The sequence below is a fragment of the Bacillus cereus group sp. Bc010 genome (assembly GCF_027716745.1).
Classification (GTDB): Bacteria; Bacillota; Bacilli; order Bacillales; family Bacillaceae_G; genus Bacillus_A; species Bacillus_A pacificus.
Map to the genome: position 1 here is coordinate 1 of NZ_JAQFUY010000005.1, position 115,343 is coordinate 115,343.

Here is a 115,343-nt window from a genome sequence, read left to right on the forward strand (position 1 = left end):
AACGTTTAGTCATTCAAGAATCCCACCCGTCAATCCGTAAGGATTAGGGCTTGCGACTTTAGTCGTGGGAGTCTCAATACAATACATAACTATATAGACATAGAAAATATGATTCTACGAAAAGGTGCTATTTCAGCTCAGAAAGATGAACGAGTCATTATTCCAATTAACATGAGAGATGGTTCAATTATTGCGTTTGGTAAAGGTAATCCAGACTGGAACTTTTCTGGTCCGCATGGGGCAGGACGTATCATGAGTCGCAAGAAGGCTAAAGAATTATTGAGTCTAGAGGACTTCCAAAATACGATGACAGAAGTTTGGACTACATCGGTAGTAGAGAGCACAATTGATGAGGCGCCAATGGTATACAAGCCAATGGATGAAATTATCGAAAATACGAAAGAGACAATAGATATAAAGCATATTATTAAGCCATTATATAATTTTAAAGCGAATTAAAATGATAAAAGACCGCACATGAAGTGAAAGTCATGTGCGGTCTTTTATATAAGCAGGGTATTACATCGTCTCGCTAATTTTAGTCTCACTATTAGTGTTAGTAGAAATTCTTTTCTTAACTTTTAAGTGATAATAAGTGTAGCAAAAGATAATAAATGGTACAGTGCAATAGATTCCAAGTCGTTGTTCTGGGATAAAGATTAGACTGATTAATATAATGCCGTACAATCCAAAACCAAGTATTGGTACAAGTGGATAAAGTGGAGTTTTGAACTTTAAGTCTTCTAATTTTCCGCCGTCTGCTACATAATGTTTACGGAAAAAGAATTGAGAGACACAAATTGACATCCAAACAATGATTGTTATGACGCCAGAAATGGAAATGAGCCATAAGTAAACCGTTTCAGCAGCTACAACGCTTGTTAAAAGAGAAAAAGCAGAAATAGCAATTGTCATAATTAAAGCATTCAAAGGTATTCCTCGTGATGATAATTTCTTTAAAAAGGCTGGAGCCATTTCATTTTTTGATAGTGACCAAAGCATGCGAGTTGCTGCGTACAATCCTGAATTGGCGACAGAAAGAACAGCAGTAAGAATAACAAAGTTCATAATATCAGCGGCATATGGAATGCCGATATTATCAAAAACAGCAACGAACGGACTTTTTGTTAATCCTGCTTCTTCCCAAGGAATTAAAGCAACGAGAACAAAGATTGCTAAGACGAAGAAAAACATCGTGCGCCATATAATATTTCTAATAGAACGAGGTAAAGTTTTTGCTGGATCTTCACTTTCACCTGCTGCGATTCCGACAAGTTCTGTACCTTGGAAGGAATAATTGACTGTAACCATTGTTAATAGAATAGCCGCAAGTCCATTTGGGAATAAACCACCATGATTTACGAAATTTGATAATAGCGGAGCTGGTTCGTCGCCTTTTAAATCGATAAAACCGAACATAGCGGCGCCGCCAAGAATAATAAAAGCGATAATGGCAGATACTTTTATACTTGAAAACCAAAATTCTGTTTCTGCATAACTACGAGCAGATAGTGCGTTAATCGTGAAGATTGTAACGCCAAATAGTAAACACCAAACCCAAACAGGAATATCAGGAAACCAGCGCTGCATTGTAATGCCGGCAGTTGTAAATTCAAGACCAGTCGTATTCGCCCAGCTTAACCAATACAACCATCCGATTGTAAAACCAGTTGCAGGATTGATAAACTTAGTGGCATATTCCTGGAATGAACCTGAAACAGGCATGGCTACAGCAAGCTCACCAAGACATAGCATAACGAAATACATTAATAATCCACCAGCAATAAAGGCAAGTACGGAACCACCAGGTCCAGCCTGACTTATAATAAAGCCAGATCCGTTAAATAACCCCGTTCCAATCACACCACCGAGTGCAATCATGAATAAGTGTCTACTTTTCATCGTACGTTTTAATTCATTGTTTGTATTATTTACTTGCGCCGTTGTTTTCCTCACTTTCGTAGTTGATAGAATAAAGTTTGATGTTTTTCCGTATTGTGGAATATATTCTGTGATATGAAATCTTGTTATAATTTTCAGATAATTAAAAAGAAAAGTCAATATTTTTTTGTTTGCGCTTTCAAATTATTGTTCGCAGCATATTTTTATTTTTAGAAAATTGAATAAATGGATTGATTTCATTTCGGATTTTTGTTAAATTGATAGGTAATTGAGCGTACTAATATATTACAAGTGAAGTAGAGGTGAGTTATGGTACAGTCCATTGATCGAGCGATAAGTATTATAAAGTTATTAAATTCTACTAATGAAAAAGAGTATTGGGCCATTTCTGATATAGCGGACAGAACACATCTCCCAGTTAGTACAGTACATAGATTACTTAATTCTCTAATCGAGCATGGGCTAGTTATGCAAATTTCAGAAACGAAACAGTACAAAATTGGACCGATGTGGATGGAAATAGGATTACGACAATTGGAGAAAGTAGACTACAGATCTGTGGCAAGAGAAGTGATGAAGCGATTAGCCTCTGAAGTGGAAGAAAGTGTGTATTTGAACATTCCAAATGGAACACATTCTATTATCATTGAAAGAATTGATAGCCCATTAAAAATTCGAGTTATTGATAATCTAGGGGAACAGATTCCTCTTTCGATTGGTGCCGCAAATAAAACGATGCTTGCCAATATGAAACAGAATGAGATGGAATATATTGTTGAGCAGCTACTTTCTGCTTTACCAGAACAAAAGCAAATTCTTCTTGAGCAAATAAACCAAATAAGAAACGAAGGATATGCTGTCAGTTATGGAGAAAAAACAGAAGGGACAGCTTCAGTAGCTGCACCTATTATCGGATTTAATCATAAAGTAGTAGGAGCATTAAGTGTTGGGTTAATTAGTCATCGCATTAATGATGATCGACTTTCTTTTCTTATTAGTAAGGTGAAACAAGCAGCTCATGAAATATCAATAAAAATCGGCAGTACATCAGAACTATAATTTTGATAACTGTCGTCATTTTTTATTCATATACTGGAATTGATTTTCATAATGCGGAAAAATAGGGGGATATATATGTCAAAGTGGCAATCAAAAGAACAATTGATTCAATTATTAAGCAGTCTTGTTGAAATTCCTAGTATTACAGGTACAGAAGCTGAAGTGATATTGCCAGACTTCGTTGTGGAACAATTATCTGATTTACAGTATTTCAAAGAAAATCCGCACCATTTGCAAAAAAATTCGACGGGGGACGGACGATATTTTGTTACAGCACTAGTAAAGAAAAGCGATCGTACAAAAAATACCGTAATTCTAGTAAGTCACTTTGATGTTGTAGATGTACAGGATTATGGAGTGTGGAAAGAAGATGCATTCAATCCTAAAAAGTTAACGTCTATGTTCTATGCTCATAAAGATGAGCTTCCAGACTATGTACGTGAAGATATAGAACAAGGAGAATGGTTGTTTGGTAGAGGAACAATGGACATGAAATGCGGTCTAGCTTTACAAATGGCAATGATTGAGCAAGCTTGCGAAGGAAAGTTTGATGGGAATGTTCTTTTATTGGCTGTACCAGATGAAGAAGTAAACTCGGTAGGGATGAGAGCTGCTATTCCAAGATTACTAGAATTAGCAAGAGAACATGATTTAGAGTATAAAACGGTACTAAATTCAGAGCCTATGTTTGCAAGACATCCTGGTGATCAAAAGAAATATATTTATACTGGTTCTATTGGTAAGGTGTTACCTGGTTTTCTTTGCTATGGTAAAGAAACACATGTAGGTGAACCTTTTGCAGGCTTAAATGGGAGTTATATGGCTTCATTAATAACAGCAGAATTAGAGTTAAATACAGACCTTTGTGATATTGTAGAAGGGGAAGCGAGTCCTCCGCCAACTAATTTACTTCAAAGGGACTTAAAGGAGGATTACTCTGTACAAATTCCGCATCGTGCAGTCACATTATTTAATTTGTTTTTATTAGAAAAGTCAATGACGGATGTCGTTTCATTGCTACGTCAAAAAGTAACGAAAGTAGCAGAGAAAATAGAAGAGAAATATGAAAAGCAAGCATATCGTTTTTCTAAATATAATCCGTTTATACCGCCTAATATGAAGGTGAATGTATTAACGTATGAAGAGCTTATCGCATATGCAATTGAACAACATGGGCAAGAGAAAATAAATGAAATTCAATCTAGCATTATAAAAAATAGAGAAGAGAAAGATGATCGTGCGGTAACCATTGATTTAGTAGATAAACTAGCTATTTTATGTAAAGAAAAGGCGCCGATGATTGTACTTTTCTTTGCTCCGCCATATTATCCAGCTGTAAGTTCACGCAACAATCCGTTAATTAAAGAAGTAGTTACAGAAATGGAAAAGTATGCAAACCTCAATCATAACATTACATTTGAAAACCAAAACTATTTTGGAGGAATTTCAGATTTGAGCTATGTGGGCTTACAAAATCCATTACATTCAATGAGTTCACTTGTAGACAATATGCCACTATGGGATAAAGGTTACTCAATTCCACTTCAGGAACTAGAAGAGTTTGATGTTCCAGTTTTAAATATGGGGCCGGTAGGAAAAGATGCACATCAATGGACTGAACGTCTAGATGTAAATTACGCATTTGAAACGCTATTAGATATGTTGCCGAAATGCATTGAAAAATTATTAGTTTCTAATAAAATTACACAAGCGTAGTAGGGAAGGGATAAGTGAAGTTATTTTAATATAATTAAAAACTAAAACGGCCAAACTCAAGTATATTCGAGTTTGGCTGTTTATCATGTAGTGCATTTCTAATTACATTCATGTGAATTTATAGTTTTACTTTTTCGTTTGACCAGATAGTTCGACAGACTTTTGTGTACAACGTTGCATAGCTGAAATGATGGCTGTTCGTAAGCCTTTTTCCTCTAAAGTTGCTACAGCTTCTATCGTTGTTCCGCCAGGAGAACAAACCATATCTTTCAATTCACCTGGATGTATTCCTGTTTCTAGTACCATTTTTGCAGAGCCTAATACTGCTTGAGCAGCGAATTTATATGCTTGATTTCTTGGCATGCCATCTAGTACAGCAGCATCTGCCATCGCTTCTATAATCATGTATACGTATGCTGGTGAAGAGCCACTTACAGATGTTACAACATCCATTAACTTTTCACTTACGATCTCTGATTGACCAAAACTATTGAAAATGTTTAGCACATCTTCTAAATCTTTTTCTGTCACCATTTCATTTGGGCATAATGCAGACATTCCTTCTCCAACAAGAGCAGGAGTATTAGGCATTACTCGTACAACTTTTAATTTTTTATTAAAGGCATTTTCAGTACTTTCAATACTTTTACCAGCAGCGATCGTAACGATGATAGCATCGTTTTTTATTACTTCTTTAATTTCGTTAATTACTAATGGGTATAAGTCTGGTTTAATTGATAAAATTAAAATATCAGCATTTTTAGCGACTTCATTGTTGTCGGTAGTTATAGTTATTCCGTACTTTTCACTAGCATTTTCTAAATTCGTCGTGTTTAAATCTGAACACATGATTTTATTTGAAGACACTATCTTTTTGTTTAGCATCCCGCCAATTATAGCCATCCCCATATTTCCGCATCCGATGAATCCAATTTGTTTATCCATAATAATTCAATCTTGCTCCTTTTTAATAAATTATATCATTTCGAAAGTATTATCTTAATATAACAATAACATCTCTGTGCAATATAAAGAAACATTCTAAGAGAATATATTCCTTTTTGCAATACGAAAAGATAAAAAACGATTATATTCAACATTCTGTAAATATATACACTATAATATAAGGTTTATGTTTATAAATATGAGTTGAACTTATATCGATTTGTATTTTCATTCAGTAGGGAAATAATTTCATACAAGTAACTGGCAGCTCTATGTATTTTTAAAAATACCTCTTGACACGAAATCGAACTATATCGCATAATATAAAAAAATTAAACAGTAAATCGTTGAAGGGAAATAGTACATATGTCTTCTTGCGAAAGAGAGTGGAATTCACCGGCTGAAAGATTCCTCGTATAGAATATATCGAACCTATCCCTGAGTCTTAAATGAAAGTTTAGGCGTTCGCCTGCGTTATAGGCGCCAAGTGGATATCTATGTATATCAATTAAGGTGGTACCGCGGAACAATGACCGTTTCGTCCTTTTTATTTTATGAAGGGCGAAGCGGTCATTTTTATTTTGCTCTTAAATAGGCTAGGTGCAGCACTCATTAGAATAGAAATCGCTGCAAGCTGTATGAATAGAAGTGTAATGTATAAAAAACTTTGATTTTAGACTTGGGGGATAAAAAAGTGAAGAAACAGCGAATAGTTGTAAAGATTGGGAGTAGTTCTTTGGCGGATAGTCATGGAGGCATTTCTAAAGAACAACTTTCAGATCATGTTGCCGCATTGGCTCGATTGAAAGAGGAAGGGCATGAAGTTTTATTAATTACATCTGGGGCCGTTGCTGCAGGTTTTTCTGCTCTAGGATATCCGAGCAGACCTGTAACAATTAAAGGGAAACAGGCAGCTGCGGCTGTCGGACAAAGTTTGTTAATGCAGGCATACACGGAGGAATTCCGTAAATATGGTATTGTTACTGCGCAACTTTTACTGACGAGAAGTGATTTTTCTAGAAAAGAACAATATAGTAACGCATACGCTACGTTAGGAGAGTTACTAAACCGTTCTGCTCTTCCAATTATTAATGAAAATGATTCCATCTCTTTAGAGGAGTTAACGTTCGGTGATAATGATATGCTGTCAGCGTTAGTAAGCGGACTTGTTTCGGCGGATATGCTGATGATTTTTACAGATGTGAACGGTTTATATGATAAAAATCCTCAAAAAAATGAGGATGCGAAAAAATATTATTTCCTTCCTGAAGTTACAGAAGAAATTGCTTCTCTTGCTGGAGATGCTGGTTCAAAACTTGGGACTGGCGGTATGAAATCAAAAATTGATGCTGCAAAGACGGCGCTATCTCTTGGGGTAAGTGTATTTATCGGTACAGGACGTGGACAAGAGAAATTTGTTGATGTTTTAAAGGGGAAAGGTGACGGAACGTATGTCGGAAATGCCCCTCAAAAAGAAATGAAGATGAACAAGCAATGGATCGCTTTGCATTCGGTTGTTAGCGGTCAAATTGAAATAGACGCCGGAGCAACTACAGCTATCATTCAGCATGGTAAAAGTCTTCTTCCTGCTGGTGTTACAAATGTGTCAGGATTTTTCAAAGTTGGCGATGTTGTAGAAGTCATGACGCAACAAGGGCGCGTAATTGGAAAAGGACAATGCACATATAGCGCAGAGGAATTAAGAGAGATAAAAGGTATGCAAAGCCAACATATTCAAGCAAGAGGCGAAAGGCATAATTATGAAGTCATCCATAGGGATCATTGGGTTTCACTTTAAGATAATCTTAAAAAGGAGGAAATAAAAATGAATGAAGTGTTGGCAAAGGGGAAACGAGCAAAAGAGGTTGCTAGGGAACTTGTACTAAAATCTATAAATGAAAAAAACGAAGCACTTGTTGCAGTTGCAAATCAATTAATACATGAAACAGCTTATATTTTAGAGGAAAACAAACGGGATATAGAAGAAGGTAAGGCAAAAGGATTTTCTGATTCTCTCCTTGATCGCCTTATGCTGAATGAACAGCGTATTGTTGATATGACAGAAGGGATTAAGCAGCTAATTGAATTACGTGATCCTGTAGGGGAATGTGTAAGTGCATGGGAAAGGCCAAATGGACTATCTATTCAGGAGATGCGTGTACCACTTGGTGTTGTTGGCATGATTTATGAGGCAAGACCGAATGTAACAGTTGATGCTGCTACAATTTGTTTGAAAACAGGAAACACAGTTATATTACGTGGTAGTTCTTCTGCTATTCATTCCAATAAAGCGATCGTTGCTGTTATTCACAGAGCGCTCAAACAAACAAGCTTACCAGAAGAAAGTGTACAGCTTATAGAAGATACAACGCGAGATAGCGCAAAGCAGTTGTTTACAATGAATGATTATCTAGACGTTCTTATTCCAAGAGGTGGTAAACAATTAATTGATACTGTTGTGAAAGAAGCATCTGTTCCAGTACTTGAAACTGGTGCGGGAAATTGTCATATTTTCATTGATGAAACAGCGAATACGCAAATGGCAATTGATATTATTATAAATGCAAAAACGCAGCGACCATCTGTATGTAATGCGATTGAAACGATTGTACTTCATGAGAAGTGGGCACAGCAATATGGTAGCGAGTTGTTCTCTTCTTTGAAGGAAAGAGGCGTGGAGCTACGTGGTGATCAAAAAGCATTGGCATTGGATTCTTCAATTGTACTTGCTTCAGAAGAAGACTGGGGGACAGAATTTTTATCTCTCACGCTAGCAGTTAAAGTAGTTTCTTCTATAGAAGAAGCGATTCATCACATAAATAAGTATGGTTCTATGCATTCCGAAGCGATTATTTCAGAAAACGAGGAAAACGTCAGCAAATTTTTCGTATCTGTTGATGCGGCTGCACTGTATCACAATGCATCAACTCGTTTTACTGATGGATCTGAATTCGGATTCGGAGCAGAAATTGGCATCAGTACACAAAAACTACACGTAAGAGGGCCAATGGGGCTTCCAGCATTAACTTCCACAAAATATATAATTCGTGGTAATGGACAAATTCGAAAATAAAAATAAAAGACACTCAATTTTCGTTTGGGTGTCTTTTATTTTTAAAATTATTTACCATACAAAAAGCCCAACGAGCATAGCGCTTAATAAGGAAACAGCCATTCCGCTCACAAGAAGCTTCCAAACATTTTTACCGATGACTGATGATTTTTCTCCGCCAAATAATGAATTGTAAGTTCCGTAAATCATACCTACTGTACTAAAGTTAGCAAAAGAAGCTAGAAATGTCGTTGCAACCGCAACCGTATGCGGTTGTAACGACTTTAAGTTTGATTTTAAATCCATCATTGCAACAAATTCATTCGTCGTTATTTTGATCCCCATTAGTTCAGCTACATACATGGCATCACTGCCCGATAAACCGAGTAAAAAAGCGAAAGGACTAAAGATAATAGAGAAGATTTTTTGAATTGTTAAACCCGTTACAAAAAATCCTAAAATCCCATTTAAACATGCTGTTAAAGCTACATATCCAATTACCATAGCTAAAATAACGATAACCATATTCATCCCGACTAACATACTGTTGGAAATAGTAGAAAAGAAATCCTTTTTTTCATGTTTGGAAGGTGAATAAACAACATCTTCTTCTTTCGAAACTTCCACAGGATTTAATACATTGGCTAAAATTAATGCGTTAATACAGTTTAATGGGATTGCGCTGAAAATATATGTTGCTGGAACCATTGATAAATAAGCACCAAGAATGGATCCGCTGACGCTACTCATACTCATAATTCCAAAAGTCAGCAGACGATTTTCTTTTAAAACAGATAATTGATCCCGAACAACAGCAAGCGCTTCGGTGTTCCCTAAAAACATCATTTGAATCGAAAAGAAGCTTTCTAACTTTGGTAAACGAGAAATCTTTGAAATAACTGCACCTACTTTATCAATAATCCAAGTTAAGATTCCAAAATAAGAAAGAATATCAAAGAACGTGATAACAAAAATGATAGGAAGTAATGCGCTAAAGAAGAAATCAATTGTTTGATTTTCCATAGCGGAAGGAAATGCAAATCGAATTCCTTCATTCGCACATGCCAGTAGCCAACTAAAAAATGACGCTATTTGATTAATGATAATACTGCCTAGCTTTGTGCCTAACATAAACCACGTAATAAAAAGCTCCAATATGATGAGAATTACAATCGGTCTCCATTTTATATGTTTTTTATTAGGCGAACATAAGAAAACGATTAATATGACAACGAAAACCCCTAACATATTCAATAAGAAATGCATCTCAACAACTCCTTGAAGATTATTATTTGTATATAAAAAAGCTCCTATTCTTTTTAATTTAGAATGAATGTATTTCAAATTATATTTTATTTATTCCAAAAATGTTGAAGGGTAAATTCGATAAAAATAGAATTTAATGTATAGCAAACAAGGAGGGGATAAAAATGGAGGTCTATCACATAACGAGTAGAAAGAGGGAAACTTATCATGTTCAAGTGAAATATTCGATACTTTTCGAATGTGCACTTGGCATTGCAGCAATTACTCATAAGAGGTTAATTGATACACTTGAAAAGAGTCAAAATGAATGGGAAGAAATTAAGAAATCATTAACAGAAGAAATGAGAGAGCACTTACAATTTGTTGAAGAACATAATACGTGGAAAGCATTGCTTCAGTTGTTGTATGAAGGGGATTTTCAGGACTTAGCACAGTTTCATGGTAAAATCGATTCGCTTTCAGAAGTAGATTTGAAATATATATGTTTACCGTTTTTAGGGGAGAAGTATGAAGAGAAAAGACATTTAGCAGCAAGTGGAGATGTAACTGCAATATATGAACTAGAGGAGCTGACACAAGATCATCAGTTTTTCTCTACATATATTCGTTTTATATGTAATGTTGATGTACAAGTGCTGAAACCTCATTTAATCGCTGTAATGACAGGTTGGTATGAGAGTGTTATTCAGAAAGAGGAAGAAGAAATACTTTCTATATTAAAACGAGACTATGAAACAAAGGTTGAAATGAATAAAAAGATGAAACCAGAAGAGTTCGTCGAGTGGGCCACTGGTGGCGTGAACTATATGCCAGAGCCAAGTGTTCATCACGTACTTCTTATTCCGCAAATGACGTACAGACCGTGGAATATTGAGGCCGATATTGAAGATACGAAAGTATTCCATTATCCAGTTGCAAACGAAAGTATTCATCCTGAAGATTCATATGAACCGAATTATTTTTTAGTTCAAAAACATAAAGCTCTTGGAGATGAAGCGAGGTTACGTATTGTAAAAATGTTGTTCGAAAAAGAACGAACATTGCAGGAAATTACAGAAAGACTGCAACTTGGTAAATCGACTGTACACCATCATTTGAAATTGTTACGTGCAGCGAAGTTAGTAGATATACATGACGGGAAATATGTATTGAGAAAGAAAGCAGTACAGTCGTTAGCGAAAGAATTAGATATGTTTTTGAATAGATAATTAACAACGAGAATGTACATAAAGGGAGGAATATAAAAGAAAAGTTGGTGTATGAAATTGAAAAATGTATTGAAAAATGTATTGAAAAATCGTTCGTTCTTTTTCATGTGGATTGGTAGCGCGATTTCAGAATTGGGCGGGGCTTTCGGAACATTATGTAATTCGATTCTTGTTTACGAATTAACAGGATCAAAAACAGCATTAAGCAGTATGTGGCTACTATATTTTATCCCGTCCCTCATACTGCAATTAATCAGCGGCCCATTTATTGATAAATGGAGCCGCAAGTGGATTATGATTTTTTCACAATGGGTGCGAGCTTCCGTTTTCTTGCTACCTTTGGTGATGTTAGTTTCAGGTAGTATAGAAGTTTGGCACATTTATGTTGTTCAAATTGTAGTGGGACTTATTACACCACTTTATACACCTGCAAGTCAAGCAATTACACCGAGCATTGTAGGGAAAGAACAACTTCAAGATGCAAATGCGTACATTGATGGAATGACTCGCCTTATGATGTTTCTTGCACCAGTATTAGGTGGTGTAGTCATTCATTTCATTGGAACAGAACTTACATTATCTTTCGTATGTATTTGTCTATTTGTTAGTGGTGCATTATTACTTTATATGAAAGAAAAGAGAACAACACAATCCATTCGGAAAACGTGGCTAGAACAGTTTCTTCACGGCTTTACATATTTTTTCACAAAACCAGTTATCGTTTGGCTTGGTGTCTTTCTTACTTTCGTACAATTTGGGGTCGGGGTAACGCTTGTTACAAATCTTCCTTATATAAAAGATGAGCTGTCAGCAGGTTATACAGAGTTTGGTTATTTTATGGCTGGTTTCCCGTTTGGCTATGTAATTGGATCTATACTAGTCGGAAAAGTAACATATAAAAGCAGGCGCATACTTATGCTTGGTGGATTGTTTATAGGAGGACTCACATACATTTCTCTAGCGTTCAATCATAGTATAGTAATTGCGGTGTTTATTGAAGTAGTTGCAGGCATTTGTATTTCATTTTTCAATGTTCATAACACAACAATTTGCCAACAAACAGTACCAAACAATATGATAGGACAAGTATTTTCAGTGCGTTTATTTTTCATACGATTCGCTATGCCGTTAGGTGTGTTAGTAGGAGGCATACTAAGTGAAATGTGGGGAGTGAGAGCACTATACTTTATCATTGGTGCGATTATATGTTTCACTTCTTTAATAGGATTATTACTTCCATATTTCAAATTTTTAGATGAGACAGTTGAAGAGAAAACGGCATGATTCAAATAATTAAAACTTTTTAATTGAAAATAATTATCATAATCAACTATAATAGAAGAATAGTAGTATTGTATTACAAAGAGGGAGTGGGATATATGTTTATTGAAACGAAAACATTTACAGTAAAAGAAGGTACATCAAATATAGTTGTAGAACGTTTCACTGGAGAAGGAATTATTGAAAAATTTGAAGGCTTTATCGATTTAAGTGTTCTTGTGAAAAAAGTAAGACGCGGCGACGAAGAAGTTGTCGTTATGATCCGCTGGGAATCTGAAGAAGCGTGGAAAAACTGGGAAACAAGTGAAGAACATTTAGCAGGTCATAGAGCGAGTCGGGGTAAGCCAAAACCAGATCATATCATTAACGTTGATCACGCAGTTTATTATGTGAAATCATCGAAAGCGGCTTATCAACAGTCGTAATATATAAGTAGAGGATACATGTTGTAGATGCTAACATGTATCCTCTTTTTGTAGTAATGGGGGGGAAATGATGGAGAGTTTTTCATTCATTATAAATGAAAAACATAAAAAATTGGTACAAACAATTTTAAATGAATATGTATTTAGAGATAAAGTGAATGGATTGATGCTAATTGGATCTGTCGCAAGAGGCGATGCATATCCTGAATCTGATTTAGACTTCTATATTCTTTTAGAAGACGGACAAAAGAAGAAATTTCATTCTGAAATGAGAGAAGATATTTTAGTTGAATATAAGAGTGCAGATTTTAATCAAATTCAAATAAACTTTAAAAACAATCCGATGGAACTATACTCATTTCTAGAAGGGAAAACTTTGTTTGATAAAAGCGGTGAGTTAAAAAAATTAAAGGAAATAGCTACATATGAATTTGAAAACTATCGAGTTTCTAGCGACAAAGTGAAAGGCATTTCTCATTGGTTGCATAGTTCGCTTATTAAAATTCAATCTGCTTTAAAAGCAAATGATGAGTTAAAAGCTTCATACATAGTTCAAACTTCAACTTGGACATTGTTAGATGGGGTATGGGCTGTTAATAATAAGCCTATACCGCCAGCGGGATCTGTTTTGAAGTATATTGAAACGTTATCTAAAGTACCAACTCATTTTGAAGATTTTATAAATAAACTGTTTTTAGGTGATACGACAGAGCGTACCTCTGCAGCAATTTTCTTAATTGAGTGGGTTTTACACAATTTGAAAAATAAATAATGTGGCTATTTTATATAGGTAAAATAATATTTCGCGTCGAACAGTTTATGGAATTGCAGTCATAAAAAAACGTTCTAGGCTATAGAGAAAAGTATTAGACTATAAAGCATAGTCTTAGACGGAACGCTTGAATATCTTACCTTGCATATTTACGTGTTATGAAAATGAGTCTACATACCCTCTGATTAAAAGGAGATGAGTGAATGAAGTTAAATCATTTGAATTTATGTGTTGATGATTTATTAGAAGCGAGACATTTCTTTGAAACATTTTTTGATTTTCAATTTTTGGAGCAAAAGGGAAAAGCACTAGTAGTAATGAGTGATGAAAGTGGATTTATACTTGTGTTAAGTGACCCAAAAGCATTTAAGGGAAATAAGGAAGTGATGTATCCTGAGGCTTTTCATATTGGTTTTTTAGTGGATACTTCAAATGAAGTTGATCAAGCATATAATCGTTTAGTAGCTGGCGGCATTGAAATAGAAAAGGCACCGTATTCTATGCGAGGTAGTAGTTACGGTTTTTATTTTTCAATGTTTAATGGTTTGTTAATTGAAGTGTCTTGCCTTGACTATAAAGATGGTAAGACACTTCAATAGCATTAACAAGAGTAATTGTTTGAAGATGTAAATTTATTAGCCCCTTATCCGGTATGGAAAGGGGCTTGATCATTTTAAGGGACATAAAAGTAAAAATAAACGAATTTTAGTCAGGAAAAGGGCATGTGAGACAGCTTCTTTATTAATCTATTTGAATTACAAATTCAAGCACAGTTTGATCTTTCCTAAACGGCATATTGAGTTCTTTAAATCGTAAGCTTATTCCAGACAAATTATCAGGAAGGGCAGGAGATATAACGAAATGATGACTAAAATGTCCATCAGTGCTGCCCCCACCTTCTGACCAGCAGTCATATGTATCATCTATTGATAATTGGAAGAAACTATGAGGTTTGTTTTCATTAAAAGCGTCATTCGCCGAATCCCAATCGCTATATAAATAAACTACACTAGCATTTGCATATTGCCGAATAAAAGTTACGGTATACATGATACCTTTATGTTCATACGTTTTAAAAACAGGTATATGTTTTTGGAATTTAGTTGGTTCGACACGAGGTTTAAATTCATTTTCGTCCATCATGGAAGAGAATAGTGAATTTAGATAGTCTGGATAAAATTCGTATTGCTTTGCCCATTTATAAATCGCTTCATCATGTGGAAAACCTGGATCACCACCTGAAAGTTCTTTTCGTTCTTTTAATAGGGCACAAATTTTTTCATCGATAGTATATAATCTTTCATCGTAATAATCGGTAGGGCGTTCAAAACCCATTCGTTTCATAATCATTCCTCCTTTTCTTTATTTTAGCAAATAAGAAAGGACGATATATTTTTTAATGTAAAAATTAAGTGAAAACCTAAAATCATTTATAAATCAAATATTGTAGATTTAAAATGAAGTTTGATAACAAGGTCTATTTTGCAGAGAAATTAATTATGTATAAAATAACAATAATGTATCTTAATGCAAGAAAATCTAGAGAACCAAGCATGTTTCCCATATGGTACAGTACGAAACGATTATAAGTAGTACAGTGATATAAATAGGAGGTTACCACTATGACAGATGTATTTAAAGATATGGCGTTCCAGCTAAAAACGGAACGACTCGACCTGGATATGTGGGAGGAATCCGATGCAGTCTGGCTTAGAAAACTAATTGGTGAACGTGGAGTGGAAATGCCAACCATTGAATCTGTTCGTAGCTCTCTTATCGAAATGCGCAAGAAAGCAATTGAAAATGGTATTTCTCTTCTCACAATTCGTAGACGAGACGAAGGCGATTTCATCGGATACTGTGGCTTAATCATCGGTCGTTCTACGCTTGAAGAGCCGGAGATTGCATACGAATTGTTCAAAAGTGCTCATCGCAAAGGTTATGCGACAGAGGCAGCATCAGCAGTGCTGGAAGCTGCGATTGCTACGGGACGCCATAGACTTTGGTCTACTGTAGGCGCTTGGAATACTGCGTCTTTTCGGGTATTAGAAAAGTTAGGGTTTCATCGGCATCACAGTACTTATGGTGAACGCGGTGAGATTGTTTGGAATGTGCGCGATCTGTAGGTTAAATTCAAAACAATGAAAAATGTAAAAGAAAGCCCATATGTTAGATTCCTCAGTAATCTAACATATGGGCTTTTCTTTTAAATTCAATAGTTTGCTCGTTTGTTTTAATTTTTTACATCTTCGTATAATTCCAGCGCCTCTTTCACATTCAATCCATTTTTCACAATGCCATGTATCGCTTGAATCATGGCAGCAGGATGTTCAGATTGCCATATGTTTCGGCCCATATCTACTCCAATTGCACCTTCTTGTAGTGCATTGTACGTAATGTTTAATGCGTCTTCAATTGAATCTAGTTTTGGCCCACCAGCAATTACGACTGGGGCAGGGCATGTGCTCGTAATTTTTTCGAACCCTTCGCAGTAATACGTTTTAATAATGTCAGCACCCATTTCAACACATACACGGGAAGCAAGTGCTAGAAAGCGAGCTTCACGTTTTTGTAGTTCTTTCGCAACTGCGGTAATGCCGAGTACTGGCAGACCATAATCGTGAGCTTCTGAAACTACGTTTGCGAGATTCGTAACCGTTTGTGTCTCATAGTCGGACCCGACGAAAACAGACACACCTACGCCAATCGCGTTTTGTTTTACTGCTTCTTTTACAGGTGTAACAATTGTCTCATTCGCTAAATCTTTACCGACGACAGTAGCCCCGCCAGATACACGCATAACCATCGGTGTACTGCAGTTTTCAGGAATGCAGGAGCTAAGTACACCACGCGTCAAAAAGAGAGAATCCGTATAAGGAAGTAAGTTTTTAACTGTTTCAAGTGGCTGTTCAAGCCCATGAATTGGTCCTAAAAAGTAGCCGTGATCTATCGCTAACATAACCGCTCTGCCATCAGGTAAAATTGTATTTAATCGATTTTTAAATCCCCAAGTCATTCGAAATCACTCCTTTGTTAATGTTGGATTTTCCGTTTGTACCGTATCTTTATTTGGTAAATGTGGTGACTTTATAAAAACTGCTTTAAAAGGTTTGTCAGAATGGTTAATAAGATAGTGAGATTCATGTGGGCGAACTTGCAGGACATCCCCTTGTTTAATTGGAACTCTTTCGTTATTTACATAGAAATCTATTTCACCTTCTAATGCATAGAATACCTCTTCGCACGTTGTATGATAATGGTTTTGAAACTCTTGCCCAGGCTGAATGACAACAAGGCCTAAATCAATATTCGGCCCTTGTATTAAATATTTCGGCCCATTATCACCGAAGCGATAAGAGAAATCATTTTCATTCGCTTTTAACATACATTTCACTCCTTTATCTCGTATTAACGGGCAGTAAAACTCCCATCTCAAAATTTGTCTGGAGCAAAGAAGATAGGTGGAGATCAACTGCCCGTAAAAGCCTGATTAGTTGAACTTTATGTAATCTGTTACAGTGCACCAGGCGCAATCCACATATGTGAAGTGAGCCCTTTATCAGCTAAAGCGAGCTGACTGTCATACACAGTTTTCCATGTTTCATAGAACTCTTTATATAGTTCGTGATTTTCAGTAACTGGTTCGAATATTTGCTCCCACTGTACAAACTGTTCGGCAGTTTCTTCCATAGATGCATATATGCCAGCGCCAAATCCAGCAGCAATTGCGGTTCCTAAAGCAGCTGCTTCTTTCACAACAGGTACTTTTACAGGAATACCAAGGACGTCTGATAGAATTTGTGGCCATAGTTTTCCTTTAGCGGCACCACCAGCAAAAATAACTTCAGAAGGGAATGTCCCTGTGAGATTTTCTATTAATTTTAAGTTTCCAAGTGTAACGAAGGCTGCATTTTCTTCAATAGCACGGAACAGTTCTTTTTTTCCGCATTTGTCAGCATCTAAACTTAAATTTAAAAAAGAAGGTGCGGCATGACGCCAAGAAATGTAGTTCATAACGTTTGAAAAAGTAGGGATAATGCCATGTGAACCGACAGGTACGTCTTTCGCTTGTTCTTCTAGTAATTCATAAGCATCTACACCGAGTTTGTCAGCAAGTTTCTTTTCCTCTTGGCAAAAAGCGTCTCGAAACCAGCGCATAACGAGTCCTGGGAAAAAGGCAATCGTTTCATATTGCCATAGATTAGATACGACGTGACAGTTTATACGAATCGCAGCTTGTGGATCTGGTATTGGCTCAGTAACATTCACTTCTTGTTGCCAAAAACTACCTCCGCATATTAATGTTTGATTCGGTTTCACGACTCCAGTTCCGAGCGATGCCATTTGAGCATCTCCGCCCCCGGCTACGACAGGAATCCCTTCACGTAATCCAGTTAATGCTGCACACTCTTTTGTAACGTTGCCAATTACTGTACCAGCTTCATTTACTGTTGGTGAAAATGGTAAAGATAGACCGCACTCCTTAGCGACATCGTTATCCCACACTCTATTTTGTAAATCAAAAATACCTGACGTGCATCCGTTTGAGGGATCAATTTGCAGTACGCCGCTTAGTTTATATAAAATCCAATCGTTTAACATTGTAAAAGAGTGAATAGTATTATAGACGTCGGGTTCATGTTTTTTAATCCAAAGTAGGCGGGGTAAAGCACCTAATGAAAAAGTTTGACCAGACTTTGTATATAAATCTTTTTCAAGATGTGACCGAATTTCTTTTAGCTCACTAACTTCAGCGGATGCACGCCCATCAACATTTGCGCAAGCCCAAATTTCTTGCCCATTTTTATCATATAAAACAAAACCTTCTCGCATACTAGTAGCGCTAATAGCTTGAATGGAAGAGGGCGAGATATTACTTCTTTGTAAAACTTCTTTCGCGCATTGTTGTACTAACTTCCAGTTTTCTATTACATCAAAATTCATAGAACCTGGGTAACGAGGATCTGTATTATGAACCCATTCTTTTTGACTGACAGCAATTTGATTACCTAGTAAATCAAAAAGAACAGCTCGAATGCTTCCTGTACCAGCATCAAAAGCTAATAAATGAGACATTAACAATCACCATCCTTTCGTAATAAGGAGAGGGCCGTTTCCTCATCGGTAATTAATGTATGAATAAACTTGCCTTTTAAGGCACCATAAATTGCGTCTATCTTTTCTGTACCTCCAGCAACACCGACGACATGATTCATATTGCGCAAGATAGAGAGAGGCGTGCCAATTAGACGATTGTGATGCGAGAGCTCTAGCAAATCGCCATTTGTATTATAAAACTGTCCTAAAATATCGCCAGCACCGTTTTGACTACGAATATATGTCATTTCACGTAGTGTTAATTTTTCTTCCTTTACAATCGTAGCGTCTTGAGATAATCCGCCAATACCGACAACTGCTGTATGTGCAAGTGAAGCGACATGAAGCATATCTTTTACACTCGGTTCTGATAAAATACTTTGTGCCATTTCGGTTGTAGACGCTAGAAACGGCGTAGGGATAATGTGAAGATCACCTTGCATGTAGTGTAAATAGTTTTGTTTTCTCGAGAGATAGTGATTTACTCCGCCTGTTAACGTGACGATTGAAAGATTAATAGAAGTCTCAAAATGAATGTTTTCTAGCATTTTGCTAATTGTTTCTCCCCATCCAATACCGAGTAAATCGCCTTGCTGGAGATGAGTTTCTAAATATTGTGCAGCAGCTTTTCCAAGAGAAGCGTGATAATTGTTTACTGGGGTCGGGATAATAAAAGCATCTTTTAAGTGGAATTTTTTCATTAAGTCACGCTCAATACTTAAACAGTGCAAACCAGTCCCTTTTACGTGAAATGTAACGATACCTTCATTTCGCGCCTTATCTAATAACCGGACGACTTTATTTCTTGAAATATGAAGAAGTGAAGCGATCTCCTGTTGTGTTAATTGGTCTTTATAATAGTACCAAGCGACTTTAGTTAATAAATTCTCTTCAAAGTTCAGCTGAGTCATACTCTTCATCCCTTTCAACAATTGACCACTGCTTAAACATATGTGCCATATATTTTGTTTATTCCAGTTGAAACGATGAATAGTATGTAGAAAAAATTGTTCTAGATATGAAAAAAGGAATATACAATGCTACAAAACAAGTAGAACAAATAATCATTTTCTCAAAAAATGTTCTGGATAAAGGCAGGTGATATCAAGTGGAGAACGTACCTTTATTACAAGTAAATAAAATGAGTAAGGCGTTTTCAAATCAACTGGTATTAAAAGAAGTGAACTTACAAGTAGAGCGCGGAGATATATACGCTTTAGTTGGGGGAAATGGCGCAGGGAAATCAACATTAATGAAAATATTAACGGGGTTATATTCGTATGATGATGGAGAAATGTATGTAAAAGGAACGAAGCAACAGTTTTCAAATCCGTCAGAAGCACACCGAAAAGGTATTTATTTAATACCGCAAGAACCGCTCATTTTTCCGCATATGACTATTAAAGAAAATATATGTATCGGGTTAACAGAAAAGAAAAAGAAATTAAGAGTACAGATTGAGCAATTGATTAACAGTCTAGGGTGGGATATTAACCTTAATGAACTAGGAGGATCATTATCGATTGCGCAACAACAGTTAGTAGAAATTGTTAGAGGATTAATACGAGAAGCTGAGATTCTTATTTTAGATGAGCCAACATCGACATTAACAACTCACGAAATTAAGAGTCTTTTTGTGTTGATGAAAAGTTTACAAGAAAAAGGAATTGGGATGATTTATATTACGCATCGCTTTCCAGAAATCTTTGAAATTGCCAACAAAGTAGCAATACTACGTGATGGAATGATTGTAAGCCAAGGTGACGTATGTGACTATACATATGACATGCTGATGGAGGGGCTGTTGCCAAAAGGGTATAAACAGAAAGAGAAAATAGAAGTAGTTCAAGAGACAGCAAGGACGAAAAAAATATTAGAAGTGATCGATATAACGAGCCACGCATTCAAAAATATATCATTCACTGTACATGCGGGTGAGATTGTAGGTGTTGCTGGCATTATAGGATCTGGCAGGACTGAATTAGCAGAAGCGATATTTGGATTGAAAACTATAAAATCAGGGTCTATCTTATTAGAGGGGAAATCAATTGATGCGTGTTCTTTGCATAAAAGGCTAGAAAAGGGACTGGTTTATGTCCCAGAGGATAGGGCGAGGAATGGCATTTTCTCAATTGCTTCTGTTAAAGAAAATATTGCAGCAGCAAATTTACAGCAAAATAATCGCTTTTTTATAAATCAAGAAAAAGAAAGCGCTTTAGTTAATTCATTTATAGAACAGTTCCGAATTGTTGTACAGAATATGAATGAAGAACTAGTATCTTTATCAGGAGGTAATCAGCAGAAGGTCGTGCTTGCGAAATATCTCGCATGTAATCCTAAAATTATTATTCTTGATGAACCGACTCGAGGAATTGATGCGAAAGCAAGGATTGAAGTGTATGAGACGATAGAAAAAATGAAAAGGGAAGGACTCGCAATATTATTAATCTCTTCCGATGTTGAAGAAATTGTGCAATTAGTAAACCGTGTATATGTAATGCGAAATGGGCGATTTGTTTCTTATATGGAAAAAGAACAACTAAGTGTGAATGAAGTTACACGCCTTGCACACGGAGGTGTAGCGGAATGAAACGCATGTTAAAAATGCATGAAACGTCTATCATACTGTTACTACTAATGTATATAGCTATTGTAGGAATAATAAACCCTAGTTTTATTCAATTTAACTCGTTATCTTTACTGATAAAATCAAGCGTTATTTTAGTCATGCTAGCAATTGGCCAATCGTTCGTCTTATTTACGAAAAATATAGATGTATCAGTTGGTTCAATTATGGGATTAAGCGCAGCAGTTTGCGGAATGTTGTTAACGGATGGATATCATGCATCTTTGTCCATACTTGCTGCTATTTTACTTGGCGCTATTCTCGGTTTTATAAATGGAATTGGTGTTGCGAAGTTTCGGGTACCGGCCATTATTATGACATTAGGTATGTTAGGGGTCATTAGAGGTGCGATGTTAATCTTTACAGGTGGAAAGTGGATTGAAGATATACCAAACGATTTTAAGCAACTGTCATCGATCGTCATACTTGGTTTGCCGATTATTGTATGGATTGTTCTTATTATTTTACTACTACTATACTTCTTTTTAAGGAAAGTGCCATTTGGAAGATACTTTTATGCGGTAGGTGATAATGAAGATGGCGCGAGACTTATTGGTATACCTGTTAATAAAGTGAAGATATATGCGTTTATAATTTCAGGCATAAGTGCTGCGCTCGCTGGTTGCATATTTGTTATGAATATCGGATTCGTTCCAAATCAAACAGGAACTGGGATAGAACTACAGGTTATCGCAGCTGCTGTACTAGGAGGAGTTCATTTAAAAGGAGGAACGGGTTCTATAGTTGGAGCTGCATTAGGAGCGATATTTTTAGAGGCGATAAGCAGCTCACTCGTCTTTTTAAAAATACCAGCATTTTGGAATAATGCTATTTCAGGTTTCTTATTATTGCTAATCGTCATATTAGATAGCGTTATGAAAAAGTGGAAGGCAGAAAGGAGGATGAATCTATGAAGTATGTATACAGATGGGAAGGTGTTCTAATCGTATTACTTCTTTTAGAATTCATTCTCTTTAGTTTTATAAATAGTGATTTCTTAAATATTAGTAATCTCCTTTTTAGTACAAATGATTTCCTATTTATCGCAATTGCGGCGATACCAATGACTTTCGTTATAGTAACAGGAGGAATTGATGTATCGGTCGGCTCCATAATGGGTCTCACTTCGATCTTAATCGGTGTACTTTGGTTGAACGGAATACCTATTTTGTTTGCTGTCATAATTGCCCTAATAATTAGTTGTTTAGCAGGCGCTTTAAACGGACTTATTATAAAAATGACAGATGTAGAACCACTAGTTGTTACACTCGGAACGATGTTTTTATACGGAGGAATTGCACTCGTCATTTCAGGAGGGGCAGGTGCTTCTGGGTATGAAGGAATAAGTGGTTTACCTGACACATTTGTACAACTGGCAAACGGTAGTTTTATAGGAATACCGAATTTATTATGGTTACTAATTATATTGATGATTTTATGCACGATATTGTTTCATCGCACCATATATGGGCGCCACGTAAAATTAACAGGTGCGAACGAAAATGCAGCCAAATACACCGGGATTAAAACAAAAAAAGTAGTCATCATCGCTTACATACTTTCCGGGTTAGGAGGTGGATTAGGAGGTGCTTTCTTAACCGCGTATTTTGGTTCCGCACGTGCTGATATGGGAAGTGAAATAATATTACCAATCATTACAGCAGTCGTGTTAGGCGGGACACTTATTACAGGCGGAAAAGGAAGTATTATCGGTACTGTACTTGCGAGTATTTTTATAGGACTCATGCAGTATGGTTTGCAAATGACGGGTTTAACAAATGAACAATCTAACGTAGTTATTGGGATTATTCTTATTATTTCAGTTATTATGAGACATTTCAAATTACATCAATTCTTAGCGGAGAAAAGAAGGAATTTGCATAAGGGGGAAATGTCATGAAGAAAAAACTGGGGATTGTATTCATTGTATGCATTATTTGTTTAATCGGTTTAATCGCTTGCTCTAGTCAAACCGCAGATAAGAAAAAAGCTGATGATGTGAAATTTGCATTTATCCCAAAACTAACTGGAGTTGGCTTCTTTACATCAGGTGGTGAAGGAGCAAAAGAGATGGGAGATAAGTTAGGCGTACAAGTGAAATACGATGGACCATCTGAAGCGAGTGTTTCTGGGCAAGTAAAATATATAAACAATTTCATTAACCAAAACTATGATGCACTTATGGTCTCTTCTACGTCAGTAGATGGTTTATCACAATCATTGCAACGTGCTAAGAAAAAAGGCATGACGGTGTTAACATGGGATTCTGATGTCAATCCGAAAGACCGTTCCTTTTATATAAGCCAAGGAACACCGGATCAACTTGCTAACTTATTAATTGAAATGACTTCTAAGCAAATTGGAGATAAAGGAAAAGTAGCCTTCTTTTACTCTAGTCCAACAGTAACGGATCAAAACCAATGGGTAACGAAAGCGAAAGAAATTATTAAAAAGAAATATCCGAACTGGGAAATTGTAACGACGCAGTACGGTGAAAATAATGCACAAAAGTCTTTGTCGGTAGGGGAGAATATTTTAAAAACGTATCCAGATATTAATGCAGTCATTTGTCCGGATGCAACGGCACTTCCAGCAATGGCACAAGCAGCTGAAAATTTAAAAATGGATAAAAAAGTAGTCGTAACTGGCTTCTCTACACCAAACGTGATGCGTGATTACGTAAAACGAGGAACAGTAGCGCAATTTGGTTTATGGGATGTCAAACAACAAGGTGCACTCGCAACGTATGTTGCAAATGAAATTGTTGTAAAAGGGAAGAAGTTAAAAGTGGGGTATAGCTTCGAAGTAAAAGGAATTGGAAAAGTAAAAGTAGAGCCAAACTCCATTCAAGGATATGACTATGAGGCAGAAGGGAACGGAATTATCGTACTACCAGAACGAGTCGTATTTACGAAGGATAATATTGATAAATATAATTTCTAGTAACGAAAAAACGTCCGAATGTATCGGACGTTTTTTTTCTTTATTAGTTATGAACTGTTTCTTTTTCATTTAATCCAAGGGTACGACCTGTAGAAGTGTGAAGGTCTTGGAATAATCTTGGATTTTCTGTTAATGAAATGCCGTAAGAAGGAATCATTTCTTTTATTTTTCCTTCCCATTCTACCATTCGGCTTGGGAAACATTTTTCTAATACTTCAAGCATAACATGAACGGCAGTAGAAGCACCCGGTGATGCACCTAGTAACGCCGCGATTGATCCATCAGCCGCACTAACAACTTCAGTACCGAATTGAAGTGTTCCTTTACCGCCAGCGTCAGTATCTTTAATTACTTGTACACGCTGACCAGCAACTACAATATCCCAATCTTCACTTTTTGCGTTCGGAATGAATTCGCGTAATTCTTCCATACGTTTCTCGTGTGATAACATAACTTGTTGAATTAAGTATTTTGTTAATCCCATTTCTTTTACACCAGCAGCTAGCATTGTTAAGACGTTATTCGGTTTTACAGAACCGATTAAGTCAAGGTTTGAGCCAGTTTTTAAGAACTTAGGAGAGAACCCTGCGAACGGTCCAAATAGTAAAGCTTTTTTATTGTCTATATATCTCGTATCAAGGTGAGGTACAGACATTGGCGGAGCGCCAACTTTAGCTTTACCGTATACTTTTGCATGATGTTGCTCTACAACTTTTTGGTTTTTACATACCATAAATAGTCCACTTACTGGGAATCCACCGATATGTTTTGATTCAGGAATACCAGTCTTTTGTAGTAGAGGTAGACTACCGCCGCCGCCGCCGATAAAGACGAATTTTGCAGTATGATGCTCGATTTTACCACTATTCATATCGTGTACTTTTACTTCCCACAAACCATTCTTCGTGCGTTTAATATTTTCGACACTATGTTTGTAGTTTAGCTCGACATCTTTCGTTTTTAAGTAATCAAACAGCATACGTGTTAATGCACCGAAGTTAACATCAGTTCCAGAGTCAATCTTCGTTGCAGCCATCGGTTCATTAGATGTACGACCTTCCATAATGAGTGGAAGCCATTTTTTTAATGTTTCAGGAGCATCGGAAAATTCCATTCCTTGAAACAGTGGATTTTTTGAAAGCGCTTCAAAACGGTTTTTTAGAAACTGAACATTTTTTTCACCTTGTACTAAACTCATATGAGGTAGAGGCATAATGAAATCTTGTGGATTACGAATTAATTTGCTTTTTACAAGATATGCCCAAAATTGTCTTGAAAGCTGGAATTGCTCATTCACTTTTACAGCCTTACTAATATCTATAGATCCGTCAGATTTTTCGGAAGTATAGTTCAGTTCGCATAGTGCAGAATGCCCTGTACCTGCATTATTCCATTCGTTAGAGCTTTCTTCCCCGGCACTTGCAAGTTTTTCAAAAACTTTAATTTCCCATTCAGGTGCTAATTCTTTTAGTAATGAGCCCAACGTTGCACTCATAATTCCTGCACCAATTAAGATAACGTCTGTTTTTTGCTGCATGTTGCTCATGATAATCTCTCCATCCCCTATATTGGCAAAAAAGAGTAGGTGTTTTCTATGTCTAAGCCGTAAAAGAGAAACACCGCCTAGGCCCCACCTAGGTATTTACCTTTTTTGTCTCAATTATATAACCATCTCATACTCTATTATAATAATTAATAGACTAAAATATCTAGTGTTATCTGATAATTTTAAACTATTTAACGTTTTATTCGCCAAAAATCTTATTTAACAAGCTCTTTTAAGGTGATAAATAGAAAAAAATTACAGTTTGAAATTATCTCGAAAAAGCTTACATATCCTTAATTGACTAAATCGAGTACCTTTTTATGGGACTTTTTGCTCTAATTTTTGTATGATTATTCTGAATATTAAAAGGAGGGATACACATGCGTACACAAGAACAAATCGCAAACTTATTTCGAAATTTTTCAATAAAGGAGTGTAAAGGGTCAAGTGACTTATATGAATATTTATCAATGAAAATTGCTGAAGATGAGGAAGTACTTACACTATCGTCCTATGCTCAGGTAGGTCAACCAGTCCCAAACTTATTATTAGGTGCCGTACATTATTTATTACTAACAGGGAAAGAACATCCTTTAAAAACGTATTACAGTAGTTTAGTTGAAAATAAGAATACAAATTTAGATAAAGCTTTTGCTCATTTTAAAGATTTCTGTAAAATATACAGAGAGGAAATCATTACTTTATTACAAACGAAACTTGTTCAAACGAATGAAGTAAGAAGATGTGCGTACTTATATCCAAGTTTCAGTTACATATTTAGCAAAGTGAATAAACCGTTAGCGTTAATAGAAATTGGGACAAGTTCTGGATTACAACTATTTTGGGACCAATATAGCTATTCGTACGGTACAGATGAAACATACGGAAATATAAATTCGAATGTACATGTAACTTCTGAAATAAGAGGAGAGAATGTGCCTCATTTATTAAAAGAAAGTCCACCTGTCGTAGAAAGAATCGGACTAGATTTACATGTAAATGATTTACATAGTGATGAAGATTATTTATGGCTACATGCACTCATTTGGCCAGAACATAAAGAAAGGCTTGAACTGTTTGAACAAGCTGCATCTTTAGTAAAAAATAAATCTGTTCAATTAATAGAAGGAGACGGTGTAGAGCTATTACCATCTATTATTGAACGAATAAGTAGCGACGCTGTTATCTGCATTTTTCATACACATGTCGCAAATCAAATACCTGAACAAATAAAACGTAAGCTGGAAAAACAAATCCAAGAAATAGGTGCAAAACGTGATGTATTCCACCTATATAACAACATGTGGGACCGGGATCTTCATATTGATTATTATATTAACGGAAACGAATATCGTGAAACGATTGGAGAAACAGAAGGACATGGGAGATGGTTTAGTTGGAAGCTTGGGAAGGAGACGCTTATTTAGATTAATAGGAGCGCCCTCACTTGTAAAAGATGAGGGTATAGGTTCAAACATTGACTAAATGACTAATGAATAAATTTATTAGTACTATACAAAAAACTCTTGGGAGAAATCCTAAGAGTTTTTTGTATTACATTTAAACCCCATAATGAATCATGTACTTTTGTTCTGCTGTAGCTTGTACAATTTTTAAAGCTAACTCATTCAGCTCATCAGAATTTTTGAAGAACTTTGAAGATGTAACTGTTTCATAGAATATTGCTAATGATTCAGGTGGGATAATTGTAATACCGTAATAGACTAAACCGTATTCCTGATTTTTGACTGTATGGAAGTAGGTTTTCATAATTGATAAATTTTGATTTAAACTACTGATAATATCATCATCAACAGAAATACAATGATATTTCTCTGGTGTATAATCCTCGTAATTTTTTCGAGAAGTAAAATCATCAATTATTCCAAAATCATGGACACATGCCATCAATATCATCCTTTCAGCTTTAATAAAGTGAGTTCTATTAAAGTAAAATAGTCATTTTGTTTACGTGTAATAGTAATAGAAATAGTTATGTAGTTCATTAGTATAGTACTTCATAAAATATCTTTGGTTCTTCTTCGTGAAACCAGTTTATCCGACTTTAATGGGCAGTAAGACCTCCACCTCAAAATTCAGCGAAAGCAGAGAAGTTAGGTGGGGAATCGACTGCTCATAAAAGTCCGATTGGTTCAACTAATAATCAGTGGGGGATGAAGAAAACCCCCACTGATTAAAGTTTCACTTTATTTATCGATAAACTCATCGGGAGTCCAAGTGGCGATTTCATTCCCAGGTGCAGCAACTACAAGCCATTGCTCATATTGGACACCAGCTTGCCAACATTCATAATAATCATGAAAACCATTTACAAAAATAATTTGTCCACTCTCTAATGTAACAATTAAATAAGGGCTTTCTAAGCCGAGTTGTATATCGGTAACTTTTTGTCTTCTTATCTCAAATATTCTCTCATATTCTTCTTCCTCAGAATAATCTTCAAATTCATCTTCATTTAATGGATATCTTTTTGGAGATTTATTAAATAAACACCATTTTGATTCGATATTGATATATAATTGTCCGTCATAATCAACGGGGGCGTGAAAATTTTTGAAATGAATCTTTATAGTGCCTGGAGAAATACCAAATTGTAATCCATCAATTTGTGATCCGATGAAGAGATTTTTTAACACTTTTTCAGCGTGAATTTTATCCTCTTTATTCATTCTTGAAATCCTCCTTTTTTAAAAATATATCTTATATTCTTATTGTAATAAATAAATTTTTATGTAAAATGAACTTTTTGCAAAAAACGAGCGAATATAGTGTGAAAGATTATGAGGGGGCTATAGTCACTACTCAATTTTTAGCAATCGTCAGTTTGTTTTTGGCGGGAATTGCGACAACTATATAGTGTGAAGAAGGGCATAAAACGTTTATAGAAAATAAGGAAACTTATAATATATAGAATTAGAAATAAGAATTTGATAGTATTGGAGTAAGGAGTTTTAATAGCAGTATATTAAGTGGTACTAATATATTGTTGCAAATACTTCCATGAATTTATGGAAGCATTTGATAGAATTCAAAAAAATATAATGGAGGCTCATATGAAAAAAGTAATTGGCGCAGCAACAGCAACTGTTTTCGGATTGGGAGCATTTACTACAACTGCTACCGCAGAAACGATCGTAACAGCAGATGTACTCAACGTACGTGAAAAACCGACTACGGAATCAAAAGTTGTAGAAAAGGTAAAAAATGGGCAAGAATTAAAAGTCATCAATACTGAAGATGGCTGGTCAAAAATTGAGTTGAATGGTAAAGAAGTATTTGTAAGCTCGGAGTTTACAAAAGATATTTACCATGTAACAGCAAATTTATTAAATGTTCGTACGGAAGCAAACACAGAATCAAAAATTCTTGGCAGACTGAAAAAAGATGATGTAATTGAATCAACGAACCAAGTAAAAGATGGATGGCTACAATTTGAGTATAAAGGAAAAACAGCTTATGTAAATGTTTCTTTCTTATCTAGTACAGCACCAGTTGAAAAAAAGGCTGACGAGAAAACGAAGCAAGTAGCGAAAGTGCAAAAAATGGTTAAAGCTAAGGAAGAAGCTAAAACACAGAAGGTAACAAAGGCAAAAGAAACAATTAAACCTAAGGAAGAAGAGAAAGTACAAGAAGTAGTAAAGCCTAAGGAAGAAGAGAAAGTACAAGAAGTAGCAAAACCTAAGGAAGAAGAGAAAGTACAAGAAGTAGTAAAGCCTAAGGAAGAAGCAAAAGTACAAGAAGTAGTAAAACCTAAGGAAGAAGCGAAAGTACAAGAAGAAGCGAAGGCTCAAGAAATAGCAAAGGCTAAAGAAGAAGCAAAAGCGCAAGAAATAGCGAAGGCTAAAGAAGAAGAGAAAGCACGAGAAATAGCTAAGGCCAAGGAAGAAGCAAAAGCGCAAGAAATAGCGAAGGCTAAAGAAGAAGAGAAAGCACGAGAAATAGCCAAAGCTAAGGAAGAGGCGAAAGCACGAGAAATAGCTAAGGCTAAGGAAGAAGCAAAAGCCCGAGAAGCAATAAAGGCAAAAGAAGAGTCTAAAAATAACACGCAGTCCGCTAAACGTGAATTAACAGTGGTGGCGACAGCATATACTGCTGATCCAAGTGAAAATGGTACATATGGTGGACGCGTTTTAACTGCGATGGGGCATGATTTAACGGCTAATCCGAATATGAGAATTATTGCAGTTGACCCGAAAGTAATTCCTTTAGGATCTAAAGTATGGGTAGAAGGTTATGGAGAAGCAATCGCTGGAGATACCGGAAGTGCAATTAAAGGTAATCGCATTGATGTTTTAATGGGCTCAAAAAGTAAAGCTATGAATTGGGGAAGACAAACTGTTAAAGTGAAAATTTTATAATAAATCTAGAATATAACATAATGAAAATAAGACCGACATATTCTGTCGGTCTTATTTTCGTACCATAATATCATTAAGAATCACATCAAATATATCTTTTTGCGTGAAGTGATCTGTAAAAATAGTTTCCCTAGCAACTTCAATTGTATCGTGCGGATTATACCATTTTTCTAGGGAATCCTCACCAAATTCATGCCGTTTTTCCCTTGTGTTATGTCGTCGAATCGTTTCTTTTAACGATAAATCAAAGTAATATGTATACGCGTTTCCTTCAAAAAAATGTATTAATTCTTTCAGCATAGCACCGTATCTTCGACTGTTTAAAATACCTTCTAAAATAACAAATTCACATTTTCCTTTTCCATACTTTGTAATTTCACATAGTAAATCATGTGATAAATTCCCCATCGTATCGTGTACTCTAAGCATATCTCTACGTACAACATCTTGTGATACTAAAAGTGTCCCTTGTCCGAAATATTCTTGTAGTTGCTTTGCGATTGTTGTTTTACCACTTGCGGAGTTTCCTCTAAGAATGATTAATGTTGATTTATGTATAGGATTAGACATAGTGAATTCCCCCAGCATGAATGATTATATAGAAAATTTTAACAAATTAAACGTAGAAAGTGTATAATTAATAAGGATGCAAATAAAAAAGGTGGGGGCTAAATGGAAGGTAAATTAAATAGGGCGCAGCCGATTTGGAAACGGACATGGTTTCGCTATCTAGGGGCATTTATAATTTTACAATTACTGTTTATTATTTGTGAAGTAACTGCATGGGCACCAAACTTTAGACCTGGCGGAGAATTTTTTAATAGAGTATTAAATTCTCAATTTTTCACAGAATGGTTCACGCCATATAAAATCCCTCAATTTAATGTGTTTACAGCATTTTTTGCGATTATATTGTTACCATACGCATTAATAGGTGCAATGAAAGATTTCACAAAAAAGGAAAAATATAAATAATTAAAAAGAGGTATTATATGCTATTTCAAAAAGATAATGTATCGGTTCGGTACGTAAAAGAAGAGGATGCACCAATCATTTCAAAATGGTTAACAGAACCAGAAGTCCTGCAATATTACGAAGGACGAGATAATCCGCAATCTGTAGAAATGGTACTGGATCATTTCATACATAATCCAAACAGTTATGAAAAAAGATGTTTAATAGAGTTTGATACCACTCCAATTGGTTACATACAAATGTACCCCATTGATTCTGAATGGAAAACATTATATGGCTATGAAGAATCACAATATGTATGGGGAATGGATCAATTTATCGGAGAGCCGACTTATTGGGGAAAAGGCATTGGAACGAAACTCGTTCAGACAGCAATTACATATATTATGGAGAACACGGGGGCAGAAGCCATTGCAATGGACCCGAAAGTAAATAATGAACGTGCAATAAAGTGTTATGAAAAATGTGGATTTACAAAGGTAAAGGTTTTAAAAGAACATGAACTGCATGAAGGGGTATTAGAAGATTGTTGGATGATGGAATATAAACGTATAGAGGATAGGTGATAGAAGTGAAGGCGCTACTTGTATTAGATATGCAGAAGGGGATTTTAGAGTGCAAGGATTTTTCTGTTGAAAAAGAGTTCATTGCAAATGTTTTAAAACAATTTAAAGCGGAGAATGAACCTATTATTTTCTTAAAACACCGAGATGATAATCCAGAAAGTACATTGTATTATGAATCAACTGGAAGTGAATTGGTAGAAGAATATACCAGGTTTGCGGATTATATAGCCGAGAAGACAACACCTAGTGCGTTTAAAGATACAAGTGTTGAAGATATATTAACGAAACATAAAGTTGATCATGTTGTTATCGTTGGATTTAATACGGAATTTTGTTGTTTATTTACAAGTATCGCTGCTTTTGAAAAAGGCTATAAAGTTACGCTTATTGAAGATGCGACGGGAACCGCTAACGATGAAGAAGTATACGAAATGCCTGGATTAGATATAAAGGATTTCGTTGGATCAATCTTGAATTGGTCCAATGTAATTGAAGTACTGTATTATGATGAATATGTAGAGGCCTATACAAACAAAGGGAGCTGCGCGAAATGAAAAAAGCATTAATCGTAATCGATGTGCAAGCAGGTATGTATACAGCAGGAATGCCAGTACATAATGGGGAAAAGTTTTTAGAAATATTGCAAGAGCTTATTGGAGAATGCCGTTCAAATGATATTCCGGTAATTTATGTGCAACATAACGGACCGAAAGATCATCCGTTAGAAAAGGGTACAGAGGGGTGGAAGATTCATAAGGCAATCGCTCCACTAGAAGGGGATTGTGTTGTTGAAAAAACGACCCCAGATTCATTCCACAAGACGGACCTAAAAGAAGTATTGCAAGACAAGGGAATCGATCATGTTATCATTTCAGGAATGCAAACGCAGTATTGTGTGGATACGACAACTCGCAGGGCGTTTAGTGAAGGGTATAAAGTAACGTTAGTGAGCGATGCACATAGTACGTTTGATACAGAGGTGTTACGTGCTGAAGACATTGTGAAGCATCATAACGTAGTGTTTGGAGCGTTTGCTGATGTCATTACATTAAAAGATTTGAAAGAAACTGTCTCTAAATAAGAGGCAGTTTTTTATCCGACTTTAATGGGCAGTAAGACCCCCACCTCAAAATGCAGCGAAAGCAAAGAGGTTAGGTGGGGGATCAACTGTCCATAAAAGTCCGATTGGTGAGGGCTGATAATCAGTGGGGGATGAAGAAAACCCCCACTGATTAAAGTTTCACTTTATTAGAGGAAATCATGTCAAATAGTGTCGGTAAGTCGATATCCTTTGTCGAAACGTCGATATATTGAAATAATCGTTGATATATTTGAAAAAACGTCGATATAATTTCACGTACCATAATAAAAACACAAAAAAGGAGCACCACATAATTAAAAAGGGCGCTCCTGCATCAAAATATTACTTCTTCTTATCTTTATCCAATATATTCTGCTCTTCAGCAAACTCTGTACCATATGCAAAGCGGCGATTAATATGAATATTATCGTTGTGGTGCCTTGTGTGGGAGTTAGAGAAGCGATGAACGATTACTTCTGATAATGTGAAGACAATTGCGGAAAGGATGCTTCCCCATGCAATTTGCATATAGTTGTCTAATAAAATATTACCGAAAATCCATACGCTTAAATATGTTAGTAAGAAATCCGACATAATGGCACCAGTATTGCCGATTCGATTTAATATGATTTTATCAACGAACATATAAGATACGATTGTTACAAAGAGACTAAATGAAATAATTTGGACGAACGTTGCAGGGAAAAATAAAGCGAGTCCAATACTAAATGCGATAATGCACGATATAAACTTGATAAGCACTACTGTGAAATCATTCAAAATTTACACCTCCGATTTATACATAGTTTTACAATAAATTTAGGAGTTCATACATTGTAACGAATATATTTATATAAAACTTTTTCATGTTCAATCTTTGTCTAAATATTAAAAAAACAAAGAAAAAATGTTATAGTAAAATGAGAGTATATGACATTTTTAGGTAAGGGGGAATCCTGGGTGTGGATTACTTCAGAAGTAGAAATTCCAGACGAGTTAATTGATCATCTTGAACAAGGAAAGTTAGTACTATTTGTTGGAGCGGGAGTTTCTATGAAAGGGAAATCAAACTTACCGAATTTTGATGATCTTGTTGATGAAATTGCGAAAACGTTATATGTAGAAAAACGTGAAATAACAGAACCACATGATTATTATCTTGGTAAAATTGCGAAATCAAAAGATGTACATCAAGTTGCAAGAGATCTAGTTCATATAGAAAAGTCAAAACCGAATCCGCTTCATTATGCAATTCCGAGGTTGTTTCCTTTAGACACGGAAGTTCGTATTGTAACGACAAATTTTGATCGACATTTTACAACTGCGATAAAAGAAATGAATAGAGAATTAAACGTATATTACGCACCTGCGTTACCTACAGGTAGAGCGTTTAAAGGACTCGCTTACATACATGGCAATATAGAACAAGAGAAAGAAGCATTAATTTTAACAGATGGTGATTTTGGAAGGGCTTACTTGACGGAAGGATGGGCGAGAAGATTTTTAGTTGATTTATTCTCGAATTATACCGTTTTGTTCGTTGGATATAGCCATAATGATCCAGTAATGAAATATTTAGCAACTGGTTTACCACCAAGTACAAGGCGTTATGCATTTGTCGCACAAGGAGAAAATACATATCATTGGGAGCATTTAGGAATACGGCCGATTGTATATCCGAATAAAGGTAATAATCATCAGTCGCTCGTTAAAGCAGTAAAACGATGGGCGGAGTTAATGGGTGATAATTATATTACAAAACGAATGCGCATTCGTGACATAGTAACAGTTCCACCTTCTGTAGAGCAGGAACAATTATCATACATAAAACAATCTATTAAAAAAATTGAAACAGTCCGCTACTTCGTTGAATTTGCTCATGATTATGAGTGGGTGGAATGGCTTGAAGCGGAAGGAAAATTACAAAATTTATTTTTAATTACATCAAATTATAACGAGGTAGATGAATTACTTGCAAAATGGTTAGTGGAACAATTTCTTTTTAGTCACCAAAAAGAATTATTTCAATTAATTTTTAAAAATCAATCTAAACTATCTCCGTTATTATGGAGAACAATTTGTAGTTACTTAAGTGAGACGAAAATCGAGATGGACCCATTGTTGTTTGCACGGTGGACACTGCTTTTATTAGAAACAGCTGAAAAAGATAGTAAATCGATCGAAACAATTTCTTACTTACTGCAAAAATGTTCTTTTCCTGAGCATAAAGAAATCGCTTTATTGTTATTAACGTTTATTTTGGACGGAAAACTTAAATTGAAGCGTGAAAGAAAGTGGGGAAATGATAATACGCAAGAATCAATAGAACTTGAGGAGTCGAGTCGTTTACCCGTGTCTACATTTTCTTATGTGGAGAAAATTTGGAATGAAAAGATGAAACCGCATATTTCTTATTACGCCGTTCCAATTATGATGATGGGAATAGAGAAGTTGCGGATGTTATCACTAAGGCAAACGGCACTGAAAAAAAGGGATAAGGAAAATGTGGAAAAAGAGTTTCAGCAAAATGATCTTGCGTTTTTAATTCAAATTGTAAAAGAGTGTTTAGCCTATTTATGTGAAAACAATGAGAAAAAAGCAAATTATTATATTACTGAAATGATAGAAGCAAGCAGCATACTTCAAAATCGAATTGCCATTGATGCGATGAATAAAAATATATTTGTAAGCGCCGATGAGAAGATGAAATGGTTGTTACAGGAAGAAATTCTTTTAGATGTCACGTATAAACAAGAAGTTTTTCAACTTATAAAAAATCATTACGCACTCTCTTTAGAAAAAACAAAGGAAGAAGTCATTCAAATTGTATTAAAGAACCTTGCAGAGGAGAGGGCATTTGATGTTTGTTTACTGTTAGATTTATTATTCACGTGTGATTCGAATAGCCCATCTACAGCAAAAGGTTATGAGTTAATGAAGCAAAAACATCCACACTTTCATTCTGATCGATACAGTGTAAAAAAGAGAGAGACGACAGAACAAAGTATTACTTGTAATGTAACTGCTGATGGATTATTACAGCTGAAAGATGAAGAAATTATGAAACAAGTTCGCCAATTCTCTCAAGATGGTGTGTTTGAACAACGTCATTTTTTAGAGATGTTATCGAAAGCATGTAAATTGAATACAGAATGGAGTATTTCATTTGCTTATCAATTAGTAGGTATGCACGAAATAAGTAATGAAGTTTGGTTTGTTTGTATTAGAGAGTGGCGAAATAACCGAGGACTGACAAATGAACAAATACAAAAAGTTATTCCTCTGTTGCAGAAATTCGTTAGAAATACTGCATTTCATTGGTTAATTAGTAGCTTTCTATATGAAATTAGCAATCGGTTAGAAGAGTTAGAGGAAAATAGTATACGCAATGTAAAACGGTTTGCTTTTTCAGTATTCCCTCAAGTAATGAAAAGTGACACGGATTTTAAGCTTGGAAAACAAGATTTTTACAATGAATCGATTCAGCATCCTGTTGGGAAAATGACAGCTGTATTATTAAAACTGTTATCATATGATCATTTATACGATCGTAATGTGTATGAATATTTATTTTTATTTGAAGAACAAGTAAGAATTAGTACAGAACGGACAAATTTTATGTTAGCGCGTTTAGTAGCGGATATTACATTTCTTTATCATATTGAGAAACAATGGTGCCGAAAATATTTGTTACCGTACTTAGAGTTAAAGAAGGAAAATGAGATTACGAAATATGCATGGGCCGGCTTATGTTACACGCAAATAAATTTACCTTTATTTACAGAAATGAAGCGATTTATTAAGTATGCAGTAGAACATTTAGAAGTATTACATCCGCATACGAGGGAAGCTTTCTTAAAATGGCTCAGTTTTGTATTTATTAAATGTGTACTGTATTGGGAACAAAAAACAGACTGGTTATACCCTTTACTTATACGAGAAAATGAAGAAAGTAAAATTAAGTTTATGCAGTTTTTATGCTATTACGTCAAAACGTTAAGCGCAAAAGAGCAACAAAAATTTTGGGCAGCTTGGCTCAGTATATTTTTGCGAGAACGACCGAAAATGGGTGAAATCACAGCTAGAGAATATGTAATGCTTTTACGTATTATTTTATTTATGGATGAAATAGTAGAAAGAGGGTTATCGATAATTTGTAAATCATTTTCGGACGTAGGTGGAAAGGGAAATCAAACGGAGTTAAAACAGTTATTCAATGAAATACTTGAGAAGACAGAGAGTATAAAAATGTATAAAGAGTTGTATGCAAACGTATTTTTTACTTTACTGCAAACGCTTCAGGAAGCGGATTTACTTGAAACGGAAATCATTCAAATAAAAGAATTATTAATCGGGTATAAAGTAGAAAAATGTGTAATAAATGCAATAGATAATGAGATAATTCGCATCGGAATTGTTATGGAGAATTTACAAGAAGAAATGTAGGGCGAAAGTGGAATTTTAAAAAATATATAAAAAGTTGTTGACAGTGTTTTGAAAAGCGTTCTATAATACGAATCATACTTATTCAATTTCAAAAAACATTTGAATAAACAAAGTGCAATGAAGAGATCACAGTAGTGGTTAGTCTTACTGTAACAGAGAGCTGGTGGTTGGTGTGAACCAGTACAGGGATAATCATGAATTACAGTCTTGGAGCATCTTTTTCGTAGTAAAGATAGTATTGTCTTTATGAAGAAAAAGCGGTCAATTGATCGTTAACAGTGAAGAGAGGTAGACGGAAAGATAGTCTACAACTAGGGTGGTACCGCGATAAATATCGTCCCTACTGATTTATTCAGTAGGGACTTTTTGTATTTTAGTGGCCCAACTTGAAAATTAAATATGTATGCGTTGAAAGGAAAAGCAGTAGTTGTTGTTTCCCTGTAACAGAGAGCTGGTGGTTGGTGTGAACCAGTACAAAAACAAGAGCGAATTACAGTCCTAGAGCATCTTTTTCGTAGTAAAGATAGCATTGTCTTTATGAAGGGAAAGACGGTCAGATGATCGTTAACAATGAAGAGAGGTAGACGAAAGAAGTCTACAACTAGGGTGGTACCGCGATAAATATCGTCCCTACTGATTGAATCAGTAGGGATTTTTTGTACAAAAAAGTGGGTTTTTAATTAGTAGATAGTGTCTTTGTACTAATTATTAGTTTAAAATAAGAAGAGGGATCGATTCCACTTTAAATTTGTATAATTGACCAGTTCAGAAAATAGAGAATTTTTCATTCTCTCACTATAACTTTTAAAACATTAGAGGAGGATTTCCAAATGGCAAATCATGAATTAGATCAATTACGTAAACAGGTAGATGAAATTAACTTACAACTATTACACCTTTTAAACAAACGTGGTGAAATCGTTCAAAAAATTGGGGAGCAAAAGCAAGTACAAGGTACGAAACGTTTTGATCCAGTACGTGAGCGTGAAGTACTTGATATGATCGCAGAGAATAACGAAGGACCATTCGAAACATCAACGGTTCAACATATTTTCAAAACAATCTTCAAAGCTAGCTTAGAATTACAAGAAGATGATAACCGTAAAGCATTACTAGTATCACGTAAAAAGAAACAAGAAAACACAATTGTTGACGTAAAAGGTGAATTGATTGGTAACGGAACACAAACGTTCATTATGGGACCTTGTGCGGTAGAAAGCTTAGAGCAAGTTCGCCAAGTAGGGCAAGCGATGAAAGACCAAGGCTTAAAATTAATGCGCGGTGGTGCTTTCAAACCGAGAACATCTCCATACGATTTCCAAGGTTTAGGAGTAGAAGGATTACAAATCTTACGCCAAGTAGCAGATGAGTTCGACTTAGCGATTATTAGTGAAATTTTAAATCCGAACGATGTTGAAATGGCATTAGACTACGTTGATGTAATTCAAGTTGGTGCACGTAACATGCAAAACTTCGATTTACTACGAGCTGTAGGTAAAGTTAACAAGCCAGTATTATTAAAACGTGGATTAGCAGCAACAATTGATGAGTTCATTAATGCAGCGGAATACATCATTGCACAAGGTAACGACCAAATTATTCTTTGTGAGCGCGGTATCCGCACATACGAAAGAGCGACACGTAACACATTAGACATTTCAGCAGTACCGATTTTAAAGAAAGAAACACATTTACCAGTTGTTGTTGACGTAACGCATTCAACTGGACGTAGAGATTTATTATTACCAACAGCAAAAGCAGCACTTGCAATTGGCGCAGATGCAGTAATGGCTGAAGTACACCCAGACCCAGCAGTTGCATTATCAGATTCTGCACAACAAATGGATATTCCAGAATTCCATAAATTCATGGAAGAGTTAAAAGGATTCAAAAATAAATTATCTTAATTCCATATCATATATGCGCTGAAGAGGAAACAGTAGTGCTTATCTCCCTGTTAAAGAGAGCTGATGGTCGGTGTGAATCAGTACAAAGGTAAGCATGAATTACAGCCTTGGAGCATCTTTTTCGCCAAATTTTGGAGGAAAAGACGGTCTTACGATCGTTAAAGAAGAGAGGTAGACGAAAGAAGTCTATAACTAGGGTGGTACCGCGATAAACATCGTCCCTACTGAGCGCTCAGTAGGGACTTTTTTGTACAAAAAAATAGTAAAGGGGCAAGAGAAATGAGATACATTACAGCTGGAGAATCACATGGACCGCAGTTAACAGTTATTTTAGAAGGTGTACCAGCAGGTTTAACGCTGGCGGCGGAACATATAAATAAAGAATTATTAAGAAGGCAAAAAGGGCACGGACGCGGAAGACGTATGCAAATTGAAACGGATACAGTTGAAATTGTAAGTGGTGTTCGTCATGGGATGACACTTGGCTCACCAATTACGTTAATCGTAAAAAATGATGATTTCAAACATTGGACGAAAGTAATGGGGGCAGAGCCAATTTCGGAAAAAGAAAGTAAAGACATGAAACGTACAATTACGAAGCCACGTCCAGGACATGCGGATTTAAATGGAGCAATTAAATACGGTCACCGTGATATAAGAAACGTACTAGAGCGCTCGTCTGCAAGAGAAACGACAGTAAGGGTTGCAGCTGGAGCAGTTGCGAAACAAATTTTAAAAGAATTAGGCGTAGAAATTGCAGGGCATGTACTTGAAATCGGTGGAGTAAAAGCAAAACATATTTCTAACTTGTCAATTGAAGAAATTCAAACGATTACTGAAAATTCACCAGTTCGATGTTTAGATAAAGAAGTAGAACAAGAGATGATGAATGCAATTGATCATGCAAAAAGTAGCGGAGATTCAATAGGAGGCATTGTAGAAGTCATTGCAGAAGGAATGCCGATTGGCGTTGGTAGTTACGTTCATTACGATCGTAAATTAGATGCAAAACTTGCTGGTGCAATTATGAGCATTAATGCATTTAAAGGTGCTGAAATTGGCGTTGGTTTTGAAGCAGCAAGACATCCAGGAAGTAAAGTGCACGATGAAATTTTATGGGATGAAGAACAAGGATACACGAGAAAAACGAATAATGCCGGTGGTTTAGAAGGCGGTATGACAACGGGAATGCCAATTGTCGTAAGAGGTGTAATGAAACCAATACCTACATTATACAAACCGTTAGCAAGTGTTGATATTGATACGAAAGAAGCATTTCAAGCGAGTATTGAAAGGTCTGATAGCTGTGCAGTACCAGCAGCAGGTGTAGTAGCTGAATCCGTTGTAGCATGGGAACTTGCACATGCACTAGTCGAACAATTCGGAAAAGATCGTATGGAGTTAATTCAACAAAACATTACGCAACATAATAAATACGCAAAAGAATTTTAATAAAAAGGTGGTTTTAACATGCAAGTAAAAGATCAACTATCATCATTACAACCATATAAACCAGGTAAATCACCTGAACAAATGAAAGAAGTGTACGGAGATCATGCATTTGTGAAATTAGCATCGAATGAAAATCCATTCGGCTGTTCACCACGTGTTTTAGATGAGTTGCAAAAATCGTGGTTGGATCATGCTTTATATCCTGACGGAGGTGCGACAACGCTCCGTCAAACAATTGCAAATAAATTACAAGTACAAATGGAACAAGTACTTTGCGGTAGTGGTTTAGATGAAGTCATTCAAATCATAAGTCGTGCAGCACTTAAAGCAGGAGATAACATCGTAACGGCAGGTGCAACATTCCCGCAGTACCGTCATCATGCGATTATTGAAGGCTGTGAAGTGAAAGAAGTTCCACTAAATAACGGTGTATACGATTTAGACGAAATTTCGTCAGCGGTAAATAATAATACGAAAATCGTATGGATTTGTAATCCAAATAATCCGACAGGCACATATGTGAATGACCGAAAATTGACTCAATTCATTGAAGGGATTAGTGAAAATACGTTAATTGTCATTGATGAAGCGTACTATGAATACGTAACAGCAAAAGATTTCCCAGAGACATTACCGCTTTTAGAAAAGCATAAAAATATTCTTGTGCTTAGAACATTTTCCAAAGCGTACGGATTAGCTTCTTTCCGCGTAGGATATGCGATTGGACAGGAAGAGTTAATTGAGAAATTAAATGTCGTACGTTTGCCATTTAACGTATCTTCATTAGCGCAAAAAGCAGCGACGATTGCTTTTGGTGATGACGAGTTTATTGAAGAAATAGTTCGTGTAAATACAGAAGGATTACAACAATACGAGAGCTTTTGTAAGGAAAATGATATTCCATTTTATCCATCGCAAACAAATTTCATCTTCTTACCAGTTGAGAATACTGGAGAGATTTATGAAGCTTGTACACATGCAGGATTTATTATTCGGCCGTTCCCAAATGGTGTCCGTATTACAGTCGGAACAAGGGAGCAAAATGAAGGAGTGATTTCAGTGTTAAAACAACACTTTGAAAATAAAAAAAGAAAGTCTCGAGATGAGGCAAATGCGTAAGAAGGTAGTATTAATTGGAACTGGTTTAATCGGAGGCTCTCTCGCATTAGCAATTAAGAAAGAGCACGATGTAACGATAACAGGTTATGATATATTTCAAGAACAAGTAGAGCGTGCAAAAGAATTACACGTAGTAGATGAAATAGCAGTAAATTTACAACATGCATGTGAAGAGGCACATCTAATTATTTTTGCTTCTCCAGTTGAAGAAACGAAGAAGTTATTACACAAATTAGCGTCATTTCGTTTACGAGAAGATGTTATCGTAACCGATGTTGGTAGTACAAAAGGAACAATTATGAATGAAGCGGAAGCTTTGTTTTCAAAGGAAATTTCTTTCATTGGTGGACATCCGATGGCAGGTTCTCATAAAACGGGCGTTGAAAGTGCAAAAGCGCATTTATTTGAAAATGCATTTTACATTTTAACACCGATGCATCACGTGCCAAATGAAGATGTGGAAGAGTTGAAAGATTGGTTAAAAGGAACAGGGTCACATTTCCTTGTTTTAAACACAGAAGAACACGATTATGTAACAGGAATTGTAAGTCATTTCCCGCATCTTATTGCAGCTGGATTAGTAAAGCAAGTGGAGAAACATGCAGGAGATAATCCGCTCATTCATCAGCTAGCTGCTGGAGGTTTCAAAGACATTACACGTATCGCATCTAGTAGTCCGAAAATGTGGAGTGATATTGTTAAGCAAAATCGAGAGCATTTAATGGTATTATTAAAAGAGTGGATCTCTGAAATGGAAGATTTATATGATACAGTTTCTAGCGGAGATGCAGGCGAGATTCAAAGCTATTTTGCAGACGCGAAAGAATACCGTGACTCTTTACCGGTAAGAAAGAGAGGGGCGATTCCTGCCTATCACGACTTATACGTCGATGTTTTAGATAAAGTAGGGGCATTGGCTCACATTACAAGTATTTTAGCGCGCGAAGAAATTAGTATTACGAACTTGCAAATATTAGAAGCGCGTGAAGGATTACTTGGAGTATTACGTATTAGCTTCCAAAGAGAAGAAGATCGTATGCAAGCGAAACTCGCACTTGGAGAAGAAAAATACCAAACTTATGAAACAATTTAAATGAGAAGGTGAAAACGTGAAGGAAAGAACAATTCAACCTGTTACTAACGGATTAAATGGCAACATTACAATTCCAGGAGATAAATCAATTTCTCACCGTGCTGTCATGTTCGGTGCGATTGCAGAAGGAAAAACAACAATTAAAGGTTTCTTGCCCGGTGCAGATTGTTTAAGTACAATTTCTTGTTTTAAAGAAATGGGAGTAGACATCGTGCAAAACGGTGATGAAGTCACTGTAGTTGGTAAAGGATTAGAAGGTTTACAAGAACCGAAAGCTGTATTAGATGTTGGTAATTCGGGTACAACTATACGTTTAATGTCAGGAATTTTGGCAAATACACCATTTTTCTCTTGCGTACAAGGTGATGCATCTATTGCAAAAAGACCGATGAAACGTGTAACAAATCCATTAAAACAAATGGGTGCGAACATTGATGGGCGCGAAGAAGGAACGTTTACACCGCTAACAATACGTGGTGGAGATTTAAAAGCAATTGAATACACTTCGCCGGTAGCAAGCGCACAAGTAAAGTCAGCTATTTTACTTGCAGGACTTCGTGCAGAAGGTGTAACAGCTGTTACAGAACCACATATTTCACGCGATCATACGGAAAGAATGCTCGAAGCATTTGGCGTTAAAGTAACTCGCGAAGGAAAGACAGTGAAACTAGCAGGTGGACAAAAGTTAACAGCGACAGATGTTCAAGTACCAGGTGACGTATCATCAGCTGCATTTTTCTTAGTAGCAGGTGCAATTATTCCAAATAGTAAACTAGTATTACAAAATGTAGGAATGAATCCAACTCGTACAGGTATTATTGATGTTTTAGAGAAAATGGGTGCTACGTTCACTGTAGAGCCAATTAACGAAGGAGCATCAGAACCAGCTGCAAACATTACAATTGAAACATCTTCATTAAAAGGAATCGAAATCGGCGGAGATATTATCCCTAGATTAATTGATGAAATTCCTGTTATCGCTTTAGCGGCAACGCAAGCAGAAGGAATTACAGTAATTAAAGATGCACACGAATTAAAAGTAAAAGAAACGAACCGTATTGATACAGTCGTAGCGGAATTAACAAAACTTGGTGCTCGCATAGAGGCAACTGACGACGGGATGATTATTTACGGGAAATCAGCTCTAAAAGGTAATACAGTTAATAGCTATGGTGATCACCGCATCGGAATGATGCTTGCGATTGCGGGATGTATTGCAAAAGGAAAAACAACAATTGAAGATGCAGAAGCAGTTGGTGTATCATACCCTACATTCTTCGAAGAACTTCAAAAGTTAGCTAAATAAAGTGATGAGAAGCAGATACGAGATGTATCTGCTTTTTCATATTGGATGTTTGTTAATAAGCTAGTATAATTTCATTCACCGAACTGTAACGTTTAGAATTATGGTACAATTCAAATAAAGGAGGGAGGAGAAATATATGAATGTTATACGATTAATAGAAGATAAATTTAGAGAAGCATTACGCTTATCAGAATACGCTTTTCAATATAAAGTTGAAGAGGATCGATTGCAGCAGCAACTTACAAGAATGAAGGAAAGTCATGAAGTGTACGGTATTATGGAAGGTAATGACTTAGCGGCAAAACTACACCTTATTCCGTTTCATATATACATAGGAAAAGAAAAATTTAAAATGGGTGGCGTTGCAGGGGTAGCAACGTATCCAGAGTATAGAAGAAGCGGATATGTGAAAGAATTACTTCAACATTCACTTCAAACGATGAAAAAAGACGGATATACAGTATCGATGTTACATCCATTTGCTGTTGCATTTTACCGTAAATATGGCTGGGAACTTTGTGCGAATCTTCTTGTATGTCATATGACAAAGAGTGATTTAGTTATGAAAAAACAAGTGAATGGTACTGTGAAACGTTTCAATAAAGAAAATCACTCAGAAGAAGTCGAGAAGCTTTATGAAACATTTGCAGAACGTTTTTCTGGTATGCTAGTTCGCAATGAAAAATGGTGGTTACAAGCAGTTTATGATGATTTAACATTAGCAATTTACTACGATGAAAATAAAACTGCAGCAGGTTACATGTTATATAAAATAGAAAAATCTAAAATGACTGTAGAAGAATTCGTACCACTGCATAATGAAGCACGAAATGGTCTATGGAACTTTATTTGCCAACATGATTCTATGATTAAAGAACTTGAAATGACAGTAAGTGAAAACGAACAGTTGTTATATACATTGCAAGAACCACGTGTGAAAACAGAAATAAAACCATATTTTATGGGAAGAATTGTAGATGTAGAGCAGTTCTTAAAACAGTATGAGTTAAACTGGAACAATATACAACAAGAAATAATTTTACATATTACAGATTCATTTGCACCGTGGAATAATGTATCGGTGAGACTTGCAAATTATGAAATAACAATTGTAGAAGAAACAACGGAAAAAGGAATTAAACTGGATATAAATGCACTATCGGCAATAATGCTTGGATATAAACGTCCATTAGAACTAAATGAACTTGAATTAATTAACGGAAGCGAAGAGGAAATACGAGCGTTTGAGAAAATAGTTCCGGTACGAGAAGCATTTATTTATGATTTCTTTTAAAAAATAGGGCTGTCCCAAATCAAATTTTGGGACAGCTTTCTCTTTGGGCATCGGTTTTTGTCGGTAAGTTGATATATCCTGAAAATCGCTGATATAATTTTATTCACAAATAAGGGAATAAAATTACAACTATACGTAGTCACACACTTGACTTTTATTTCCTGTAATTTATAATTAAAAACGGAATGAATTTTCATTCCTGAAAATAGAGGTGGAAAAAATGGCTAAAAACAAACAAGAGGATATTTTTGATGCTGCGATGCAACTTTTTGCAGAGCGTGGTTACGATGGTACGACAATTCCAATGATCGCTGAAAAGGCAAAAGTCGGTGCGGGTACTATTTATCGCTATTTTGAAAATAAAGAGGCGCTTGTTAACTCATTATTTTCAAAAAGTATGTTACAGCTTTCTGAAATGATAAAAACGGATTTTCCTGTTGAAGCAAATATTCGTGAACAGTTTAGTCATACGTATAACCGTTTATTTGAATTTGCGAGAAATAATGTGGATGCTTTTCTGTTTACAAATTCTCACTGTGATAGTTATTTTCTTGATGAACAAAGCAAGAAAATATTTGATGATTTTATAGGCTTCTTTATGAATATTATAGAAGATGGGATTGTAAAAGGCTTACTCCGTCCGTTACCTCCAGTTGCTTTAATTATTATTGTATATCAACCGTTAGAAAAATTAATTAAAGTAATTGCAACAGGGCAATTAGAGTACTCAAAAGAATTAGTAAAAGAATTGGAAGAAAGCTCTTGGAACGCTATAAGAATCATTTGATTCTATAGCTTTATAAGGACAGGAATGAATATTCATTCCTGAATAGAATTAAAAAATGAGAGTAGGAGAGGGTATTTGTGTAACTAAAGGAATGAACATTCATTCCGAAAAAGTAGTTTAATAGAGTTTATAAAACAATGTAATAGAGTAATAGGAATGAACGTTCATTCCGAAATGGCATTTTAAAATGGTAGGAATGAATATTCATTCCGAAACTAACATGAAATTTTAATCGCGGGAGATGATGCAAATGAGCAAGCTGAAAAATTGGAGAAGTTTATCTTTTCTATTATGGATAGTTATTACTATTACAATGATCGTTACGATGCCCAATATGGATAAATTAGTGAAAGAAAAAGGGCACATTACGATTCCTAATACAGAACAAAGTAGTATTGCTGACAAAATGATAAAAGAAATGAATAAAGACGGGACAGAAAAGTATGAGATTATAGCAGTTTTTAATAGTGGTAGTAACACAGCTTTAACGACTGAACAAAAAGAGGAAATTACAAAAACAATCAACGTTTTGCAAAATGAAAAAGAACAATTAGGAATTAAAGAAATTGTTTCACATTTAGATAATAAAGACTTAGATAATAAAGACTTAGAGAAACAATTAGTTTCTAAAGATAAAACGACTATTTTAACGCAAATATCGATAGATAAAAAGCATGGTGAAATATCGAAAGTTACAAATAATCTTCATAATAAAGTGAAAACGAAAGAGGTAACAACGTACTTAACAGGAAGTGACTTAATCGCGGGTGATTTTCTTACATCCTCTCAAGAGGGAGTGAAAAAGACTGAAGTTATTTCAATTATTTTCATTCTTGTAATATTAATCATTGTATTCCGTTCACCTATTGTTCCAATCGTTTCTCTTCTTACTGTTGGGGTATCATATTTAGTTTCAATGGGGATTATTACCCATTTAGTAGATCAATTTAATTTTCCGTTTTCTAACTTTACGCAAGTGTTTGTCGTTGTTGTCCTGTTTGGGGTTGGAACAGACTATAATATTTTATTATTTACAAGATTTAAAGAAGAATTAAGTAAACAAGAAAACGCATTTTTGGCTACGAAAGAAACATTTAAATCGGCAGGGAAAACCGTTTTATATAGCGGGATAGCAGTGCTAATTGGTTTTGCATCTCTTGCTTTAGCGAGTTTTAAATTATATCAATCTACTTCAGCGGTAGCAATTGGTGTCGCAGTTTTATTACTAGTATTAACTACGTTAAATCCGTTTTTCATGGTGCTTTTAGGAAAAGGGATGTTTTATCCCGTTAAAACATTTAAAGGTCATGAAGACAGTCGTCTATGGGGATTCTTTGCGAAAAACTCAGTAGTAAGACCATTTGTAGCTTTAATTATTGTATTTGTGATATCGATTCCTTTCATATTAAAGTATTCTAATACACTTAATTACAACGACTTATTTGAAGTAGACAATAAATATGAGTCGAAAATGGGGATTAACGTAATAGAAGAACATTTTCCACCTGGTTTTTCTTCACCAAGTACGTTAGTCATTCAATCGAATAACAAGTTAGATGAGGCGAGTTCACTTCAAACTTTAGATGAACTAACTGATAAGATTTTGAAAGTGAAAGGTGTTTCAGAAGTATATGCACCGACACGTCCAACTGGTGATAGGATTAAAGAACTATATATAAATAAACAAGCTGGTGAACTAAATACAGGTTTAGGAGATGCCAATGGTGGTATAAAGGAAATTAATGATGGATTAACTACTGCGAAAGATAAGATGGGTAATAAGGACTCAAATAGTCTTGCAAACGTTCAAAAGTTAATTGATGGAACAAATGAAGCGAAAAATGGTGTATCGGCATTAGGAACAGCTTTAAATCAACTATCTAATGGCATAAATGATGGAGCAAAAGGTGCGCAGCAAATTGAGAATGGGTTAACTTCAGTAAATGAAAATATAAGTATATTATCTCATGCAGCTTCACAACTTCATGCTGGCTATACGCAGTTAGAAAAAGGTTTAAGTTCTTACGATCAATATTTCGGAAGTATTTCTCAAGCGATTGACGGTGCGAAGAAAGGTTATGAACAAATTGAAATGTTAATGACCAATTTCATTCAAACGAAACCAGAATTAGCAAATGACTCTAACATTCTGCAGACGATAGGAATTGCTAAAGAGGCTCAAAAGCAATTAGGTGGGCTTTCAAATGAATTAAATCAATTAGCAACGCAACACAATGCGGCGATGGGATCATTTAAAGAAGCGAATCAATCGTTATTGAAAGTGGATAATGGCTTAAAAGAAATGAGCAACGGAGTTACTAAGTTACAAAAAGGAGCAGCTGATCTTAAAAATGGATTAAATGAAGGTGCTTCAGGTTCAAAACAAATTGTGAACAAGTCATCTGAATTACAAACCGGATTAACGAAAATAAACGATGGGCAAGGCCAGCTATTAACCGGACTGAAAGACTTGCAAGAACAGATGGGGCAATTACAATCAGGACTATCTAAAAGTACAGAAGGCCTTGAAAAGGTAAGTAACGGCCTAGGGGATGCTCAGAAATATTTAGGAGAACTAAATGAATCAAAAAGCTCTGAGAAATTCTATATTCCAAAAGAAGTTTTGGAGGGAGAAGATTTCCAAAAAGCTTTGAATACGTACATGTCACATGATAGAAAGACTGCTAAAATGACAATCATTTTAGACGTAAATCCGTATTCAAAAGAAGCGATGCCAGTTATTCAAGAAATCAATAAAACGATAGATGGTACTTTGAAGGGGACGGAATTAAATCATGCGAAAACAGCAATTGGAGGAACGACAGCTAGAAACGTTGATTTAAAAGAAGTAACAGGGCAAGACTTCTTACGTACAGCTACAATTATGTTAATTGGAATCGCGATTGTATTAATGATGATTACACGTTCATTATTAAATACCATCTTTATTATTGGATCGTTACTATTAGCGTACTTTGCATCATTAGGGATAAGTGAACAAATTAGTACGCATGTTTTACATGTAGATTCATTAAGCTGGAATGTTCCGTTCTTTAGTTTCATAATGATAGTCGCTTTAGGAGTGGATTATAGTATTTTTGTAATGATGAGATACAATGAGTTAGAAGGGGACCCAGCGACGAAAATTGTAACTGCTTCTCGTCATATTGGAGGAGTCGTATTATCAGCAGCACTTATTTTAGGAGGTACATTTGCTGCATTAATCCCTTCAGGTGTATTAACGCTTATACAAGTAGCATCCGTTGTTGGTGTTGCACTGTTACTATTAGCTATTATTGTGATGCCAATATTGTTACCTGCTTTAATAGGATTAACGAGTAAAATGAAGAATTATGCAAAGAAATTAAGTGAAAGGAAATAAAAGAATCCACTTTTAAAAGTAACTGGTTCCGTTATAGGAGAGAAAATATAAAATAACACACAAATTAGGGATGCTAAATCACATATGATTTAGCATCCTTTTTTATATAGTTCACTCAAATAATGGTGTACTATCTTTTTTAAAAGGTAAATGGAAAATTTATGTTAAAATAATGATAGAGATTGTGAAAAAATGTTCTTAAGTTAACGGTCAGGTTACTTTAAGAAGGATTTTTCAAAGGAAATGTTGAATATCGTATTTTGAAGGAGTGATTGCAGTGGAGTAAGTAATTTTTTAAATCTTGGTTAAATACTTTGAAGGAAGGGATTTATAAATATGAATACAAAACTAATAATAGTAGAAGGTTTACCTGGATTCGGAAAATCGACCACTGCAAAGCTAATAAATGAAATTCTAAACCAAAATAAAATTGAAGTTGAACTATTTTTAGAGGGGAATTTGAACCACCCAGCCGACTATGATGGTGTATCTTGTTTTAATAAATTTGAATTCGATAGATTAGTATCTAACAGTGGAGATTTTAAAGAAGTTCTTCTTAAAAGAGTTTTAAAAAAAGGAAGCAATTATTTATTACCATACAGAAAGATAAAAAATGAGTTTGGTGACCAGTTTTCGGACGAATTATGTAACGATATTTCAAGAAACGATATATATGAATTACCATTCGATAAAAATATCGAATTAATTGCTGACAAATGGAATGACTTTGCTGAAATTGCTCTAGAAGATAATAAGGTTTATATTTTTGAATGTTGTTTCATACAAAATCCATTAACAATTGGGATGATTAAATACGGTGAACAAAAAGAAAAAATAATAAATTATGTAATGAAAATTGCAAAAATCATAGAGAATTTAAATCCAATGTTATTCTATGTAGAACAAGATGATCTTGAATTTTCATTTAGGAAGGCATTAAAAGAAAGAAATCCAGAATGGTCCAAAGGAATTGTCGACTATTACACGAACCAAGGCTATGGGAAAGAACATAATCATTCAGGTGTAGAAGGAACGATAAAAGTTCTTGAGGCTAGAAGGGATTTAGAGTTAGAAATATTCGATATGTTAAAAATGAAAAAAGAAAAAATCAATAATACAAAATATGAAATTGACTCATATAGTTCAATGCTAAAAGATAAGTTAACAATCCAAATGGTGAAATAGCTTTTTACACTAACGGGTGCTTTAATTGAAGAAGGAAATAAAAACGCTCAGAATATTTTCTGAGCGTTTTAACTTGCTAGTTATAATGCGAAATGCATTCAAATGATTATATTATTTCTAATGGTTATTAGTATTTTTTCTCTCTAAACTGAATCCGTTATTTCAAGTGGGGATTTTTCTTATTTAATAAACCTGTCCATCACATCTTTATATTTTGCAAACTCTTCATCTTTCATATCGCCATTCATTTGTAGAAGAAAATTTCCTTTTGCATGTGTATGAGAGAATAACATAGGAGCAGAATTTCCTAATTCATCGTAATATTTTTTTACTTTTTCTAGGTCTTCTTTCTTTGTAATTTCGAATAATCGACCGCCTTTATCTTCACCAAGAGCAGGTACGACAATACGTTTTCCTTCTTTTCGAAGGTTACCAAATTCTTTTTGCGGAAGGTCGGTTGGATTTTCTGCTTGGAGACCAGCGTTTTTAAATTCAGTGATAATTGAATCGACAGTTATTTTTGTTTCTTTTTTCTCTTGTTTTGATTCAGTAGGTGTTTTTGTATTGTTACTACTACATGCGGTTAAGGAAGCAATTGATAAACATAATGCTCCAATTATAAATATTTTTTTCAAAATGAATCCTCCTTAAAGTGTGTATGTAACTTTAATATAATTAAAAACAAAGGTTTTATTCAAGTTTGTAAAGAAAGGAATAGCAATCAACCGTTGCTATTCATCCAGCTTCTACTATATAATAGCTATAGTCTACAATAATTGAGTCGTAATATGCGATTTTTTAAGACAATCGGTGAGAAAACGCTGAAATAAGCGGTATTAGTAGGAGGACACAAATGATTACAGTAAGTAACGTTAGTTTGCGTTTCGCGGATCGCAAATTGTTTGAAGATGTTAACATAAAATTCACGCCAGGTAACTGCTACGGCTTAATCGGAGCAAACGGTGCTGGTAAATCAACGTTTCTAAAGATTTTATCTGGAGAAATCGAACCATCAACAGGTGACATACATATTACGCCAGGCGAGCGTCTAGCAGTATTAAAACAGAACCACTTTGAATATGAAGAGTTTCCAGTATTAGAAACTGTAATTATGGGTCATACTCGTCTTTACAAAGTAATGCAAGAGAAAAATGCCATTTACATGAAAGAAGACTTTAGTGATGAAGATGGAATGCGTGCTGCAGAACTTGAAGGTGAGTTTGCTGAGCTTAACGGTTGGGAAGCTGAGTCAGAAGCTGCAATCCTTCTTAAAGGTTTAGGTATTGGTGAAGACCTTCATGATAAGAAAATGTCTGAGTTAACTGGTGCAGAGAAAGTAAAAGTATTACTTGCTCAAGCTTTATTCGGTCAGCCTGATATTCTATTACTAGATGAGCCTACGAACCACTTGGACTTAAAAGCGATCCAATGGTTAGAAAACTTCTTAATGAACTTTGAAAATACAGTAATCGTTGTATCCCATGACCGTCACTTCTTAAATAAAGTATGTACACACATGGCTGATCTTGATTTCGGTAAAATTCAACTTTATGTTGGTAACTATGACTTCTGGTATGAGTCAAGCCAATTAGCTTTAAAATTAACGCAAGATGCTAATAAGAAAAAAGAAGAGAAAGTAAAAGAGTTACAAAACTTCATTGCACGTTTTAGCTCAAACGCATCTAAAGCGAAACAAGCAACTTCTCGTAAAAAATTATTAGATAAAATTACATTAGATGATATTAAGCCATCATCTCGTCGTTATCCATTTGTTGGCTTCACACCAGAGCGTGAAGTAGGAAATGACTTATTAACTGTTGAAGGTCTTTCTAAAACGATTGATGGTGAAAAAGTGTTAGATAATGTGTACTTCACTTTAAATAAAGGTGATAAAGTTGCATTTATCGGTCGTAACGATATTGCAATGACGACATTATTTAAAATCCTTATGGGTGAAATGGAGCCAGATAGTGGTTCATTTAAATGGGGCGTTACAACATCTCAATCGTACTTCCCAAGAGATAACTCTAAGTACTTTGAGAACAGTGACTACAACTTAGTTGAATGGTTACGTCAATTCTCTCCACAAGATGAGTCAGAAAGCTTCTTACGTGGTTTCTTAGGCCGTATGTTATTCTCAGGCGAAGAAGTTAAGAAGAACGTTTCTGTATTATCTGGAGGCGAAAAAGTTCGTTGTATGTTATCTAAAATGATGTTAAGTGGTGCAAACGTAATTACACTTGACGATCCAACGAACCACTTAGACCTTGAGTCTATCACTGCATTAAACAATGGTTTAATCGCATTTAAAGGTACAATTTTATTCACATCTCATGACCATCAGTTCGTACAAACAATTGCAAACCGCATTATCGAAGTAACGCCAAACGGTGTAATCGATAAAGAGGCTACTTACGATGAGTTCTTAGAAAATGAAGAACTTCAAAAACAAGTAGATGCAATGTACAAAGGTCAATAATAAATGATGAAAACCCTCGCTTTCGTTTTGAGAGCGAGGGTTTTTATAATCATTATTTTTATGGATTGTGAATAATTATTCAAGAATAATTTTATTAGAGGAAAGAGATTTGGATTTTGCACATAGAAGAATGGCTGAAGCATAAATAACTGAATGAAGAAATAATATATATCGAAAAATTAAATGCTATCTATTGTGAATTTCATTATATTACATTAATGTTCCAGAACTGGAGACATATTTATTTGCGAAGTAGTGAATAAAGGTTTATAGTATGTGATGTCATAATTAGTGGATGAATCTTGGGAGAAAACAGGAAATGTTACAAATTTATTTTGTTAAATAGAAACCAAGGTCAAAATGTCTAAAAAGAAATAGTTGAATAAATACTAGCTTCAAATTATAATTACTAGTATTCTTCATATAGTTAAATATATAAAATCTATTTGAAGATAAAAAATTGAATAGAGAGACAGACTTATAAAAAAATAAGCCTTGGATGATCAAAAGAGGTGGAGAAATGAAACAATTCTTATTAAAGAGCAAAAGTGTGTTAAGCAATCATTTTGGATTCTTTCTGTTTGCCGTTATTTTATTTTGGCTCAAAACATATGCAGCTTATGTAACGGAATTTAATTTAGGAATTTCAAACACAATCCAAAAATTCTTGCTGTTTTTCAACCCACTTAGTTCAGCAGTTCTATTTTTAGGACTTGCATTATTTGCAAAAGGGAAACGATCTTATATTTGGTTAATTGTTATCAACTTGTTATTGTCGATTCTTTTATACGCAAACGTCGTATACTATCGCTTTTTCAGTGACTTTATTACGTTCCCGACATTAACACAAACGAATAACTTTGGAGATTTAGGTGGTAGTATTGTTGCGTTGTTACATCTTTATGATCCGCTATACTTCTTAGATACAATTATTTTAATTGTGTTAGTAGCAACGAAATTTGCAAATCCAAAACCAATTCGTGTTGCGAAACATAAATTATCTTTAGTATTTGTAGCAGGTATTTTATTATTCAGTGTTAACTTAGGACTTGCAGAATCTGACCGTCCTGAATTATTAACAAGAACATTCGATCGTAATTATATTGTGAAATATTTAGGGGCATATAACTATACAATTTATGATGGAATTCAAAGTGCGAAAGCATCAACAGAACGAGCATTAGCTGATGGAGATAATATGACAGAAGTAAGAAATTATTTGACATCAACTTACGCTAGTCCAAACCCTGAGTATTTCGGTAAAGGAAAGGGAATGAACGTAATCTATATTCATTTAGAGTCATTCCAAAACTTCTTAATTGACTATAAATTAAATGGTCAAGAAGTAACGCCGTTCTTAAACTCATTTACAAAAGATGCGAATACGCTTTACTTTGATAACTTCTTCCATCAAACAGGGCAAGGGAAAACGTCTGATGCGGAGTTTATGTTAGAGAATTCTATGTTTGGTTTACCACAAGGATCTGTATTTACAACGAAATCTCATAATACGTATCAATCAGCACCAGCTATTTTAGGGCAACAAGGATACACATCAGCAGTATTCCACGGTAACTATAAAACATTCTGGAACCGTGACGATATTTATAAATCATTTGGTTTTAATAAATTCTTTGATGCTTCATACTATGATATGAACGAAAAAGATGTAGTAAACTATGGATTAAAAGATAAACCATTCTTTAATGAATCCATTCCGTTATTAGAAACATTGAAACAACCGTTCTATACGAAGTTTATTACGTTATCGAATCACTTCCCGTATCCAATTGATAAAGAGGAAGCGACAATTGAACCAGCGAACACAGGTGACTCGTCTGTAGATACGTATTTCCAAACAGCACGTTATTTAGACGAATCTGTAAAAGGTTTCATCGATTACTTGAAACAATCTGGTTTATACGATAATTCTATTATCGTTATGTACGGAGACCATTACGGTATTTCAGATAATCATAACGCAGCAATGTCAAAAGTAATGGGTAAAGAAATTAACTCGTTTGAAAATGCACAGTTACAGCGTGTACCTTTAATCGTTCGTGTACCAGGTGTGAAAGGTGGCGTACAACATCAATACGGTGGTGAAATTGATGTTCTTCCAACTCTTTTACACTTACTTGGAACAGATACAAAAGATTATGTTCAATTTGGTTCAGATTTATTATCACCAGATCATAAACAAGTCGTTGCGTTCCGTAATGGTAACTACGTAAGTCCAACAGTTACTGCATTAAACGGCAAATACTATGATACAACGACTGGAAAACCAGTAGAATTTACAGATGAAATAAAACAAAATGAACAAATGGTTCAAAAATCGTTAAAATACTCTGACCAAGTCGTGAATGGTGACTTATTACGATTCTACACACCGGAAGGATTTACACCGGTTGATCGTTCAAAGTACAACTATAACCATCGTGATAAAAATAAAACGAAGGTAAAGACGACTGAAGATGGGGAAACGAAATAAATATTAAAAAGCGCTACTCATATGAGTGGCGCTTTTGTTTATAAATAGAACGTTGTTATTATATAGAAACATCTTTAGTCTTTTGTTTCATCTTTCCAAAGAACACTACACCAGCAATGACAATAATGATGAATGCCCATTTAATGAAAGGGTTACTTTCGAAAAATGCAGTGAACCACTTTTCATCCACAATCATTTTCGCGGCAGTATAAGCTAAAACAGCTGCTCCAATTGTAATAATGATAGGATAACGGTCGACCCATTTTAAAATTAATGTACTGCCCCAAACTACTACTGGAATTGAAACCAATAGCCCAATGATTACTAAAGAAAAGTTGCCATGCGCAGCTCCAGCAACAGCGAGGACATTATCAATGCCCATTAATGCATCAGCAATGATAATGGTTTTAATAGCAGACCAAAAACCTTCTTCTGCTTTAATATCATGATCTTTGCCTTCAGCAATTAATTTGTAAGCGATCCATATAAGAAGTACACCACCAATTAGAAGTAACCCTGGTATTTTTAACAACCAAACGACAACTAAAGTAGCGAGAGCTCTAATCGCGATTGCCCCGATAGTTCCCCATATAATTACTTTCTTTTGTTGATCTTTCGGTAATCGTCTTGCTGCTAATCCAATTACAATGGCATTATCACCCGCTAAAACTAAATCAATTACAATAATGGCAAGCAAGGCTGACAAATATTCAGCTGAAAGAAAATCCATATACATATCACTCCTTAAGAGTAATATGTGCTAAGCTACTATACAGTATTAAAAATTCTGAGGGGTAATATTCATGTTTTGTTGAAAAGGAACAGAAAGGGGAATAATAGCATTAAACACAGGCATAAGAAATTTTCAAAGCACAATCTTTGCACTGCAGAAAAACAAAAATTTGGACTTATATTTAGAAGCAATAATAGATATTATATTAATAGAAAGCGATTTCAAAAAATCTAATTTTGCAAAGTTAGTATCTATACTTGCAAGTCAATTAGTGAACAAGTATAGAAAGGGTGTACACCAAATATGATATTAGATACTCGAAGTATAAATATTTTGCAACAAATTATTCAAGCAGAAGGTTATGTGCCTATAAATCAACTAATTGATGTAATTCAAGTTTCTAAACGAACGCTTTATTATGATATTAAGAAGATTGACGATTGGTTACAAGAGGAAGGATTACATTCTATTGAATATATACGACACTTAGGTTATTGCTTAAATAAAGAAACGAAACAAATGATAGTAAAAAAATTAAATGAGTGTGTGATTAATCAATATGAATATTCTCCGAAAGAAAGAAAAATATGGTTAATATTATATTTGCTAATACAGGAAAAAAGAATTTTATTGGAAGACTTAATAAACCTTTTGCAGGTAAGTCGTAATACTGTACTTGCAGATTTGAAAAAGCTAAAAGTAGAGTTAAATAAGTATAACTTATCTTTACATTTTGGTCGTAAGGAAGGATATCAAATCGTTGGAAATGAACAGAGTAAACGAAATTTATTAATTTTAAGCCTCTCTCAAATTATTTGCCAACATAGCTGGGAGTATTTAATATCACAAGTAAATTATATTATGTGTGATATGGGAAGTGAAACAGATACTCTTGCACGAGAAACATTATACACTATAAAAAAAATTCTTGCGAATTGTGAAGAGTTTTTAGGTGTCCAATATACAGATGAGGTACTAGAAAATTTAAGCGTTTACATGTATTTGTTCCATAGACGTATTCTAAAAGGTAAGTGCGTCGAGATGGAAGAAGCTGAAAAAAATGTTCTGCAAGATTCAAAGCAATTTGAAGCTGCAAAATATATAGCAAAGCAGTTTGAACGAGCGTTTATTGTTAAATTTCCAATAGATGAAATCTATTATATTACGACTCATTTGTTAGGTGCAAAAGTAAATTATCAGGAAAATATTTATGAGAAAAATAATATGGATGAAATACATTCAATTGTTGACCGCATGATTAAAGATTTTCAACACTATGCTTGTGTTTTATTTCAAGACTTTAATGGGTTGTTTACTGATCTATACTTGCATATGAAACCTGCATTTTATCGTGTGAAGTATGGAATAGAAATTGAAAACCCATTACGAAATACAATTCAAGAAAACTATGAAGAGGTATATTTTCTTACGAAAAAGGTAATTCATCATTTTGAAGAATATGTGAAAAAATCTGTTTCCGATGATGAAATTGTGTATGTTACTATGCATTTTGGAGCTTGGATGAGGAAAGAGGGAATCGTTCCCAATCCACGAAAAACGGCATTACTTGTTTGTCCAAATGGTATTGGTACATCACGTATGTTGCAGTATCAATTAGAGAAGTTATTTTCAAATATAGATATATTAAATGCAATTTCAAAACGGGAATATGAATCAAATATATTTGATGTAGATTGTATAATTACGACTACTGAAATTGAAAAAGGGAATGTGCCGGTTTTTAAGGTTAACCCAATTTTATCGGATTCTGAAAAAGCAGCTCTATTAAGAAAAGTGAATGGAGTATTGTATGGAGAAAACCAAAAAGATTCTGTGGATTTAGTGATGGGAATAATTCAAAAATATGCTGACGTAGTGGATGAGAAATCTTTAAAAAGAGAACTGATTGAATTTATGAGTGGTCCTGCGTATTTTGAGAAGGAGGAGAAATATAAACCAATGTTAAACGAACTTTTAACTAGAGAATTTATTCATCTTGAAGATCGTGTTGATAATTGGAAAGATGCGATCAGGCTAGCGGCTGATCCGTTATTACAAAACCAATACATCTTTGAAGAATATATCAATGAAATGATTGTAAATGTAGAAAAATTAGGTCCTTATATTGTTATTGCACCTAAAATTGCAATACCTCATGCTCGCCCAGAAGCGGGGGTCAAAAAGTTAGGGATGAGTTTATTACAACTAAAAGAAAGTGTTCTATTTTCAGAAAAACAAGAGCATGCCGCAAATTTAATTATTGTATTGGCAGCGATTGATAATGAGACACACTTGAAAGCATTAGCACAATTAAGTGAGATGTTATCGGATCCGAAAAATGTGGAAATGTTAATTCATTCAAATTCAATAGACGAAATGCTAAAAATGATAGCTAAATATTCTAATTAAAGGGGAGATTGAAATGAAAAAAGTATTAGTTGTATGTGGAAATGGATTAGGGAGTAGTTTTATTGTAGAAATGAATGTGAAGAAAATTTTAAATGAATTAGGATTACAAGCAGAAGTATCACACACAGATTTAGCATCAAGTAAATCAGAACAAGCAGATTTATATTTAGGTGCGAAAGATATTATTTGTAACCTTGAAGATGGTAATCGAACAGTTGCTGGATTAACGAATATTTTAGATTTAAATGAAATTAAAGAAGCATTACAAAAACACCTAATGTAGTAACAATGAAGGGGGAGTAGTGCTATGTTTGATATAATTATGAAGGATATTTTAGGACAACCCGCAATATTAGTCGGATTATTTGCTATGTGTGGTTTACTACTGCAAAAGAAAAATTTTGCAGATACGGTTTCAGGAACCTTAAAAACAATTATGGGCTTCGTCGTTTTAGGAGGTGGAGCCACTATATTAATTGGAGCTTTAGATGTTTTTGGTAAAATATTTGATAAAGCATTCCATATTAAAGGGATTATACCAAATAATGAAGCTGTAGTTGCAATAGCACAGCAAACATTAGGAAAAGAAACAGCGTTAATTATGGTATTTGGTATGATTGCGAATTTACTAATTGCACGTTTTACAAAATTTAAATATGTGTTTTTAACTGGTCATCATACCTTATTCATGGCATGTTTAATTTCAGCGGTATTTTCAACTACCGGGATGAAAGGTGCTACATTAGTGATTGTTGGATCAATCATTTTAGGGGCACTCATGGTGATTTTTCCAGCATTATTACAACCATACGTTAGAAAAATTACAGGAATGGATGATATCGCAATCGGCCATTTTGGATCAGTTGGATACTTAGCGGCAGGGTTTGTTGGGAGTAAATTTGGAAATAAGGATAAATCAACAGAACAAATTAAAGTGCCTAAGTCACTAGGTTTTTTACGTGATACATCAGTTTCTATGTCATTAACGATGGCTGTATTATTCTTTATTGTTGCACCATTTGCGGGTAAGGAGTTTATCGAAACGGAATTAAGTAACGGACAAAATTACCTTGTGTATTCTTTCATGCAAGCAATTACATTTGCAGCAGGAGTATATATTATTTTAGCGGGTGTCCGCATGTTAATTGCAGAAATAATACCTGCATTTAAAGGGATTGCAGATAAACTTGTACCAAATGCAAAACCAGCGTTAGATTGCCCAACAATCTTCCCGTTTGCACCAAATGCAGTTATTATTGGCTTCTTAACAAGTTTTATTGCCGGATTACTATCCATGTTTATACTTTCATTTATTGGTTTGAGTGTAATAGTGCCAGGGTTAATTCCTCACTTCTTCACAGGAGCAACAGCAGCCGTATTCGGTAATGCAACAGGAGGAAGACGAGGCGCAATACTAGGAGCTTTTGTAAATGGATTACTAATTTCATTCCTACCAGCAATATTATTACCGATATTAGGCGGATTAGGATTTGAGAATACAACATTTGGTGATTCTGATTTTGCAGTTGTAGGTATTTTAATTAGTGAAATTGTGAAGTTAGTAGGATATATTTTTTAATAGATAAGATGAAAAAGACTTGGATTCTTGTAATGAATGCAAGTCTTTTTTATTATTTCATTAATGCATTTAAAAATTATGATAAAATAATTTAAAAAGCATTATTAAATATTAATTGGATAGTCTCTATACTTGAAGATAAAGCTACTTGAATAATAAGGAGGTAATTTATGATTTTTCAAAATGAAATTGTATCATTACATTTTGAAGCTGTAAAATACGAGTTTAACAATGCATTTGATACATTTGATCGTAATTGGCTAATAATAAAAGTGAAACTTTCAGAGGGAAATAAAGTTTTTGAAACGATGGATCCTTTTTTACAAACTAGCGAATTACAACACATGAAAGAATGGTTTCAAACATTACCGAATCCTACATATACCCGACTAGACTTCATAGAACCTAATCTGTCGTTTGAATTTATAGGAGAAAAAGAAGAGACATTTCAAATTATAGTTCGTTTATCTATAGAACTAAATCCTTCATGGTGTAAAGAAGAAGAGTACGAATTTTGTATTACTATTACGCAAGAAGATAGAAAAAATATTATTCGTTTCATTGAAGAACAACATATAAAATTTCCAAAACGATAAAAAAGACTTGATATCCTAAAGGAAATCAAGTCTTTTTCATTACATACGATTATCATGCCAGAAGTTTAATGGGAAGTGTTCGTTCTCACTATAGGCTTCTAATTCATATCCTTTTTCTTTCAGTCCTTTAATAATACCAGGTACTGCTTTTACGGATTGTGGGTGAATATCGTGCATAAGGATAACTTCTGTTGGCTTGTTAGCGCCATTTAGAACGTTTTCTACAATTTTAGCTGATGCAGCATCAACCTGCATTTTGTTATACTTCCAGTCTAAAGAATCGATTGTCCAATCCCAAACTTTTAAGCCATTCTCAACAACTTTGTTGCGAAGAGCCTCATTTAATCCTGGCATTGATCCGTAAGACGGACGAGTTAATACTGGTGATTTGCCTAAAACGCCAGCGATTAAGCCTTGATCTTCCTTCATCTCATCTACATAATGACCTTCTGTGTAAAGTTTCTTGTAGTTATGAGTCATACTGTGCATCCCAACGTAGTGGCCTTCAGCATCTTCACGTTTTACAAGATCAGGGAAAGCTTTTACATTTGAACCAATAAGGAAGAATGTTGCTTTTGCATTTTCTCTCTTTAACATATCTAAAAGCTCAGCTGTGTATTTTCCAGGACCATCATCAAATGTTAAGTAAGCTACTTTTCTAACTTGCCCATTATATTGTTTTGGAGCTTCTTTCGGTGCAAGAGATGATTGAATTTCACTTACAAGTTGAACAGATTTTGCTTCATCCTCTGTACTCGCTAGAGCAGTATGTGCTGATCCTAAGGCCGCTTCGTATGTAAATAATACCCCCGCGCAAATCAACATAGCCCTTTTCACTAAAGTTGTCATTCGAATTCCATTGTGCATAATTTTCCTTCTCTCTATAAAAGTTCTACTCTACTATATTAGCAATTATAGGGAGGTAATTGCAAAAAAACTTTTTTACAAGAGCAAAAAAGTTTGTCCAAAAGTATGCAAGATTTCAATATTTTGCTGGTTTACTAAAATGAAACAAGGATGGAATGAAAATGCATGTAGTTTGTTGCTATATATAATAGACCCAATGAGTGAGTTATACAGAGAATGCTGACGAAGAGTGTGCCTGTTGCATTAAAACGCATCTACAAAATTTCACATACCGTATTTTGAAAAAATAAATATAGGAAAACCAAAAAATAATGTAGAATATATCGTACATACATATATGAAGTCAACAGAAAAGATAAAGAGGTGGGCATATGTTACTTGAAGAAGTAATGCAGCAACTAGAGGAATACGGAACAGAACAGAATCGTAAAACGTATAAAAACCACGGAGCGAAAGAGCCACTATTCGGAGTTAGTTTTGCTAATTTAAAATTGTTAAAAAAGAAAATAAAAAAAGATCATGATTTAGCAATTTTATTATGGGAAACAAAAAATATGGATGCAATGACATTAGCAACAATGATTTTAGATCCAAAGAAAGTTACGACAGAACTGCTAAATAAATGGGTACAGGAAGTTGATTATTATTGTTTAATGGATGTTTTAATGACGGCTATTTGTACGTCGCCAATCGCGATAGAAAAAATGGAAGAATGGACAAAGTGTGATGATGAATGGATTGGAAGAGCAGGCTGGTCTTTATTAGCAAATATAGCGATGAAAAATAAAACGTTACAAGACGATTTCTTCTCTCCGTATTTAGAAGAAATTAAAGTAAATATACATAATGAAAAAAATAGAAAAAAAGAAGCGATGAATCGTGCTTTAATCGCGATAGGAATTCGTAATGAAGACTTAGAGCAAGCAGCGATTGAAATTGCACGTGAAATTGGAAAAGTACACGTTGATCACGGGGCAACGTCATGCAAAACACCAGACGCAGAGCCGTATATAAAAAAAGCGAGAGAAAGAGCTGAAAAAAAGAAAGTGAAATAAGAAAAGGGGAACGGTTATGAAAGCAATGGAAGCGGCACAAAGCATCATTACATCACAATTTCCGAATTGTGATGTAGCTTTACTTGGAGGAAGTGTTGCAAGAGGAGAAGCGACAAAAACATCTGATTTGGACATTGTAATAGTTGATCAAAGTTTAACGTCTTGTTATCGAGAATCTTTCTATAGTAATGGGTGGCCAGTTGAGGTATTTGTACATAATTTTGAAACGTTAAAAACCTTCTTTAAAATAGATTGTGACCGCGGAAGACCTTCGTTACCACAATTAGTTGCAGAAGGTATTGTATTAAAAGGGGAAAATGAAATTGTTGAGAAATTAAAAAGCGAAGCGAATGAGTTACTAAATAAAGGGCCAGCTAAATGGACGGAAGAAATGATGGAGCAGAAGCGTTATTTTATTACAGATACTTTGGATGATTTTATTGGTGCATCAAAAAGAGAAGAAGAGTTGTTTATCGCGAATTTATTAGCTGATTTATTACATGAATATGTATTAAGAGTAAATGGTAAATGGCTTGGAAGTTCAAAATGGTTTATAAGGGTACTTAGAAGATATGATGAACAATACGCAGATCAATTTGTAACAGCATTCGATCATTTTTATAAAACAGGAGAGAAAAGAAAATTAATTACTTTTGTAGAAAAAACGTTAGAACAGTATGGAGGAAGAATGTTCGAAGGGTTTTCTATAGGAAAGTAAAAGGGGGATCATACAATGAATATACCATTCGTTCAATTAAGAGAACTGACACTAGATGATGTAGAAGACCGATATCAATGGTCATTAGATACAAAAGTAACAAAACATTTAGTTGTACCAGATCAATATCCACCGTTCACTCGTGAAGATACAAAAAAATGGATTGAAGCATGTATAAATCGAAAAAATGGTTATGAACAAAGAGCAATCACTACAGAGAACGGCATACATATTGGATGGGTAGATCTTAAAAACTTTGATAAAACAAATGAAAATGCAGAACTGGGAATCGCGATTGGTAATAAAGAATACTGGGGTAAAGGGTATGGAATAGCAGCCTTATATAGTATGTTACATGTAGCATTCTTTGAATTTGAATTAGAAAAAGTATGGCTACGTGTAGATGAAGATAATTTTCAAGCTAGAAAGAGCTATGAAAAGGCTGGTTTTGTATGCGAAGGATTAATGAGAAATGATCGATTACGTAGAGGTCAGTTCATTCATCGCTATCGTTATAGTATGTTAAGAGAAGAATATCAATCTTTAATTAGTAGTTTATAAAAATATTATGTTAATTAAAAGGGGATAGAGAAATATGATTCGATTACTTACGAAAGAAGATGCAAAAAAATATTGGGACTTACGTTTACAAGCATTACAAGTAAACCCTGAGGCATTTGTAACAACTTATGAAGAGGCGATTCGTCAGGAAAATCCTATTAAGCGAGTGGAAAGTAATTTATCAGCTGCTACTAGTTGTACATTTGGTGCTTTTAATGAAGAGAATCAATTAGTTGGAGTTGTCACTTTACTAACAGAAGAGAAAGAGGCGTATAAACATAAAGGGCATATCGTTGCGATGTATGTAGATGCAAGCAATCGAAGAAGTGGCCTTGCACGTGAGTTAATACGTAAGGCAATTGAAAGAGCAAGAGAAATGGACTTGGAACAATTGACATTAGGTGTTGTTTCCACAAATGAGCCAGCAAAAAAGTTGTATGAATCTATGGGCTTTAAAACGTATGGGATTGAAAAGAGAGCTATAAAGATGAATGGTGTGTATAGTGATGATGAACATATGGTGTTGTTCTTGTAAGGGGGGAGTTTCATATGAAAGATCTACTATTGCAAAGAAATATGAACCCGCAAGTTGCGATTTTGTATGCGACGGTTACGGATACATTTAAACGACTGCAAAAGTTAGTAGAAGGTACTGATGAGAAAGAACTGTCATTTAAAGGGACAGAAAATAATGAAAATAGTATTGGACAACTACTTCAACATTTAGCAGTTGTCGATTTACATTGGGTGTACCGATTAAAAGGAGAAGCAATTCCGCTCGTACTTGAAAATATATATGGACCTATGTTAAATGAAGCAGGAGAGCTGCCAAGTTTAAGAAAACAGACGTTGCAACAATTAATGCAAAATTATGAAGTTGTGCAACATATGTTTTATGAGGAATGTATGAAACTAACAGAAAATGATTTAATACGAGAAGTTCTTTATGAAAAGGGAGAAAATGCGACTATAAGGTGGGGGATATGGCACATAGCTGATCATAATCGGTACCATCAAGCTCATATTAGTCAGTTAAGAAAACTATATAGAGCTAGATACACGCGAGATGAAAAATTCGAATTTTAATTATATTTAAATTGTTGTATAGTAGTAAGAAGAAACTGAACAAGGGGTTTTATAATGAAAGCTATAGCAGTAGGGATATTGGCATCATTTTTCTTTGCCTTTACCTTCGTTTTAAACCGGGCGATGGACTTAGAAGGTGGAAGCTGGATTTGGAGTGCATCATTACGGTACTACTTTATGGTTCCGATGCTTTTACTTATTGTCATGTATAGAGGAAACTTAAAGCAACTCTTTCAATATATGAAAAACAATCCGAAAGAATGGTTAGTTTGGAGTATCGTTGGATTTGGTCTCTTCTATGCACCACTTAGTTTTGCCGGAGCTTTTGGACCTGGTTGGCTCGTTGCATCAACATGGCAAATTACAATCGTCGCAGGGATTTTATTAACACCATTTTTTGCGGTAGATCCATTACATAAAAAACTCCCAATGAAGGAATTAGTTATGTCGGGTATTATTTTATGCGGTGTTGTACTCATGCAAGTAGAACATGCTTCTTCATTAGGAATTCGTGAAACTGTTTTATGTGTCGTTCCTGTACTTATTGCAGCGTTTGCGTATCCTCTTGGAAATCGAAAAATGATGCAAGTTTGTAAAGGGGAGTTAGATGTATTCCAGCGAGTTCTCGGTATGACTTTAGCCAGTTTACCATTTTGGTTTTTACTATCTGGTTATGAAGTATCAACAGGCGGACTACCGTCAAGTAGTCAAGTTTTTCAATGTTTTATTGTAGCAGTTAGTTCTGGCTTAATCGCAACGGTATTATTCTTCTTTGCGACAGATCTTGTAAAAGATGATCCACAAAAACTAGCAACAGTGGAAGCGACTCAGTCCGGTGAGGTTTTATTTGCGCTAGTAGGAGAACTTATCTTGTTATCTGCACCAATTCCGTCATCTTTATCTTGGATTGGTATGAGCCTCGTTATTATCGGAATGATACTACATAGTTATGTAGCGGTCGTTGTGAAGAAAGAAGAAAAAATAACTGCGTGATGAGATTAGCTCTTTATATAAAGAGCTAATCTTTTTTCATAGAAAGGAATGATGATATGAATTTGCAATGTGTTAAACAAATTGAGAAAGATCCCATATTAAATGTACTACTGTATGCAGTCGGCCCAAGTGAATCTAGCAAAAAGAAAGCAGTTTTATTTTATGAAAGCAATAAAGGGACTTTGCATAGATATGAAGAAAAGGCTTGCATAGGTATTGAAATAACCGGAGCAAATAAAGCGAGAATATGCCACATAGCAGTGGTACCGCAATATCGTCATAAAGGAATAGCGGTGCAAATGATAAAGGAAATAGTAAGAATGTATCAATTGACGTATCTAGAGGCAGAGACAGACGCTGAGGCAGTAAAATTTTATAAGAAAATGGGTTTTCAGATTCAAAGTTTAGGAGAAAAATATCCGGGGATTGAAAGGTTTCATTGTTATTTGGAAAAATAGTACGAAAATATGCAAATATATATTGTGTTTAGTTTGAAAAAAGTAACATTTACATTATATAATAAAGGTATCTGGAAAAATATAGATAATGGAAATTAGGTGTATAACACATGAGAATGGATAAAAGTAAATTTATAAAAATTGCTACTTCAATAGGGGTATCATCTTTTTTATTAACTGGATGTGGTGATTATGAAGAAGATACTGCTCAACAAGAAAGTACTGCTGTTAAAACAGATGGTGCAAAACAGGGAAATGAACAAGAAACATTAAATTGCGATGATAAAACGCCTACTAATGAAAATGTAGAAAATGATGAGTTATGTAAGGAAATGAATCCATCATTTTCATCGTATCATGAAAATTCACATTTACCGATACTTCCATTCGTAGCAGGATATTTATTAGCAAGCAGAACTTCAAATATGAATTATACAGCAAAACCAAATATAATGAAGAAACCGTATGCAAATAATATTATTCCATATCGTGAGAAAGACCAAAGTAGAACTGGTGGCAGCGGTGGAGGAGGATACTACGGTGGAACTAACAGCAACAACAATAATTCTTCTAATAAAGTGGATTTAAATAAACAACAGCCAAATTCCTCAAATAAAGCGACGCCAGATACAAATACGCCAAAATCATCTACGACACAAACGCCAAAAGTGAATTCAGGTTCAAGTGGAATTGGGAACGCAAAAGCGCCAGCCGGATCATAACACGAAAGGATAATAGAATCATGTATACAGAACAAGAGCAGAAAGAGTATATGAAAGTATGGTTTTCACTAGCGGAAGAGGCTGGTCGGAATGGATTTACTTGGCCGAGTCTACTAGAAAATGAAGAATGGAATCAATATATGGCAACAGGTATGTATCGTATGCCTGTAAACACATATACTGCTATTTCGAAAGCAACAGAAGAAATTATGTACGTGTTATATAGAACGTATCAATATATTCTCAATACGGCAGAAGATTTTCAAACACTAGGATTTCCTGCTGAAACATGGGAAATTGCGAGAATGAAACACACTGGTTTGTTTTCATATTTTACGAGATTTGACTTTATCGTAAATGGTGAAGATATAAAGTTAATAGAAGTAAATTGTGATACACCAACAGGTTATTTAGAGCCATCTGTTGCAAATGAAGTGTTGTGCCGTTATCACGATGTAAATCACCCAAATCATATAGAAGAGCATATTGTGCAGGCGTGGGAACAAATTAAACATGACTATAGTATAGATCCTAGAGAAACGATTTATTTTACGAGTTGTGATTGGCATGATGAAGACCATCAAACGGTTCAATTTTTAAGAAGTTATTGTTTAGATCAATCAACGGATTATATAGGTATACAAGATATTGTCGTTGCAGATGATGGTATATATACGCAAAATGGTGAACGAATTCATTATTTATATAGACTATATCCAATTGAATATTTAGTTTCAGATGCTGATAAAAACGGGAAAAGAATTGGACTCCAGTTTTTAGATCATATTGCGCAAGGTAGAGTGAAAATCATTAATCCACCAGCTGCTTTTCTTATGCAAAATAAAAGTGTACTCGCATTAATATGGCAACTTTACGAAGAGGAAGTTTTCTTTGAGGAAGAGGAGCGAGGAATCATTCAGAACTACTTTTTACCGACATATTTTACAAATAAACCGTTTATAGAACGAAATGAATCATATGTATCTAAACCTTTATACGGCCGTGAAGGCGGAGGAGTATCTATATACGAAAATAATGAACTATTAGCTGAAGATAAAACAGAGTATTACTTTGAACAGCGGAAAATATATCAGCAATACATAGAAATGCCTGACTATACAATTGACACATGGGACGGTCCGTATACTGGTAAACTATTAATTGGTTCACACTGTATTAGCGGGAGAGCTGCTGGTTTATTTTTACGTGTAGGTGAGAAAATAACGGGAAACTTATCGATGTTTACTGGAGTTACAATTGAAGGATAAATGGAACAAAGAGCTCATCATTTTTGATGGGCTCTTTCGTTTAAATATATTGTTTTTATTGCTGTGATGTAACGACTTCAGGTTGCTTCTTTTGTTATATAAAACTAATTTATTACCATTTTTTGTGTAGATAAAAATGATTAAGTTAAAAATTAAGAAAAATATGATAATATATGTATGTAGTAGTTTAAAACAAAATGGGGGAACAATCGTGAAAATGAATGAAATAGTGGCAAGTACGCCATTGCCAAATACAATTAAAACAATTACAAATGATTTAAGAAAATTAGGATTAGAAAAAGGAATGACAGTTATTGTACATTCTTCGTTAAGTTCCATAGGCTGGGTATCTGGAGGCGCAGTTGCAGTAGTAGAGGCGTTAATGAATGTTATTACAGAAGAGGGAACGATCATTATGCCAACTCAATCTTCGGATTTATCTGATCCGAAACATTGGTCAAGACCACCTGTACCTGAAGAATGGTGGCAAATTATTCGGGATAACGTGCCAGCATTTGAGCCACATATAACGCCAACAAGGGCAATGGGAAAAGTAGTTGAATGTTTTCGTACATATCCGAATGTAGTACGTAGTAACCATCCATTAGGAAGTTTTGCTGCATGGGGAAGACATGCAGAAGAAATAACGATGAATCAGTCACTATCAATGAGTTTAGGAGAAGAATCTCCATTAAGAAAAATATACGATTTAGACGGATACATATTATTAATTGGTGTTGGATATGATTCCAATACTTCTGTACATTTATCAGAAGTACGTTCTGGTGCGTGTGAGTTAATAAAAGTAGGGGCACCCATTATAGAAAATGGTGAAAGAGTGTGGAAAGAATTTGTTGATATGGATTACGATTCTGACAAATTTGTAGAAATTGGTGTGGAATTTGAGCAAAAGGGAACTGTGAAAATAGGGAAAATAGGAAACGCAAAGTGCCGTCTTATGAAACAACGTGATATAGTTGATTTTGGAACAGAATGGTTTCGTAAGAAAAATTAGTAAGGGATGGTTACAATGAAGGGGAAAAAGGTATTAATTACAAGCGGTGGTTGTTTAGAAAAATGGGATCAAGTTCGTGGTCATACGAATATGGCAAAAGGAACAATTGGAAGAATAATCGCCGAAGAACTTATAAGTAAAGGGGCCTATGTTATATATTTACATGGTTATTTTGCGGAGAAACCGAATGATATAAACAATCAATTAGAATTACACCCATTTGAAGGAATTGTTGATTTACAAGATAAAATGAAGAGTATCATTACGCACGAAAAGGTCGATGCAGTCATTATGGCAGCGGCTGGATCTGATTGGATTGTGGACAAGATTTATGATCAAGAGGGCAATGTTCTTGATATGAATGGAAAAATCTCAAGTGATATAGCGCCAATTATACATTTTCAAAAGGCACCGAAAGTATTAAAACAAATAAAAGAGTGGGATCCAGAAACTGTACTCGTTGGCTTTAAACTTGAAAGTGACGTAAATAAAGAAGAACTGTTTGAAAGAGCGAAAAATAGAATGGAAGAAGCGAAGGCGAGTGTAATGATTGCAAATTCACCACATTCTTTATATTCGCGCGGAGCAATGCACTACGTAATTGGACAAGACAGTAAAGGGCAGTTATGTAATGGAAAAGATGAAACAGCGAAAGAAATTGTCAAAAGGTTAGAAGTACTATGTAATCGCGTTACTGCTTCATAATTTTAAGTATTTGGATAAGAGTGAGTCCGCATAGTATATATTGGTAAGCGAAACTTTAATTTATGGGAATTTTACTTTTGCACAAACGTTAACCATTCAATATGGATACATAGAATAATTGGTGAGGAGTGAATTCTATGGAACATTTATTAAAGCAAGCTATTAAACTCCGGAAAGAAAAGAAATATGCGCAGTCTAAAGAGATACTCATCGGATTAACAAACTTTACGAGGGATGCAGAAGTACTTTATCAATGTGCCTGGATACATGATGTAATGGGTCTTGAAACAGAAGCTATGCCGTATTATGAACAGGCAATTGCAAACGGTCTTGAAGGGGAGTCACTTTGCGGCGCATATATCGGTCTTGGTAGTACATATCGTTGTATAGGCGAGTATGATAAAGCAATTACTGTTTTAGAAACAGGTTTGCAGCAGTTTCCAGATAATGATGTGATGAAAGTATTTTTGTCATTAGCGAAATATAACGTAAACGATCATGAATCCGCGATGAAATTATTACTTGAAACAGTCGTAAAAGTAGAAGAAGTTAAAGAGTTTGAACGGGCTATTTCATTTTATAAAGACCATTTAAACGAGGTTTTTAAATAGAGGAGTGAAAGTATGAGTGTCACACTTTCGCGAAGGCGAAAAGGTATATGGATTGGACTCGTATCTTCAATCTTATTATCAAACTATTTATTGTATGCTCTTCCGATTGTACCAGCTACTCCGAAAGAAGTTGTTCTTGGGTCATTATTAGATTGTATGTTTGTAATTCCGGTCATTACGTATTTCTTTATTATTCGAAAAAGATACTCGTTAACGTATATATTCCCTGTCGTAATAGCTGGTTATATATTTGCAAGATTTATTATTCCAAGCGACTATTTACAAGCTTTTTCATACGTTTCTTATATTATAGTTGCAGGAGAAATTGCTTTTGTATGTGTAGAGTTATTCCTTCTATATAAAATTGTTAGAAAGCTTCCTAACATAATAAAAAAATATAAAGAATATAAAAGTGAGTATTCTTCATTTTCTTATGCAATTGATGCTGCGTTTGACGCTGCTATGAAAAGAAATAAATTAGTAGATATTATTGTAACAGAGTGTAAGTTAATCTATTATGCATTTTTATCGTGGCGTGAAAAAATACCAGAAGGTGAATACGTATACTCATATCACAAAAAGACTGGCGCAATAGGTGTATATATTATGATCATCCATGCGACCTTAATAGAAAGTATCGGCTTTCATTATTTGTTTCATCAATGGAATCCAGTTGTAGCATGGGTGTTACTTGCTTTAAACGTATATGTAATGTTTTATTTTTTAGCTGAAATACAAGCAATGCGTAAAAATCCAATTATTGTTACGGAAAAAAAGATAATCATTCAAATCGGATTAGGAAAGAAAATTATTATACCTTTTACACAAATTGATAAGATTACGTTCTATAAAGGAGAACTTTTAAAGAAAGAGAAAGAGGTTCTTGACGCAACGGTGATGGAATTTATAAAGGAACCTCCAACATTTGAAATTATACTTAAAGAGCCGGCGAAAGTACAATTGTTATATGGGTTTTCTAAAACAGTAAGTCGTGTTCACTTAAATGTTGATGAGGAACGGAATTTTTATGATGTGATGACGGAGAAATTGAACCATGAATAATGCTACTAATTTTCATCGTACGTTTGGTGTGTATGGCATTTGTATCGAAAACAATAACATATTAGTAATAGATAAAATTAAAGGTCCATATAAGAACAGATATGATCTACCTGGAGGGAGCTTAAATGAAGAGGAGTCGTTGTTATCGGCACTCCATAGGGAATGTAAAGAAGAAACTGGATTAGAAGTAAAGGTTATAAAGCAAGTAGGTACGGTTGATTTTCAATACCCTTCAAAGTTTAAAGATTATACACATGTACACCATATTGCAGTTTTGTATGATGTTGAAAAGAGTGCAGGGAAAATCATAGTACCAAAACAATTTGAAGGTCAAGATTCTTTAGGAGCGAGATGGGTTTCTATAGAAAGCATTACAGAAGACAATTCATCTCCACTTGTATGTAGTGCAGTAGAATGGCTGAAAACAAATGAGCTTCCATTAGAAGTGAAAAAATATGAAGCATGGACAGTGAAAAACTCCTTCTAAAATAAGAGGGAGTTTTATTGTGTACTTGGAGACCAAATACTTCTTTATGACTATATAAACCGATATAATAAAGCTAGAAATAGCATAAGGGGAAACAAAGAATGAATAAATTACTAACATCCAAAAGTGAAATTATAGAAAGAAAAATACGATATGACTCGACAACAGTAGAACACACTTGTTTATTACTTGAAAAGCAGTTGCGAAGTATCGTGTTATTTCATGAGGTTCAGTATTCATTTATGATGAATACACATGATTCAAGTTTAACAATCCCGAAAGGCAGTTACACCATTGCATACTACTGGGAGGATCGTCCGTACAATTTATACATATGGAGAGATAAGAATGGAATGTATGTAGGCTCTTATTTTAATGTTGTAAAAAATACGCAAATAACAGATGAACTAGTGTCATTTGAAGACTTAATTATTGATATTTTGGTACTTCCAAGTGGAGAATATTTTATTTTAGATGAAGATGAGTTGCCTGAGTCTTTAGAGGAGTTTGAGGATGGTTATGTGAATGAAGCTCTTAATGTATTAGAGGAAATAATTCAAAAGACCCTTCCTCAAATGATTGTAGAAACAGAAAGAGTGAGGTTAAACTAAATTGTAATCGATTTGAAAATAGAATACGTGTTTAATGAAATTGAGTAGTCTCAAGTTATATAATCTAACTTTTTTGATAAGTCTAAGGTTAGATGTATATTTCTTGGGATTACTCTTTTTTGTAGAAATTAATGTTGACTGAATATAGTTCAGTCATTTATGATTGAATCAGATTCAGTCGAGGACAAACTTAGTAGGAGATGACCTATGAAAAGAATATCAAAAGAACCAGATATAAGACGACAAGAGTTAATGGATATTGGCTTTGAACTATATATGAAAAATGGTATGAAAGGATTTGGCATAAAAGATGTTGTGAATCATGCAGGTGTAGCAACAGGCTTATTTTATTATTACTTCAAGTCTAAAGATAACTTTGTTGATGAAGTTTTAAATGATTTTATTGTGAAAAATATGGAGTTAATCGAAGAAGTACTAATTTCAAATGAACGGTCTGTCATGCAAAAGATGGAAGATTCTCTAAATATATTTTGGACATTTATTGAAAAATTAGCGCCTTATAAAAATGTGAGTTCTTTTCAGACAGAACAACATTTTCAACTGGAACAGAAATTATTCACGCGAATTCAGCCGTTAATTCGACAAGTGATTGAAGAAGGGATGAAAACGGGGATTTTTAATACTGATAACTCATTACTAGCTTCAGGTTTTATTTTATACGGTCTTAGCAGTGTTGCTCATTCAGAGGTGAATTTGAATTTAGATACGAAGCAAGAAATGGTTAATTTAGTATTAAATACACTACGATATGATCAAAGAGAAGGAGAATGTATATGAAGATTATGATAGATGGAAACAATATTTCGAATGAACAACTTACAAAATGGAAAAGAGAACGTATTAAAAAAGTTTTAAATACATTAGGACATAAAGAGCAAGAATTAAATGATACAGACGTTATGATAAAAAAACTAACGGAACTAAAATTAAATTATTCATACGATGAAATGTATGATAAGTTGAAGTCTAAACTTAAATTAAGTGAAATGGGTATGCGTATCGCTACAGTTTTATCTGGTAATAGACGAAAATTTTCAAAAACAAGTATCTATTTAGATGGGATTACAGCAGAAGAAGCGATAAATGGGATTGACAGTTTTATGCTTGAACAATCACGTGAAAATAATCAGGTGAACTTGTCAGCTTGTCCTGATCACTATGTACTAAGACCGTTTGGAGAAAATGAATTAGAAGTTATCGAAACTACTGGTAATTCTCCATTTCCAGTTCAATTTTTTATTGTTTTTGGTGACGAAACGGGATTGAAGACACCTAGAGATAAGTCTTATCAATACCAATCAACAGGTGTTGCACGTATGAAAGACGGTACTACTATTGGTGGAGTTCGACATCAATTCAAAGATACAGATACTGGTATAGAAGTAAGTCTAGTTGTAGAGTTTCCAGCACTTTGTCCTAATAGCCTTATTAAATCGCACCAAATGCATTTGGCATGTGAGTTTTCTTATTGGTTACAGTGGATTAAGAACCGTAAAAAATAAATAACAATAAGGATATTCAAACGAACCATATGTATTTTTTAACAAAACCCAGTTGACTTATCGGAAATATTTGTATAATATGTACTTAATTCTATTACGTATTGCTGATTGGAGAAACCAAAGGCATTTTATCTATTGATAAAATGCCTTTGGTTTTTTTATTGCATAAATACTGAATCTGTTCATTTAGATGAATCATTTCAAGGAGGCGAAGAAGTGACTGTTTCAATTGATGGAGTATCAAAATATTTTTCGAAACAAACTCGTACCGTTCAAGTATTAGAGAATATTAATTTTCAATTAGAGAAAGGGGATTTTGTTACAGTAATTGGTCCGAGTGGTTGCGGAAAAAGTACACTATTAAAAATTATTGCAGGCTTAGACGGCGAGTTTGAAGGAGAAATCATTATTGACGGGGAGCGTATAACAAAACCGAGTAAGAAGCAAGGATTTATATTTCAAGAGCATCGATTGTTTCCGTGGCTTACAGTGGAAGAAAATATTGCGGCGGATTTATCATTAAAAGATAAGTATGTGAAGGATAAGGTAAAGGAATGGGTTGAAATTGTTCGGTTAGATGGTTTTGAAAAATCATATCCGAAAGAAATATCAGGCGGGATGTCACAACGTGTTGCGATTGCAAGAGCGTTGCTAAGAGATCCAAATGTATTGTTACTTGATGAGCCATTTGGAGCATTGGATGCATTTACCCGAAGTCATTTGCAAGAAGTACTGCTCAACATTTGGGAACAAAAAAAGACGACAATGATATTCGTTACACATGATATAGACGAAGCAATATATCTTTCAAACAGAATTGTCATCATGAGTGCAAAGCCTGGAAAAATACATAAAGTGATTGAAAATAATTTACCTTATCCGCGTAGTAAAACTTCGGAGTCATTCCAAGAAATTCGAAAGAAAGTATTACAGCAGTTTGAACGCGGGGGACTAATTCAAACAAGTATATAGGGAAAGGGTGAGTATATGTATAAAAAAATCAAAATTCTTTCTTTTGCATTAGCTATTTCTTTATTTTTATTCGGATGTGAAAAAAGCACAGCAAGTAGTAAGAAGGAAGATGTAACAGTACAAATTGGTATTCAACAAGGATTAAGTCCACTATTACTCGCACAGAAAAAAGGATGGTTTGAAGAGGAGTTTAAAAAAGAAGGAGTTAAGGTGAAGTGGACAGAGTTTCAAAGCGGTCCTCCTTATTTTGAAGCAATTGCATCAAATCGATTAGACTTTGGTGAAGTTGGCAACTCTCCAGTTATTTCCGCGCAAGCAGCAGGTATTGAATTTACTGAAATTGCTAATACGAGTTATGCGAGAAAAGGAACAGGCATTCTTGTACAAAAAGATAGCAAGATTACGAGTGTAAAAGATTTAAAAGGTAAAAAAATCGCAGTAGCAAAAGGAAGTAGCGCATTTAATTTATTGTATCGAGCGCTTGATAAAGAAGGTATCAATGCGAAAGATGTAAATGTCATTCAGTTACAACCAGATGAAGCGCAGCCAGCATTTGAATCAGGATCAGTAGATGCATGGGCAATTTGGGATCCTTTCATATCGTTACATACGGTAAATAAAGGAGCGAAGGTGATTACAGATGGTGAACAATTAAATGTATCTTCTCCAGAGTTTTTAATTGCGAGAACAAAATTTGCGAAAGAGCATCCAGAATTAGTGGAGAAATTCCTTAAAGTATATGAAAAAGCACGTGTATGGCAAGATGAAAACTTGGATGAAGCAATAAAAATATACACTTCTGCAAAGAAAATAGATGCAGATATTGTAAAAGAAGTGTTTAATCACGACAAACCCATCTTAGTTCCGGTAACGAAAGAAATAGTTGCAGAACAGCAACAGACAGCAGATTTTCAATATAAGCTCGGTTCTATAAAGAAAGAAATCAAAACTGATAAAGTTGTAGATAATTCTTTCGTAGAAAAAGCAATAAAGGCGAAATGAAAAGAGGTTTTGTAAATTGGAAAATACAAAGGCTGTTGTGAAAAGGGCAAGTTTAACGATTGGCAAAAGTAATGTCAATGTAAAAAAAGTGCGAAAGACAAATGTAAAAGTGTTAGTAAGAGCGATTACGATACCAATTGTCGTATTAATTATTTGGCAGTTAGCTGGCGTATTCGATTTAGTCTCTAAAACAGTATTACCAACGCCATTACATATATTTCTAGCTTTCCAAGAACTTATAAAAACAGGAGAGTTATACGGTCATCTAAGTATCAGTGTATTCAGGGCTGCGGCTGGTTTCTTTATTGGTGGGAGTCTAGGAATTATATTAGGAACGATTGTTGGGTTTTCAACGAGAAGCGAGCAATATTTAGATCCGTCAGTACAAATGTTAAGAACTGTGCCTCACTTAGCTGTTGCACCGCTTTTCGTATTATGGTTCGGTTTTGGTGAAACATCGAAAGTGTTATTAATTGCAGATGGTGCATTTTTTCCTTTATACGTAAACGCGTTTCTAGGAATACGAGGTGTAGATTCAAAGTTATTCGATGTTGTGAGAGTGTTAGAGTTTAGTAAAAGAAAATTAATTACAAAATTAATTTTACCTGCCGCATTACCTAACCTTTTACTAGGAGCAAGATTATCATTAGGAGTTGCATGGGTGAGTTTAGTAGTAGCAGAACTTATGGGATCTACAGAAGGTATTGGCTATATGATAATGGATGCAAGGCAATTTTCAAATACAGATATTGTATTTGTCGGTATTATTATCTTTGCATTCGTTGGGAAGTTTTCTGATTCACTTGTTCGTTTACTAGAAGTGAAGTTTTTAAGATGGAGAGATAATTTTAAAGGAGAGATAGGAAATTAACATATAAATTATTAGGGGTAATTTATATAGAGTATTTTAGTGTATGTTTCAACATAAATAAGGGGTGTGTAAAGGTATGGAATTATTATGGTTTATTCCGGCGTATGGAGATGGTCGATATTTAGGCACGACAAAACGAGGAAGAGCAGCTGAGTATGGTTATTATAAACAAGTTGCACAGGCAGCCGATTATTTAGGATATACAGGTGTGTTACTTCCAACTGGTCAAGGTTGTGAAGATCCATGGGTACTTGCATCGGCACTTGCAGCTGAGACAGAGAAATTAAAGTTTTTAGTAGCAGTTCGACCAGGACTAATGTCACCGACAGTTGCAGCGAGGATGGCTTCTACATTTGATAGAATTTCAGACGGGAGGTTACTTATTAATGTAGTAGCTGGAGGAGATCCAGTTGAATTACAAGGAGATGGATTATATCTTGAACATGATGAAAGGTATGAAGCAGCTGATGAATTCTTAAAAGTTTGGAAATCGACTTTGCAAGGTGAGACCATTTCATTAGAAGGAAAACATATTAAAGTTATGGATAGTAAAGTTGTGTTCCCACCAGTTCAAACGCCATATCCTCCTATATATTTTGGAGGATCATCCGCTGCTGGAAAGGAAGTTGCAGCAGAACATAGTGATGTATATTTAACGTGGGGAGAGCCGCCAGAGCAAGTGAAGGAGAAAATAGAGGAAGTAAGAAAACTGGCAGAAGAGAAGGGGCGTTCAGTACGATTTGGCATCAGGTTACACGTAATTGTAAGAGAAACAGAAGAAGAAGCGTGGGAAGAGGCAGAACGTTTAATTCAATATGTAGATAATGAGACAATTGAGCTTGCTCAAAAGACATTTGCAAGATATGATTCAGTTGGTCAAAAACGAATGACCCATTTAAATAAAGGTACACGAGAGTCGTTAGAGATAAGTCCTAATTTATGGGCTGGCATCGGGCTTGTAAGAGGTGGTGCAGGTACTGCGCTTGTTGGAGATCCGCATACAGTAGCAAATAGAATAAAAGAATATGAAGCGTTAGGAATTGATACATTTGTTTTATCAGGATATCCACATTTAGAAGAGGCATATGAAGTGGCAGAACTTTTATTTCCTTTATTGAAAGAAGAAAAGAAACAAGAAAATAAAATTGTTGGTGAAATGGTAGCTGATGCATATGCATTAAAAAAATAGTGAGAAATAAAGTGAAGCTTTAATCCTTTGGTTGAATTGTCCCAAAGGATTATTAGCCTTCACCAATTGGGTATTTAGAGGCAGTTTCACCTATGTTTTGCTTCATTTTGTTTACTGCCTGTTAATACGGGGGAAAAAACTCGCAAGTAAATCACTTGCGAGTTTTCATCGTAAACTATTAGAAAATATGATAAAATTAAATAGTAACTTAAGGTACGGTTGGTTGTTCAATTATCACTTCTCTAAGTAGGAGGGGGGTGATAATAAGTGAGTGAAATAGCGTTGTTACTGCAAGGTGGACTGTTTCTCGTTGCATTGTTAACATTCGTCGTCGTTTTAATAGACAAGCTCAAAAAATAACAACCCACCTATGCCAATAGAATGTGGGTTGTTTTGTTTGTAAGAAACAAATAGGATAAATGAACAATCCAATCTGCTAAGTTACGTGGACTAGTGTGTAGCCGCACACTAGTCTTTTTTATTTATATACAATTTATAATTGGTTTATGTGATTGTATTGTTCTTTTCATACTTATTATAACACAGTGTCTTTTCATCAAGAAAGGAGACCGTATGTTCTGTTTCTAATTAAATAGAAGGTGATTTTTCTTTAAAGAGCCCGTCCATATACTGTTTTAAAGTTTGAACGTAAAATTCTTGCTTATTTACATCATTAACGCCGACAATTGGTGAAGGAAGTTCATATCTCTTTTCTGATAAATGAACGACAACATCAAAAATATCAAATAGACGAATGAAACAGAACAGGCCATCTTTATCACTTAATAAAATAAAGTAGTGGTTTTCGCTATTTGTATTTAATGTATTCCATAAAGAACTTTTGCTTAAATCACGAACAATGCTCTTTTCTTTTAATTCCATGAAGTCGGCATTTGATAGGATGCTAGAAATATCAATCGCATCTGGATCTTCAAAATAGCCATCGACTGCTTGTACAGCGAAAGTATAAGCCATTTTTAATACACTCATTTTATACTTACGGTTATCTAAAAGTAATTCACGTTGAATAGAGCTAGCTACTTTCGTTACACGTTCTTCTTTCCAAATTTCATTATGTAGTGAAATATCGTGCTTTTTACATAGTTTCATAATTAATGCATTGGAATAAAGTATTTCGTCACTTACTTCAACAACATCCGTCTCAGCCGCTGCAAGTTCCTCACCATGCTCATTCGTATAGAGCGGGGAGTCAATCTGTTTTTTCATGTGTTCAATCTTAAACTGACTTAATTTATGCCGGATTAAGGGGCGATCAATATTTGTTGTCATTTGTTCATAACAAGTATCACAAATTGAGTTTGTGAAATAATATCCACATAATATTTCTGGGATGACATATTGTTCACTAAGTTCTTTCGTATCTTTTCTGCAAATGATGCATTGTGTCATTTTTATCACCTTTACCTGCAAATTTGTATGTAATCTCATTGTAGTGTATTTATTGGTATTTTGGAATATTGTAAAGGAAAATATTATGTGAAATTGTTACTTATTTTGGTACAATGAAGTGAAGTGCTAGTTTAAAGGAGGACGTTTTTTTGAAATCGAAAGTGCACTTTTGGACATTAGAAGTGCTAATGGTTGTAGCGATCATATTTATTTGCACAAAAATATCGTTTCTATTTCAACCGATTGGTATCTTCATATCAACGCTGTTTTTCCCAATCTTAATCGCGTTATTTTTATACTTCATATTTAATCCGGTGTTAGTCTTTTTAGAGGAGAAAAAAGTACCTAGAAATTTAGCGATTTTACTGTTATATCTTTTTATCATAACATTAACTGCGGTTGGAGTTGGGGTAGTTGTTCCAACGATCTCACAACAGCTAATGGATTTAGTGAAAAATATGCCAGGCTATATAAAAGAGGGAAAACTATACATACAAGATTTATCCCATCATAGATTGTTTGAATGGTTATCTACGCAAAACTATGTTTCCATTGAAACAATTGAAAAAAATGCAATTGAATACTTACAGGATATACCAAACACAATTACGTCGAGTGCAACGGCTTTATTTGGTATCATAACGAACGTCGCATTAGTTATTTTTACAGTACCGTTCATTTTATTTTATATGTTTAAAGATGGACATGCGTTTCCAGGAAAAGCAGTAAGTTTATTACCAGAGTCATACCGTGAAGAAGGGCTTCGTATCATTAAGGAAACGAACGAAACATTATCTGCATATATTCAAGGGCAAGCGCTCGTTTGTATATTTGTAGGTGCTTTTACTTTTATCGGTTATTTAATTATCGATTTACCGTACGCTTTTGTTTTAGGAATTATAGCTGCATTTACAAATATCATTCCTAACTTAGGTCCATTTATCGGTGCAGCACCAGCTGTTATTGTAGGTTTGTTCGTATCTCCGATGCAAGCGTTGTACGTAATTATTATCGTAACAATTGTACAACAATTTGAAAGTAACATCATTTCACCGCGTATTATGAGTTCAAAATTAAATATCCATCCGTTAACAATTATTATTTTAATTTTAGGGGTAGGTAACTTTGCGGGAATTATCGGAATGATCTTGGCGGTGCCAGTGTATGCAGTAACGAAAACAGTTGTATCGAACTTAGTGAGATTGTTTAAGACGAAGAGAAGTAATCGAAAGTAAAGTAATGAATTAAGAGGTATAGAACTGTTATTGAGTTCTATACCTTTTTATTTAATAATATGGCAGGAATATGTGTCTTTGTATCGTATATATTCAATAAATAAATATTTATATCAAAAGGAGTTTAGCCACATGGCAGAAATTATAGATACGGAAATGATTATAAATGAATTACAACATAAAGGTATTATTCATTTGACAAAAGAAAACATTGATAGAAAAAAGGGAACGACTGAAGGACAAGTGTATATTTTATATGGAGAGTCTAATAAGAAATATGTATTAAAGATCGATAAACCTGAAAATATTTCGTATACAGAAAGATTTCTTCATATGTATGAAGAGATTTATTTACTTCCTAAAATTATATTTACAGATTCAAACAAAAAATTTATTTTATATACATTTATTGAAGGTGAGACGCATTTTAAAAGAGGGAGTAAAATTCAATGGATGACGTGTTTAGCAAGAGATTTCATTAATAATTATAAGAAATGTAGTGAGGAAGAAGAGTGGGGAAGATTAGGTTTACCAAGAAAGTCTTGGCATGAATTTAATACATACAGTGTTAAAGGAGCTTATAAAAACTTAAACGGTATTTTATTAAAAGATGATTATATGAATGTTATGCAAATTGTAAATGAACTATCAAAAGGGGAGAAGGAAGAAGAAAAACATTTTCTGCACGGTGATACAGGTATACATAACTTTGTCTTTCGAAACGAGATATTAAGAGGTGTTATTGATCCATCGCCAATAGTTGGCCCAGTATTATATGACTTTACATATGCTTTTTGTTCATCACCTGATGATTTAGAAACAGAGACATTATTTGAAGCTTTTTCGCATTTAAATAATGTAGACATTGAGAATTCAAGAATAGTAATGGAAGTTATAGTACAACTGTACACTCGTATTGGAGTTTGTGCAAAAGTGCACCCACAAGATTTAGAAGAGTACTTAGTAGCTTGGCGATATTGGAAAGATAAGATACAAAAATGCCTATTCTAATATTGGATAATAGGCATTTTTGTTGTGATGTTTTTACACATTAAATACGATGAAAAATAAAATTAAAACAGCCTATAACTATGTGGAATCCCTCTGAACTATCCAAATCATTTCCTTACAACGTGCTATCAACATCATAATCGACTCCTTTCAAGTTTTATATTTTAAAGGATTATATGTGAGTATAGTATTTGCTTCTACGATCTCGAATTTCGTCCATAATCTTTTTGTATTGTTGCTCTTGTTTTAATTCATCTTCAGAAAAGATTTCTTTTTGGATTGTAATTGTTAAGAAGAAAAGATGAAACTTCATGATACATTCCTCCTTTCGAAAGGAATTATAGATGGCTACAGTAGTGACTTTGACGTTCTTTTACATCTTCCATAGCTTTATTAATTTGATGGTCATGCAATATCTCACTGTCCGAGAACTTAGTTTTTTGAATTGTGATAGTTAAAAAGAATACTTTAAATTTCATTAGATAAAACCCCTTTATAAGTTTATTAGAAAAGACGGCTGTAATAAGAAGCTTGACGTTCTTTTACTTCGTCCATAATAGTTTGAATGTGTTGCTCACGCAAAATCTCTTTCTGTGAAAGTTTACGTTTTTGAATGGTGATAGTTAAAAAGAATGCTTTAAATTTCATTAGATAAAACCCCTTTATAAGTTTATTAGAAAAGACGGCTGTAATAAGAAGCTTGACGCTCTTTTACTTCGTCCATAATGGATTGAATGTGTTGCTCGCGTAAAATTTCGTTGTGAGAAAGTTTACGTTTTTGAATGGTGATAGTTAAAAAGAATGCTTTAAATTTCATGAAGGTAGTTCTCCTTAAAAATATATTTTTAATACATATGCGTATAATATGAACTTTTAATGTCAGTCATTTTATCAGTCAGTTGTTTTATTTGTTGTTTACGATGGATCTCAGCTTCAGTTAAAGTGTTTTTCTGAAGTACAGTCGTAAAAAAGAAAATATGAAAAGTCATAAATGAATTCCTCCTTTCGAAAAGGAATTACATGTGATCACAATAAAGTGCTTGGCGCTCCTTAACATCATTCATAGCTTTTTCTATTTGCTCATTATGAAACATTTTATCTTTAGAAATTTTATTTCTTTGAATCGTAATACTTAAAAACAATACGCTAATAGTCATCGAATGTTGCTCCTTTCTTTAAAAAATAATGTAAGAGACTAAAAAATCGCACAAAAAAGCCACAGGAAGATATAGTTCTCCTATGGCTAGGCGTGAAAAAGCCACAGGAAAGTATACGACCTCCTGTGGCGAATTTATGAATTAATCGAAATAATGTACGATTTTCAATTCTCCATTAGGGTGGTCGAATTCATATTGAATTGTCCAGAAAACACAGGTGCAGTTAACGCTAAAGTTAAAGCATGTAATTGTAATTTCATCATTTCCTTCGACCTCCTTTTAGAATATTTTTCTTACGTTAGTAAGTATATACAATTAATGGATAATTGTAAACATAAAAAATGAAAATTTTTAATTTTGATTAAAATGCGTATATTTTAAAGGGTTTTGAGAAGGTGTATTGTAATTAACGAAATATCGATAAAAATGGGGGATGCTAAATGAAATATATGCATCGTAATGTAGTTGTTATGCTAACAATTTTTTTATGTATTACTTCTTGTTCTAGAGGAGAAAGAATAAAAGAAATATCCGATGTTGAACCTGGTGATTTTAATAAATATGCAGGGACATACGTTGGGAATAACTCAGATGTAGTTGCAATTGTTAATCATTTACCTGGTGGTGAAACATTTCAAAGTGTAAGTTTAGAGAATGAAAGTATAAAGGTGAACTATGGTGCAAAAGGGAATGGCCCCCTTACAGAAGACATGGTTGAGACGTATTGGTTTGATGGTAAGGATACAATAAAGAAGAATTTTCTCTTTAATGCTATTTATCTAGCGATTTTAGTACCAAATGCAAAAGCTTTTGATTTCCAAGTAGAAAATAAAAAGTTTAAGATAAAAAGAGAAGAAATACTACCAATCTTGTATGAAAATTTTAATGATTTTCCAAAAGAAGATAATATATGGGATAAAAAGAAAGTAGTAAAGTTCCTTAATGATAATAAAGAAAAAATGAATAAGCTTGTGAATGATAAAGATTTCCGAAAATCTTTATTTATTAAATATCCAGTGGAATAATTGGAGGGACAAAGATGGAGTTAGTATACAAAATTACTTATCATAGAATGCAGGCTCATTATTTACCTAAGTTAGTACAGGCAATTCAGTTTGTTAGTGAAGAGAATTTATGGAAACAAGGGGAGTCTGTTAATTCAATTGGTGGAATCGTACTGCATATTTGTGAACATATGCAGAGAAATACTAGTCGTTATAAAAATCCAAATATAGTTTTTGAAAAGGGAATCGAGGAGTATTTTCCAACAAAACGACAACATACTGAAGTTTTGCTACAGTACGTTGAAAAGGTATTTGATGAATGGGGAAAAGCATATATACAAGCATGGGAAGAAAAAAGACATATTGAACTTCATAGTTTATTACATTTAGTGGAGCATACAAGTTATCATTTAGGGCAAATAGTAGATCGTACAAAGTTAATAAAAGGACAACAATTTAACTTTTGTCAAAATGGTATAAATGAAAAGAATTTAAGAACAAGAGTTGAAACTTCAAAATTTTAGAAAGAGAGTCATTCTTAAACGAATGACTCTCTTTTTTGTAAAAGAAATTTATGGAAATGAATATGTTTATGTGGTATGGTTAATTACATAAGTAATGAACCTATGAACCGAACTAAGGTGGTGAAATTGTGAAACCTACTCTGGAGCAAAATAAATTAATATACTTACAAATTGCAGAAACCATTGAATCTGATATTTTAAAAGACATATTGCTTGAAGAAGAACAAGTTCCATCAACAAATCAATTTGCGAAGATGTTACAAATAAATCCAGCTACTGCAGCTAAAGGGGTAAATGTATTAGTTGACGAAGGGATTCTATATAAAAAGAGAGGGATCGGGATGTTTGTTGCAAAAGGAGCAAAAGAAGTCGTACTTAAAAAAAGACAAAATACTTTTATGACCGAATATTTACCGAAAGTGTGGGAAGAAGCAAAAGTATTAGAAATATCAAAAGATGAATTGATGGATATGATTCAAAAAATTACGAAGGAGGGGAAAGAGGGATGATTGCACTTGAAACGAAAGATATAACGAAAAAATATAAAAAGAAAGTAGCAGTAAATGAAGTAACGATTTCATTGGAAGAGCATAAAATATATGGTTTGCTCGGTAGAAACGGAGCGGGAAAAACGACACTATTAAATTTACTTGCAGGCCAAATTACTTCAAGTAGTGGAAGTGTATCAATATTTGGTGAACATGTTTTTGAGAATAGTAAAGCGATGCAAAATATTTGTTTTGTTAGAGTGAAAGAAGAAGCACATTTCAGTTATAAAGTAAAAGATATTTTTAAGATGTGTAGCATGTTTTATAAAAACTGGGATGAAAAGTATGCTGAAGAACTCGCTAATAAATTTCAGCTTAATATGAAAGTGAAATATCATAAGCTATCACACGGTATGCAAACAGTTGTTGGAATTATTCAAGGATTAGCAAGCAGGGCACCAATTACAATTTTTGATGAACCAACTACAGGTTTAGACGCAGCACATCGTGAATTATTTTATAGTCTACTCCTAGAAGATTACGGTGAGTATCCACGAACTATTATATTATCCACACATTTAGTAGAAGAAGTAACTCATGTGATTGAAGATGTAATTATTATAAAAGAAGGAAGGATAGTTGTTCAATCATCAGTGGAAGAGTTATTACAACAAGCTTATATTATTTCAGGGAAAAAAGATAAAGTGGATGAGTTCACAATTAATAAAAGAGTAATAAATCGAGAAATCTATGGAAATAAGGGAATTACTGTTATATGGGAAGAACTTTCTAATGAAGATTATTACTCTCTTGAAAAAGAAGATTTAGCAATTGATAGAATTACATTACAAAAACTATTTATTCATATAACTGGTGGTGAAGTGAAATGACGATGTTAATGAAGCAGTTGAAGTTACATATAAAGTATCATTATAAAGCCATTCTTATCTTTTGGACTGTAGCATTACTTATAAAAGGGACCATGACTGCAACCGATTTAAAGGGAATAAATGTGGCATTTTTACATGATATATTCAATAATTCATCAATTGCAATTGTAATGTTTATTGTGATAAGCGTGTTTTTTATTCAAATTGATATTTTTCCTACGGTCGTATTGTTTGGGGTCACTAGGTTTCAATTCTTGATTGGTTCAATATGTTATAATTTATTGCAATCAGCATTGTTTTCATGTCTTCAAGCTTTATTTTTACAGGATACATTTTATAAAACTGAATATGTAAATTGGGGGTCATATGCAATTGAACAATTCTTTGTACAGTTCATATTTTATAGTACATTAGCTTGTTTATTCCAATCAACTATCATTGTTCAGAATAGGTTTAATTGGTTCGGGTTTGCTTTTAGTATAGTATTTTTATTCGGATTGGCGAGTACAATGTATGCAGGAATAGGAATAAAAGAATTGGTGTTTATTAATAGTAAAATGTTGCTAGAAATACCTAATTTCATATCAGTTTCGATTGTTCTTATTTATATATATATTGTAATTAGCGCTCTATTTATTCGTAAGGTTTCGTTTGAAGATACAATTTAAATACAATTATTTTTAGGGAAGAAGGAAGAGGAAATGGGGGATACTTCTTCATTAATAACCGTTTTTTTATGCATTGCACTACTAATATTTTGGCGTCGTTATCGCTCCATGCATAAGCCAATAAAGGGATCAGGAAAACGTATTTTATGGCCATTATTATTTTTAACACCAGGTGTTGTATGGTTTTTTGGTCCCGTACATCCAGCTATATTACAAGTAGTTATAGCGGTATTCATTGGGGGACTTTTCGCTGTGCCGCTTATAGTATTAACAAATTATGAACGAAGAGATGATGGGAATATTTATACGAAAAAAAGTGCTGCTTTTTTAATCACTTTTATTGCACTTGTCGTTTTAAGGTATGGTTCAAGGCAATATATTGCTGGTTTAGATCAACAAACGATAGGTTTATTATTTTACGTCGTTGCAGTATCGTATATTATTCCGTGGAGAATTGCTTGTTTTATAAAGTTTAGGAAAGTTTTGCGGGGGAATAGTAATCATACAGTGTAAAAACAAAGACTTTTCAATAGAGAAGTCTTTGTTTTTTATGAAATCATTATATGCTATGTAACTAATTTTCCCTCTCAAAATCACCACTATATGGTAAAATTTATAGTGAATGAAAGAAATGTATGGTAATGGGGGTAAATCAAATACATGAAATGAAAATAGTTCTTTTTGAGAGGAGGTAATGAGTCGATATGAGCTACTTTATTGCGTTAGTACTTGCTGTTTTATTAGCTTTTTCATATAAAATTGTTGATGTTACAGTTGGTATTATTATTGGAAAAACGTTGTACCGCAAGATAGAAAATGAGATTATTTATATATGGGGGACAATACTGACGATAATTAGTTATTTTTATGTAGATAATTATGTATTCCGTTTACCAATTCACTATGAATCAATTGTTGTATTAATCTTGATTGCCTTGATAACGAATATTGTCATTTCACGATACTCAGGATATAATCCAATTGGGAAAAAGAATATCTTAAACTTTGTAATTATGTATCCTATTTTTGAAGAAGTAATTTTTAGAGGGATGATTATACCAATACTTAACAACGCATTCCCAATCCTCTCTAATTTTGAAATAGCTTACATACCAGTTACGCTACCAATTCTAATATCTTCCTTTCTATTTGCTGTATCTCACTTACAATATTACAAATTTAATCAGACTACTATAAAATTTATGCTGTTCGCATTTTTAGGGGGAATAATATATGGTATGATTACGGATTCCACACTATCAATTGTTTTCCCAATATTATTACATATAGAATTTAACTTCCTTTCTGTATATTACGCAAAAAAGCTGTAGTAAATTGATAATTGAGTTAGTGTATTTATAAATGAATTATTGAAATCTTATTAAAAAAAGGTAAGAAAATAGTTTTTTTCTACAGCTAACGAATTTTACGTCAACAGTCACCTCTAGCTGGGGAACTAGTTGATTTTTACAGTAACAAAGATAAAATCTCACATGTAGAGACTGTTTTAGCGTATAAAATCCGCATTTCAAAAAGCTGACAAAAGTCAGCTTTTTTTATTCGCAACATGAAGTAAAGCACCAATCGCACCGCTATTACCACCATCTTGTAAAAAAATAGGTATTTTATTTTGATATTTTGTGTAGCTACTAATAATATTTTGAAGATGTATGTTATTACATAGAGTCGAACCAATATAAATAATATGGTCAATGTTTTTTGTTTCGGCAAATTGAAGGCTTAATGCAGTAACGACTTCACCGACGAGTCCTTGTACAGTAGCAAGTATATCTGAGCTATTATAATTTGATTCTATAGTAGCGGCTTTACCAAAATTGCTTGCAGTTAAACTATTATCAATAGGGGAGAGAATACCGCCATAAATATCACCAACTGTAATATCTAATTCTTTTCTAGAACCTACTTTTGTTAAAGGGATCACATCTTCAAAATGCTCTAGATTTGTTAACAATTTTGAAAGTCCCATAATAGTACCACCGCCAACACCAGTTCCGCCAGCTCGAATATATTGGTCATTATAAACGTAATGAATAGAAGTACCTGTGCCGATATTTGTTAAAATAAAGTTGTTTATATCATACTTCTCTTCTTTTAAAATGTATCGGACACCTATAAGAGTAGCTTCAAATTCATTTAGTTCTACTATTTTATATGAGTTTGAAAGTAGTTGCTGTAATTGTTTTGCTTTACCACCTGTAATACATATTTGTTTTTTACCAGTGTTTTGCTTAAGCCAATCTATTATTTTATTTTGTTCATTTGAATAAAACTTTTCAAAAGCTAATTGCATTTTTTCGTTCAAATAAGCAATTTTCGTTAATGTTCCTCCAGCATCGATACCGATCGTACTTTCCATTTACCTGCTCCTAACTACGTAATATGCTTTCGTGTTAAATCATACTCTCAACTAATGTAAGGAACACTCTAATCAGCTTGATATATTAATAGCTTTTCTATCGTTACAATCGGCTGATTATTAACAGTTGCGGTGCCTTTACCTAGAATAAAACCTCGGCGATTGCGAGTTAGCTCATAATGTAAATCAAGTTTATCACCAGGATATGCTTTTCCGTGGAATACAACTCCATCTAAAGAGGAGAGAAAGCCTAGTCCTTCAGAGTCACTCGTATGTACAAATGCACTAAGCTGAGCAAGTGCCTCTACAATTAACATATGAGGCATATGTTTTTGACTATCATTTATAAACCATTCGTTATTTGTAATGAGTTTATATCCTGTAACGGATTCGCGTTGTTTTACATTTGTTACTTTATCAATCATTAAAAATGGATAACGATGAGGAAGAGTGTACTTAATATGCATATGAAAGTACCTCCAATAAATAATACCCCTGCTACAGTTAAGCAGGGGAGTTATTCATTAATTTTTAACTAATTCATTAATTTTTTCAAGAGAAAAAATACCGCTATTCCTAATGTTTTCAACAACTTGTTGTAACACTTCTTTATCTTGAACGAGTGCAATACGTACAAAGCCTTCTCCGTGAGGTCCAAATGCATGACCTGGCGTAACAACGACATTCGCACGATCCATTAATGCATATGCGAAATCTATAGAAGTCCAGCCGTTCGGAATTTCAGCCCAAACGAACATACTACCAGCTGGTTTATCGACATTCCAGCCAAATGTTTTGAACCCATCGATTAAAGTATCTCTACGTTCTTGATAAATACCGCGGTTTTTCTCACAAAAAGCAGCGCCATTTTTTAGTGCAACACATGCCGCTTTTTGAATTGGTAAAAACACTCCGTAATCTGTATTGGATTTAAACTGGGTAAGCGCACGAACAATTTCTTCATTTCCAATCATATATCCAATACGACTACCTGCTAAACTATAACTTTTTGACAAAGAGTTGATTTCTACGCCAACTTCTTTAGCGCCAGGTACAGAGAGGAAGCTAATTGGTTTATTACCATCAAAATAAAATTCAGCATAAGCAAAATCATGGACAACAATAATATTATGCTTTTTCGCGAATACAATTACCTCTTTAAAGAAATCTGCATGAGCCATTGCTGGAACCGGATTCCCTGGGAAGTTTAAAATCATCACCTTCGCTTTATCTGCAATTTCTTCAGGAATTAGCTCTAAGTTAGGTAAGAAACCATTATCTTTCTTTAAAGGCATGTAGTAAGATGTTGCTCCAGCCATTTGAATTCCTGTTTCATAAGCTGTATATCCTGGATCAGGAACTAATATAATATCTCCCGGATTCGCATAAACCATAGGTAAATGAACGAGTCCGTCCTGTGACCCCATTAATAATAAAACTTCTTTATCGGCATTTAATATAACATTATGAGTGTTGTTGTAATATTCAGTTACAGCTTCGTGAAATTCTTGAATACCACTTAATGTGTATCCATAGCTTTCTTTTTGATTTGCTGTATGTACCATTTCTTCTCTTACGAAATCAGCAGGTGGCATATCAGGATTCCCGATACTTAAATCAATCATTTTGTGGCCTGCTGCAATCTTTTCTTTTTTATAGGCCCCTAATTCACTAAATATAGAAGATTGGAATGCTTTCATTCTAGTTGCTAACGTGTAAGTCATCAAAACCCCTCCTAAAAACAGTGTTTTCTTTCTGCGTTTTTAATTATTCTGAAAACACATGAGTACATTTTATCATTTTTTTATGAAAATTAAAACGATTGACAAATTTAGAGGGAGGATAAAAATAACGCAGAAAACATTTTCTGCGTTTTAAATGAAGAGTAATCATTTCTTTTTATATGTACATAATTTTTCCACTGCATAAAAGTATACGTTTAATTTGCCATCGACAACTTTTAAAGTTTGATCTGATGTAAATGAGTTACCATAATCAATGTGATATACATTAGAATCCTTAACAAATGAACCTTTGTATAAATCTTCTTTTTTCTTCGTTGTTTGCATCTCTACTAAATATTGAATGATTTTTTCTTTCTTTTCTTCTTTTACAACTGTTTCAAATTTATACGATACAGGACAAAGACCGTTTTTGTTATCAATGACTTCCCAAGTACCGTATATGTCATTATTGCTACATCCACTGAGTAGTATAATGAATAACGGAATAATGAATAGAACCTTTTTCATTTTGTACTCCTTTCTTTTCATTTTCGATAAACGTGCGAATGCGATACGAATATTGTAATAAATAAAGTTTAAATTTTTATAAAGAATTAGTTAATTTCATATAAAGTGAAACTTTAATCAGTAGGGGTTTTCTTCATCTCCCACTGGATATTAGTTGAACCAATCGGAATTTAATGGGCAGCCCGATCCCCACACAACTTCTTTGCTTTCGCTGAATTTTGAGGTGGGGGTCTTACTGTCCATTAAAGTGGGATAAAAATTGGGGAAGGTAGAGTTTTTAAAATAAAAAGGCATGAATCAAATGTAATCCAGATTCATACCTAATGTGCTATCTTATATTTTGTTTTTTGAGGATAAATGAAGCGGAAAGAAGAATGACAATGCCGTTTAAAATGTATACATTTACAATAAAAGAGGTTAGGTTAATTGCTCCCAAACCAGCGTTATCCAATATAGAAGTGAGTGCCGTAATTGTCAAAAAAATAATAGGCATTAGCAGTAAAAATATGAAGCCTGCCACAACCCTTCTTTTAAAGCTATGTTGAGATAGGGAAATTGCTAAAAAGTTTATGATGCTAAATATAATGAATACAACAAAAGGATAATAAATAACTGGATGCCATCAGACATTTTGCGCCTCCTATATACCTTATTTATATATTATATTCGAAAGTAAAATAGGTACTCCTTTAAATAATTTCAATAAGTGTATTAGATAAAATTATATATAACAAAAAGCATGAATTAATCTAATACTAATAAATCCATGCTTTTTGTTTATGTTATAAATTCGCAGATTGCGAAGGTTGTTTTTCATACTGTTTCTGTTTAGATAGCGATATGAAAATAATTAATAATGAAATAACTCCGAAGATTAGAACCATATATTGCAATCCAATCGTATCTAAGAAGAAGCCTGTGCCAAGTAAGACAATTTGGAACATAACTCTCTCAAACATATTACGGAATGAGAATAGACGGCCGTGATAGCTTTTTTCCACTTTCGTTTGGAAAATTGTCGACATAATAGGGAAGAAGCAACCGACACTAAAACCAAATAAACCAAATGATGTAAGAGACATCCATTTTATATCGCTAAAGAACAATGATAGATGTGCAAAAGCGGTACAAGCTGCGAAGAAATATAGTAACTTTTCAGGTTTGAAATGGTCCGATAAACGTTTAATAACGAAGGCACCCAACATAAATGCGATACCTTCAATTGTATATATAAATCCTTTAATCGTTGGATCATGTTGCATTTCGCTAATATTAATTACCATTAAATTAAATCCTGCTATAAATAATAGAGGGATAATACTTAATATAAGTGCTGTGAAAGCAATCGGAATTCCTTTTAAAATACGAAATACTTCCATAAAGCTATTATCTTTTGCCGCTTGTTTACTTGGTGTTGTTGATTTCTTATCTTCGAATTGTAGGAAGAAAGTTGAGAGGAATAATAAAGCGTACGCTGCCATTGAGAAGGCATACATATACTGTAAACTCATTACAACTAAAAGAATTCCACCTAGTGAAGTACCTGCAATACGAGCGATTGTACCTACATTCATATGTACACCGTTCATTTGTAATAACTCATGCTCACGTACGATGAGCGGGATTACAGATTGTAATGCAGGGAAATAAAATGCTGCTGAAATTTGAAGAGCAACCATAAATGCAATCATAAAGGCGATACTTTCAAATTGGATAGCGAAAAACATAAAAATAACACTTATAACACGACCGAATCCGGCGTAAAGAAGAACTTTTTTCTTTTCATATTGATCAATTATGCGACCTGCCATAGGACCAACTAGAACACCAGCTAATAGTCCGATAAATAATATAACTGATTTCATGAAATCAGAAGGGACATATTTTTGCATAAACTCAAGGTTACCAAGAATACCAAGCCATAACCCTAGACCAGCAATAAACTCCCCGATTAAAACAATCCAAACATTTTTATTACGCCACATAATATAAAACCTCTCCGTCTTTTAAAATGAAAAACTCGTATATAAAACCTCCTTATTTTATGTATTATTAGTAACGAACTTTTTAGAGTCAGAGTCTATATTACGTGTTTCATCAGCGGATTTCAATCTTTTTGATTTATCAAAAAAATAAAAAGCAAGAACATATAACTATGTCTCGCTTTTCTCAATTGCAAAATTAAACATTAGATTCACTTAGCAGCATTTACGCTCTTGTCCAATAGCTAAAGCGCTAAAAGATAGAGGACCAACAACTTCTGCGCTTGCACCACTAGTAAGGTTTTCGACAGTTAATGAATATTGGTGTGTGCCACTGCTAACATTTTGATCTATAGCTTGAAATGTTTGAGTGTAGAATTGCTCAGAATCTGTAGATTCAATACCTGCTTGTGCATTAAAAATTTCAAAGTTATCACGGAAAATTCGGAATAAAACTTGTGAAGTCCCAGATATACCTTCTACACCAATTGTAGCGATTAATTCTACACGATTATTACGTGAATCTCTACTTGAAATTCTTACTTTCAAATTTGCTAGAATTGCTTTATTTGGAGAAGCTGGAATTGCAAAAGTGGTTTCACCCGTTTTACTTATAGGTTGAGTAGCTTGGTAATCAATGATATGAGTCATATTCGTCACCTCCTCTTATACTAAAATATGAAAATAGCAATGAAATAGCTTGGACAAATAATAGAATATTTTAATAGAGTCGACATTAATTGTTGAAAAGGAGTAATTCACAAAAAAGCATCAAGAAAATATCACAATACAGTGATGGTTTTCTTGGTGCTTTTGTACTTAGGCCGAATATTCTTCTTTACGTACTTCGAAAAATTCATTACGACGTAAGTAATTATAAACTTTCTCGGATACCTCTTCTTCTTCAGACATTAAGAAACGATGATCAAAAGCATAGAAGGATTGACCTTTGATTAATTTTACGTAGTAAATTTTACACGCCTCCTCTAGCGAAATTAGTATTTACTTAATATTATGATGACCTATAAGTATGTGAATCATACTTGAAGTTTCAAAGGATTGAAGCTAAACAAAATAAAAAAGCTTACAAAATTGTAATGTTGTTGTCACGTTTTCCGATAGTTAAAAATAACCAATCTTTTCTATACTACAAATAAGTTACATAAAATAAGGGGGTAAAAAGATGGATGAAGTGATTGGAGAAGTGGTAGCAGGTATTTGTGAATTTGTGGTGGAAGTAACAGTAGATGCTATTGGGCATTTAGTTTCCGGAAATGATGAGGAAAAAGAAACATTATAATAGTTTGTAAAAGTATACAGATGGTCAAACTAAAAAGGTTGATTTCTAAAGAGAAGTCAGCCTTTTTAGTTTTTACATTATATTAATATTATTTGAATATTCATTTGTTATTATGTTTGTGGAACGCATAAAGGAGGTGAATAAATAAAGATGTCAAATTTAGGAACTGATTTATCTGATTCTCGTTTGATTGTGGCGAATGTGGAGGAAAAGGAATATCACTTTATTGTTCGTGAACATCCGATTGTAGGGGAGATTATATCGCTATTGGAAAATGGAAAAGAATATGGTTTAATAAATAAACAAATCGCTAATAAAGATAAATTTATTAAATCGGAGCTTGCTAAATTAGATTATTTTAACATAGATGTTCTATATCATACACCTGGATGGATATGGATTGGCATGGATCAATTTGGTTTACATGCTCGTGAGGCTACTTATAACGAAATAGAAATTATTATGAAGTTGAATGAGGATTATATTATATAGATGAAAAAGTAAAAATGTAATTGATATTTAGTTAGGTTAGGGGACTAGTTTCCGTAACCTTTTTTGTTTAATATTGAAACGGAAAATAGATATGATGTAGGACAGTATGATAAGAAGTGAGCTGAAAAGAGGATTTGAAAATACATAAAGAGAACTTTAATTATTACATGAATTCTATATGTCAATAACAATAGAAAGAAGATGATAAAATGAGTAAAGAAGAGCTTGTGAAACAACAGTTTGGTAATAATGCAGAGAAGTATGTAAAAAGTAAAATTCATGCTAAAGGATCGGATTTACAATATGTAGTTCAACAAGTTGAGTCTCGTCATAATAATCGTCTTCTTGATATTGCTACTGGCGGAGGACATGTTGCGAATGTATTAGCTCCATTGTTTCAAGAAGTAGTTGCCTTAGATTTAACAGAAAAAATGTTAGAGAATGCGAAAAACTTTATTATAAGTAATGGACATGAAAATGTATCTTTTGTCGCTGGAAATGCTGAAAGTTTGCCGTTTTCTGACCGTTCTTTTGATGTGATAACATGCCGAATTGCAGCACATCATTTTACGAATCCAGCTCAGTTTGTTTATGAAGTAAATCGGACGTTAGAAGATAATGGATTGTTTATTTTAATAGATAATGTTTCACCGGAAAATAATGAATACGATACATTTTATAATTTTATAGAAAAAAAGCGGGATCCGAGTCATGAACGAGCATTGAAAAAAACAGAATGGATTACCTTGTTAGAAAAAAATAGTTTGCAAATGCTGTCATGTCTTACTTTTGACAAGAAATTTGAATTTGACTGGTGGTGCGATATGATGGATGTACCTTTGCAAAAACGAGCGAAGTTAACAGAATGTATGATGAAAACATCACTTGAAATACAAGAATTCTTTAACATTCAATATGAAAATAATAAAATTATATCGTTTTATACTGAAATGGCATTGTTTATATGTAAAAAAAGCGGGACATTAAAAAGATAAATTTCTTGCAGTCTTTTCAAAGTACGTTATACTTAGTACAGAGAAAATGAGAATTGAGGAAAAGTAATAATGATTCGCGTACGTATTGAAGGAACTGAAGAAGAAATGCTTGAATTTATGGAGAAAATGCCAGATATTCCTGGATTTGAAAAAACACATATGAGAGAACCGAGAAAAGGAAATAATCCAAAATACGATTCAAGTAAGAATGTATTAGCATATTTATCTTATAAAAAGATCGAAGTCGCCAATAAATAGGCGGCTTTTTTAGTTTGCACTGTTTCACAGCCTTGTCTTTTTTACATAATAATAATAGTAGATTATGCTGAAGAGGGGTGAGGATAGTTAATAAGAAAATCATCTTTTTTGGAGACTTTGGTATTGACGATGCTGTGGCGTTAATTTATGCAAATAAAACATGTAAATTAGATATTATAGGTATTGTTGCTGAATATGGAAATGTATCGCGAGAAATCGTAACGGAAAATGTGTATTTTTTAGAAAGATACTATGCTACAGAAGTAAAGATCATTGAGGGTGCAGCAAGACCGATGACAGCTGAAGAACCTTTGTTTTTTCCTGAAATTCATGGAGAACACGGCCTAGGCCCCATTATTCCACCTGAAATGAGGATTTGTAAACGGGAAAATTTTTGTGAATTAATTAAATTAATTGAGCCTTGTCCAGAAGATATTATTATCGTAGCGACAGGACGATTAACAACATTGGCAACATTATTTTTATTATATCCAAATGTAATGGATAAAATATGTTCGTATTATATTATGGGCGGTGCGTTTTTATTTCCTGGGAACGTTACTCCTGTATCGGAAGCAAATTTTTATGGAGATCCAATTGCTGCAAATATTGTAATGAAGTACGCAAAGAATGCGACTATTTATCCATTAAATGTAACGCAACAGGCCCTAATTACGCCTGAAATGGTGGATATTATTAATAAAGAAGGAACAGGGCAGGCAAAGCTTATTAAACCAATGATTGATTTTTATTATGAGAATTTTTATAAGAAAGAATACCCTGGTATTGCTGGAAGCCCGATTCACGATTTACTTCCGTTCATTTCATTTATAAATGATGATATTTTTGAATATAAAAAATCTGCAGTTTGGATTAGTACGACAAATGATGTAACAAGAGGACAAAGTGTGGCTGACTTTAGAAAAATAGCTGAGCCAACAAGGTTTGATGATCGGCCAATACAAAGAATTGCGGTTGGTTTTAACTATCCTGCATTTAAAGAAGAGTTTATGCGTACAATATTGAAGCCTGATTGCCCATAATATGAGAAATATGAAGGGTTTCCACCACTAATCCAAAAACTAGTTGTTCATTATTTTGAAATAATCTAATAGTTGAGCTGTATGAATAACTTATGAAAAATGTAGCATAACTAATGGTAAGCAATTGTTTCTAATTATATTTTGATTGGTGAAATATAAAGGAGGTTATCATATGATTTGGTCTTTAATCGTTGGTGGTATATTAGGATGGTTAGCTAGTTTAATTACTGGCAGGGATGTACCTGGTGGTGTAATTGGTAATATTATTGCTGGTATTATTGGTTCTTGGATTGGTGGGAAATTACTTGGTAGTTTCGGCCCAGTAATCGGCGGATATGCAATTATTCCAGCTTTAATCGGTGCGATTATTTTAATCTTCATCGTAAGCTTCTTATTGCGAGCAATGCGAAAATGAATGTAAGGACTGTTTACATTTGTAAGCAGTCCTTTTTATATGTTATGCTAGTATTATACAATCAGGAGGTGTCAGCATTGAAAACATTTACAGTAAATTTCCATCAAGAAGATAATGCAAAAGCGACAACAGTACATAAATTAAGTGAAGAGGACTTCAACAAAGCAACAGAAAAAGGTACTCGTCATCTATTTGATTTAGATACAAACGTTGGATTCTTCGTATTCTTTGACGCAGAAGATGCAGAAGGAAATGATCAATACTTAATGCTACAATATGAAGGAGATCATGAAGAACCAACTGCGTGCTACGGATTTGATTTAAAACTATACTATCAATTTTTAGCATTATACTTAAACGATCTTGAATTCCAAGGTGAAACAGATGAAGAAGAGGAAGAGTATGGTCCAATTCATCATTTAGCTCACTTACTTTATCATATTGTTGAAGATGGAAAGTCAATCGAAGTGTAAAAATACATATGTAAAGCTGTCCTTTTGGGGCAGCTTTTTTCTATTTAAGGAAGGATTGCAGTGTAAATGGCGAGAAGGGATATATAAGGAGATGGAAAAATGATAAACAATACAATTCCAAGTTTTTTTAAATTATGGGAAAGCACCGACATAGAATTAGCGGTCCTCAATCAATACTTCACTTCGCATCCAGAGATATTTGAAGAATACTTTAAGTATCATTGTCCTAAAACGAAAGAACGTCTTTCTAATGCCATTAACCTATATCCCGCAAAAATAGAAGATATTCGTATCATTGCAGAAACATTACCGACTATTATTCAAGAGATAACGAATAAATATCGTAATAAATATAGCTTTGATGTAAATATGAAATTCCACATATTTGTTGGAGCTTTTGGATCTAATGCATTCGTAGAGAGGGAGATCATGGGAGATATATTTTTTGCGGTAGAAAAATTATCTCCAGATTTGAATCATCTTCGTGTTATGGTTGCTCACGAAATAGGGCATATATATCATAATGTTATGTTACAAAATAATGGAATGGATTGGGAGAAAGCTGAGTGGACCGATGCGGCAGTTAATTTGTATCGTGAAGGTGTTGCAACATATGTATCAAAGCAAATTGTGAAAGGTTTAAATGAATCAGTGTATTACTCATATGACGATGATGGTGAACGTTGGTTACAATATTGTATAGAAAATGAAGAACAAATAAAGAAACGTTTTTTGGAAGATTATATAGAAGGATGGACGTTTGAAAAAGAGAAAGAGTGGTTTCGGTTATCTGGCGGACAATATTTTGGGTACAACCGACTCGGTTATTTTTTAGGAACAGCTTTTGTAGAATATGTTGCACAAGCATTGGGCGAGAGTGAAGTATTTACTTTTTGGAACAAACACAATTTGAAAAGATCTGTAATGGATTGGTTATCGAAATGAATCAGATTATGATAGGGGGCTGAAATGTATGAGAGTGTATGTGAAGATAGGTATGTTATTTCTCGCTTTTACATGCATTTTTGCATTAGTAGCATGTAAAGGAACGGACGAAAAAAAGGAAACAGATCCAACAACGGAAAATAGTAAAAATGAACAGAATAATACTTCTGAAGAAAAGAAAGAGCCTGATGAAAAATCAAATAATGAAGGATCAACAATACCAAAGCCAGATCCAAGTACGAAAGATACAGTAATCAATCAAAAATCAATTAACCACGTTAAAGAATTGTTTGAATTAGCGAAAGAAGGAAAAGTACCTAACGTTCCGTTTGCAGCGCATACAGGAGATATTGAAGAAATAGAAAAAGCGTGGGGGAAAGCAGATAAAACGGAACAAGCAGGAAATGGAATGTACGCTATCTATACAAATAAAAATGTTTCCTTCGGTTTTAATAAAGGATCACAAGTTTTTGATGTACGCTCCTATCATGCAGAACTAAAATCAATTACATTACAAGAAATAGAAAAAGCATTAGGAAAACCAACTTCAGTTAAAGGAAATGGTGAAGATAAAATATATGTATATAAAGTAAACAATCAGTTTGAGTTAAAATTCATTATTCCAAAATCGACTGGTAAGGTAAATCATATTTCGGTATTTTCATCTGAGGATAGTATTAATAAAATGGCAGGGTAGGATAATAAAAAAGATGTCACAAAAGTCGAAATCGATGACCATGTGACATCTTTTTTTGGTGTAAATAAGAAACTTCCTTTTATAAAATATGATGAGGATGCTCTAAAACATCTTTTTGAATATCTTTTCTTTTTTTCTTACGCTCTAAATTTTGAACAAAAAGAACTTGAATAATGCCTCCAATTGTTAAGAAACAAGCACAAATATAAAGTAGCATACTGCCGTTTAGTTTACTTAATAAAACCGCACCGATAACAGGGCCGCACGTTCGAGATACATCCCAATGTAACCCGTAAATTGAAAAATACAATCCACGTTTATCTGTAGGAGCGATTTCTGAAACGAATCGAAGCAAATGGTTGAACGCAACACTTTCTCCAATGACTAAAAAGAGTAATGTGAAAAATAATGACAAGATTGTTGCTGAAAATCCATAGCCAATTGCAGCTATCGTAAAGCAGGTGTAAGCAATAAGTATGATTTTCGCCATAGAAAATTGTTCAGACCATTTTACAAGGAAAACTTGTAGAGTGATTTCCATAAGAGCTTTGCATGTTGTAATAAAAACGAGTATGCGATCGAAATCCGGAAGTGTATGTTTCACGAAAATAAGATAATTTGTTTCAGTTTGTGCATAAAAAAAGCTAATAGGAATTGTAGTGATCATTAGTCCAAATACGGCGTAATGTTTGTGTACAAATTGCTTTGGAGATGATACTTCAAGTTTTGGCTTTGGCATTGTAATTACCGGTGCAGTTTCCGGAAGCTGCGTCCAAACAACTATTGCATATATCATAAGTGTAGTGCTTTGCATCATAAATAAATATTCAGGATGAGTGTTATAAAAGATCGCGCCAATTAAAGGACCAATCATGGTACCAATTGCTCCCATCGTTTGCAGGAGGGCAAAAATTTCCGCTTGCTGTCCCTGTTTTGTTAAATCAGCAATTTGTGCCCGTTGAGCGGGAATATATAAGGAGCGGCCAACCCCATTTATGACGTATAATAATGCAAATATAAAAACAGATTGAGCAAAGACGAAGCTGCCAATTGCAATACCTTGTAGTAATAAGCCGAGTAACATAATTTTTTTTCGTCCATATTTATCAGTAACTCCTCCAGCGATAAGTGTAAATACAATGTCCGAAAGCGGTTGTAGTCCGAAAATCAGCATAGTCATCATAATATTGCCGTTTAGCATCTTATTAACGTAAATAATCATAATGAGAGCTAACATGGATTCTGTTGTTCGGGTTAATAATTCGCCGCACATTCTTATAATAATTGGTTTGTTATAACGTAGTAAGAGATTGGTCAATATTAATTCCTCCTTTCTATATTGAAATGATAAGATGAAAGGAGAAAGAGAAAAAGGGTAGAAATAAAAGGGGTTATTTTTCACCTTTTAGGGGGAGTATGATGTTTATTTTAGATCAATATATTGAACTATGGTGTGTCTACGGTAAAGGGAGACGAGAAGGAGAACGATTAGAAGTAACCGTACAAATGATAGCAGAAACATTATTTTGTACAGAGCGTAATAGTAAATTAATTATAAAAAAATTAGAAGAGTTACATTGGATCACTTGGTTTCCAGGTCGCGGGAGAGGGAATCGTTCTAAATTAATATTTCAAAAGCAACCAATTCCACTAATTTTAGAAAGAGGAAAAGAATTAACGAAAAAAGGAGATGTGAAAAGTGGAATCTCATTTGTAGAACGCTACAGCTCACAATTTCCATCAATAAAGAAAGAGTATGAAGTTTGGGTAGATTCTATATTTGGTCATCAAATAGAACGGACATCTGAAGGAAGAAAAGATGTACTTCGTTTGCAAGTACAAATGAACCTGGACATCGCTTTAGATCCGGTTTACGCTACGATGCGCTCAGAATGTCATATGGTTAAACATCTTTTTGATACACTCGTATATGTAAATGAAGAAACAAATTCTATAGAACCAAGGCTTGCTTTTCAATGGGAATATAATGATGCTGAAAAGGTATGGACTTTTTATTTACGAAAAGGCGTTCGTCTTCATAATGGAAAACGACTCACTGCACATCATGTTATACATTCATTGAATCGATTTATGAAAGCTGAAAACAACCCACACGCATGGATGTTACAACATGTTGAAAGTTTCCGTGCAGTGGATGAATTTGTTGTTGAAATTCAATTACATACGGTAAATAGGATGTTTTTACATATGCTAAGCGCAGAACAGTGTTCTATCGTAATTGAAGATGAAGCAGGAAACTTCATAGGTACAGGTCCTTTTATATTACGAGAGAAGAATACACATTTATTTGCATTAGAAGTACATGATTTATATTATCGTGAAAGACCTTTTCTTGACCGAATTGAACTATTGAATGTGGAGCAAAATGTAAATACTTATGACGTGTTAGTAAAGGCGCAGTATAAAGATAAAGAAAATCTCAATAAAGAACTTTCACGGCTTGAATCGAACGTGACATATGTAACGTGTAATCTTGTAAAAGAAGGGCCAATGCAAGATGAACTGTTTCGGAAAGCGCTATATAAAATTATTCATGGCGATAAAATCGTTCAAGAACTCGGCGGAGAACGTGGAGAAGTGGCAAAGAAACTAATATTAGCAAATGAAAGCATAGTAGAAATTGAGGAAGATATCGAAAGTTTAATTAAGAGAAGTACGTATCATAATGAAGTGCTACAACTTTATACATTTACAGGACGAGATCACGTTGAAGATGCACAATGGATACAAAAAGAGTGTGCGAAGTACGAGGTTCGTGTAGAAACTAATTTTCTTGAAATAGAAGATCTTTTAGAAATAAGTACGATACAAAAGGCTGATATAATGCATGATAGCGCAACAATTAGCGAACGAATAGAAGATAGTTTGCTATATATGTTTCTTACAAAAAACAGTTTTATTCATGGGCAAAGCAGCGTAGATTTTCATAAATCATTGTCCCCTTATTTTAAACAAGAACAAGTAGAGAAAAGAGTTACACTGTTACGCGAAATTGAAGACACTTTGTTACGTCACATTCATATAATTCCTTTATACCGTAACAAACAACAAGTAACTTCTCATGAAAAAGTACAAAATATAATGATTAATTCACAAGGGTGGATTGATTTTTATGAAATATGGTTTACATGTTGATATATAAGGGTTTTTACGCATTTTATAAGATGCGTGAGAACCCTGTTTTTTTTGTGAAACAGGGTTGTTTTACACATTGTTACGTTACTTGTGATAAAAGTCTATTTACAGCGTAACAGTGTTATGTTACATTGTTATCAGGAAGGAGTGTTATACAGTTGAGTACAGATTTAATTTCAAAAAAAGATTTATTAGAACTTACTGGTATTTCATACGGACAATTATATAGGTGGAAAAGAAAAAATTTAATACCGGAAGATTGGTTTGTACGAAAGTCTACATTCACGGGTCAGGAAACATTTTTTCCGAAAGAAAAGATATTAGAGCGTATTGATAAAATTCAAACGATGAAAGAGGATCTATCACTTGATGAACTAGCAAATATGTTTTCGCCGAGTGTGAGGGAAATTCTTTTAACGAAGGAAGACATTTTACGTAAGGGGATTGCATCAGAACCAGTTTTACAATTTTTCATAGAACAAACGAATAAAACAGCGGAGTTTCAATTTGTAGATATTCTTTATGTGTACATGTTAGAAGAATTACTACAATCGGGAGAAATTAGTTTAGAAGAAGGAAAAATGGTCTTGCAAGTTTTACGTGAAAATTATGAAGCAATGAAACATAAAACGTGTGACTTAATCATTATTCGAAAGTTAGGGATTTCTACATGTTTATTAGTTTCAAACGTGGACGACTTAATTTTTGAAAAAGGCACCAAAATCGTTTTACGCGAAGCGATTATGAAATATACCGAAGCATTAAAAACTAAATTGTTGTAATGGAGGAGTAAGTATGCGTACAGATAATTTGATTATAAATGGTTACGGTTCATCGAATGGCGGTGAGTTTCATAAAGTGCAATTAAACGGAAAAGGAACTGTGAATGGAAATGTCGAATGTGAGCAATTTGAATGTAACGGTTACGGAGCAGTTACTGGCGATTTGAAAAGTAACAGTGCACGAATTAGCGGATCTGGTAAAGTCGATGGCACAGTTCATGCTGAAACGATGCGAATTGATGGAAAAGCTACAATTACGCAAAATGTAAAGGCAAACAGTTTGAAAATTGCAGGAAAAGGTACGATAGGCGGGAATGTCACAGGTGAAGAATTCAAAGTTAATGGTCAAGCAACAATTGACGGTAATTGTGAAGTGGATACTTTTTCTTCAGAAGGACAATTTACAATTGGCGGATTATTAAGCGCTGATGAAATAAATATTAATATTCACGGTACATGTCGCGCGAAAGAAATTGGTGGTCAAACGATTAAAGTAAGGCATAGATCAGGTACATTAAGTAGGCTATTTAAAACAGTATTTGGCTTGCAATTAGAAGCTGAACTATTAGAAGGTGACAATATTGATATTGATTATGCTCACATAAGAACGGTAAGAGGAAACAATATTACAGTAGGACCGAACTGTGAGATTGAACTCATTGAATATACAGGTGTTCTAACTGTTGATAAAAGCGCAAATGTAAAAGAAATTAAGCAGGTTTAATGGGAGGGAGAAAGCAATATGGAACATCCACATAGTCTCACAGTAAATGGTTCCGGCAATTCAGCAGGCGGAGATTATAATAAAGTGAAGATTCGCGGTGAAGGAACGATTTCTAATGATATGAGCTGTAATGAATTTAAAACGTACGGCACGAGTGATGTACGGGGTAATATGAAAATGAAAAATTATGTTGTGTATGGAGATAGTGAAGTACAAGGAAATGTAGATGCAGAATATGTAAAAGTATACGGTAATACACAAATTCATGGTGATGCACATATTGAAAAAACAAAAGTTAGAGGTATGATAGATATTGCGGGGAAGTTTTCAGGTGATTTTGTCGATGTAAAAGGTGCTTTAAATGTTAGGGGAAATATTGAAGTAGAAGATTTATCATTAACTGGTGGTCTTGAAAGTGATGGATTACTTAATGCTGAAAATATTCAAATCTCACTTCGTTATGAAGGAAGTAAGGTAAGAGAAATTGGTGGTAAAAACATTACGATTCGTAAAAAAGCGAGATTTCTTCCTTTTATTAGTCATGTTGGAAACCTCCAAACTTCAATTGTGGAAGGAGATGATATTTATTTAGAACATACGATTGCTGAAGTAGTGAGAGGAAACAACGTTACAATTGGCCCTGGGTGTGAAATTAGTGTTGTAGAATATCATACTAGTTTTAATCAAAAGGGTAATGCAGTCGTTAAAGAACATAAACAAATATAAGTAGTACGAGGGAGAGCAAGGTTATGGTTGAGAAGAATAATAAGCTCGGCTTTGTTGTGGCGGGCTTATTGCTAGGTATTTTAATGGCATCAATGGATAATACCATTGTCGTAACAGCGATGGGAACGATTGTTGGTGACTTAGGAGGTCTTGAAAACTTTGTATGGGTCGTTTCTGCCTATATGGTCGCAGAAATGGCAGGCATGCCGATATTCGGTAAACTATCAGATATGTATGGTAGAAAGAGATTCTTTATTTTTGGTTTAATCGTTTTTATGATTGGTTCAGCACTTTGTGGTACTGCTGAAAATATTACACAGTTAGGTATTTATCGTGCCATTCAAGGTATTGGCGGCGGGGCATTAGTGCCGATCGCGTTTACTATCGTTTTTGATATTTTCCCTCCTGAAAAACGCGGGAAAATGGGCGGTTTATTCGGAGCAGTATTTGGTTTATCGAGTATTTTTGGACCGTTGCTTGGCGCGTATATTACAGATTATATTAGCTGGCACTGGGTATTTTACATTAACTTACCGCTTGGCATTTTAGCACTTATTTTTATTACATTCTTTTATAAAGAGTCACGAGTTCATAGAAAGCAAAAAATTGACTGGTTTGGTGCAATTACTTTAGTTGGTGCAGTAGTTTGTTTAATGTTTGCTTTAGAGCTTGGCGGACAAAAGTATGACTGGGATTCTAGCTTTATTTTAAGTTTATTTGGTGCATTCGCTATTTTAATTGTTGCATTTATTTTTATTGAACGAAAAGTAGAAGAGCCAATCATATCATTTGAGATGTTTAAGCAGCGCTTATTCGGAATGAGTACAATTATTGCATTATGTTACGGTGCTGCGTTTATGTCAGCAACTGTGTACATACCGTTATTCATTCAAGTTGTATACGGTGGTACCGCAACAAACTCAGGATTACTACTATTACCGATGATGTTAGGATCAGTTGTAACAGCGCAATTAGGTGGATTTTTAACGACGAAGCTTAGCTACAGAAACATTATGATTATTTCTGCTGTTATTATGCTAATAGGACTATTCTTATTAAGTACATTAACGCCAGAAACAAGTCGTGCATTATTAACAGTGTATATGATTATTATCGGATTTGGGGTTGGTTTCTCATTCTCTGTACTAAGTATGGCGGCTATCCACAACTTTGGTATGGAACAGCGAGGGTCTGCGACTTCAACGAGTAACTTTATTCGTTCATTAGGCATGACGCTTGGTATTACAATCTTCGGAATGATCCAAAGAACAGGTTTCCAAGATCAATTAGAAGAAGCATTTAAGGGTATGAGCGGAGGAATGAATACAAACGCTTTAGGAGATTCAAGAGCTATTCTATCAGAAGCGGCAAGATCTCAAATCCCGCCGCAAATATTAGATAAAATTATTGATGCTCTTTCTAGCTCAATTGTCCAAACATTTATGTGGGCATTGGTACCAGCTGGTTTAGCATTCATATTTATTTTCTTTATGGGAAATGAGCGTATGGTAATGAAGAAACAACAAAAGAATAAAAAGAGCGAAACATCTAAAGCGTAATGAAAAAGCTCCCTTCCAATTGGAAAGGAGCTTTTTCGTATGTACGGTTTTAGATTAGCCTTCGATGATTTCGTATTCTTCGTCTGCTAATAATAAAATTTGTGTTTTCTTACCTTTGTTTTGAACTTCGATTACATCGTAAGCACCTAGGTCTCTTATTTTGCTTTGAGAAGCGTTAACCATAACTTCAATAGAATCAATTAAGATATCTTCTTCAATGTATGATTCAGGCAATGCCATATCTTCAGTATCTAATACACATGCGTATAGATTTTGTAAGTTTTCAGCAGTTGGATTTTGTTCTTCAACATCAATGATGTTTTTTACTGCTTCCATATTTTCTTCTTTTGCTTGGTATACTTTAATTTTAGCCATTGTTTTAATCTCCTTTATAACGTAATCGTAGAGGCTACACTTCATTATAACGTTTTTTTTATGAAAGATGAAATCGTTATATGTATTTATAGGGAAATTTATGCGTTATTACTCATTATTGGCGTAATTTCATTATTAATGAGATGAGTAGGTAGCTATATTCCTACGTTAAAGTTATATTGTCCAAGCTTATCTCATATCCCCCTCATATTATGTGTATGAGATAAAACATATAGAGAAGGGATGGGGTGTAAGTGGGTTGTGAGCCGAAAAGAAATTATCGATGTTTCCAAAAGGATACGAGTTAAGAAAAATAGATGAACATATTGTAAATAACTCTACATTACATAAAGTCTCTGAAGATTTTACAAGTCAATTTCAATCAGTTGAAGATTATATAAACCGAGGTATAAGATATTGTGTTTTGTATAAAGGAGAAGTTGTATGCGGTGCATCATCATATAGCATTTATGATAGCGGGATTGAAATTGAAGTAGCGACTAATTACAATCATAGAAGAAAAGGGTTAGCGACTATAGTTAGTGCAGCACTAATCTTGGACTGTTTAGAAAAAGAGATATACCCAAACTGGGATGCAGCGAATACTACATCTGCAAAACTAGCTGAAAAACTAGGATATGTTTTTGATAAGGCGTATGATACTTATTTTGTGGATAATAGATGAAATCGTATTTTCAAATAAAAGAGCAGTTAGCAAAAGCTAACTGCTCCTCTCCAAAGGGGGAATGGAGAGATACAATCATGTTACTTACATTATTGACGGGAGGTTGATTTTTAATCAATCTATTATAAAAGTTGAGATAAAATATTTTTAATTAACCCTGAGGATCCAATTAAGAGTACTGATAAAAAAACGATTGAGAATATACTTTTTTTAGGTTTTTTTAATTCTATGTATATGTTAATAATGGCACCAATTGCAACTACAGTAAAGATAACGAGTCTTACTACATCTATCATAAATAACGCTCCTTTTAATTACTTAATTGTATTATATAGGAATTCGCGTTTCGATTAGTTTATTTAAATACGATTTAAGGTAATTTTAAACAAACTAATCTTTTATACAAAAGTAAGGTTAAGGAAAAAGATAGCGTAAGTAGTAATAGTATATCTTGTAGAAGCTGATGTAGACCAAATAAAGTAGGGTTATTATCTATGGGCAAGTATAATTAATATATATACTCACTTTAGGTACCTTTACAACTTAAATAATAAAACATGCTTTTCATAATGATCCAAACACCAATTATATTTTTCTAGAATAATGGGATGAACAAATTCTTTCGTAGTATCGACCTCAGTATAGCCATATTTCTTATAAAAGTTTTCTAATTCCTCAAAAGGAAGGCAATATACATGTTGTACTTGTAATTTCTTCGCAGTTTCTACTAAAAATGAAACAAGTTCCCCAGCTAATTGTAGACCTCTAAATTTAGGAAGAATAAGTATCCCACCCATTTCTAAAGTATCTTCATCTATTTGGACTAACCGGCCAACACCTGCATACTCATTGTTATATGTAATGATTGCAACTTTATCTCTTTTTAAATCACTGCGTACAAATCCTATTGAGTCGTATTGATTATTAATCCATTCTAAATCATTAGATGTAGCCATTTGAATACTCATTTATATCTCCCCTTTATAAAAAATGTAATTTTCTTATTATATAGAATATAATATCAGGAAAAAAGTGATTATAATGGCATGATTTTTATTATCAGTTCAAGTTTTGAAGAATAGTGCATACAATATAAAGTGTTTTCCTTTCTTCATTTAAGTTTTACGTATATAATTTAAAAGTACTATTTTTATTTTATATTTTTTATATTTATAACAGAATAGAGGTTTAAAAATGGGTGTTAAAATCATTACGGATAGTGCAGCGGATTTACCGGTAGAATTGCTGCAAGCATATGATATTGATTTAATTCCACTCCGTGTTTATGATGAAGCAGAAACAGAGTATTTAGATGGAGTTACATTAGAGTCAGTTACATTATTGCAAAATATGAGAGAAGGCGCTGTTTATAGAACGTCATTGCCTTCACTTGAAACTTTCCAGGAAAAATTTGTTTCTTATGCAAAAGAAGGTAATCCTTGTATATATTTAGCTTTTTCATCTGAACTGTCTGGTACATATCAATCATCAGTTCTCATTAAAGAGGAAGTAAAAGAAACACATGCTAACTTGGATTTAGAAATTATTGATACGAAATGTGCTTCGCTTGGTCAAGGGCTTGTCGTATTAGAAGCTGCTAAAATGGCGAAAGACGGTGCATCAAAAGAAGATATTTTAAAACGTGTTGATTTTCTAATGAACCATATGGAACATATCTTCACTGTAGCTGACTTACAGTACTTAGTGAGAGGTGGACGTTTAAGTAAAGTCGCAGGATTTATCGGTGGTTTACTAAACATTAAGCCAATCTTAAACGTGGAAGAAGGAAAGCTTGTACCACTTGAAAAAGTCCGAGGGAAAAAGAAAGTACTTGGCCGAATTGTCGATATAATGGAAGAGCGCGGAAAGGAACTTAAAGGTCAAACAATCGCAATGACTCATGGTGATGACTTAGAAACAGCTGAAGCATTAAAAGCATTAATTACTGATAGATTTGGCTGTGAAGTATTTATCGTAAATACAATTGGTGCAGCAATCGGAGCACATACAGGACCGGGTGTTATAACGTTATTTTTCTTAAATGAAGTAGAGTAAAGGATTGATCTTTTGATCAATCCTTTTTTTGTGATGTAATTATTTCCAAATAATAAAGTGCTGTTGATGCTTGAAATGATTAGTGTTAAAATATTTGTTTCTCTATGGATAAATGGAATCTATACATATTAAATAACCTTTTAGTATGAATTATAAAATAGGGGACTAAATATTATTGAAAATAATAGAATGATGATATAGAAACTTGGAGGTTAATTATGAGTTTTTTTAGTTTAAAAGTAGCATGTGGTGTTTGTGAGAATAAGGTTGGCTTGAATCGATACAAAGTAAAAAAATCAAATGCTTGGATTTGTCCAGATTGCTTGAAAGAAGCGGGTGGTATGACTGTTATACCTGTAAATAAAATTACAATTGAAGAAATTAAAGAAATGATTGAAGAGAAGAAAGCTATAATGAATGCAAGAGCAGAAAAAATTGCTAAAAATCCGATGTCTACTGCTGAAGGAATGTATCAATACAGTGTTGAAAATAAATTCGGTTCTGGACATAATGAAAAGTGGGGCTTAAAGCATTTCGGAGTACTTGAAACAAACTTAATGCAAGACGAAGAAGTTTTAATGACATTTATCGGTTTACATAATTATGAATCTGCAACAAAACATGATCGTAATTTTGCATATGCTATTACGAATAAACGAATTATGTTTGGACAAAAATCTTTAACTGGTGAGAAATTCAAATCTGTAGCTTACGAAAAAATAAATGATATAACATTTGAAAAAGGATTATTATTTGGGGTCTTAACAATTGATACTCCTCAAGAAAAATTTAATATTTCTTTAGATAAAGAGTCAGCAACTGCTATTAATAATAATGTTCATCAAGTTTTAGATTCATTAAAAAAAGAAAAAGTTGAGGAAAGACCAGCAACAAATGCTACTATTTCTGTAGCAGATGAGCTGAAAAAATTTAAGGAATTATTAGATATGGGCGTTATTACAGAAGATGAATTTAATGTGAAGAAAAAGCAGTTACTAAATATATAAATTATTTTTTATGAAATTAGTATGAAAATGCTAAATATAAGATATAAAAAAGATGATTCTGTTGTGAACAGAGTCATCTTTTTTATATGTTGAAGTGTTTTGTTTATAAAAATCTAAATATTTTAAGATATTAAAAATTATTCATTTCATATATAATTGTGTAGGGAGAATATCTGTAACTATTTGTAAAAATAGGAGGCGGCTATAAAAATGAATGAAATTGCTACGTGGGATTTAGATCGATTGTATTCAAAGGGGGATATTCTAGTACCAATATTGGAGTTGAAAGAACAATATTTTGTAACAAAAGATATAGATATTCTTTCAAAACTTATACAAGCTATTGAAAAAGCAGAATACTATTTGTACTGTCGATTGGCTGAAGAAAGTGTTGCATCGGATAACACTAGATTGACTGTGAAAGTAAAGGAAGTAAAAAGTGAAGTGCAGCAAGTCATACAGCAAAGTGAGATGGAAATTACCGATAATACTAGGCTAATAAAAGATGAACTAAATGCGTGGGAAAATATGTACATACAATTAAGGAATAGGATAGAAATAAAGCACAATAATAAGCAATTATCATTTGGACAAGCAAATCATGTTGCAATGAATAGTGATAATGAAAAGGAAAGGCTAGAAGTATTCGAGTCATTAACATGTGCTTTACATAAGGAGAAAGAAATTTTTGCTACTGTATTAAATCAAATAGGAAGATTGCGTAATACAAAGAGTAATGAATTAGAAGACATAGATATTTCAACTCAATCTTTACATGCAAATGGCATTTCAGAAACTGTATTATTGCAAATGTGGAATGCGACAGAAGAAAATCTAGATAAATTAGTTAGTGCTTTAAATGTGTATAAGAAAGGCAGAGCTTCAATTACATGGCATGAACTTATGACAGTAAAGGCGAATGATGAGGTTATTATTCCTTTTTCAGTAGCAGTACAAAACATATACGATGCTTTAAAAAATATAGATGAAGAATTAGCAGAATTTGCACGTCATGCGATAGAAAGTGGTTGGGTAGATGCAGAACCGAGAGATAGTAAACCACCAGGTGGATTTTGTGCACCTTTTTTCAGTGAGAAAGAATCACGAATCTCTATGCGTTACGACGGAAGTATCGATAGTGTAAGAGTACTTGCCCACGAACTAGGACATGCTTGGCATTTTTATAATATGAGTTTTGAACAATCCTCTTCTTTTTTAGATGATTATTTGCCAATGAGTACAGCTGAATCAGCATCTATTTTCTTTGAAACGGTGCTTATAAATTATCTAATTCAAACAACAGATAGCATAGATATGAAAAAGTCATTGCTTAGCTGGAAAATAAGAAACTGTTTGAATTATGTAATGGCAATTCGAGCATCGTTCGAATTTGAGAAGAACTTTTATGAGAAATGTAAAGAAAGTCCTTTAAGTGCTGATGAAATCGAGAAATTATCTATAGCAGCTCAAGAAAAAGCATACGGGAATGCATTATTAGAATATCAGCCGTTTGTTTGGGTGAAATATATTCAATTTTATATAGCAGATGTTCCTTTTTATAATTATCCATACACATTTGGCTATTTAGTTAGTTTTAGTTTATTAGAAATAGCTCAAGAAAGTAAAAGTACTTTTCACTTGAAATATAAAGAGTTTTTACGAGAAACAGGAAAAGCTCCAGTGGAAGAACTTATGAAAAAACATTTTGAAACAGATATAACGAGCTATGTATTTTGGGATAAAGCTTTTAGACAAATTTCTAAAGATATTGATGAATATTTGAGGCTTATGTAGGGAGAGAGTATAGTGGATCACCAACTTATAAAGGGAATACCTTTTTCAACTTTAGAATATGAAAAGGCTATAAGTTTATTAAAAGATTGGGTGCATGAACAACGAGAGAAACCAAGGTTTGTAGTAACTGCAAATCCTGAAATTGTGATGTCTGCAAAGGAAAACACGGCTAAATCTAAACAGTTTAAAAAGATGTTACTATCTGCTGATTTAATAACAGCGGATGGAATTGGTGTCATAGTTGGCTCGAAAATATTAAAAGGAACGCTGAAAGAACGCGTCACTGGGGCTGATATCACTCACGATTTAATAAAATATTGTAACGATAATCGATACCGTGTCTTTCTTTTTGGAGCTGCTCCAGAAAGTAATAAAAAGGCATTAGAAAAATTAAATGAGCAGTTCCCAGGAGCACAGTTTAAAGGACAGCATGGATTTGTAAATGGTGAGGAAATAGAAGAAGTAAAAATGAAAATAAAGAAATTCAAGCCGCACTTATTGCTAGTAGGACTAGGTTCACCAAAACAAGAAGAATTCATCTATGAAAACATACAAACATTAAACGTTCCACTATCTATTGGTATTGGTGGTATGATCGATATATTATCTGGTACTGTAAAAAGAGCACCAAAAATTATGAGGGATACTGGAACTGAATGGCTATATAGGTTACTTTCACAGCCGAAAAGATTTAAGAGACAACTTGTACTTCCAAAATTTTTAATTTCAGTTATGGTAGAGAGGATGAAAGGAACAGCAAGTTAAGAAAGGAAAAAAGATGATAGAGTCGTTATCTAATGAAAAAGCTAATATGATATTACAAGAGCTGCAAGTAGAGTGCGAATCTTTATTTGAATTTCAAATACAAAAAGTAATTCCAATTCATCGTGGTTGGTTAAACTTGAAGTGGAAACTCGAAACGGATGTAGGGAACTTTGTATGAAAGCAATATAATAAAGAACGATACGCGATCTATGGGTAGATAATTTCTTATTCCATAACGATAAAGTCTCAGCAATTCTAGATTTTGATCGTATGGATTATGATTATGTAGAATTGGATATTGGGCGTGCGGTTATATCTTGTACCTTACATGATGGGGGTTTAAATAAGAGTCTTGTTGCATCATTCTTAGCGGGGTACCGCAATGAATTAGACTTTCCAGTAGGGAATATTGTTCGGGCAATTCAAATGCTTTGGTACATGGAGAGTACTTGGTGGATTTATGCCAATATGGATCAGCATAGTGTACCACCTGCACGTTTTGCGAATGAAATGAATTGGATAGCTGAAAATTACGGTGTATTACATAATATATTGGCAGATTTATAAGAAAAAAAGGGGACAACATACATGAACAGAATCGGCATTATCGGAGCAATGCAAATTGAAATAGACTTACTTTTAGAAAAACTAGCTATACAAGAGAAACAGACAATTGCGGGGATGCCTTTTTACGTTGGAGAATTCATGGGAATGGAAGTGATTGTTACAAGATGTGGTGTAGGGAAAGTAAATGCAGCCGCATGTACGCAAACGTTAATTCATAAATTTGATGTAGATGCTATCATTAATACGGGTGTTGCTGGCGGGCTACATCCAGATGTAAAAGTTGGAGATGTAGTCATTTCAACTAACGTAACCCATCATGATGTAAGTAAGACTCAAATGAAAAACTTATTCCCGTTCCAAGAGGAATTTCACGCAAGTAAGAAATTAATGGAGTTAGCACGTACTGCATGCAATAGTAGTAGTTTACATATTGGGGTTCATGAAGGAAGAATCGTAAGCGGTGAATGTTTTGTTGAAGATTCAAAACTAAAAGCGAAATTAATAGATGAATATGCACCGCATTGTACAGAGATGGAAGGTGCAGCAATTGGACATGTTGCTTACATAAATGAAGTACCGTTTCTCGTAATACGATGCATTTCTGACAGTGCAGACGATGAAGCACAAATTTCTTATGATGACTTCGCGAAAACGGC

The 115,343-nt window shown here is 34.1% G+C and carries 118 protein-coding genes, 6 pseudogenes and 4 other annotated features (1 of these 128 running past the window's edge); of the genes and pseudogenes, 89 read left to right on the top strand and 35 right to left on the bottom strand.

What is annotated here, in order from left to right; genetic code table 11:
* Positions 1-78 precede the first annotated feature (78 nt).
* A pseudogene (locus tag PDQ68_RS08320) lies at positions 79-459 on the top strand (RtcB family protein); the annotation flags it as partial.
* 60 nt (positions 460-519) lie between these two features.
* On the opposite strand, the gene PDQ68_RS08325 reads toward PDQ68_RS08320, so the two are convergent.
* The gene (locus tag PDQ68_RS08325) at positions 520-1,902 is read right to left on the bottom strand and encodes an amino acid permease (RefSeq protein ID WP_061182898.1); all 1,383 of its coding nucleotides are present in this window, start codon (positions 1,900-1,902) and stop codon (positions 520-522) included.
* A gap of 309 nt (positions 1,903-2,211) precedes the next feature.
* Between PDQ68_RS08325 and PDQ68_RS08330 the strand changes: the two genes are divergently transcribed.
* On the top strand, positions 2,212-2,961 hold the full coding sequence (locus PDQ68_RS08330; RefSeq protein ID WP_000250762.1) for an IclR family transcriptional regulator: 750 nt from the start codon (positions 2,212-2,214) through the stop codon (positions 2,959-2,961).
* A 75-nt stretch (positions 2,962-3,036) separates the two neighbouring features.
* Positions 3,037-4,677, top strand: a complete 1,641-nt coding sequence (locus PDQ68_RS08335) for a M20/M25/M40 family metallo-hydrolase (RefSeq protein ID WP_016717816.1) — start codon at positions 3,037-3,039, stop codon at positions 4,675-4,677.
* A 126-nt stretch (positions 4,678-4,803) separates the two neighbouring features.
* On the opposite strand, the gene proC is transcribed toward PDQ68_RS08335, so the two are convergent.
* The gene (proC, locus tag PDQ68_RS08340) at positions 4,804-5,622 is read right to left on the bottom strand and encodes a pyrroline-5-carboxylate reductase (RefSeq protein ID WP_000360707.1); all 819 of its coding nucleotides are present in this window, start codon (positions 5,620-5,622) and stop codon (positions 4,804-4,806) included.
* Positions 5,623-5,960: 338 nt separating this feature from the next.
* Positions 5,961-6,171: a binding site (T-box leader), on the top strand.
* A 145-nt stretch (positions 6,172-6,316) separates the two neighbouring features.
* On the opposite strand from proC, the gene proB reads away from it, so the two are divergent.
* Together proB and PDQ68_RS08350 are read left to right on the top strand one after the other, a co-directional pair.
* Positions 6,317-7,420, top strand: a complete 1,104-nt coding sequence (gene proB, locus PDQ68_RS08345; RefSeq protein WP_000744724.1) for a glutamate 5-kinase — start codon at positions 6,317-6,319, stop codon at positions 7,418-7,420.
* 27 nt (positions 7,421-7,447) lie between these two features.
* Entirely contained in the window at positions 7,448-8,695 is a 1,248-nt protein-coding gene (locus tag PDQ68_RS08350; RefSeq protein ID WP_061182883.1) for a glutamate-5-semialdehyde dehydrogenase, read from the top strand.
* 51 nt (positions 8,696-8,746) lie between these two features.
* On the opposite strand, the gene PDQ68_RS08355 is transcribed toward PDQ68_RS08350, so the two are convergent.
* Complete coding sequence (locus PDQ68_RS08355) at positions 8,747-9,940, bottom strand: NupC/NupG family nucleoside CNT transporter (protein ID WP_061182884.1); 1,194 nt, start codon at positions 9,938-9,940, stop codon at positions 8,747-8,749.
* Between the two features lie 164 nt (positions 9,941-10,104).
* Between PDQ68_RS08355 and PDQ68_RS08360 the strand changes: the two genes are divergently transcribed.
* The 5 genes from PDQ68_RS08360 to PDQ68_RS08380 all read left to right on the top strand — a co-directional run bounded on the left by PDQ68_RS08360 (position 10,105) and on the right by PDQ68_RS08380 (position 14,225).
* Positions 10,105-11,148: an ArsR/SmtB family transcription factor gene (locus PDQ68_RS08360; RefSeq protein WP_061182885.1), complete on the top strand. Its 1,044-nt coding sequence runs from the start codon at positions 10,105-10,107 to the stop codon at positions 11,146-11,148.
* Between the two features lie 51 nt (positions 11,149-11,199).
* A complete protein-coding gene (locus PDQ68_RS08365) occupies positions 11,200-12,432 on the top strand; it encodes an MFS transporter (RefSeq protein WP_080444095.1) in 1,233 nt (410 codons plus the stop codon).
* A gap of 95 nt (positions 12,433-12,527) precedes the next feature.
* Complete coding sequence (hmoA, locus tag PDQ68_RS08370) at positions 12,528-12,854, top strand: heme-degrading monooxygenase HmoA (RefSeq protein WP_000469503.1); 327 nt, start codon at positions 12,528-12,530, stop codon at positions 12,852-12,854.
* Between the two features lie 67 nt (positions 12,855-12,921).
* Positions 12,922-13,626 (top strand): nucleotidyltransferase family protein, encoded by a 705-nt coding sequence (locus tag PDQ68_RS08375; RefSeq protein WP_061182886.1) that lies wholly within the window; start codon positions 12,922-12,924, stop codon positions 13,624-13,626.
* A 203-nt stretch (positions 13,627-13,829) separates the two neighbouring features.
* On the top strand, positions 13,830-14,225 hold the full coding sequence (locus tag PDQ68_RS08380; RefSeq protein ID WP_061182887.1) for a VOC family protein: 396 nt from the start codon (positions 13,830-13,832) through the stop codon (positions 14,223-14,225).
* Positions 14,226-14,367: 142 nt separating this feature from the next.
* Here the strand turns inward: PDQ68_RS08380 and PDQ68_RS08385 are convergent, their stop codons facing one another.
* Positions 14,368-14,970 carry a hypothetical protein gene (locus PDQ68_RS08385; RefSeq protein WP_061182888.1) on the bottom strand — a complete coding sequence of 201 codons (603 nt, stop codon included), beginning with the start codon at positions 14,968-14,970 and terminating at the stop codon, positions 14,368-14,370.
* Between the two features lie 278 nt (positions 14,971-15,248).
* On the opposite strand from PDQ68_RS08385, the gene PDQ68_RS08390 reads away from it, so the two are divergent.
* Positions 15,249-15,752, top strand: a complete 504-nt coding sequence (locus PDQ68_RS08390; RefSeq protein ID WP_061182889.1) for a GNAT family N-acetyltransferase — start codon at positions 15,249-15,251, stop codon at positions 15,750-15,752.
* A gap of 107 nt (positions 15,753-15,859) precedes the next feature.
* On the opposite strand, the gene lsrF is transcribed toward PDQ68_RS08390, so the two are convergent.
* The 4 genes from lsrF to PDQ68_RS08410 all read right to left on the bottom strand — a co-directional run bounded on the left by lsrF (position 15,860) and on the right by PDQ68_RS08410 (position 19,634).
* Positions 15,860-16,642, bottom strand: a complete 783-nt coding sequence (gene lsrF, locus PDQ68_RS08395; RefSeq protein ID WP_061182890.1) for a 3-hydroxy-5-phosphonooxypentane-2,4-dione thiolase — start codon at positions 16,640-16,642, stop codon at positions 15,860-15,862.
* A 6-nt stretch (positions 16,643-16,648) separates the two neighbouring features.
* Positions 16,649-17,011 (bottom strand): cupin domain-containing protein, encoded by a 363-nt coding sequence (locus PDQ68_RS08400; RefSeq protein WP_000909986.1) that lies wholly within the window; start codon positions 17,009-17,011, stop codon positions 16,649-16,651.
* A gap of 128 nt (positions 17,012-17,139) precedes the next feature.
* Entirely contained in the window at positions 17,140-18,702 is a 1,563-nt protein-coding gene (gene lsrK, locus PDQ68_RS08405) for an autoinducer-2 kinase (protein WP_016717806.1), read from the bottom strand.
* Complete coding sequence (locus PDQ68_RS08410) at positions 18,702-19,634, bottom strand: sugar-binding transcriptional regulator (RefSeq protein WP_061182891.1); 933 nt, start codon at positions 19,632-19,634, stop codon at positions 18,702-18,704. Before PDQ68_RS08410 ends, lsrK begins: the two co-directional genes overlap by 1 nt.
* A 197-nt stretch (positions 19,635-19,831) precedes the next feature.
* Here PDQ68_RS08410 and PDQ68_RS08415 point away from each other — a divergent pair, with 197 nt between their 5' ends.
* Genes PDQ68_RS08415 through lsrB form a run of 4 tightly spaced genes read left to right on the top strand, consistent with a single transcriptional unit; the run spans position 19,832 to position 24,292 of the window.
* Entirely contained in the window at positions 19,832-21,313 is a 1,482-nt protein-coding gene (locus tag PDQ68_RS08415) for a sugar ABC transporter ATP-binding protein (RefSeq protein ID WP_061182892.1), read from the top strand.
* Entirely contained in the window at positions 21,310-22,263 is a 954-nt protein-coding gene (locus PDQ68_RS08420; RefSeq protein WP_061182893.1) for an ABC transporter permease subunit, read from the top strand. The genes PDQ68_RS08415 and PDQ68_RS08420 overlap by 4 nt, the downstream gene beginning before the upstream one ends.
* Complete coding sequence (locus tag PDQ68_RS08425) at positions 22,260-23,249, top strand: ABC transporter permease subunit (protein ID WP_016717802.1); 990 nt, start codon at positions 22,260-22,262, stop codon at positions 23,247-23,249. The genes PDQ68_RS08420 and PDQ68_RS08425 overlap by 4 nt, the downstream gene beginning before the upstream one ends.
* Positions 23,246-24,292, top strand: a complete 1,047-nt coding sequence (lsrB, locus tag PDQ68_RS08430; protein WP_061182894.1) for an autoinducer 2 ABC transporter substrate-binding protein LsrB — start codon at positions 23,246-23,248, stop codon at positions 24,290-24,292. The genes PDQ68_RS08425 and lsrB overlap by 4 nt, the downstream gene beginning before the upstream one ends.
* Positions 24,293-24,335: 43 nt before the next feature.
* Here the strand turns inward: lsrB and PDQ68_RS08435 are convergent, their stop codons facing one another.
* On the bottom strand, positions 24,336-25,838 hold the full coding sequence (locus PDQ68_RS08435) for a malate:quinone oxidoreductase (protein ID WP_000069165.1): 1,503 nt from the start codon (positions 25,836-25,838) through the stop codon (positions 24,336-24,338).
* A 380-nt stretch (positions 25,839-26,218) separates the two neighbouring features.
* Between PDQ68_RS08435 and PDQ68_RS08440 the strand changes: the two genes are divergently transcribed.
* Entirely contained in the window at positions 26,219-27,265 is a 1,047-nt protein-coding gene (locus PDQ68_RS08440) for a DUF2332 domain-containing protein (RefSeq protein WP_061182895.1), read from the top strand.
* A 133-nt stretch (positions 27,266-27,398) separates the two neighbouring features.
* Here the strand turns inward: PDQ68_RS08440 and PDQ68_RS08445 are convergent, their stop codons facing one another.
* Together PDQ68_RS08445 and PDQ68_RS08450 are read right to left on the bottom strand one after the other, a co-directional pair.
* The gene (locus PDQ68_RS08445) at positions 27,399-27,746 is read right to left on the bottom strand and encodes a hypothetical protein (protein ID WP_061182896.1); all 348 of its coding nucleotides are present in this window, start codon (positions 27,744-27,746) and stop codon (positions 27,399-27,401) included.
* A 299-nt stretch (positions 27,747-28,045) separates the two neighbouring features.
* Positions 28,046-28,528: a hypothetical protein gene (locus PDQ68_RS08450; RefSeq protein WP_061182897.1), complete on the bottom strand. Its 483-nt coding sequence runs from the start codon at positions 28,526-28,528 to the stop codon at positions 28,046-28,048.
* Positions 28,529-28,644: 116 nt separating this feature from the next.
* On the opposite strand from PDQ68_RS08450, the pseudogene PDQ68_RS08455 reads away from it, so the two are divergent.
* Positions 28,645-28,716, top strand: a pseudogene (locus PDQ68_RS08455) (nitroreductase); the annotation flags it as partial.
* A gap of 196 nt (positions 28,717-28,912) precedes the next feature.
* Positions 28,913-30,217, top strand: a complete 1,305-nt coding sequence (gene entB / locus PDQ68_RS08460) for a cell wall-binding protein EntB (protein ID WP_270786655.1) — start codon at positions 28,913-28,915, stop codon at positions 30,215-30,217.
* A 51-nt stretch (positions 30,218-30,268) separates the two neighbouring features.
* Here the strand turns inward: entB and PDQ68_RS08465 are convergent, their stop codons facing one another.
* Positions 30,269-30,787 (bottom strand): kinase, encoded by a 519-nt coding sequence (locus tag PDQ68_RS08465; RefSeq protein ID WP_061182372.1) that lies wholly within the window; start codon positions 30,785-30,787, stop codon positions 30,269-30,271.
* Between the two features lie 102 nt (positions 30,788-30,889).
* Here PDQ68_RS08465 and PDQ68_RS08470 point away from each other — a divergent pair, with 102 nt between their 5' ends.
* The 4 genes from PDQ68_RS08470 to PDQ68_RS08485 are packed head-to-tail and all read left to right on the top strand — an operon-like array spanning position 30,890 to position 32,839.
* Positions 30,890-31,192, top strand: a complete 303-nt coding sequence (locus PDQ68_RS08470; protein ID WP_061182371.1) for a YfzA family protein — start codon at positions 30,890-30,892, stop codon at positions 31,190-31,192.
* A gap of 17 nt (positions 31,193-31,209) precedes the next feature.
* The gene (locus tag PDQ68_RS08475; RefSeq protein WP_061182370.1) at positions 31,210-31,758 is read left to right on the top strand and encodes a GNAT family N-acetyltransferase; all 549 of its coding nucleotides are present in this window, start codon (positions 31,210-31,212) and stop codon (positions 31,756-31,758) included.
* A gap of 5 nt (positions 31,759-31,763) precedes the next feature.
* Positions 31,764-32,312: an isochorismatase family protein gene (locus PDQ68_RS08480; RefSeq protein ID WP_014893633.1), complete on the top strand. Its 549-nt coding sequence runs from the start codon at positions 31,764-31,766 to the stop codon at positions 32,310-32,312.
* The gene (locus tag PDQ68_RS08485) at positions 32,309-32,839 is read left to right on the top strand and encodes a cysteine hydrolase family protein (RefSeq protein ID WP_041184760.1); all 531 of its coding nucleotides are present in this window, start codon (positions 32,309-32,311) and stop codon (positions 32,837-32,839) included. Before PDQ68_RS08480 ends, PDQ68_RS08485 begins: the two co-directional genes overlap by 4 nt.
* Before the next feature lie 342 nt (positions 32,840-33,181).
* Here the strand turns inward: PDQ68_RS08485 and PDQ68_RS08490 are convergent, their stop codons facing one another.
* Complete coding sequence (locus tag PDQ68_RS08490) at positions 33,182-33,619, bottom strand: YndM family protein (protein WP_061182369.1); 438 nt, start codon at positions 33,617-33,619, stop codon at positions 33,182-33,184.
* Positions 33,620-33,769: 150 nt separating this feature from the next.
* Between PDQ68_RS08490 and PDQ68_RS08495 the strand changes: the two genes are divergently transcribed.
* From PDQ68_RS08495 to PDQ68_RS08540, 10 genes are all read left to right on the top strand, one after another.
* Positions 33,770-37,285 carry a DUF4020 domain-containing protein gene (locus PDQ68_RS08495; protein ID WP_080444107.1) on the top strand — a complete coding sequence of 1,172 codons (3,516 nt, stop codon included), beginning with the start codon at positions 33,770-33,772 and terminating at the stop codon, positions 37,283-37,285.
* 108 nt (positions 37,286-37,393) lie between these two features.
* Positions 37,394-37,630, top strand: a binding site (T-box leader).
* 54 nt (positions 37,631-37,684) lie between these two features.
* Positions 37,685-37,920 (top strand) — a binding site (T-box leader).
* Between the two features lie 195 nt (positions 37,921-38,115).
* The gene (locus tag PDQ68_RS08500) at positions 38,116-39,192 is read left to right on the top strand and encodes a bifunctional 3-deoxy-7-phosphoheptulonate synthase/chorismate mutase (RefSeq protein WP_001273581.1); all 1,077 of its coding nucleotides are present in this window, start codon (positions 38,116-38,118) and stop codon (positions 39,190-39,192) included.
* Between the two features lie 9 nt (positions 39,193-39,201).
* Positions 39,202-39,418 (top strand) — a binding site (T-box leader).
* 53 nt (positions 39,419-39,471) lie between these two features.
* Positions 39,472-40,644 (top strand): chorismate synthase, encoded by a 1,173-nt coding sequence (gene aroC / locus PDQ68_RS08505; protein WP_061183029.1) that lies wholly within the window; start codon positions 39,472-39,474, stop codon positions 40,642-40,644.
* 18 nt (positions 40,645-40,662) lie between these two features.
* Positions 40,663-41,763, top strand: a complete 1,101-nt coding sequence (gene hisC / locus PDQ68_RS08510) for a histidinol-phosphate transaminase (RefSeq protein ID WP_270786656.1) — start codon at positions 40,663-40,665, stop codon at positions 41,761-41,763.
* Positions 41,756-42,856: a prephenate dehydrogenase gene (gene tyrA, locus PDQ68_RS08515; protein ID WP_016717784.1), complete on the top strand. Its 1,101-nt coding sequence runs from the start codon at positions 41,756-41,758 to the stop codon at positions 42,854-42,856. The genes hisC and tyrA overlap by 8 nt, the downstream gene beginning before the upstream one ends.
* A gap of 16 nt (positions 42,857-42,872) precedes the next feature.
* Complete coding sequence (gene aroA, locus PDQ68_RS08520) at positions 42,873-44,162, top strand: 3-phosphoshikimate 1-carboxyvinyltransferase (RefSeq protein WP_061183031.1); 1,290 nt, start codon at positions 42,873-42,875, stop codon at positions 44,160-44,162.
* Positions 44,163-44,298: 136 nt separating this feature from the next.
* Complete coding sequence (locus PDQ68_RS08525) at positions 44,299-45,456, top strand: GNAT family N-acetyltransferase (protein ID WP_061183032.1); 1,158 nt, start codon at positions 44,299-44,301, stop codon at positions 45,454-45,456.
* 220 nt (positions 45,457-45,676) lie between these two features.
* Positions 45,677-46,243, top strand: a complete 567-nt coding sequence (locus PDQ68_RS08530; protein WP_001107304.1) for a TetR/AcrR family transcriptional regulator — start codon at positions 45,677-45,679, stop codon at positions 46,241-46,243.
* Between the two features lie 250 nt (positions 46,244-46,493).
* Positions 46,494-49,625 carry an MMPL family transporter gene (locus tag PDQ68_RS08535; RefSeq protein ID WP_061183033.1) on the top strand — a complete coding sequence of 1,044 codons (3,132 nt, stop codon included), beginning with the start codon at positions 46,494-46,496 and terminating at the stop codon, positions 49,623-49,625.
* Positions 49,626-49,961: 336 nt separating this feature from the next.
* Positions 49,962-50,810, top strand: a complete 849-nt coding sequence (locus PDQ68_RS08540; protein WP_061183034.1) for a P-loop NTPase family protein — start codon at positions 49,962-49,964, stop codon at positions 50,808-50,810.
* A 179-nt stretch (positions 50,811-50,989) separates the two neighbouring features.
* Here PDQ68_RS08540 and PDQ68_RS08545 read toward each other — a convergent pair whose 3' ends face one another.
* Positions 50,990-51,445, bottom strand: a complete 456-nt coding sequence (locus tag PDQ68_RS08545; RefSeq protein WP_016717781.1) for a hypothetical protein — start codon at positions 51,443-51,445, stop codon at positions 50,990-50,992.
* 218 nt (positions 51,446-51,663) lie between these two features.
* Here PDQ68_RS08545 and PDQ68_RS08550 point away from each other — a divergent pair, with 218 nt between their 5' ends.
* Together PDQ68_RS08550 and ltaS are read left to right on the top strand one after the other, a co-directional pair.
* The gene (locus tag PDQ68_RS08550) at positions 51,664-53,289 is read left to right on the top strand and encodes an ABC-F family ATP-binding cassette domain-containing protein (RefSeq protein WP_000633868.1); all 1,626 of its coding nucleotides are present in this window, start codon (positions 51,664-51,666) and stop codon (positions 53,287-53,289) included.
* A 520-nt stretch (positions 53,290-53,809) separates the two neighbouring features.
* Positions 53,810-55,783 carry a lipoteichoic acid synthase gene (gene ltaS / locus PDQ68_RS08555; protein WP_016717780.1) on the top strand — a complete coding sequence of 658 codons (1,974 nt, stop codon included), beginning with the start codon at positions 53,810-53,812 and terminating at the stop codon, positions 55,781-55,783.
* A gap of 58 nt (positions 55,784-55,841) precedes the next feature.
* Here the strand turns inward: ltaS and PDQ68_RS08560 are convergent, their stop codons facing one another.
* A complete protein-coding gene (locus tag PDQ68_RS08560) occupies positions 55,842-56,513 on the bottom strand; it encodes a TerC family protein (protein ID WP_000346939.1) in 672 nt (223 codons plus the stop codon).
* Between the two features lie 306 nt (positions 56,514-56,819).
* Here PDQ68_RS08560 and PDQ68_RS08565 point away from each other — a divergent pair, with 306 nt between their 5' ends.
* The 4 genes from PDQ68_RS08565 to PDQ68_RS08580 all read left to right on the top strand — a co-directional run bounded on the left by PDQ68_RS08565 (position 56,820) and on the right by PDQ68_RS08580 (position 61,100).
* Entirely contained in the window at positions 56,820-58,925 is a 2,106-nt protein-coding gene (locus PDQ68_RS08565; protein WP_016717779.1) for a BglG family transcription antiterminator, read from the top strand.
* Positions 58,926-58,938: 13 nt separating this feature from the next.
* Complete coding sequence (locus PDQ68_RS08570) at positions 58,939-59,208, top strand: PTS sugar transporter subunit IIB (RefSeq protein ID WP_000757315.1); 270 nt, start codon at positions 58,939-58,941, stop codon at positions 59,206-59,208.
* Between the two features lie 24 nt (positions 59,209-59,232).
* Positions 59,233-60,504 carry a PTS ascorbate transporter subunit IIC gene (locus PDQ68_RS08575; protein ID WP_000459662.1) on the top strand — a complete coding sequence of 424 codons (1,272 nt, stop codon included), beginning with the start codon at positions 59,233-59,235 and terminating at the stop codon, positions 60,502-60,504.
* A gap of 170 nt (positions 60,505-60,674) precedes the next feature.
* A complete protein-coding gene (locus PDQ68_RS08580) occupies positions 60,675-61,100 on the top strand; it encodes a WapI family immunity protein (protein WP_016717778.1) in 426 nt (141 codons plus the stop codon).
* A gap of 39 nt (positions 61,101-61,139) precedes the next feature.
* Here PDQ68_RS08580 and PDQ68_RS08585 read toward each other — a convergent pair whose 3' ends face one another.
* Entirely contained in the window at positions 61,140-61,967 is an 828-nt protein-coding gene (locus tag PDQ68_RS08585) for a peptidoglycan-N-acetylglucosamine deacetylase (RefSeq protein WP_000551433.1), read from the bottom strand.
* Positions 61,968-62,338: 371 nt separating this feature from the next.
* On the opposite strand from PDQ68_RS08585, the gene PDQ68_RS08590 reads away from it, so the two are divergent.
* The 22 genes from PDQ68_RS08590 to PDQ68_RS08695 all read left to right on the top strand — a co-directional run bounded on the left by PDQ68_RS08590 (position 62,339) and on the right by PDQ68_RS08695 (position 79,236).
* On the top strand, positions 62,339-63,022 hold the full coding sequence (locus PDQ68_RS08590) for a DNA alkylation repair protein (RefSeq protein ID WP_000923426.1): 684 nt from the start codon (positions 62,339-62,341) through the stop codon (positions 63,020-63,022).
* 16 nt (positions 63,023-63,038) lie between these two features.
* The gene (locus PDQ68_RS08595) at positions 63,039-63,740 is read left to right on the top strand and encodes a nucleotidyltransferase domain-containing protein (RefSeq protein ID WP_061183035.1); all 702 of its coding nucleotides are present in this window, start codon (positions 63,039-63,041) and stop codon (positions 63,738-63,740) included.
* A gap of 15 nt (positions 63,741-63,755) precedes the next feature.
* Entirely contained in the window at positions 63,756-64,301 is a 546-nt protein-coding gene (locus tag PDQ68_RS08600; RefSeq protein WP_016717776.1) for a GNAT family N-acetyltransferase, read from the top strand.
* 34 nt (positions 64,302-64,335) lie between these two features.
* Positions 64,336-64,836, top strand: coding sequence for a GNAT family N-acetyltransferase (locus PDQ68_RS08605; protein ID WP_000620338.1), 501 nt, complete (start codon positions 64,336-64,338; stop codon positions 64,834-64,836).
* A gap of 14 nt (positions 64,837-64,850) precedes the next feature.
* The gene (locus PDQ68_RS08610; protein WP_000653991.1) at positions 64,851-65,387 is read left to right on the top strand and encodes a DinB family protein; all 537 of its coding nucleotides are present in this window, start codon (positions 64,851-64,853) and stop codon (positions 65,385-65,387) included.
* 54 nt (positions 65,388-65,441) lie between these two features.
* Positions 65,442-66,380 (top strand): DMT family transporter, encoded by a 939-nt coding sequence (locus PDQ68_RS08615; RefSeq protein ID WP_000643664.1) that lies wholly within the window; start codon positions 65,442-65,444, stop codon positions 66,378-66,380.
* A gap of 56 nt (positions 66,381-66,436) precedes the next feature.
* Complete coding sequence (locus PDQ68_RS08620) at positions 66,437-66,838, top strand: GNAT family N-acetyltransferase (protein ID WP_016717774.1); 402 nt, start codon at positions 66,437-66,439, stop codon at positions 66,836-66,838.
* 110 nt (positions 66,839-66,948) lie between these two features.
* Positions 66,949-67,560 (top strand): hypothetical protein, encoded by a 612-nt coding sequence (locus PDQ68_RS08625; RefSeq protein WP_001242159.1) that lies wholly within the window; start codon positions 66,949-66,951, stop codon positions 67,558-67,560.
* A gap of 20 nt (positions 67,561-67,580) precedes the next feature.
* The gene (locus PDQ68_RS08630) at positions 67,581-68,828 is read left to right on the top strand and encodes a glutathionylspermidine synthase family protein (RefSeq protein WP_061183036.1); all 1,248 of its coding nucleotides are present in this window, start codon (positions 67,581-67,583) and stop codon (positions 68,826-68,828) included.
* Between the two features lie 217 nt (positions 68,829-69,045).
* Positions 69,046-69,843 (top strand): BA2930 family N-acetyltransferase, encoded by a 798-nt coding sequence (aacC, locus tag PDQ68_RS08635; protein ID WP_129017028.1) that lies wholly within the window; start codon positions 69,046-69,048, stop codon positions 69,841-69,843.
* A 15-nt stretch (positions 69,844-69,858) separates the two neighbouring features.
* Entirely contained in the window at positions 69,859-70,548 is a 690-nt protein-coding gene (locus PDQ68_RS08640) for a phosphopantothenoylcysteine decarboxylase domain-containing protein (RefSeq protein ID WP_061183037.1), read from the top strand.
* A gap of 137 nt (positions 70,549-70,685) precedes the next feature.
* Complete coding sequence (locus PDQ68_RS08645) at positions 70,686-71,159, top strand: tetratricopeptide repeat protein (RefSeq protein ID WP_000400626.1); 474 nt, start codon at positions 70,686-70,688, stop codon at positions 71,157-71,159.
* A 12-nt stretch (positions 71,160-71,171) separates the two neighbouring features.
* Positions 71,172-72,221, top strand: coding sequence for a hypothetical protein (locus PDQ68_RS08650; RefSeq protein WP_270786657.1), 1,050 nt, complete (start codon positions 71,172-71,174; stop codon positions 72,219-72,221).
* Positions 72,214-72,708 carry an NUDIX hydrolase gene (locus PDQ68_RS08655; RefSeq protein WP_001057916.1) on the top strand — a complete coding sequence of 165 codons (495 nt, stop codon included), beginning with the start codon at positions 72,214-72,216 and terminating at the stop codon, positions 72,706-72,708. The genes PDQ68_RS08650 and PDQ68_RS08655 overlap by 8 nt, the downstream gene beginning before the upstream one ends.
* A 101-nt stretch (positions 72,709-72,809) precedes the next feature.
* The gene (locus PDQ68_RS08660) at positions 72,810-73,319 is read left to right on the top strand and encodes a ribonuclease FAU-1 family protein (protein WP_061182504.1); all 510 of its coding nucleotides are present in this window, start codon (positions 72,810-72,812) and stop codon (positions 73,317-73,319) included.
* A gap of 207 nt (positions 73,320-73,526) precedes the next feature.
* Positions 73,527-74,117 (top strand): TetR/AcrR family transcriptional regulator, encoded by a 591-nt coding sequence (locus tag PDQ68_RS08665; RefSeq protein WP_000822614.1) that lies wholly within the window; start codon positions 73,527-73,529, stop codon positions 74,115-74,117.
* Complete coding sequence (locus PDQ68_RS08670) at positions 74,114-74,842, top strand: hypothetical protein (RefSeq protein ID WP_061182503.1); 729 nt, start codon at positions 74,114-74,116, stop codon at positions 74,840-74,842. The genes PDQ68_RS08665 and PDQ68_RS08670 overlap by 4 nt, the downstream gene beginning before the upstream one ends.
* A 216-nt stretch (positions 74,843-75,058) precedes the next feature.
* Complete coding sequence (locus PDQ68_RS08675) at positions 75,059-75,814, top strand: ABC transporter ATP-binding protein (protein ID WP_000218592.1); 756 nt, start codon at positions 75,059-75,061, stop codon at positions 75,812-75,814.
* 15 nt (positions 75,815-75,829) lie between these two features.
* The gene (locus PDQ68_RS08680; protein ID WP_061182502.1) at positions 75,830-76,816 is read left to right on the top strand and encodes an aliphatic sulfonate ABC transporter substrate-binding protein; all 987 of its coding nucleotides are present in this window, start codon (positions 75,830-75,832) and stop codon (positions 76,814-76,816) included.
* Between the two features lie 16 nt (positions 76,817-76,832).
* Complete coding sequence (locus PDQ68_RS08685; RefSeq protein ID WP_061182501.1) at positions 76,833-77,687, top strand: ABC transporter permease; 855 nt, start codon at positions 76,833-76,835, stop codon at positions 77,685-77,687.
* A 76-nt stretch (positions 77,688-77,763) separates the two neighbouring features.
* On the top strand, positions 77,764-78,876 hold the full coding sequence (gene ssuD / locus PDQ68_RS08690) for an FMNH2-dependent alkanesulfonate monooxygenase (RefSeq protein WP_061182500.1): 1,113 nt from the start codon (positions 77,764-77,766) through the stop codon (positions 78,874-78,876).
* Positions 78,877-79,143: 267 nt separating this feature from the next.
* Positions 79,144-79,236, top strand: coding sequence for a putative holin-like toxin (locus PDQ68_RS08695; protein ID WP_001289320.1), 93 nt, complete (start codon positions 79,144-79,146; stop codon positions 79,234-79,236).
* Positions 79,237-79,464: 228 nt separating this feature from the next.
* Here the strand turns inward: PDQ68_RS08695 and PDQ68_RS08700 are convergent, their stop codons facing one another.
* Complete coding sequence (locus PDQ68_RS08700) at positions 79,465-80,286, bottom strand: HNH endonuclease (RefSeq protein WP_016717766.1); 822 nt, start codon at positions 80,284-80,286, stop codon at positions 79,465-79,467.
* Between the two features lie 149 nt (positions 80,287-80,435).
* Here PDQ68_RS08700 and PDQ68_RS08705 point away from each other — a divergent pair, with 149 nt between their 5' ends.
* Complete coding sequence (locus PDQ68_RS08705) at positions 80,436-81,521, top strand: AI-2E family transporter (RefSeq protein WP_270786658.1); 1,086 nt, start codon at positions 80,436-80,438, stop codon at positions 81,519-81,521.
* 132 nt (positions 81,522-81,653) lie between these two features.
* Positions 81,654-82,532: a phosphotransferase gene (locus PDQ68_RS08710; protein ID WP_016717765.1), complete on the top strand. Its 879-nt coding sequence runs from the start codon at positions 81,654-81,656 to the stop codon at positions 82,530-82,532.
* Positions 82,533-82,704: 172 nt separating this feature from the next.
* Here the strand turns inward: PDQ68_RS08710 and PDQ68_RS08715 are convergent, their stop codons facing one another.
* Genes PDQ68_RS08715 through PDQ68_RS08740 form a run of 6 tightly spaced genes read right to left on the bottom strand, consistent with a single transcriptional unit; the run spans position 82,705 to position 83,689 of the window.
* A complete protein-coding gene (locus tag PDQ68_RS08715) occupies positions 82,705-82,845 on the bottom strand; it encodes a YrzI family small protein (protein ID WP_016717764.1) in 141 nt (46 codons plus the stop codon).
* A 25-nt stretch (positions 82,846-82,870) separates the two neighbouring features.
* On the bottom strand, positions 82,871-83,011 hold the full coding sequence (locus PDQ68_RS08720; RefSeq protein WP_000669812.1) for a YrzI family small protein: 141 nt from the start codon (positions 83,009-83,011) through the stop codon (positions 82,871-82,873).
* 25 nt (positions 83,012-83,036) lie between these two features.
* Complete coding sequence (locus PDQ68_RS08725; RefSeq protein ID WP_000668966.1) at positions 83,037-83,180, bottom strand: YrzI family small protein; 144 nt, start codon at positions 83,178-83,180, stop codon at positions 83,037-83,039.
* A 25-nt stretch (positions 83,181-83,205) separates the two neighbouring features.
* Positions 83,206-83,349 carry a YrzI family small protein gene (locus PDQ68_RS08730; RefSeq protein WP_000668957.1) on the bottom strand — a complete coding sequence of 48 codons (144 nt, stop codon included), beginning with the start codon at positions 83,347-83,349 and terminating at the stop codon, positions 83,206-83,208.
* Positions 83,350-83,377: 28 nt separating this feature from the next.
* Positions 83,378-83,521: a YrzI family small protein gene (locus PDQ68_RS08735; RefSeq protein WP_000142732.1), complete on the bottom strand. Its 144-nt coding sequence runs from the start codon at positions 83,519-83,521 to the stop codon at positions 83,378-83,380.
* A 27-nt stretch (positions 83,522-83,548) separates the two neighbouring features.
* The gene (locus tag PDQ68_RS08740) at positions 83,549-83,689 is read right to left on the bottom strand and encodes a YrzI family small protein (RefSeq protein ID WP_000156180.1); all 141 of its coding nucleotides are present in this window, start codon (positions 83,687-83,689) and stop codon (positions 83,549-83,551) included.
* 440 nt (positions 83,690-84,129) lie between these two features.
* Between PDQ68_RS08740 and PDQ68_RS08745 the strand changes: the two genes are divergently transcribed.
* From PDQ68_RS08745 to PDQ68_RS08775, 7 genes are all read left to right on the top strand, one after another.
* Entirely contained in the window at positions 84,130-84,714 is a 585-nt protein-coding gene (locus PDQ68_RS08745) for a DUF4825 domain-containing protein (RefSeq protein WP_061182444.1), read from the top strand.
* 14 nt (positions 84,715-84,728) lie between these two features.
* The gene (locus PDQ68_RS08750) at positions 84,729-85,217 is read left to right on the top strand and encodes a DinB family protein (protein WP_061182443.1); all 489 of its coding nucleotides are present in this window, start codon (positions 84,729-84,731) and stop codon (positions 85,215-85,217) included.
* A gap of 128 nt (positions 85,218-85,345) precedes the next feature.
* Complete coding sequence (locus tag PDQ68_RS08755; RefSeq protein ID WP_000805194.1) at positions 85,346-85,726, top strand: GntR family transcriptional regulator; 381 nt, start codon at positions 85,346-85,348, stop codon at positions 85,724-85,726.
* Positions 85,723-86,595, top strand: coding sequence for an ABC transporter ATP-binding protein (locus PDQ68_RS08760; RefSeq protein ID WP_061182442.1), 873 nt, complete (start codon positions 85,723-85,725; stop codon positions 86,593-86,595). The genes PDQ68_RS08755 and PDQ68_RS08760 overlap by 4 nt, the downstream gene beginning before the upstream one ends.
* Positions 86,592-87,263: a DUF4052 family protein gene (locus PDQ68_RS08765; protein WP_061182441.1), complete on the top strand. Its 672-nt coding sequence runs from the start codon at positions 86,592-86,594 to the stop codon at positions 87,261-87,263. The genes PDQ68_RS08760 and PDQ68_RS08765 overlap by 4 nt, the downstream gene beginning before the upstream one ends.
* A gap of 33 nt (positions 87,264-87,296) precedes the next feature.
* Entirely contained in the window at positions 87,297-87,776 is a 480-nt protein-coding gene (locus PDQ68_RS08770) for a CcdC family protein (RefSeq protein ID WP_061182440.1), read from the top strand.
* 191 nt (positions 87,777-87,967) lie between these two features.
* Positions 87,968-88,594 (top strand): CPBP family intramembrane glutamic endopeptidase, encoded by a 627-nt coding sequence (locus tag PDQ68_RS08775; protein WP_062822372.1) that lies wholly within the window; start codon positions 87,968-87,970, stop codon positions 88,592-88,594.
* 215 nt (positions 88,595-88,809) lie between these two features.
* On the opposite strand, the gene coaW is transcribed toward PDQ68_RS08775, so the two are convergent.
* The 8 genes and pseudogenes from coaW to PDQ68_RS08815 all read right to left on the bottom strand — a co-directional run bounded on the left by coaW (position 88,810) and on the right by PDQ68_RS08815 (position 94,846).
* On the bottom strand, positions 88,810-89,640 hold the full coding sequence (gene coaW, locus PDQ68_RS08780) for a type II pantothenate kinase (RefSeq protein WP_000446256.1): 831 nt from the start codon (positions 89,638-89,640) through the stop codon (positions 88,810-88,812).
* Positions 89,641-89,708: 68 nt separating this feature from the next.
* On the bottom strand, positions 89,709-90,107 hold the full coding sequence (locus PDQ68_RS08785) for a 3-hydroxyacyl-ACP dehydratase FabZ family protein (RefSeq protein ID WP_061182438.1): 399 nt from the start codon (positions 90,105-90,107) through the stop codon (positions 89,709-89,711).
* A 57-nt stretch (positions 90,108-90,164) separates the two neighbouring features.
* Positions 90,165-91,364, bottom strand: a complete 1,200-nt coding sequence (locus PDQ68_RS08790; RefSeq protein ID WP_061182437.1) for an LL-diaminopimelate aminotransferase — start codon at positions 91,362-91,364, stop codon at positions 90,165-90,167.
* A 165-nt stretch (positions 91,365-91,529) separates the two neighbouring features.
* Complete coding sequence (locus tag PDQ68_RS08795) at positions 91,530-91,892, bottom strand: hypothetical protein (RefSeq protein WP_061182436.1); 363 nt, start codon at positions 91,890-91,892, stop codon at positions 91,530-91,532.
* A gap of 328 nt (positions 91,893-92,220) precedes the next feature.
* A pseudogene (locus tag PDQ68_RS08800) lies at positions 92,221-92,522 on the bottom strand (hypothetical protein).
* 152 nt (positions 92,523-92,674) lie between these two features.
* Positions 92,675-93,877 carry an MFS transporter gene (locus PDQ68_RS08805; protein WP_000269241.1) on the bottom strand — a complete coding sequence of 401 codons (1,203 nt, stop codon included), beginning with the start codon at positions 93,875-93,877 and terminating at the stop codon, positions 92,675-92,677.
* Positions 93,878-94,090: 213 nt separating this feature from the next.
* On the bottom strand, positions 94,091-94,525 hold the full coding sequence (gene exsC, locus PDQ68_RS08810) for an exosporium protein ExsC (protein WP_061182655.1): 435 nt from the start codon (positions 94,523-94,525) through the stop codon (positions 94,091-94,093).
* A 168-nt stretch (positions 94,526-94,693) separates the two neighbouring features.
* Entirely contained in the window at positions 94,694-94,846 is a 153-nt protein-coding gene (locus tag PDQ68_RS08815) for a YqbF domain-containing protein (RefSeq protein WP_071680000.1), read from the bottom strand.
* 478 nt (positions 94,847-95,324) lie between these two features.
* On the opposite strand from PDQ68_RS08815, the pseudogene PDQ68_RS08820 reads away from it, so the two are divergent.
* From PDQ68_RS08820 to PDQ68_RS08855, 8 genes and pseudogenes are all read left to right on the top strand, one after another.
* Positions 95,325-95,686 (top strand): annotated as a pseudogene (locus PDQ68_RS08820) (hypothetical protein).
* A gap of 189 nt (positions 95,687-95,875) precedes the next feature.
* Complete coding sequence (locus PDQ68_RS08825; RefSeq protein WP_229135149.1) at positions 95,876-96,661, top strand: class I SAM-dependent methyltransferase; 786 nt, start codon at positions 95,876-95,878, stop codon at positions 96,659-96,661.
* A 69-nt stretch (positions 96,662-96,730) separates the two neighbouring features.
* Positions 96,731-96,919 carry a DUF3970 family protein gene (locus PDQ68_RS08830; protein ID WP_000621879.1) on the top strand — a complete coding sequence of 63 codons (189 nt, stop codon included), beginning with the start codon at positions 96,731-96,733 and terminating at the stop codon, positions 96,917-96,919.
* Between the two features lie 77 nt (positions 96,920-96,996).
* Positions 96,997-97,962 carry a nucleoside hydrolase gene (locus PDQ68_RS08835; RefSeq protein ID WP_001223676.1) on the top strand — a complete coding sequence of 322 codons (966 nt, stop codon included), beginning with the start codon at positions 96,997-96,999 and terminating at the stop codon, positions 97,960-97,962.
* Positions 97,963-98,134: 172 nt separating this feature from the next.
* Positions 98,135-98,377: a GlsB/YeaQ/YmgE family stress response membrane protein gene (locus PDQ68_RS08840; RefSeq protein WP_000638307.1), complete on the top strand. Its 243-nt coding sequence runs from the start codon at positions 98,135-98,137 to the stop codon at positions 98,375-98,377.
* A gap of 77 nt (positions 98,378-98,454) precedes the next feature.
* Positions 98,455-98,850, top strand: a complete 396-nt coding sequence (locus tag PDQ68_RS08845) for a hypothetical protein (protein ID WP_000847587.1) — start codon at positions 98,455-98,457, stop codon at positions 98,848-98,850.
* 99 nt (positions 98,851-98,949) lie between these two features.
* Positions 98,950-99,795 carry a DUF5700 domain-containing putative Zn-dependent protease gene (locus PDQ68_RS08850; RefSeq protein WP_061182653.1) on the top strand — a complete coding sequence of 282 codons (846 nt, stop codon included), beginning with the start codon at positions 98,950-98,952 and terminating at the stop codon, positions 99,793-99,795.
* 28 nt (positions 99,796-99,823) lie between these two features.
* On the top strand, positions 99,824-100,492 hold the full coding sequence (locus PDQ68_RS08855; protein ID WP_061182652.1) for a YjgB family protein: 669 nt from the start codon (positions 99,824-99,826) through the stop codon (positions 100,490-100,492).
* Between the two features lie 79 nt (positions 100,493-100,571).
* On the opposite strand, the gene PDQ68_RS08860 is transcribed toward PDQ68_RS08855, so the two are convergent.
* The gene (locus PDQ68_RS08860; protein ID WP_270786659.1) at positions 100,572-101,810 is read right to left on the bottom strand and encodes an MDR family MFS transporter; all 1,239 of its coding nucleotides are present in this window, start codon (positions 101,808-101,810) and stop codon (positions 100,572-100,574) included.
* 101 nt (positions 101,811-101,911) lie between these two features.
* On the opposite strand from PDQ68_RS08860, the gene PDQ68_RS08865 reads away from it, so the two are divergent.
* The 5 genes from PDQ68_RS08865 to PDQ68_RS08885 all read left to right on the top strand — a co-directional run bounded on the left by PDQ68_RS08865 (position 101,912) and on the right by PDQ68_RS08885 (position 107,439).
* On the top strand, positions 101,912-103,648 hold the full coding sequence (locus tag PDQ68_RS08865; RefSeq protein WP_061182650.1) for an ABC transporter substrate-binding protein: 1,737 nt from the start codon (positions 101,912-101,914) through the stop codon (positions 103,646-103,648).
* 158 nt (positions 103,649-103,806) lie between these two features.
* On the top strand, positions 103,807-104,430 hold the full coding sequence (locus PDQ68_RS08870) for a YhbD family protein (RefSeq protein WP_000102249.1): 624 nt from the start codon (positions 103,807-103,809) through the stop codon (positions 104,428-104,430).
* 13 nt (positions 104,431-104,443) lie between these two features.
* Positions 104,444-105,154 (top strand): bactofilin family protein, encoded by a 711-nt coding sequence (locus PDQ68_RS08875; RefSeq protein WP_001258377.1) that lies wholly within the window; start codon positions 104,444-104,446, stop codon positions 105,152-105,154.
* Positions 105,155-105,172: 18 nt separating this feature from the next.
* Positions 105,173-105,880 carry a cytoplasmic protein gene (locus tag PDQ68_RS08880; RefSeq protein ID WP_061182649.1) on the top strand — a complete coding sequence of 236 codons (708 nt, stop codon included), beginning with the start codon at positions 105,173-105,175 and terminating at the stop codon, positions 105,878-105,880.
* Positions 105,881-105,903: 23 nt separating this feature from the next.
* Entirely contained in the window at positions 105,904-107,439 is a 1,536-nt protein-coding gene (locus PDQ68_RS08885) for an MDR family MFS transporter (protein WP_061182648.1), read from the top strand.
* 54 nt (positions 107,440-107,493) lie between these two features.
* Here the strand turns inward: PDQ68_RS08885 and PDQ68_RS08890 are convergent, their stop codons facing one another.
* On the bottom strand, positions 107,494-107,814 hold the full coding sequence (locus PDQ68_RS08890; protein WP_001062732.1) for a hypothetical protein: 321 nt from the start codon (positions 107,812-107,814) through the stop codon (positions 107,494-107,496).
* A 277-nt stretch (positions 107,815-108,091) separates the two neighbouring features.
* On the opposite strand from PDQ68_RS08890, the pseudogene PDQ68_RS08895 reads away from it, so the two are divergent.
* A pseudogene (locus PDQ68_RS08895) lies at positions 108,092-108,499 on the top strand (GNAT family N-acetyltransferase); the annotation flags it as partial.
* Between the two features lie 122 nt (positions 108,500-108,621).
* Here the strand turns inward: PDQ68_RS08895 and PDQ68_RS08900 are convergent.
* A complete protein-coding gene (locus PDQ68_RS08900; RefSeq protein ID WP_046647385.1) occupies positions 108,622-108,795 on the bottom strand; it encodes a hypothetical protein in 174 nt (57 codons plus the stop codon).
* Positions 108,796-109,035: 240 nt separating this feature from the next.
* Positions 109,036-109,467, bottom strand: a complete 432-nt coding sequence (locus PDQ68_RS08905; RefSeq protein WP_061184265.1) for a GNAT family N-acetyltransferase — start codon at positions 109,465-109,467, stop codon at positions 109,036-109,038.
* 226 nt (positions 109,468-109,693) lie between these two features.
* Here PDQ68_RS08905 and PDQ68_RS08910 point away from each other — a divergent pair, with 226 nt between their 5' ends.
* From PDQ68_RS08910 to PDQ68_RS08935, 6 genes and pseudogenes are all read left to right on the top strand, one after another.
* A complete protein-coding gene (locus tag PDQ68_RS08910) occupies positions 109,694-110,554 on the top strand; it encodes a DegV family protein (protein ID WP_061184292.1) in 861 nt (286 codons plus the stop codon).
* A 218-nt stretch (positions 110,555-110,772) separates the two neighbouring features.
* Positions 110,773-111,561 (top strand): PH domain-containing protein, encoded by a 789-nt coding sequence (locus PDQ68_RS08915; protein ID WP_016717738.1) that lies wholly within the window; start codon positions 110,773-110,775, stop codon positions 111,559-111,561.
* Positions 111,562-111,771: 210 nt separating this feature from the next.
* Complete coding sequence (locus tag PDQ68_RS08920; protein ID WP_061182510.1) at positions 111,772-113,355, top strand: M3 family metallopeptidase; 1,584 nt, start codon at positions 111,772-111,774, stop codon at positions 113,353-113,355.
* A gap of 12 nt (positions 113,356-113,367) precedes the next feature.
* Positions 113,368-114,120 (top strand): WecB/TagA/CpsF family glycosyltransferase, encoded by a 753-nt coding sequence (locus PDQ68_RS08925; RefSeq protein ID WP_061182511.1) that lies wholly within the window; start codon positions 113,368-113,370, stop codon positions 114,118-114,120.
* Positions 114,121-114,133: 13 nt separating this feature from the next.
* Positions 114,134-114,687 (top strand): annotated as a pseudogene (locus PDQ68_RS08930) (phosphotransferase enzyme family protein).
* 21 nt (positions 114,688-114,708) lie between these two features.
* A protein-coding gene (locus tag PDQ68_RS08935; RefSeq protein WP_061182512.1) for a 5'-methylthioadenosine/adenosylhomocysteine nucleosidase crosses the window boundary here: on the top strand, positions 114,709-115,343 show its 5' portion. The gene runs 757 nt beyond the window's last position; the window shows 635 of its 1,392 coding nt (coding positions 1-635); it begins with the start codon at positions 114,709-114,711; the stop codon falls past the right edge of the window.

Excerpts from the sequence above, each read along its gene's own strand:
- PDQ68_RS08325 (WP_061182898.1), bottom strand. The coding sequence starts at position 1,902 with ATGAAAAGTAGACACTTATTCATGATTGCACTCGGTGGTGTGATTGGA.
- PDQ68_RS08330 (WP_000250762.1), top strand. The coding sequence starts at position 2,212 with ATGGTACAGTCCATTGATCGAGCGATAAGTATTATAAAGTTATTAAAT.
- PDQ68_RS08335 (WP_016717816.1), top strand. The coding sequence starts at position 3,037 with ATGTCAAAGTGGCAATCAAAAGAACAATTGATTCAATTATTAAGCAGT.
- proC (WP_000360707.1), bottom strand. The coding sequence starts at position 5,622 with ATGGATAAACAAATTGGATTCATCGGATGCGGAAATATGGGGATGGCT.
- PDQ68_RS08350 (WP_061182883.1), top strand. The coding sequence starts at position 7,448 with ATGAATGAAGTGTTGGCAAAGGGGAAACGAGCAAAAGAGGTTGCTAGG.
- PDQ68_RS08355 (WP_061182884.1), bottom strand. The coding sequence starts at position 9,940 with ATGCATTTCTTATTGAATATGTTAGGGGTTTTCGTTGTCATATTAATC.
- PDQ68_RS08360 (WP_061182885.1), top strand. The coding sequence starts at position 10,105 with ATGGAGGTCTATCACATAACGAGTAGAAAGAGGGAAACTTATCATGTT.
- PDQ68_RS08365 (WP_080444095.1), top strand. The coding sequence starts at position 11,200 with ATGAAATTGAAAAATGTATTGAAAAATGTATTGAAAAATCGTTCGTTC.
- hmoA (WP_000469503.1), top strand. The coding sequence starts at position 12,528 with ATGTTTATTGAAACGAAAACATTTACAGTAAAAGAAGGTACATCAAAT.
- PDQ68_RS08375 (WP_061182886.1), top strand. The coding sequence starts at position 12,922 with ATGATGGAGAGTTTTTCATTCATTATAAATGAAAAACATAAAAAATTG.
- PDQ68_RS08380 (WP_061182887.1), top strand. The coding sequence starts at position 13,830 with ATGAAGTTAAATCATTTGAATTTATGTGTTGATGATTTATTAGAAGCG.
- PDQ68_RS08385 (WP_061182888.1), bottom strand. The coding sequence starts at position 14,970 with ATGAAACGAATGGGTTTTGAACGCCCTACCGATTATTACGATGAAAGA.
- PDQ68_RS08390 (WP_061182889.1), top strand. The coding sequence starts at position 15,249 with ATGACAGATGTATTTAAAGATATGGCGTTCCAGCTAAAAACGGAACGA.
- lsrF (WP_061182890.1), bottom strand. The coding sequence starts at position 16,642 with ATGACTTGGGGATTTAAAAATCGATTAAATACAATTTTACCTGATGGC.
- PDQ68_RS08400 (WP_000909986.1), bottom strand. The coding sequence starts at position 17,011 with ATGTTAAAAGCGAATGAAAATGATTTCTCTTATCGCTTCGGTGATAAT.
- lsrK (WP_016717806.1), bottom strand. The coding sequence starts at position 18,702 with ATGTCTCATTTATTAGCTTTTGATGCTGGTACAGGAAGCATTCGAGCT.
- PDQ68_RS08410 (WP_061182891.1), bottom strand. The coding sequence starts at position 19,634 with ATGACTCAGCTGAACTTTGAAGAGAATTTATTAACTAAAGTCGCTTGG.
- PDQ68_RS08420 (WP_061182893.1), top strand. The coding sequence starts at position 21,310 with ATGAAACGCATGTTAAAAATGCATGAAACGTCTATCATACTGTTACTA.
- PDQ68_RS08425 (WP_016717802.1), top strand. The coding sequence starts at position 22,260 with ATGAAGTATGTATACAGATGGGAAGGTGTTCTAATCGTATTACTTCTT.
- lsrB (WP_061182894.1), top strand. The coding sequence starts at position 23,246 with ATGAAGAAAAAACTGGGGATTGTATTCATTGTATGCATTATTTGTTTA.
- PDQ68_RS08435 (WP_000069165.1), bottom strand. The coding sequence starts at position 25,838 with ATGAGCAACATGCAGCAAAAAACAGACGTTATCTTAATTGGTGCAGGA.
- PDQ68_RS08440 (WP_061182895.1), top strand. The coding sequence starts at position 26,219 with ATGCGTACACAAGAACAAATCGCAAACTTATTTCGAAATTTTTCAATA.
- PDQ68_RS08445 (WP_061182896.1), bottom strand. The coding sequence starts at position 27,746 with ATGGCATGTGTCCATGATTTTGGAATAATTGATGATTTTACTTCTCGA.
- PDQ68_RS08450 (WP_061182897.1), bottom strand. The coding sequence starts at position 28,528 with ATGAATAAAGAGGATAAAATTCACGCTGAAAAAGTGTTAAAAAATCTC.
- entB (WP_270786655.1), top strand. The coding sequence starts at position 28,913 with ATGAAAAAAGTAATTGGCGCAGCAACAGCAACTGTTTTCGGATTGGGA.
- PDQ68_RS08465 (WP_061182372.1), bottom strand. The coding sequence starts at position 30,787 with ATGTCTAATCCTATACATAAATCAACATTAATCATTCTTAGAGGAAAC.
- PDQ68_RS08470 (WP_061182371.1), top strand. The coding sequence starts at position 30,890 with ATGGAAGGTAAATTAAATAGGGCGCAGCCGATTTGGAAACGGACATGG.
- PDQ68_RS08475 (WP_061182370.1), top strand. The coding sequence starts at position 31,210 with ATGCTATTTCAAAAAGATAATGTATCGGTTCGGTACGTAAAAGAAGAG.
- PDQ68_RS08485 (WP_041184760.1), top strand. The coding sequence starts at position 32,309 with ATGAAAAAAGCATTAATCGTAATCGATGTGCAAGCAGGTATGTATACA.
- PDQ68_RS08495 (WP_080444107.1), top strand. The coding sequence starts at position 33,770 with ATGACATTTTTAGGTAAGGGGGAATCCTGGGTGTGGATTACTTCAGAA.
- PDQ68_RS08500 (WP_001273581.1), top strand. The coding sequence starts at position 38,116 with ATGGCAAATCATGAATTAGATCAATTACGTAAACAGGTAGATGAAATT.
- aroC (WP_061183029.1), top strand. The coding sequence starts at position 39,472 with ATGAGATACATTACAGCTGGAGAATCACATGGACCGCAGTTAACAGTT.
- hisC (WP_270786656.1), top strand. The coding sequence starts at position 40,663 with ATGCAAGTAAAAGATCAACTATCATCATTACAACCATATAAACCAGGT.
- tyrA (WP_016717784.1), top strand. The coding sequence starts at position 41,756 with ATGCGTAAGAAGGTAGTATTAATTGGAACTGGTTTAATCGGAGGCTCT.
- PDQ68_RS08525 (WP_061183032.1), top strand. The coding sequence starts at position 44,299 with ATGAATGTTATACGATTAATAGAAGATAAATTTAGAGAAGCATTACGC.
- PDQ68_RS08530 (WP_001107304.1), top strand. The coding sequence starts at position 45,677 with ATGGCTAAAAACAAACAAGAGGATATTTTTGATGCTGCGATGCAACTT.
- PDQ68_RS08535 (WP_061183033.1), top strand. The coding sequence starts at position 46,494 with ATGAGCAAGCTGAAAAATTGGAGAAGTTTATCTTTTCTATTATGGATA.
- PDQ68_RS08540 (WP_061183034.1), top strand. The coding sequence starts at position 49,962 with ATGAATACAAAACTAATAATAGTAGAAGGTTTACCTGGATTCGGAAAA.
- PDQ68_RS08550 (WP_000633868.1), top strand. The coding sequence starts at position 51,664 with ATGATTACAGTAAGTAACGTTAGTTTGCGTTTCGCGGATCGCAAATTG.
- ltaS (WP_016717780.1), top strand. The coding sequence starts at position 53,810 with ATGAAACAATTCTTATTAAAGAGCAAAAGTGTGTTAAGCAATCATTTT.
- PDQ68_RS08560 (WP_000346939.1), bottom strand. The coding sequence starts at position 56,513 with ATGGATTTTCTTTCAGCTGAATATTTGTCAGCCTTGCTTGCCATTATT.
- PDQ68_RS08565 (WP_016717779.1), top strand. The coding sequence starts at position 56,820 with ATGATATTAGATACTCGAAGTATAAATATTTTGCAACAAATTATTCAA.
- PDQ68_RS08570 (WP_000757315.1), top strand. The coding sequence starts at position 58,939 with ATGAAAAAAGTATTAGTTGTATGTGGAAATGGATTAGGGAGTAGTTTT.
- PDQ68_RS08575 (WP_000459662.1), top strand. The coding sequence starts at position 59,233 with ATGTTTGATATAATTATGAAGGATATTTTAGGACAACCCGCAATATTA.
- PDQ68_RS08580 (WP_016717778.1), top strand. The coding sequence starts at position 60,675 with ATGATTTTTCAAAATGAAATTGTATCATTACATTTTGAAGCTGTAAAA.
- PDQ68_RS08585 (WP_000551433.1), bottom strand. The coding sequence starts at position 61,967 with ATGCACAATGGAATTCGAATGACAACTTTAGTGAAAAGGGCTATGTTG.
- PDQ68_RS08590 (WP_000923426.1), top strand. The coding sequence starts at position 62,339 with ATGTTACTTGAAGAAGTAATGCAGCAACTAGAGGAATACGGAACAGAA.
- PDQ68_RS08595 (WP_061183035.1), top strand. The coding sequence starts at position 63,039 with ATGAAAGCAATGGAAGCGGCACAAAGCATCATTACATCACAATTTCCG.
- PDQ68_RS08600 (WP_016717776.1), top strand. The coding sequence starts at position 63,756 with ATGAATATACCATTCGTTCAATTAAGAGAACTGACACTAGATGATGTA.
- PDQ68_RS08605 (WP_000620338.1), top strand. The coding sequence starts at position 64,336 with ATGATTCGATTACTTACGAAAGAAGATGCAAAAAAATATTGGGACTTA.
- PDQ68_RS08610 (WP_000653991.1), top strand. The coding sequence starts at position 64,851 with ATGAAAGATCTACTATTGCAAAGAAATATGAACCCGCAAGTTGCGATT.
- PDQ68_RS08615 (WP_000643664.1), top strand. The coding sequence starts at position 65,442 with ATGAAAGCTATAGCAGTAGGGATATTGGCATCATTTTTCTTTGCCTTT.
- PDQ68_RS08620 (WP_016717774.1), top strand. The coding sequence starts at position 66,437 with ATGAATTTGCAATGTGTTAAACAAATTGAGAAAGATCCCATATTAAAT.
- PDQ68_RS08625 (WP_001242159.1), top strand. The coding sequence starts at position 66,949 with ATGAGAATGGATAAAAGTAAATTTATAAAAATTGCTACTTCAATAGGG.
- PDQ68_RS08630 (WP_061183036.1), top strand. The coding sequence starts at position 67,581 with ATGTATACAGAACAAGAGCAGAAAGAGTATATGAAAGTATGGTTTTCA.
- aacC (WP_129017028.1), top strand. The coding sequence starts at position 69,046 with ATGAATGAAATAGTGGCAAGTACGCCATTGCCAAATACAATTAAAACA.
- PDQ68_RS08640 (WP_061183037.1), top strand. The coding sequence starts at position 69,859 with ATGAAGGGGAAAAAGGTATTAATTACAAGCGGTGGTTGTTTAGAAAAA.
- PDQ68_RS08645 (WP_000400626.1), top strand. The coding sequence starts at position 70,686 with ATGGAACATTTATTAAAGCAAGCTATTAAACTCCGGAAAGAAAAGAAA.
- PDQ68_RS08650 (WP_270786657.1), top strand. The coding sequence starts at position 71,172 with ATGAGTGTCACACTTTCGCGAAGGCGAAAAGGTATATGGATTGGACTC.
- PDQ68_RS08655 (WP_001057916.1), top strand. The coding sequence starts at position 72,214 with ATGAATAATGCTACTAATTTTCATCGTACGTTTGGTGTGTATGGCATT.
- PDQ68_RS08660 (WP_061182504.1), top strand. The coding sequence starts at position 72,810 with ATGAATAAATTACTAACATCCAAAAGTGAAATTATAGAAAGAAAAATA.
- PDQ68_RS08665 (WP_000822614.1), top strand. The coding sequence starts at position 73,527 with ATGAAAAGAATATCAAAAGAACCAGATATAAGACGACAAGAGTTAATG.
- PDQ68_RS08670 (WP_061182503.1), top strand. The coding sequence starts at position 74,114 with ATGAAGATTATGATAGATGGAAACAATATTTCGAATGAACAACTTACA.
- PDQ68_RS08680 (WP_061182502.1), top strand. The coding sequence starts at position 75,830 with ATGTATAAAAAAATCAAAATTCTTTCTTTTGCATTAGCTATTTCTTTA.
- ssuD (WP_061182500.1), top strand. The coding sequence starts at position 77,764 with ATGGAATTATTATGGTTTATTCCGGCGTATGGAGATGGTCGATATTTA.
- PDQ68_RS08700 (WP_016717766.1), bottom strand. The coding sequence starts at position 80,286 with ATGACACAATGCATCATTTGCAGAAAAGATACGAAAGAACTTAGTGAA.
- PDQ68_RS08710 (WP_016717765.1), top strand. The coding sequence starts at position 81,654 with ATGGCAGAAATTATAGATACGGAAATGATTATAAATGAATTACAACAT.
- PDQ68_RS08715 (WP_016717764.1), bottom strand. The coding sequence starts at position 82,845 with ATGAAGTTTCATCTTTTCTTCTTAACAATTACAATCCAAAAAGAAATC.
- PDQ68_RS08720 (WP_000669812.1), bottom strand. The coding sequence starts at position 83,011 with ATGAAATTTAAAGTATTCTTTTTAACTATCACAATTCAAAAAACTAAG.
- PDQ68_RS08725 (WP_000668966.1), bottom strand. The coding sequence starts at position 83,180 with ATGAAATTTAAAGCATTCTTTTTAACTATCACCATTCAAAAACGTAAA.
- PDQ68_RS08730 (WP_000668957.1), bottom strand. The coding sequence starts at position 83,349 with ATGAAATTTAAAGCATTCTTTTTAACTATCACCATTCAAAAACGTAAA.
- PDQ68_RS08735 (WP_000142732.1), bottom strand. The coding sequence starts at position 83,521 with ATGACTTTTCATATTTTCTTTTTTACGACTGTACTTCAGAAAAACACT.
- PDQ68_RS08740 (WP_000156180.1), bottom strand. The coding sequence starts at position 83,689 with ATGACTATTAGCGTATTGTTTTTAAGTATTACGATTCAAAGAAATAAA.
- PDQ68_RS08745 (WP_061182444.1), top strand. The coding sequence starts at position 84,130 with ATGAAATATATGCATCGTAATGTAGTTGTTATGCTAACAATTTTTTTA.
- PDQ68_RS08750 (WP_061182443.1), top strand. The coding sequence starts at position 84,729 with ATGGAGTTAGTATACAAAATTACTTATCATAGAATGCAGGCTCATTAT.
- PDQ68_RS08760 (WP_061182442.1), top strand. The coding sequence starts at position 85,723 with ATGATTGCACTTGAAACGAAAGATATAACGAAAAAATATAAAAAGAAA.
- PDQ68_RS08765 (WP_061182441.1), top strand. The coding sequence starts at position 86,592 with ATGACGATGTTAATGAAGCAGTTGAAGTTACATATAAAGTATCATTAT.
- PDQ68_RS08770 (WP_061182440.1), top strand. The coding sequence starts at position 87,297 with ATGGGGGATACTTCTTCATTAATAACCGTTTTTTTATGCATTGCACTA.
- PDQ68_RS08775 (WP_062822372.1), top strand. The coding sequence starts at position 87,968 with ATGAGCTACTTTATTGCGTTAGTACTTGCTGTTTTATTAGCTTTTTCA.
- coaW (WP_000446256.1), bottom strand. The coding sequence starts at position 89,640 with ATGGAAAGTACGATCGGTATCGATGCTGGAGGAACATTAACGAAAATT.
- PDQ68_RS08785 (WP_061182438.1), bottom strand. The coding sequence starts at position 90,107 with ATGCATATTAAGTACACTCTTCCTCATCGTTATCCATTTTTAATGATT.
- PDQ68_RS08790 (WP_061182437.1), bottom strand. The coding sequence starts at position 91,364 with ATGACTTACACGTTAGCAACTAGAATGAAAGCATTCCAATCTTCTATA.
- PDQ68_RS08795 (WP_061182436.1), bottom strand. The coding sequence starts at position 91,892 with ATGAAAAAGGTTCTATTCATTATTCCGTTATTCATTATACTACTCAGT.
- PDQ68_RS08805 (WP_000269241.1), bottom strand. The coding sequence starts at position 93,877 with ATGTGGCGTAATAAAAATGTTTGGATTGTTTTAATCGGGGAGTTTATT.
- exsC (WP_061182655.1), bottom strand. The coding sequence starts at position 94,525 with ATGACTCATATCATTGATTACCAAGCTACTCAACCTATAAGTAAAACG.
- PDQ68_RS08825 (WP_229135149.1), top strand. The coding sequence starts at position 95,876 with ATGAGTAAAGAAGAGCTTGTGAAACAACAGTTTGGTAATAATGCAGAG.
- PDQ68_RS08830 (WP_000621879.1), top strand. The coding sequence starts at position 96,731 with ATGATTCGCGTACGTATTGAAGGAACTGAAGAAGAAATGCTTGAATTT.
- PDQ68_RS08840 (WP_000638307.1), top strand. The coding sequence starts at position 98,135 with ATGATTTGGTCTTTAATCGTTGGTGGTATATTAGGATGGTTAGCTAGT.
- PDQ68_RS08850 (WP_061182653.1), top strand. The coding sequence starts at position 98,950 with ATGATAAACAATACAATTCCAAGTTTTTTTAAATTATGGGAAAGCACC.
- PDQ68_RS08855 (WP_061182652.1), top strand. The coding sequence starts at position 99,824 with ATGAGAGTGTATGTGAAGATAGGTATGTTATTTCTCGCTTTTACATGC.
- PDQ68_RS08865 (WP_061182650.1), top strand. The coding sequence starts at position 101,912 with ATGTTTATTTTAGATCAATATATTGAACTATGGTGTGTCTACGGTAAA.
- PDQ68_RS08875 (WP_001258377.1), top strand. The coding sequence starts at position 104,444 with ATGCGTACAGATAATTTGATTATAAATGGTTACGGTTCATCGAATGGC.
- PDQ68_RS08880 (WP_061182649.1), top strand. The coding sequence starts at position 105,173 with ATGGAACATCCACATAGTCTCACAGTAAATGGTTCCGGCAATTCAGCA.
- PDQ68_RS08885 (WP_061182648.1), top strand. The coding sequence starts at position 105,904 with ATGGTTGAGAAGAATAATAAGCTCGGCTTTGTTGTGGCGGGCTTATTG.
- PDQ68_RS08890 (WP_001062732.1), bottom strand. The coding sequence starts at position 107,814 with ATGGCTAAAATTAAAGTATACCAAGCAAAAGAAGAAAATATGGAAGCA.
- PDQ68_RS08900 (WP_046647385.1), bottom strand. The coding sequence starts at position 108,795 with ATGATAGATGTAGTAAGACTCGTTATCTTTACTGTAGTTGCAATTGGT.
- PDQ68_RS08905 (WP_061184265.1), bottom strand. The coding sequence starts at position 109,467 with ATGAGTATTCAAATGGCTACATCTAATGATTTAGAATGGATTAATAAT.
- PDQ68_RS08910 (WP_061184292.1), top strand. The coding sequence starts at position 109,694 with ATGGGTGTTAAAATCATTACGGATAGTGCAGCGGATTTACCGGTAGAA.
- PDQ68_RS08915 (WP_016717738.1), top strand. The coding sequence starts at position 110,773 with ATGAGTTTTTTTAGTTTAAAAGTAGCATGTGGTGTTTGTGAGAATAAG.
- PDQ68_RS08920 (WP_061182510.1), top strand. The coding sequence starts at position 111,772 with ATGAATGAAATTGCTACGTGGGATTTAGATCGATTGTATTCAAAGGGG.